General features: G+C 58.2%; 99 protein-coding genes and 8 tRNA genes (1 of these 107 running past the window's edge). 83 read left to right on the top strand and 24 right to left on the bottom strand.

From position 1 onward, the window contains the following. The first annotated feature begins 226 nt into the window (after window positions 1-226). Complete coding sequence (locus AC6I7A_RS15695; protein WP_058958025.1) at window positions 227-1,390, top strand: MFS transporter; 1,164 nt, start codon at window positions 227-229, stop codon at window positions 1,388-1,390. On the opposite strand, the gene AC6I7A_RS15690 is transcribed toward AC6I7A_RS15695, so the two are convergent. Continuing rightward, complete coding sequence (locus AC6I7A_RS15690; protein ID WP_009087056.1) at window positions 1,387-2,307, bottom strand: LysR family transcriptional regulator; 921 nt, start codon at window positions 2,305-2,307, stop codon at window positions 1,387-1,389. The genes AC6I7A_RS15695 and AC6I7A_RS15690 overlap by 4 nt on opposite strands. Window positions 2,308-2,409: 102 nt before the next feature. Here AC6I7A_RS15690 and lysA point away from each other — a divergent pair, with 102 nt between their 5' ends. Then, window positions 2,410-3,669: a diaminopimelate decarboxylase gene (gene lysA, locus AC6I7A_RS15685; RefSeq protein ID WP_058958024.1), complete on the top strand. Its 1,260-nt coding sequence runs from the start codon at window positions 2,410-2,412 to the stop codon at window positions 3,667-3,669. A gap of 70 nt (window positions 3,670-3,739) precedes the next feature. Further along, on the top strand, window positions 3,740-4,189 hold the full coding sequence (locus AC6I7A_RS15680; protein WP_058958023.1) for a GNAT family N-acetyltransferase: 450 nt from the start codon (window positions 3,740-3,742) through the stop codon (window positions 4,187-4,189). A 38-nt stretch (window positions 4,190-4,227) separates the two neighbouring features. On the opposite strand, the gene AC6I7A_RS15675 is transcribed toward AC6I7A_RS15680, so the two are convergent. The 4 genes from AC6I7A_RS15675 to mutH form a co-directional block, all read right to left on the bottom strand. Continuing rightward, complete coding sequence (locus AC6I7A_RS15675; protein ID WP_009087049.1) at window positions 4,228-5,268, bottom strand: NADP(H)-dependent aldo-keto reductase; 1,041 nt, start codon at window positions 5,266-5,268, stop codon at window positions 4,228-4,230. A gap of 151 nt (window positions 5,269-5,419) precedes the next feature. After that, entirely contained in the window at window positions 5,420-5,638 is a 219-nt protein-coding gene (locus AC6I7A_RS15670; protein ID WP_009087047.1) for a YgdI/YgdR family lipoprotein, read from the bottom strand. Between the two features lie 118 nt (window positions 5,639-5,756). Continuing rightward, window positions 5,757-6,467 (bottom strand): TerC family protein, encoded by a 711-nt coding sequence (locus AC6I7A_RS15665; RefSeq protein ID WP_046102486.1) that lies wholly within the window; start codon window positions 6,465-6,467, stop codon window positions 5,757-5,759. A gap of 99 nt (window positions 6,468-6,566) precedes the next feature. Continuing rightward, on the bottom strand, window positions 6,567-7,244 hold the full coding sequence (gene mutH / locus AC6I7A_RS15660) for a DNA mismatch repair endonuclease MutH (protein WP_058958022.1): 678 nt from the start codon (window positions 7,242-7,244) through the stop codon (window positions 6,567-6,569). Between the two features lie 684 nt (window positions 7,245-7,928). Between mutH and rppH the strand changes: the two genes are divergently transcribed. The 12 genes from rppH (at window position 7,929) to recD (ending at window position 26,302) form a co-directional block, all read left to right on the top strand. Beyond that, entirely contained in the window at window positions 7,929-8,456 is a 528-nt protein-coding gene (gene rppH, locus AC6I7A_RS15655; RefSeq protein WP_009087042.1) for an RNA pyrophosphohydrolase, read from the top strand. 12 nt (window positions 8,457-8,468) lie between these two features. Then, window positions 8,469-10,715: a phosphoenolpyruvate--protein phosphotransferase gene (gene ptsP, locus AC6I7A_RS15650; protein WP_058958021.1), complete on the top strand. Its 2,247-nt coding sequence runs from the start codon at window positions 8,469-8,471 to the stop codon at window positions 10,713-10,715. 191 nt (window positions 10,716-10,906) lie between these two features. Beyond that, window positions 10,907-11,788 (top strand): prolipoprotein diacylglyceryl transferase, encoded by an 882-nt coding sequence (lgt, locus tag AC6I7A_RS15645; protein WP_009087037.1) that lies wholly within the window; start codon window positions 10,907-10,909, stop codon window positions 11,786-11,788. Then, window positions 11,785-12,579 (top strand): thymidylate synthase, encoded by a 795-nt coding sequence (thyA, locus tag AC6I7A_RS15640; protein ID WP_058958020.1) that lies wholly within the window; start codon window positions 11,785-11,787, stop codon window positions 12,577-12,579. The genes lgt and thyA overlap by 4 nt, the downstream gene beginning before the upstream one ends. Window positions 12,580-12,767: 188 nt before the next feature. Beyond that, window positions 12,768-13,238, top strand: a complete 471-nt coding sequence (locus tag AC6I7A_RS15635) for a prepilin-type N-terminal cleavage/methylation domain-containing protein (RefSeq protein WP_058958019.1) — start codon at window positions 12,768-12,770, stop codon at window positions 13,236-13,238. Continuing rightward, entirely contained in the window at window positions 13,235-13,762 is a 528-nt protein-coding gene (locus tag AC6I7A_RS15630; protein WP_195910820.1) for a prepilin peptidase-dependent protein, read from the top strand. The genes AC6I7A_RS15635 and AC6I7A_RS15630 overlap by 4 nt, the downstream gene beginning before the upstream one ends. After that, window positions 13,759-14,163, top strand: a complete 405-nt coding sequence (locus AC6I7A_RS15625; protein ID WP_058958017.1) for a DUF2509 family protein — start codon at window positions 13,759-13,761, stop codon at window positions 14,161-14,163. Before AC6I7A_RS15630 ends, AC6I7A_RS15625 begins: the two co-directional genes overlap by 4 nt. A 46-nt stretch (window positions 14,164-14,209) precedes the next feature. Next, window positions 14,210-14,449 (top strand): prepilin-type N-terminal cleavage/methylation domain-containing protein, encoded by a 240-nt coding sequence (locus tag AC6I7A_RS15620; protein ID WP_058958035.1) that lies wholly within the window; start codon window positions 14,210-14,212, stop codon window positions 14,447-14,449. A gap of 101 nt (window positions 14,450-14,550) precedes the next feature. Beyond that, complete coding sequence (gene recC / locus AC6I7A_RS15615) at window positions 14,551-17,928, top strand: exodeoxyribonuclease V subunit gamma (protein WP_058958016.1); 3,378 nt, start codon at window positions 14,551-14,553, stop codon at window positions 17,926-17,928. A 108-nt stretch (window positions 17,929-18,036) separates the two neighbouring features. After that, window positions 18,037-20,928: a pitrilysin gene (gene ptrA / locus AC6I7A_RS15610; protein WP_058958015.1), complete on the top strand. Its 2,892-nt coding sequence runs from the start codon at window positions 18,037-18,039 to the stop codon at window positions 20,926-20,928. After that, complete coding sequence (gene recB / locus AC6I7A_RS15605; RefSeq protein WP_058958014.1) at window positions 20,925-24,464, top strand: exodeoxyribonuclease V subunit beta; 3,540 nt, start codon at window positions 20,925-20,927, stop codon at window positions 24,462-24,464. Before ptrA ends, recB begins: the two co-directional genes overlap by 4 nt. Next, window positions 24,461-26,302, top strand: coding sequence for an exodeoxyribonuclease V subunit alpha (recD, locus tag AC6I7A_RS15600; protein ID WP_058958013.1), 1,842 nt, complete (start codon window positions 24,461-24,463; stop codon window positions 26,300-26,302). The genes recB and recD overlap by 4 nt, the downstream gene beginning before the upstream one ends. A gap of 51 nt (window positions 26,303-26,353) precedes the next feature. Here recD and argA read toward each other — a convergent pair whose 3' ends face one another. After that, a complete protein-coding gene (gene argA / locus AC6I7A_RS15595; RefSeq protein WP_009087010.1) occupies window positions 26,354-27,682 on the bottom strand; it encodes an amino-acid N-acetyltransferase in 1,329 nt (442 codons plus the stop codon). Between the two features lie 232 nt (window positions 27,683-27,914). On the opposite strand from argA, the gene amiC reads away from it, so the two are divergent. Continuing rightward, on the top strand, window positions 27,915-29,159 hold the full coding sequence (gene amiC / locus AC6I7A_RS15590; RefSeq protein ID WP_046102475.1) for an N-acetylmuramoyl-L-alanine amidase AmiC: 1,245 nt from the start codon (window positions 27,915-27,917) through the stop codon (window positions 29,157-29,159). Between the two features lie 113 nt (window positions 29,160-29,272). Here amiC and AC6I7A_RS15585 read toward each other — a convergent pair. The 3 genes from AC6I7A_RS15585 to AC6I7A_RS15575 form a co-directional block, all read right to left on the bottom strand. Then, window positions 29,273-29,349, bottom strand: a tRNA-Met gene (locus tag AC6I7A_RS15585). A gap of 59 nt (window positions 29,350-29,408) precedes the next feature. Then, a tRNA-Met gene (locus AC6I7A_RS15580) sits at window positions 29,409-29,485 on the bottom strand. A 60-nt stretch (window positions 29,486-29,545) separates the two neighbouring features. After that, window positions 29,546-29,622 (bottom strand) — tRNA-Met (locus tag AC6I7A_RS15575). Between the two features lie 203 nt (window positions 29,623-29,825). On the opposite strand from AC6I7A_RS15575, the gene mltA reads away from it, so the two are divergent. Beyond that, the gene (mltA, locus tag AC6I7A_RS15570) at window positions 29,826-30,974 is read left to right on the top strand and encodes a murein transglycosylase A (protein ID WP_009087006.1); all 1,149 of its coding nucleotides are present in this window, start codon (window positions 29,826-29,828) and stop codon (window positions 30,972-30,974) included. Window positions 30,975-31,022: 48 nt separating this feature from the next. Further along, window positions 31,023-31,835 (top strand): tRNA cyclic N6-threonylcarbamoyladenosine(37) synthase TcdA, encoded by an 813-nt coding sequence (tcdA, locus tag AC6I7A_RS15565; RefSeq protein WP_009087005.1) that lies wholly within the window; start codon window positions 31,023-31,025, stop codon window positions 31,833-31,835. On the opposite strand, the gene csdE is transcribed toward tcdA, so the two are convergent. Further along, window positions 31,814-32,269, bottom strand: coding sequence for a cysteine desulfurase sulfur acceptor subunit CsdE (csdE, locus tag AC6I7A_RS15560; protein WP_046102473.1), 456 nt, complete (start codon window positions 32,267-32,269; stop codon window positions 31,814-31,816). The two genes, tcdA and csdE, sit on opposite strands and share 22 nt — an antisense overlap. Window positions 32,270-32,271: 2 nt before the next feature. After that, a complete protein-coding gene (gene csdA / locus AC6I7A_RS15555; RefSeq protein ID WP_058958273.1) occupies window positions 32,272-33,480 on the bottom strand; it encodes a cysteine desulfurase CsdA in 1,209 nt (402 codons plus the stop codon). A 209-nt stretch (window positions 33,481-33,689) separates the two neighbouring features. On the opposite strand from csdA, the gene AC6I7A_RS15550 reads away from it, so the two are divergent. The 4 genes from AC6I7A_RS15550 (at window position 33,690) to rlmM (ending at window position 36,704) form a co-directional block, all read left to right on the top strand. Further along, window positions 33,690-33,914, top strand: a complete 225-nt coding sequence (locus tag AC6I7A_RS15550) for a YgdI/YgdR family lipoprotein (protein ID WP_009087002.1) — start codon at window positions 33,690-33,692, stop codon at window positions 33,912-33,914. A 333-nt stretch (window positions 33,915-34,247) separates the two neighbouring features. Next, window positions 34,248-35,165, top strand: coding sequence for a transcriptional regulator GcvA (locus AC6I7A_RS15545; protein ID WP_046102471.1), 918 nt, complete (start codon window positions 34,248-34,250; stop codon window positions 35,163-35,165). Between the two features lie 50 nt (window positions 35,166-35,215). Next, window positions 35,216-35,611, top strand: coding sequence for a DUF423 domain-containing protein (locus AC6I7A_RS15540; RefSeq protein WP_009087000.1), 396 nt, complete (start codon window positions 35,216-35,218; stop codon window positions 35,609-35,611). After that, a complete protein-coding gene (gene rlmM / locus AC6I7A_RS15535; protein WP_009086999.1) occupies window positions 35,604-36,704 on the top strand; it encodes a 23S rRNA (cytidine(2498)-2'-O)-methyltransferase RlmM in 1,101 nt (366 codons plus the stop codon). The genes AC6I7A_RS15540 and rlmM overlap by 8 nt, the downstream gene beginning before the upstream one ends. Window positions 36,705-36,728: 24 nt before the next feature. Here rlmM and xni read toward each other — a convergent pair whose 3' ends face one another. From xni to queF, 3 genes are all read right to left on the bottom strand, one after another. After that, window positions 36,729-37,484 (bottom strand): flap endonuclease Xni, encoded by a 756-nt coding sequence (gene xni / locus AC6I7A_RS15530; protein ID WP_046102470.1) that lies wholly within the window; start codon window positions 37,482-37,484, stop codon window positions 36,729-36,731. A 35-nt stretch (window positions 37,485-37,519) separates the two neighbouring features. After that, on the bottom strand, window positions 37,520-38,884 hold the full coding sequence (gene ppnN, locus AC6I7A_RS15525) for a nucleotide 5'-monophosphate nucleosidase PpnN (RefSeq protein WP_009086997.1): 1,365 nt from the start codon (window positions 38,882-38,884) through the stop codon (window positions 37,520-37,522). Between the two features lie 169 nt (window positions 38,885-39,053). Continuing rightward, a complete protein-coding gene (gene queF / locus AC6I7A_RS15520; protein ID WP_009086996.1) occupies window positions 39,054-39,899 on the bottom strand; it encodes an NADPH-dependent 7-cyano-7-deazaguanine reductase QueF in 846 nt (281 codons plus the stop codon). Window positions 39,900-39,961: 62 nt separating this feature from the next. Between queF and syd the strand changes: the two genes are divergently transcribed. The 4 genes from syd (at window position 39,962) to AC6I7A_RS15500 (ending at window position 42,666) form a co-directional block, all read left to right on the top strand. After that, window positions 39,962-40,510, top strand: coding sequence for a SecY-interacting protein (gene syd, locus AC6I7A_RS15515; protein ID WP_009086995.1), 549 nt, complete (start codon window positions 39,962-39,964; stop codon window positions 40,508-40,510). Window positions 40,511-41,098: 588 nt separating this feature from the next. Further along, window positions 41,099-41,428, top strand: coding sequence for a YqcC family protein (locus tag AC6I7A_RS15510; protein ID WP_046102467.1), 330 nt, complete (start codon window positions 41,099-41,101; stop codon window positions 41,426-41,428). Then, window positions 41,428-42,207 (top strand): tRNA pseudouridine(65) synthase TruC, encoded by a 780-nt coding sequence (truC, locus tag AC6I7A_RS15505; protein ID WP_058958274.1) that lies wholly within the window; start codon window positions 41,428-41,430, stop codon window positions 42,205-42,207. The genes AC6I7A_RS15510 and truC overlap by 1 nt, the downstream gene beginning before the upstream one ends. A gap of 12 nt (window positions 42,208-42,219) precedes the next feature. Further along, window positions 42,220-42,666, top strand: coding sequence for a flavodoxin (locus tag AC6I7A_RS15500; protein WP_058958275.1), 447 nt, complete (start codon window positions 42,220-42,222; stop codon window positions 42,664-42,666). A 55-nt stretch (window positions 42,667-42,721) separates the two neighbouring features. Here AC6I7A_RS15500 and garD read toward each other — a convergent pair whose 3' ends face one another. Next, window positions 42,722-44,281: a galactarate dehydratase gene (garD, locus tag AC6I7A_RS15495; RefSeq protein WP_046102464.1), complete on the bottom strand. Its 1,560-nt coding sequence runs from the start codon at window positions 44,279-44,281 to the stop codon at window positions 42,722-42,724. A 505-nt stretch (window positions 44,282-44,786) separates the two neighbouring features. On the opposite strand from garD, the gene AC6I7A_RS15490 reads away from it, so the two are divergent. From AC6I7A_RS15490 to AC6I7A_RS15465, 6 genes are all read left to right on the top strand, one after another. Further along, the gene (locus AC6I7A_RS15490; RefSeq protein WP_009086984.1) at window positions 44,787-46,148 is read left to right on the top strand and encodes an MFS transporter; all 1,362 of its coding nucleotides are present in this window, start codon (window positions 44,787-44,789) and stop codon (window positions 46,146-46,148) included. Then, entirely contained in the window at window positions 46,145-47,491 is a 1,347-nt protein-coding gene (locus AC6I7A_RS15485) for an enolase C-terminal domain-like protein (RefSeq protein WP_058958276.1), read from the top strand. The genes AC6I7A_RS15490 and AC6I7A_RS15485 overlap by 4 nt, the downstream gene beginning before the upstream one ends. A gap of 10 nt (window positions 47,492-47,501) precedes the next feature. After that, the gene (gene gudD, locus AC6I7A_RS15480) at window positions 47,502-48,833 is read left to right on the top strand and encodes a glucarate dehydratase (protein WP_058958277.1); all 1,332 of its coding nucleotides are present in this window, start codon (window positions 47,502-47,504) and stop codon (window positions 48,831-48,833) included. Between the two features lie 42 nt (window positions 48,834-48,875). Next, on the top strand, window positions 48,876-49,646 hold the full coding sequence (gene garL / locus AC6I7A_RS15475; RefSeq protein ID WP_058958278.1) for a 2-dehydro-3-deoxyglucarate aldolase: 771 nt from the start codon (window positions 48,876-48,878) through the stop codon (window positions 49,644-49,646). An 18-nt stretch (window positions 49,647-49,664) separates the two neighbouring features. After that, a complete protein-coding gene (gene garR, locus AC6I7A_RS15470; RefSeq protein WP_058958279.1) occupies window positions 49,665-50,549 on the top strand; it encodes a 2-hydroxy-3-oxopropionate reductase in 885 nt (294 codons plus the stop codon). 75 nt (window positions 50,550-50,624) lie between these two features. Beyond that, the gene (locus AC6I7A_RS15465) at window positions 50,625-51,764 is read left to right on the top strand and encodes a glycerate kinase (protein ID WP_058958282.1); all 1,140 of its coding nucleotides are present in this window, start codon (window positions 50,625-50,627) and stop codon (window positions 51,762-51,764) included. A gap of 19 nt (window positions 51,765-51,783) precedes the next feature. Here the strand turns inward: AC6I7A_RS15465 and barA are convergent, their stop codons facing one another. After that, window positions 51,784-54,513 carry a two-component sensor histidine kinase BarA gene (gene barA / locus AC6I7A_RS15460; RefSeq protein WP_009086972.1) on the bottom strand — a complete coding sequence of 910 codons (2,730 nt, stop codon included), beginning with the start codon at window positions 54,511-54,513 and terminating at the stop codon, window positions 51,784-51,786. 92 nt (window positions 54,514-54,605) lie between these two features. Between barA and rlmD the strand changes: the two genes are divergently transcribed. The 6 genes from rlmD to queE all read left to right on the top strand — a co-directional run bounded on the left by rlmD (window position 54,606) and on the right by queE (window position 63,269). Continuing rightward, window positions 54,606-55,922, top strand: coding sequence for a 23S rRNA (uracil(1939)-C(5))-methyltransferase RlmD (rlmD, locus tag AC6I7A_RS15455; RefSeq protein ID WP_058958280.1), 1,317 nt, complete (start codon window positions 54,606-54,608; stop codon window positions 55,920-55,922). Between the two features lie 29 nt (window positions 55,923-55,951). Next, on the top strand, window positions 55,952-58,183 hold the full coding sequence (gene relA, locus AC6I7A_RS15450; protein WP_009086968.1) for a GTP diphosphokinase: 2,232 nt from the start codon (window positions 55,952-55,954) through the stop codon (window positions 58,181-58,183). 156 nt (window positions 58,184-58,339) lie between these two features. Next, window positions 58,340-59,125: a nucleoside triphosphate pyrophosphohydrolase gene (mazG, locus tag AC6I7A_RS15445; protein ID WP_009086966.1), complete on the top strand. Its 786-nt coding sequence runs from the start codon at window positions 58,340-58,342 to the stop codon at window positions 59,123-59,125. Between the two features lie 232 nt (window positions 59,126-59,357). Beyond that, window positions 59,358-60,995, top strand: a complete 1,638-nt coding sequence (gene pyrG / locus AC6I7A_RS15440; RefSeq protein ID WP_009086964.1) for a glutamine hydrolyzing CTP synthase — start codon at window positions 59,358-59,360, stop codon at window positions 60,993-60,995. Between the two features lie 76 nt (window positions 60,996-61,071). Beyond that, window positions 61,072-62,367, top strand: coding sequence for a phosphopyruvate hydratase (eno, locus tag AC6I7A_RS15435; protein WP_009086962.1), 1,296 nt, complete (start codon window positions 61,072-61,074; stop codon window positions 62,365-62,367). Between the two features lie 230 nt (window positions 62,368-62,597). Then, entirely contained in the window at window positions 62,598-63,269 is a 672-nt protein-coding gene (gene queE / locus AC6I7A_RS15430) for a 7-carboxy-7-deazaguanine synthase QueE (RefSeq protein ID WP_046102459.1), read from the top strand. Between the two features lie 106 nt (window positions 63,270-63,375). Here queE and queD read toward each other — a convergent pair whose 3' ends face one another. Then, window positions 63,376-63,735: a 6-carboxytetrahydropterin synthase QueD gene (gene queD / locus AC6I7A_RS15425; protein ID WP_009086958.1), complete on the bottom strand. Its 360-nt coding sequence runs from the start codon at window positions 63,733-63,735 to the stop codon at window positions 63,376-63,378. A 299-nt stretch (window positions 63,736-64,034) separates the two neighbouring features. On the opposite strand from queD, the gene cysJ reads away from it, so the two are divergent. From cysJ to AC6I7A_RS15410, 3 genes are read left to right on the top strand one after another with little or no spacing between them, the layout of a single operon-like run. Beyond that, entirely contained in the window at window positions 64,035-65,846 is a 1,812-nt protein-coding gene (cysJ, locus tag AC6I7A_RS15420; protein WP_058958438.1) for an NADPH-dependent assimilatory sulfite reductase flavoprotein subunit, read from the top strand. Continuing rightward, window positions 65,846-67,567, top strand: coding sequence for an assimilatory sulfite reductase (NADPH) hemoprotein subunit (cysI, locus tag AC6I7A_RS15415; protein ID WP_009086953.1), 1,722 nt, complete (start codon window positions 65,846-65,848; stop codon window positions 67,565-67,567). Before cysJ ends, cysI begins: the two co-directional genes overlap by 1 nt. Further along, on the top strand, window positions 67,564-68,298 hold the full coding sequence (locus AC6I7A_RS15410) for a phosphoadenylyl-sulfate reductase (protein WP_009086951.1): 735 nt from the start codon (window positions 67,564-67,566) through the stop codon (window positions 68,296-68,298). The genes cysI and AC6I7A_RS15410 overlap by 4 nt, the downstream gene beginning before the upstream one ends. A 59-nt stretch (window positions 68,299-68,357) precedes the next feature. Here AC6I7A_RS15410 and AC6I7A_RS15405 read toward each other — a convergent pair whose 3' ends face one another. Both AC6I7A_RS15405 and AC6I7A_RS15400 read right to left on the bottom strand, forming a co-directional pair. Next, window positions 68,358-68,642, bottom strand: coding sequence for a YciI family protein (locus AC6I7A_RS15405; protein WP_058958439.1), 285 nt, complete (start codon window positions 68,640-68,642; stop codon window positions 68,358-68,360). Window positions 68,643-68,651: 9 nt separating this feature from the next. After that, a complete protein-coding gene (locus tag AC6I7A_RS15400) occupies window positions 68,652-69,665 on the bottom strand; it encodes an aminopeptidase (RefSeq protein ID WP_033736029.1) in 1,014 nt (337 codons plus the stop codon). Between the two features lie 365 nt (window positions 69,666-70,030). On the opposite strand from AC6I7A_RS15400, the gene cysG reads away from it, so the two are divergent. The 13 genes from cysG (at window position 70,031) to rpoS (ending at window position 81,402) form a co-directional block, all read left to right on the top strand. After that, window positions 70,031-71,446, top strand: coding sequence for a siroheme synthase CysG (gene cysG / locus AC6I7A_RS15395; protein WP_058958440.1), 1,416 nt, complete (start codon window positions 70,031-70,033; stop codon window positions 71,444-71,446). A gap of 9 nt (window positions 71,447-71,455) precedes the next feature. Continuing rightward, window positions 71,456-72,364: a sulfate adenylyltransferase subunit CysD gene (cysD, locus tag AC6I7A_RS15390; protein ID WP_009086943.1), complete on the top strand. Its 909-nt coding sequence runs from the start codon at window positions 71,456-71,458 to the stop codon at window positions 72,362-72,364. Window positions 72,365-72,375: 11 nt separating this feature from the next. Then, on the top strand, window positions 72,376-73,803 hold the full coding sequence (gene cysN / locus AC6I7A_RS15385) for a sulfate adenylyltransferase subunit CysN (RefSeq protein WP_058958441.1): 1,428 nt from the start codon (window positions 72,376-72,378) through the stop codon (window positions 73,801-73,803). Continuing rightward, window positions 73,803-74,408 (top strand): adenylyl-sulfate kinase, encoded by a 606-nt coding sequence (gene cysC / locus AC6I7A_RS15380; RefSeq protein ID WP_009086939.1) that lies wholly within the window; start codon window positions 73,803-73,805, stop codon window positions 74,406-74,408. Before cysN ends, cysC begins: the two co-directional genes overlap by 1 nt. Window positions 74,409-74,462: 54 nt before the next feature. Continuing rightward, window positions 74,463-74,783, top strand: a complete 321-nt coding sequence (locus tag AC6I7A_RS15375; protein ID WP_058958442.1) for a DUF3561 family protein — start codon at window positions 74,463-74,465, stop codon at window positions 74,781-74,783. Between the two features lie 176 nt (window positions 74,784-74,959). Next, window positions 74,960-75,277 carry a cell division protein FtsB gene (gene ftsB, locus AC6I7A_RS15370; RefSeq protein ID WP_009086936.1) on the top strand — a complete coding sequence of 106 codons (318 nt, stop codon included), beginning with the start codon at window positions 74,960-74,962 and terminating at the stop codon, window positions 75,275-75,277. 3 nt (window positions 75,278-75,280) lie between these two features. Further along, window positions 75,281-75,997, top strand: a complete 717-nt coding sequence (ispD, locus tag AC6I7A_RS15365) for a 2-C-methyl-D-erythritol 4-phosphate cytidylyltransferase (RefSeq protein WP_058958443.1) — start codon at window positions 75,281-75,283, stop codon at window positions 75,995-75,997. Then, window positions 75,997-76,479, top strand: a complete 483-nt coding sequence (gene ispF / locus AC6I7A_RS15360; protein WP_009086933.1) for a 2-C-methyl-D-erythritol 2,4-cyclodiphosphate synthase — start codon at window positions 75,997-75,999, stop codon at window positions 76,477-76,479. Before ispD ends, ispF begins: the two co-directional genes overlap by 1 nt. Further along, the gene (gene truD / locus AC6I7A_RS15355; protein ID WP_058958444.1) at window positions 76,476-77,516 is read left to right on the top strand and encodes a tRNA pseudouridine(13) synthase TruD; all 1,041 of its coding nucleotides are present in this window, start codon (window positions 76,476-76,478) and stop codon (window positions 77,514-77,516) included. Before ispF ends, truD begins: the two co-directional genes overlap by 4 nt. Window positions 77,517-77,707: 191 nt before the next feature. Continuing rightward, window positions 77,708-78,469, top strand: a complete 762-nt coding sequence (gene surE / locus AC6I7A_RS15350; RefSeq protein ID WP_009086929.1) for a 5'/3'-nucleotidase SurE — start codon at window positions 77,708-77,710, stop codon at window positions 78,467-78,469. Next, entirely contained in the window at window positions 78,463-79,089 is a 627-nt protein-coding gene (locus AC6I7A_RS15345; RefSeq protein ID WP_009086927.1) for a protein-L-isoaspartate(D-aspartate) O-methyltransferase, read from the top strand. The genes surE and AC6I7A_RS15345 overlap by 7 nt, the downstream gene beginning before the upstream one ends. Before the next feature lie 162 nt (window positions 79,090-79,251). Continuing rightward, window positions 79,252-80,352 carry a murein hydrolase activator NlpD gene (gene nlpD, locus AC6I7A_RS15340; RefSeq protein ID WP_058958445.1) on the top strand — a complete coding sequence of 367 codons (1,101 nt, stop codon included), beginning with the start codon at window positions 79,252-79,254 and terminating at the stop codon, window positions 80,350-80,352. Window positions 80,353-80,409: 57 nt separating this feature from the next. Then, window positions 80,410-81,402 (top strand): RNA polymerase sigma factor RpoS, encoded by a 993-nt coding sequence (gene rpoS, locus AC6I7A_RS15335; RefSeq protein ID WP_009086923.1) that lies wholly within the window; start codon window positions 80,410-80,412, stop codon window positions 81,400-81,402. Between the two features lie 120 nt (window positions 81,403-81,522). On the opposite strand, the gene mutS is transcribed toward rpoS, so the two are convergent. Continuing rightward, window positions 81,523-84,084 (bottom strand): DNA mismatch repair protein MutS, encoded by a 2,562-nt coding sequence (mutS, locus tag AC6I7A_RS15330; protein WP_140925063.1) that lies wholly within the window; start codon window positions 84,082-84,084, stop codon window positions 81,523-81,525. 585 nt (window positions 84,085-84,669) lie between these two features. Between mutS and AC6I7A_RS15325 the strand changes: the two genes are divergently transcribed. Beyond that, complete coding sequence (locus tag AC6I7A_RS15325; protein WP_058958519.1) at window positions 84,670-85,593, top strand: amidohydrolase family protein; 924 nt, start codon at window positions 84,670-84,672, stop codon at window positions 85,591-85,593. Window positions 85,594-85,616: 23 nt separating this feature from the next. On the opposite strand, the gene narL is transcribed toward AC6I7A_RS15325, so the two are convergent. Continuing rightward, window positions 85,617-86,267 carry a two-component system response regulator NarL gene (gene narL, locus AC6I7A_RS15320; protein ID WP_058958520.1) on the bottom strand — a complete coding sequence of 217 codons (651 nt, stop codon included), beginning with the start codon at window positions 86,265-86,267 and terminating at the stop codon, window positions 85,617-85,619. A gap of 312 nt (window positions 86,268-86,579) precedes the next feature. Between narL and AC6I7A_RS15315 the strand changes: the two genes are divergently transcribed. From AC6I7A_RS15315 to luxS, 22 genes are all read left to right on the top strand, one after another. Then, complete coding sequence (locus AC6I7A_RS15315) at window positions 86,580-87,974, top strand: NarK family nitrate/nitrite MFS transporter (protein ID WP_058958521.1); 1,395 nt, start codon at window positions 86,580-86,582, stop codon at window positions 87,972-87,974. Between the two features lie 99 nt (window positions 87,975-88,073). Beyond that, a complete protein-coding gene (locus tag AC6I7A_RS15310; protein ID WP_498003884.1) occupies window positions 88,074-91,835 on the top strand; it encodes a nitrate reductase subunit alpha in 3,762 nt (1,253 codons plus the stop codon). Next, window positions 91,832-93,376 carry a nitrate reductase subunit beta gene (gene narH, locus AC6I7A_RS15305; protein ID WP_058958499.1) on the top strand — a complete coding sequence of 515 codons (1,545 nt, stop codon included), beginning with the start codon at window positions 91,832-91,834 and terminating at the stop codon, window positions 93,374-93,376. Before AC6I7A_RS15310 ends, narH begins: the two co-directional genes overlap by 4 nt. Continuing rightward, the gene (gene narJ, locus AC6I7A_RS15300; protein ID WP_058958498.1) at window positions 93,373-94,101 is read left to right on the top strand and encodes a nitrate reductase molybdenum cofactor assembly chaperone; all 729 of its coding nucleotides are present in this window, start codon (window positions 93,373-93,375) and stop codon (window positions 94,099-94,101) included. The genes narH and narJ overlap by 4 nt, the downstream gene beginning before the upstream one ends. Then, on the top strand, window positions 94,098-94,775 hold the full coding sequence (gene narI / locus AC6I7A_RS15295) for a respiratory nitrate reductase subunit gamma (RefSeq protein ID WP_046102444.1): 678 nt from the start codon (window positions 94,098-94,100) through the stop codon (window positions 94,773-94,775). The genes narJ and narI overlap by 4 nt, the downstream gene beginning before the upstream one ends. A 150-nt stretch (window positions 94,776-94,925) precedes the next feature. Then, window positions 94,926-96,008, top strand: coding sequence for a lytic murein transglycosylase B (mltB, locus tag AC6I7A_RS15290; RefSeq protein ID WP_033736026.1), 1,083 nt, complete (start codon window positions 94,926-94,928; stop codon window positions 96,006-96,008). Window positions 96,009-96,085: 77 nt separating this feature from the next. Next, on the top strand, window positions 96,086-96,421 hold the full coding sequence (locus AC6I7A_RS15285) for a zinc ribbon domain-containing protein YjdM (RefSeq protein WP_058958497.1): 336 nt from the start codon (window positions 96,086-96,088) through the stop codon (window positions 96,419-96,421). A gap of 178 nt (window positions 96,422-96,599) precedes the next feature. Beyond that, window positions 96,600-97,373 (top strand): trans-aconitate 2-methyltransferase, encoded by a 774-nt coding sequence (gene tam, locus AC6I7A_RS15280; RefSeq protein WP_058958496.1) that lies wholly within the window; start codon window positions 96,600-96,602, stop codon window positions 97,371-97,373. A gap of 101 nt (window positions 97,374-97,474) precedes the next feature. Then, on the top strand, window positions 97,475-97,969 hold the full coding sequence (pncC, locus tag AC6I7A_RS15275) for a nicotinamide-nucleotide amidase (protein ID WP_058958495.1): 495 nt from the start codon (window positions 97,475-97,477) through the stop codon (window positions 97,967-97,969). A 95-nt stretch (window positions 97,970-98,064) separates the two neighbouring features. Then, a complete protein-coding gene (gene recA / locus AC6I7A_RS15270; protein ID WP_009086899.1) occupies window positions 98,065-99,132 on the top strand; it encodes a recombinase RecA in 1,068 nt (355 codons plus the stop codon). A gap of 123 nt (window positions 99,133-99,255) precedes the next feature. Then, window positions 99,256-99,780, top strand: a complete 525-nt coding sequence (locus tag AC6I7A_RS15265) for a regulatory protein RecX (RefSeq protein ID WP_082668227.1) — start codon at window positions 99,256-99,258, stop codon at window positions 99,778-99,780. A 133-nt stretch (window positions 99,781-99,913) separates the two neighbouring features. Continuing rightward, window positions 99,914-102,541: an alanine--tRNA ligase gene (gene alaS, locus AC6I7A_RS15260; RefSeq protein WP_046102441.1), complete on the top strand. Its 2,628-nt coding sequence runs from the start codon at window positions 99,914-99,916 to the stop codon at window positions 102,539-102,541. Window positions 102,542-102,790: 249 nt separating this feature from the next. After that, window positions 102,791-102,976, top strand: coding sequence for a carbon storage regulator CsrA (csrA, locus tag AC6I7A_RS15255; protein ID WP_008927091.1), 186 nt, complete (start codon window positions 102,791-102,793; stop codon window positions 102,974-102,976). 282 nt (window positions 102,977-103,258) lie between these two features. After that, a tRNA-Ser gene (locus AC6I7A_RS15250) sits at window positions 103,259-103,351 on the top strand. Window positions 103,352-103,359: 8 nt separating this feature from the next. Next, window positions 103,360-103,436, top strand: a tRNA-Arg gene (locus tag AC6I7A_RS15245). An 84-nt stretch (window positions 103,437-103,520) separates the two neighbouring features. Continuing rightward, window positions 103,521-103,597, top strand: a tRNA-Arg gene (locus AC6I7A_RS15240). 59 nt (window positions 103,598-103,656) lie between these two features. Further along, window positions 103,657-103,733, top strand: a tRNA-Arg gene (locus tag AC6I7A_RS15235). 194 nt (window positions 103,734-103,927) lie between these two features. After that, window positions 103,928-104,004 (top strand) — tRNA-Arg (locus AC6I7A_RS15230). A 533-nt stretch (window positions 104,005-104,537) separates the two neighbouring features. Then, a complete protein-coding gene (gene yqaB / locus AC6I7A_RS15225; protein ID WP_058958437.1) occupies window positions 104,538-105,104 on the top strand; it encodes a fructose-1-phosphate/6-phosphogluconate phosphatase in 567 nt (188 codons plus the stop codon). Next, window positions 105,101-105,529: a YqaA family protein gene (locus AC6I7A_RS15220; protein WP_046102439.1), complete on the top strand. Its 429-nt coding sequence runs from the start codon at window positions 105,101-105,103 to the stop codon at window positions 105,527-105,529. The genes yqaB and AC6I7A_RS15220 overlap by 4 nt, the downstream gene beginning before the upstream one ends. Window positions 105,530-105,560: 31 nt before the next feature. After that, entirely contained in the window at window positions 105,561-107,168 is a 1,608-nt protein-coding gene (gene gshA, locus AC6I7A_RS15215; protein ID WP_058958436.1) for a glutamate--cysteine ligase, read from the top strand. A 150-nt stretch (window positions 107,169-107,318) separates the two neighbouring features. Continuing rightward, on the top strand, window positions 107,319-107,834 hold the full coding sequence (luxS, locus tag AC6I7A_RS15210) for an S-ribosylhomocysteine lyase (RefSeq protein WP_009086888.1): 516 nt from the start codon (window positions 107,319-107,321) through the stop codon (window positions 107,832-107,834). A 61-nt stretch (window positions 107,835-107,895) separates the two neighbouring features. On the opposite strand, the gene AC6I7A_RS15205 is transcribed toward luxS, so the two are convergent. Continuing rightward, window positions 107,896-109,182, bottom strand: a complete 1,287-nt coding sequence (locus AC6I7A_RS15205; protein WP_033736021.1) for an HlyC/CorC family transporter — start codon at window positions 109,180-109,182, stop codon at window positions 107,896-107,898. A 15-nt stretch (window positions 109,183-109,197) separates the two neighbouring features. Then, entirely contained in the window at window positions 109,198-109,998 is an 801-nt protein-coding gene (locus tag AC6I7A_RS15200; protein WP_009086884.1) for a cytochrome C assembly family protein, read from the bottom strand. A 164-nt stretch (window positions 109,999-110,162) separates the two neighbouring features. Here AC6I7A_RS15200 and ffh point away from each other — a divergent pair, with 164 nt between their 5' ends. The 5 genes from ffh (at window position 110,163) to rplS (ending at window position 113,671) form a co-directional block, all read left to right on the top strand. Next, window positions 110,163-111,524: a signal recognition particle protein gene (gene ffh, locus AC6I7A_RS15195; RefSeq protein ID WP_009086882.1), complete on the top strand. Its 1,362-nt coding sequence runs from the start codon at window positions 110,163-110,165 to the stop codon at window positions 111,522-111,524. Between the two features lie 141 nt (window positions 111,525-111,665). Continuing rightward, window positions 111,666-111,914 (top strand): 30S ribosomal protein S16, encoded by a 249-nt coding sequence (rpsP, locus tag AC6I7A_RS15190; RefSeq protein ID WP_009086880.1) that lies wholly within the window; start codon window positions 111,666-111,668, stop codon window positions 111,912-111,914. Between the two features lie 18 nt (window positions 111,915-111,932). Continuing rightward, window positions 111,933-112,481, top strand: coding sequence for a ribosome maturation factor RimM (gene rimM / locus AC6I7A_RS15185; RefSeq protein WP_009086878.1), 549 nt, complete (start codon window positions 111,933-111,935; stop codon window positions 112,479-112,481). 35 nt (window positions 112,482-112,516) lie between these two features. After that, the gene (gene trmD, locus AC6I7A_RS15180) at window positions 112,517-113,281 is read left to right on the top strand and encodes a tRNA (guanosine(37)-N1)-methyltransferase TrmD (RefSeq protein ID WP_009086876.1); all 765 of its coding nucleotides are present in this window, start codon (window positions 112,517-112,519) and stop codon (window positions 113,279-113,281) included. A gap of 42 nt (window positions 113,282-113,323) precedes the next feature. Continuing rightward, window positions 113,324-113,671, top strand: a complete 348-nt coding sequence (rplS, locus tag AC6I7A_RS15175; protein WP_003849035.1) for a 50S ribosomal protein L19 — start codon at window positions 113,324-113,326, stop codon at window positions 113,669-113,671. Between the two features lie 85 nt (window positions 113,672-113,756). Here rplS and AC6I7A_RS15170 read toward each other — a convergent pair whose 3' ends face one another. Beyond that, complete coding sequence (locus AC6I7A_RS15170) at window positions 113,757-114,293, bottom strand: GNAT family N-acetyltransferase (RefSeq protein WP_058958435.1); 537 nt, start codon at window positions 114,291-114,293, stop codon at window positions 113,757-113,759. A gap of 288 nt (window positions 114,294-114,581) precedes the next feature. Here AC6I7A_RS15170 and AC6I7A_RS15165 point away from each other — a divergent pair, with 288 nt between their 5' ends. Continuing rightward, window positions 114,582-115,343, top strand: the 5' portion of a protein-coding gene (locus AC6I7A_RS15165; RefSeq protein WP_058958434.1) for a 3-deoxy-7-phosphoheptulonate synthase. Its footprint extends 318 nt past the window's final position; the window shows 762 of its 1,080 coding nt (coding positions 1-762); it begins with the start codon at window positions 114,582-114,584; its stop codon lies beyond the right edge, outside the window.

Here is a 115,343-nt window from a genome sequence, read left to right as displayed (position 1 = left end):
ACCTGACGCGATGCAGACAGGGCAGCCGCTGCCCCTCAGATAGCGAGAGAGAGCATCAGGAGGCGAGGATTATTGCGGCAACGGCAATAATCCTTTGCGCTACGCAGGCTATGTCGCTTATCCGGGCTGTGCTGTAATACTCACTGTGACGCAGATCAAATTTTAATAAGCGTCGAGGGGCTGCGTGTCCGCGCGGTTCACCTGCAAATAAGACTGGGAGAGTGTTATGCCTGTTGCATTACTGGCGCTGGCGTTGAGTGCGTTCGCCATCGGAACCACCGAATTTGTCATCATGGGATTGCTGCCTGACGTGGCGCGCGACCTTCAGGTTTCCATTCCGTCGGCGGGCTGGCTGATCAGCGGCTATGCGCTGGGCGTGGCGATCGGTGCGCCGATTATGGCGCTGCTCACCGCCAGACTGCCGCGTAAAAAAACGCTGATTCTGCTGATGGTGATCTTTATTGTCGGCAACCTGCTCTGCGCGCTGGCGTACAACTACAACCTGCTGATGCTGGCACGAATCGTCACCGCGCTCTGTCACGGGGCCTTCTTCGGTATCGGTGCGGTCGTCGCCGCCAGTCTGGTGCCAGCCGGACGTCAGGCCTCCGCTGTCGCCCTGATGTTTACCGGGCTGACCCTGGCTAACGTGCTGGGCGTGCCGCTGGGCACCAGCTTCGGTCAGATGTTTGGCTGGCGGGCCACGTTCTGGGGTGTGGCGGTGATCGGTGTGCTGGCCTTTATCGCCCTGATTGTCAGCCTGCCGACAAACAAGCAGGAGAAGCCGGTTCATCTGGCGAGTGAAATTGGCGCGCTGGCTAACGGAAAACTGTGGCTCTCTCTGCTGATGACGGTCTGCTTCGCGGCGGCGATGTTTGCGCTGTTCAGCTACATCGCGCCTCTGCTGTTAGAGATCACCGGGATCAGCGACCGCGGCGTCAGCTGGACGCTGTTCCTGATTGGTGCGGGCCTGACGGTGGGGAATATCCTTGGCGGCAAACTGGCCGACTGGAAAGTCTCATTCAGCCTGATCCTCAGTTTTTCGCTGATCGCCATCTTCTCTCTGCTCTTCAGCTGGACCAGCCACGCGCTGTGGCTGGCGGAGATTACCCTGTTCCTCTGGGCGATGGCCACCTTCGCCACGGTACCGGGCCTGCAGATCAACGTGGTCCGTCACGGTAAAGAGGCTCCTAATCTGGTCTCTACCCTGAACATTGCGGCCTTTAACGTGGGCAATGCGCTGGGTGCCTGGGTCGGCGGTGCGGTCATCGGTCGCGATTATGGCCTGACGGCGGTGCCGGTCGCGGCGGCTGCGCTGGCGCTCATCGGCCTGCTGGTCTGCCTGATGACCTTCCGCAAACCAGGCCGCCCGGCTGCCAGCGTCCGCGCCTAAGCCAGGCGGGCGGCGATACGTGCCGGAAAGGCGGTCACCTGCTCCTGCAGATGGCTGACAAAGGCATCGACCAGCGCTGAGGCGGGTCGGTGCCTCGGTCTGACCAGGCTGACGGTAAACGGCACTGCCACGCTGAACTTACGCATTACCAATCCGCTGTCGGCGTAATCCAGCGCCGTCAGCGGATTAACAATCGAAATGCCTGTACCCGCCCTGACCATAGCGCACACTGAGGCTGCGCTGTGCGTCTCTATCACCAGCCGCCGTTCAACCCCCTGCTCCTGAAACAGCGCATCCAGCAGCTGACGATAGCTGTCGCTGCGCGAGAGGCTGACATACCGCTCGCCAGCGAAATCATGCGGGGTCAGCACGGCACGCTGACTCAGGGGATGGTGCTGTGGCAGAACGCACACTTCATCACAGGTCAGCAGGGCGAGACGATCGGTACCGGCCGGGGCGTGCTGGGTTTCGGTTAAACCGATATCGTAGCGCTGTGCTGAGAGCCACTCCTCCAGCAGCGGCGACTCCTGCGGGATCACATTGAGGCTCACGTCGGGGTAACGTGCTAAAAAGGGCTGGCACAGCGGCGGCAGCAGCGACTGAGAAAAAACCGGCAGGCAGGCAATCGACAGCTCGCCCTGACGAAACTGGCGAAGTCCCTCTGCGGCTTCCCGGATGCGATCCAGACCGTACCAGGAGCGCTGCACCTCTTCAAACAGGCGCAATCCCTGCACCGTCGGCTGCAGCCGGCCGCGTACCCGTTCAAACAGCTGTAGTCCCAGCTGCTGCTCCAGCCGCGCCAGCTCCCGGCTCACCGTCGGCTGAGAGGTGTGCAGCAGCGTGGCGGCCTGAGTCAGATTGCCACTGGTCATCACCGCATGAAAAATTTCAATATGCCGCCAGTTGATGTTCGCCATGTCGCCACCCAATATCCATTCTGCATAGATGCTATTAAAACAGATATTTTTCGCTATGGCATGATTCTGGCTTAATGGAACTATCGCCACAGGAGAATTGTTATGCCACGTTCCTTACAGAGTACCGAAACCACCCTCAACGCCGCTCATCTGCTGCCGCTGGCCCGCCGTTACGTCGGACCTTTCTGGGCCTATGACGCGCAGATTATTCAGGCGCGCATTGCGCAGCTGCAGGCGTTTGACGTCATACGTTTTGCGCAGAAAGCCTGCTCAAATATTCATATCCTGCGCCTGATGCGGGCGGCGGGGGTCAAAGTGGATTCGGTTTCGCTGGGTGAAATCGAACGTGCGCTGGCGGCAGGCTACCAGCCGGGTGGCGATGAGATTGTTTTTACCGCCGATCTGTTTGACCAGCCGACGCTGGAGCGGGTTGCGGCGCTGAAGGTTCCGGTGAACGCGGGTTCAATCGATATGCTGCATCAGCTTGGCGCAGTGTCACCCGGTCACGCAGTGTGGCTGCGGGTCAATCCTGGCTTTGGTCATGGTCACAGCCAGAAAACCAATACCGGCGGCGAAAACAGCAAGCACGGTATCTGGCACGGTGATTTAGCCGCGGCGCTGGCCGCCATTGAGCAGCACGGCCTGCAGCTGGTGGGCATCCATATGCATATCGGTTCGGGCGTCGATTATGCGCACCTGCAGCAGGTCTGCGATGCGATGGTCGGACTGGTTATGGCGTCCGGTCAGGATTTGACGGCAATCTCTGCAGGCGGCGGCCTCTCTATCCCTTATCGCTTTGGCGAAGAGGCGATCGACACCGATCACTATTTCGGCCTGTGGGATGCGGCCCGGCAGCGGATTGCTCAGCATCTGGGGCACGCGGTCAAGCTGGAGATTGAACCGGGCCGTTTCCTGGTGGCTGAGTCAGGTGTGCTGGTCTCTCAGGTGAGAGCGGTTAAGTCGATGGGCAGCCGTCACTTTGTGCTGGTCGATGCCGGTTTCAGTGACCTGATGCGTCCTTCCATGTATGGCAGCTATCACCACATCTCGCTGATGGCGGGTGATGATCGCGCGATTGATGATCGGCAGACGATCGACACGGTCGTCGCGGGGCCGCTGTGTGAGTCGGGCGATGTCTTTACCCAGCTGGAAGGCGGTATGGTAGAACCGCGTGCGATCCCGGCGGCCAGCGTCGGCGACTACCTCGTGTTTCACGACACGGGCGCTTATGGTGCCTCGATGTCCTCAAACTACAACAGCCGTCCGTTAATCCCGGAAGTGCTGTTTGAACAGGGCCAGCCGCGCGAAATCCGCCGTGCGCAGACCATTCAGTCGTTGCTGGCACTGGAGATTGGCGAATAAGCGATACAGTACGACCGGACGGCCTTTACGCGGGCTTACCGCATCAGCGTTTTTCAGAGGAGAGCGGGAGATGGAGATTGTCTTGCTCAGCGACGCGCCCCACTTTGCCGATCAGGTTACTGACTGGCAGTGGCGGGCATTCGGTGAGGCCAGCAGCCGGGCGTTCTTCGCCAGCGTGGTTAACAGCAGCCTGACGGGGGCAGAGTTTCCCATCACCTTTGTGGCCGTGGAAGCGGGCAGGGCGATCGGTACAGTGGGATTCTGGCGCTGCGATCTGATCAGTCGTCAGGATCTCTTCCCCTGGCTGGCGGCGCTCTATGTGGATGAATCGGCGCGCGGCAGAGGAGTCAGCGAGGCGCTGCAGCAGCACGTTATCGGCTATGCAAAGGCGCGGGGCTTTCCACGCTTGTGGCTCTGGTCGGCGTTCAGAGGGTATTACGAACGGTTTGGCTGGCAGGCGGCGGGGGAGGCGCTGGAGTATCCTGACAAGCCTGTCTCGCTCTACTGCCGCACGCTGTGAGAGAAGCCAGCCGCCTCTGCGGCAGCTGGCAGTCGCACTCAGGGAGCCGGGTAGGTAAAACGACGGTGAATCGCCTCAATCCCTTCCAGAATCTCGGCGTTCAGGGTCAGATTGAAGCTGTCGATATTTGTCTGCAGCTGCTCAAGGGTGGTGGCACCCAGCAGCGTGCTGGCAACAAATGGCTGCTGACGCACATAGGCGAGGGCCATCTGCGACGGGTCAATCTGATGCTGTCGGGCCAGCGCCACATACTCAGCAATTGCCTGCTGTGACTGCTCACCGCTGTAGCGGGTGAAGCGGCTGAACAGGGTGTTTCGTGCGCCCGCAGGCTGCGCGCCATTCAGATATTTACCGCTCAGCGTACCAAACGCCAGGCTCGAATAGGCGAGCAGTTCAACGCCCTCATGCTGGCTGATTTCGGCCAGACCCACTTCAAAACTGCGGTTCAGCAGACTGTAGGGGTTCTGAATGCTGACGATGCGCGGCAGCTCATGCTTCTCCGCCAGTTGCAGATAGCGCATCACCCCCCACGCCGTTTCGTTCGAGACCCCGATATAGCGAATCTTTCCTGCCCGCACCTGTTCGGTCAGTGCCTCCAGCGTCTCCAGCAGGGTTACCTGCGCGGTGGTTTCGCTGTACTGATAGCCGAGCTTGCCAAAAAAGTTAGTCTGGCGCTGCGGCCAGTGCAGCTGGTAGAGATCCAGATAGTCGGTGTTCAGCCGTTTCAGGCTGGCGTCGAGGGCGGCACGGATGTTTTTGCGATCCAGCGCCATGTCCGGACGGATTGAGGCGTCGTTGCCACGGGAAGGGCCGGCGACTTTACTGGCCAGAATGATTTTGTCGCGGCTGCCGCGCTGTTTCAGCCAGCTGCCAATATATTGTTCGGTCAGACCCTGGGTTTCCGGGCGCGGTGGCACCGGATACATCTCGGCAGTATCAATAAAGTTGATGCCGGAACGGATAGCCAAATCCAGTTGAGCATGCGCGTCAGCTTCACTGTTCTGTTCGCCGAACGTCATGGTGCCCAACCCCAGCTGACTCACTTCCAGCGTGCTGTGGGGAATACGATGATAGTGCATTGCCAGCTTCCTTTTCTTTATCGGGAATAGAGCGAATGGAATGTTGTGTCCTGAGGGACTATAGCGCGAGCCATGGCGGGGAAGGAAGGGGGAAAAATCGGGGAAATCATCTGCCAGCGCAGAATGGGTGGCAGATGATTAAATCAGGCACTTAACGTTCAATGATCGTTGAAACCTCATCGCTGTTAATCTGCACTGCGTGACCTGACTGATCGGTGTATTCCACCAGGCCGGTCTCTTTATCAATGCTCGGCTTGCCTTCGGTCATAATCATGCGGCCATCTTTGGTCGCCATCACATAATCTGAACTGCATCCGCTTAATAACGCTGCGGTTATCACTACCGCTGCTAATCCTGCCAGCCCTTTCATCACGCCTTCCCCTCACAAATCGTCAAGTGCAAAAAGTGTAGTAATAAATGGTTTTGCCGGCAGGATTAATCGCAGAATTCTGAAAATATCCGGGCGAGCAGGCTCGCCCTTGACTTTATCAGGCGGGCTTTTTCTTACTGCGCATCAGGTTAAGGCACTCAACCGCCATTGAGAAGAACATGGCGAAATAGATGTAACCTTTTGGTACGTGGACCGCAAAACTCTCCAGAATCAGGGTAAAACCGACCAGAATCAGGAAAGAGAGGGCCAGCATTTTCACTGACGGATGGCGATCGACAAATTCACCGATAACCCGCGCCGCGAACATCATCAGCAGCACCGCAATCACGACTGCCGCCATCATAATGAAGAGATGATCGGAGAGGCCGATGGCGGTGATAACGGAGTCCAGGCTGAAAATAATGTCGAGCATCATGATCTGCACAATCGCGCCGAGGAAGGAGTGAACGCGGGTATTGTGTTCCCCTTCGCCGCCTTCAATCGTTTCATGGATCTCCATGCTCGATTTCCACAGCAGGAAAAGGCCACCGAACAGCAGGATCAGATCGCGCGCCGAGAAGGGGTGATCCAGCAGCGTAAACAGCGGATTAGTCAGACGGGCAACCCACGCGATTGAGGCCAGTAAGGCCAGACGCATCAGCATTGCGCCCATCAGGCCAATGCGACGGGCGCTGGCCTGCTGGTGCTTAGGCAGTTTCGCGACCACCAGTGACAGGAAAATGATGTTATCAATACCCAGCACCACCTCAAGGATGGTCAGGGTACCCAGCGCCAGCCAGGCGTTGGGATCGGAAATCCACTCAAACATACCGACATTCAATCCTAAACGAAAAGTAAACGGCGATTATACGCAATGGCTGCGCCGATCACCCACAAAATTGCGACATTTCCGCCAGGTCGGGGGAGTTCAGAGAAGAAAATGACGCGCCAGCAGGGGGCCGGTGAAACTTTTCTTCAGATAGAAACCGCGCGGCAGGGTCATGATCGGCTGGCCCTGATCGCCAATGCCCTCCGTCAGCGCTTTACTGTTGGCGGCCTTGGGTCGAATCTGCAGCCAGGCGCCATGCCGGGCGGTGATCTGCTCAACGCGACCCAGCACGATCATATCCATCAGCTCCTCCCAGTCCTGACGCAGCATCTCCTCCTCTTCTGCATCCGGGCTCCACAACAGCGGCGCGCCGACACGGCGATGCCGCAGTGGAATCTCACGCTCGCCTTCCACCGGGATCCATAACACCCGCGCCAGCTTGTGCCGCACGTGGCTGTTCGACCAGGTCACGCCGCTGTTACCGGTCAGGGGGGCGACGCAGACAAAGGTGGTTTCCAGCGGTTTGCCCTGTGCATCAATCGGAATAGTTTTCAGTTCGATACCCAGATGGGCAAAGTCCTGCTCCGCTTTGCTGCCTGCGCTGGCGCCCAGATGCCACTCCAGCAGCATCCCGACCCAGCCTTTATCGCGTTTAAGATCGGCAGGCATAGGCAGCCCGGCGCGAGCGGCCAGCGTTTCCAGTGTTAATCCGGCTAACTCCTGCGCCCGGGCCAGCAGGCTGGCTTCATTTTCAGGCGGGCCTGGTGGGTGACTCATGTTGATAACTCTTGCTGGTTAAAATGTGAACAATAAAAAGAGGGTAACCTGTGCGGCTGAAATAAACCCTATCGGGCTTCGATAATAACATGATAGATCGTGCTTTTTTTAGTGGATCCGCAGGATGTCACCCTCAGGCTGCCAGGGTTATCCCGGCTTACCCGCAACAATGAACAGGATCTCCAGCCCGGTTATCCACAGAAAAATGGGATAACCCCCTTACCGATGCGGTACTGGTTCCATTTACAGCCTTGACTTTTCACGATCTGACCATAATTTCGTCGCTCTGGCCTAACCCTGAGCGATTCTCTGTGGATAAAAAGCGGTGTGGTGATATTTTAACCGATTGTCAGCGGGCGTGAATTTATCCGCCTGCCAGGAAACGCATTAACGTGGCGAAATTAAAGTTATTATGTTTTAAATCAACGACATAAAATGCGGCCTCTTTTCAGCGGTTCAGAGTGCGCTGAAAAGGTTATTCAGTTAACTCCCGTGTTCTGCACAAAGCTATCCACAGAAAAGGTGAATAAGATCGATCATTTTTCTGATTACTGTTCATAACTTTACCATTTTCTGTGAGTTATCCCGACAGAGACGGCGCAACCCCCCATGAATCCAGTGGTTTACCGCCTGTAAGGAGTGTGAAACAATCAGCTTATTCAAATTTTGCTTTGAGGTAGTCCGGTGATCGATGATGATGGCTACCGCCCGAATGTTGGTATCGTAATCTGTAACCGGCAGGGACAAGTGTTATGGGCCAGGCGCTTTGGACAGCACTCCTGGCAATTTCCTCAGGGAGGCATCAATCCCGGTGAAACCGCAGAACAGGCGATGTATCGCGAACTGTTTGAAGAGGTCGGATTGCACCGGAAAGATGTCCGAATACTTGCCTCTACCCGTAACTGGCTGCGTTACAAGTTGCCAAAACGTTTGGTGCGTTGGGACACAAAGCCGGTATGTATCGGCCAGAAACAAAAGTGGTTTCTTCTGCAGTTAATGTGTAATGACGCGGATATCAATGTGCAGCACAGCAGCACGCCGGAGTTCGATGGCTGGCGCTGGGTCAGTTTCTGGTATCCGGTGCGTCAGGTTGTCTCCTTTAAACGCGACGTCTACCGCCGGGTGATGAAGGAATTCGCTGGCGTGGTGATGTCTATGCAGGAGAGTGCGGGGCAGCGAAACAATCCTGCCCATCGACGTAAGAGAGGATAGGCCACGCCCTTTATGCTCACTCAGTTGCGCGAAATTGTAGAAAAAGTGGCGAGTGCGCCGCGTCTCAATGAAGCACTCGACATTCTGGTCAATGAGATCTGTCTGGCGATGGAAACGGAAGTCTGTTCCGTTTACCTCGCCGACCACGATCGTCGCTGCTATTACCTGATGGCGACGCGCGGACTCAAAAAACCGCGTGGCCGCACTGTGACGCTGGCGTTTGACGAGGGGATCGTCGGTTTAGTGGGCCGTCTGGCCGAGCCGATTAACCTTGCAGACGCCCAGAGCCACCCCAGCTTCAAATATATCCCCGCAGTGAAAGAGGAGCGCTATCGCTCCTTCCTCGGCGTGCCCATTATCAGCCGCCGTCAGCTTCTGGGCGTGCTGGTGGTGCAGCAGCGCGAACACCGTCAGTTTGATGAAAGCGAAGAGTCGTTTCTGGTCACCCTGGCGACCCAGATGGCGGCGTTGCTGTCGCAGTCTCAGATGGGCCAGCTGTTTGGTCAGTTCCGGCAGACGCGGGTGCGCGCGATTGCGGCCGCGCCTGGCGTGGCGGTGGCACCTGGCTGGGTCGATGAGACGCAGCCGCTGCTCGATCAGGTTTCCGCCGCCTCCACGCTGGATGTGCAGCGTGAGCGCGAGCGACTGTCGATCGCCATGACCGAAGCCGCGAGTGAATTTCGCCGCTTCAGTAAACGGTTCAGCGCCAGCGCACAGAAAGAGAGCGCGGCCATTTTCGACCTCTACTCCCACCTGCTGACCGATGCCCGGCTGAAGAAAGATCTGTTCGATGAGATCGAACGCGGATCGGTCGCCGAGTGGGCGGTCAGACAGGTGATCGAGAAGTTTGCTAAGCAGTTCGCCAGCCTGACGGATAACTATCTGCGTGAACGCGCAGGCGATCTGCGGGTGCTGGGCCAGCGTCTGCTGTTTCACCTTGATGACTCGCTGGTCGGGACTAACGCCTGGCCGGAACGCTTCGTACTGGTGGCCGATGAGCTGACCGCAACGACCCTGGCTGAGCTGCCGCAGGAGCGGCTGGCAGGCGTGGTGGTGCGGGATGGTGCAGCCAACTCCCATGCGGCGATCCTGACCCGGGCGATGGGGATCCCGACCGTGATGGGCGCGGATATCCAGCCGCATCAGCTCAACAAACGTCTGCTGATTGTCGATGGCTATCGCGGTGAGCTGCTGATCGATCCGGAGCCGGTGCTGGTGCAGGAGTATCAGCGCCTGATCAGCGAAGAGAATGCGCTGAGCAGGATGGCGGAAGGGGTCGTCGATCAGCCGGGCGAACTGAAAAGTGGCGAGCGGGTGCAGGTGATGCTCAATGCCGGATTAAGCCCGGAGCATGAGCAGGCGCTCGGCAGCTGGGTGGATGGCATCGGGCTCTATCGCACCGAAATTCCGTTTATGCTGCAGAACGGTTTCCCGTCGGAAGAGGAGCAGGTGGCGCAGTATCAGGGCATGCTGCAGCTGTTTCACAACAAGCCGGTCACGCTGCGAACGCTGGACGTCGGGGCGGATAAGCAGCTGCCCTATATGCCGATCAGTGAAGAGAACCCCTGCCTGGGCTGGCGCGGCATCCGCCTGACGCTCGATCAGCCAGAAATTTTTCTGGTGCAGGTGCGTGCCATGCTCCGCGCCAATGCGGCATCCGGCAATCTCAGCATTCTGCTGCCGATGATCAGTCACATCGACGAGATCGACGACGCGAAACGGCTGATCGATCGCGCCGGTCGCGAAGTGGAGGAGATGCTGGGCTATCCGATCCCCGCGCCGCGCATTGGGGTGATGATCGAAGTGCCTTCCATGCTGTTTATGATCCCGCATCTGGCGTCGCGGATCGATTTTATCTCGGTCGGCACCAACGACCTGACGCAGTATCTGCTGGCGGTAGACCGCAACAATACCCGCGTCGCGAACCTGTACGACTCGCTGCATCCGGCGATGCTGCGCGCGCTGAATGCCATCGCGCAGGAAGCCCGTCTCGCGAATATTGAACTGTGTTTGTGTGGTGAAATGGCCGGTGATCCGATGTGCGTGGCGCTGCTGGTCGGGCTGGGGTATCGCCATCTCAGCATGAACGGAAAAAATGTCCCGCGGGTGAAATATCTGCTGCGTCATCTGGATCACGAAGAAACGCAGAAGCTCAGCGAGCAGGGAATGAATGCGCATACCGCCACCGAAGTGCGCCATCTGGTGTCGGCCTTTATGGAGCGGCGCGGCCTGGGTGGCCTGATTCGCGGCGGGCGCTAAGCGCCATCCTGACAGACTGAATTTTCGTCCTGTCCCGGACGGGTGCTCACGATCTTCACGTTCTGCCTCTGCGCGTTATTCGTGTTTACATTTGCACGACAATTCAAAAAACCGGCTGTGCTATGATGCGCAGCCTTAATTTATGTGCCTGACAACGCCCCTTTTCAGGGTAGAAAAATAGACGGTGAAAGATGAATAACGGCTATATTGCATTTCCGCAGTTCGATCCGGTGATCTTCTCGATTGGACCGGTTTCGCTTCACTGGTACGGTCTGATGTATCTGGTGGGCTTTGTTTTCGCCATGTGGCTGGCGGTACGCCGTGCTAACAAACCTGGCAGCGGCTGGAAAAAAGAGGAAGTTGAGAACCTGCTTTATGCGGGTTTCCTGGGTGTCTTCCTGGGGGGACGCATTGGATATGTGCTGTTCTACAACCTGCCGCTTTTCCTGGAAAATCCCCTCTATCTGTTCAAAGTCTGGGATGGCGGCATGTCATTCCACGGTGGCCTGATCGGGGTGATTGTGGTGATGCTGATTTTTGCCCGCCGGACTAAACGTAATTTCTTCCAGGTCTCCGATTTTATTGCACCGCTGATCCCGTTTGGTCTGGGTGCCGGGCGTCTCGGTAACTTCATCAACGGCGAACTCTGGGGTCGTGTCGATCCGAACTTCCGCTATGCGATGCTGTTCCCCGGCTCCCGCAGCGAAGATGTGGCGCTGGCCGCCACCAATCCGCAATATCAGGCGCTGCTCAACACCTACGGCGTGCTGCCACGTCATGCGTCGCAGCTGTATGAGCTGGCGCTGGAAGGCGTAGTGCTGTTCATCATCCTGAACCTGTTTATCCGTAAACCCCGTCCGATGGGCAGCGTGTCTGGCCTGTTCCTGATCGGCTATGGCGCATTCCGCATTATCGTTGAGTTCTTCCGCCAGCCGGATGCTCAGCTGGGCCTGTTTGAAGGCGGTATCAGTATGGGACAGATCCTCTCTGTGCCGATGATTATTGCCGGTATAATTATGATGATCTGGGCGTATCGTCGTCGCCCGCAGCCACAATTTCGCGAGGAAAAATGAAACAGTATCTGGATTTAATGCAGCATGTGCTGAATGAAGGCACGCCAAAAGCTGACCGTACCGGCACCGGTACGCTTTCAATTTTTGGTCACCAGATGCGTTTCAATCTGCAGGATGGTTTTCCGCTGGTCACCACCAAGAAATGCCACATCCGCTCGATCATTCATGAGCTGCTGTGGTTCCTGAAAGGGGAGACCAACATCGGTTATCTGAAAGATAACAAGGTCTCCATCTGGGATGAGTGGGCCGATGAGCAGGGCGATCTCGGCCCGGTGTATGGCAAACAGTGGCGCAGCTGGGGAACGGCCAGCGGTCAGGAAATTGACCAGTTAAGCCAGGTAATGGAGCAGCTGAAGCGCGATCCCGACTCACGCCGGATCATCGTTTCAGCCTGGAACGTCGGCGAACTGAGCCAGATGGCGCTGGCACCCTGCCATGCTTTCTTCCAGTTCTATGTGGCGAACGGCAAGCTCTCCTGCCAGCTCTATCAGCGTTCGTGCGACATTTTCCTGGGCCTGCCGTTTAATATCGCCAGCTATGCGCTGCTGGTGCATATGGTGGCGCAGCAGTGCGAACTGGAGGTGGGCGACTTCGTCTGGACCGGCGGTGACACGCACCTCTACAGCAACCATCTGGAGCAAGCGCGTCTGCAGCTGACCCGTGAACCGCGCCCGCTGCCGAAGCTTGTTATCAAACGCAAACCGGCGTCACTGTTTGACTATCAGTTCGACGATTTTGAGATTGAAGGCTACGATCCGCATCCTGCGATCAAAGCCCCCGTCGCCATCTGACCCGCGATAAACATCAAGCCCTGGCGCACTCCGCCGGGGCTTTTTTTTGCCTGTTGTCCGGAACATCTGCGGCATCGCGCGCACGCTCCCTGAGATTGTCTGTCTGTCACGCCGGTTCTCTGCGACAGCCTCTTCAGCCCGTGACGCTGCGCCTTGTCTCACCCGCTCATTCCCGCCAGTCTAATGCCATGAAAAGTGCAAACGTTCGGGGTTTTACCCTGCCGGAGCTGCTGCTGGTGATGGTGATTGCCGGCATGCTGAGCCTTGCCGCACTGCATGGCTGGCAGCGCTGGCAACAGCGGCAGCAACTGCGCGACAGCGCACAGCAACTGCAGGGCTTCCTGTTGCGGCTGCGTGCGCAGGCCAACCGGCAAAACCGTGACCTGATCCTGTGGTCGCAGCCGGGCATCCCCTGGTGTATCGGGGCAGGCCGCCTGCCTGCGGCCGGTTGTGAAGGGGGAAAACGGCTCCATTTCATCGCTCCCCATGCCGGGGTAACGCTGTATGCGCTGCGTGGTGAACCGGGCTTTTATGGTCGTCGTAATGTCGCCAGGGCGGGCAGCATTGAGCTGGGCAATGCTGCCGGGCGCATCTGGCTGATTATCTCCGCCAGAGCCCGTATTCGTCTTTGCCTGAACGATGAGGAGAACTGCCGTTGAAAGTCGCCGGATTCAGCCTGCCGGAGATGCTGGTCGCCCTGGCCATCAGCGCGGTTGTGATGCTGAGTGCCGGGCGGCTTCTGCCGCGGCTGCTGACAGAGAACGCCGGGATGCTGCAGCGGGCACAACTGCGTCAGGAGTTACAGCAGATGATGGCTACCCTGGAAAAGGCGGTGCGGCGTGCCGGTTACTGTCACGGCGAGTGCGGCAGTGGCGCACTCACTCTGCAGGAGAACTGCCTGCTGCTGCGCTGGGATGAAAACAGCAATGGAAAGTGGGAAGGGGTCGGCCATGCCGAAAGTGACTATTACGGCTATCGCCTGCGACAGCAGCAGCTGGAGATGCAGCGGGGTGTGGACCAGTGTCACTCTGCGGGCTGGGAGCGGCTCTCCGACCCCGCGTTTATGCGCGTGGAGCAGTTCAGCGTCAGCCGGCAGGGCGGACAGATCAGGATCACGCTGCAGGGGCGGGCCGGACGCTGGCACGAAATGACAGAGCACTGGGTAGAAGGAGAGAACCTGTGAAGCAGCGAGGCAGCAGCGCGCTGGGCATGGTTCTGATGATCATGGTGATGGGCAGCGTGGCGCTGCACGCCAGCCGCAGGCTGTCAGAGCAGGGTATGCGCGTGCTGGCGGATGAACAGCAGTTTATCCAGGATTTCTGGCGGGCGCAGTCTGCGCTGCAATGGGGCTTAACGCTGAGCTGGTCAGCGCATGCGGAGTCAGGCTGTCAGCAGGAGGTGCGTCAGGGCTGGGTCAGCTGCCTGCAACGGAGTGAAAAAGATGAAGGTCTGCTTAAAGGAGAAGCCAGCGGCAGTGGCATGGCGGTCTGGCAGTGGGTCCGGTTACGGGACAATCAGATACGCGCGTTGCCGCACGGCTGGATTGACTACTGCCCGCTCACCCCTCCCGCCGCCTGTCTGTAAAGGCGCAGGCTTCTCCCTGCCAGAGGTGTTATTTGCTCTGTTGCTGATGGCATTAAGCAGCAGCACGCTGTTGCACTATCATCGCGCTCTGGCGCGGGGATTCAGTCAGCAGTGGGCGCAGCAGGAGGCCTGGTACGTCGCTGAACAGCGCCTGGCGGGGCATGAGGTTGCGGGCTGGCAATCCATGCTGCAACAGCAGCCGGGTCCCGCGGGCTGCATGCTGGAACGGGCCGACGTCACCGGTCCCTTCGGGCGTCATGCCTCCCTGAGCCGACTGCGATGTTAACGCCTGCGGGACGCCCTTTTGATGGGTTTCAACAGCGATACGCGGTAAAGTGACAGGGCCGCAATACCGCAGTCATGTTCTGAGTTACCACAGGAGTTGTCATGTTTCACGTCTATCACTCAAATCAGCTTGATGTGCTGAAGATTCTCGCGGCTGCGGTGATTAAACATGATCCTCTTGATGACCCTTTCGCGTCAGAAATGATACTGGTGCAGAGTCCGGGTATGGCGCAGTGGCTGCAGATGGAGCTGGCGCAGACCTTTGGGATTGCAGCCAACATCGAATTTCCGCTGCCCGCCAGTTTTATCTGGGAGATGTTCGTGCGCGTGCTGCCCGACATCCCGGTAGAGAGTGCCTTCAGCAAGGCCAGTATGAGCTGGAAGCTGATGCACCGGCTGCCGGTGATGCTGGAGCAGGAGGAGTTTACCTCCTTACGTCACTATCTCCATGACGACGGCGACAAGCGCAAACTGTTTCAGCTCAGCTCCCGTGTCGCGGATCTGTTTGACCAGTATCTGGTCTATCGCGCTGACTGGCTCAACAGCTGGGAGCGCGGCGAAAGTATCGACGGGCTGGGCGAAGCGCAGCGCTGGCAGGCCGCCCTGTGGCGCGATCTGGTGAGCTACACCCGCACGCTGCGACAGCCGGAATGGCACCGCGCGAATCTCTATGCGCGATTTATCCGCACGCTGGAGCAGGCGAAGAGCACGCCGGAAAACCTGCCCAGGCGGGTCTTTATCTGTGGTATCTCCGCACTGCCGCCGATCTATCTGCAGGCGCTGCAGGCGCTGGGGCGTCACATCGACATCCACCTGCTGTTTACCAATCCCTGCCGCGACTACTGGGGCGACATTCAGGACTATGCCTTCCTGGCGAAGCTGCAAAGCCGTCAGCGCCGCCGCCATGACGCTGAGGCGGCGCGTGGGCTGTTCCGGGACGCAGAGCAGGCGCCGCAGCTGTTTAACGAAGCCGGTGAACAGCAACTGACGAATCCGCTGCTGGCCTCCTGGGGCAAGCTGGGGCGTGACAACCTCTTTCTGCTCAGCCAGATGGATGCCAGCGACGACATCGATGCCTTTGTGGATGTAGAGCCGGACAACCTGCTGCACTGCATGCAGTACGATCTTCTCAATCTGCTGGACAGTGCCATCATCGGGCTGAACGCGGCGGAACTGGCGCACAGCGATCGCAAGCGCCTCCTCGATCCGGCGGATCGTTCGATCGTGGTGCAGGTCTGCCACAGTGCGCAGCGCGAAGTTGAGGTGCTGCAGGATCATCTGCTGGCGATGATGGAGGCTGATCCGACGCTGAAAGCACGCGACATTATTGTCATGGTGGCCGATATCGACGCTTATGCACCGTTCATTCAGGCCGTGTTCGCCAATGCACCCGCCGATCGCTATCTGCCTTTTGCGATTTCAGACCGGCGAGCCAGTCAGGCGCATCCGGCTATCGTGGCGTTTCTGCATCTGCTGGCGCTGCCGGACAGCCGTTTTGTCTCAGAAGATGTGCTGGCGCTGCTGGATGTGCCGGCGCTGGCGTCTCACTTCGCCATCGATGAAAGCGGCCTGCGTTTGCTGCGGCGCTGGGTCAGCGAGTCAGGCGTTCGCTGGGGGCTGGATGATGCCAGCGTTGAAGCCCTCTCACTGCCGATTACCGGCCAGCACACCTGGCGCTTTGGCCTGCAGCGTATGCTGCTGGGTTATGCGATGGAGAGCCACAACGGCGACTGGGAGGGGATTCTGCCTTATGACGAGTCGAGTGGCCTGGTGGGGGAGCTGGCGGGCCATCTGGCTGAGCTGCTCGCGCGGCTGAATCACTGGCGTGAGCGGCTGGCGGAACCCCGCCCGCTGGCGGAGTGGCTGCCGATGTGCCGGGAACTGCTGAACGCCTTCTTCACGCCTGACGCGGAAACCGAGGCCGCTTTACTGCTGGTGGAAGAGCAGTGGCAGCAACTGATTCAGTACGGGATGGATGCGCGGTTTGAGGAGGCGATCCCGGTGGCGCTGCTGCGCGACGACCTGCGCAGCCGGCTCGATCAGCAGCGCATCAGCCAGCGCTTTCTGGCCGGGCAGATCAACTTTTGTACCCTGATGCCGATGCGTTCAATACCGTTCCAGCTGGTCTGTCTGCTGGGGATGAACGACGGCGTCTATCCGCGCACGCTTGCGCCGTTAGGCTTTGATCTGATGCAGCAGCAGTCCCGTAAAGGCGACCGCAGCCGCCGTGATGATGACCGTTACCTGTTTCTTGAGGCAATGCTCTCCGCTCAGCAGCAGCTCTACATCAGCTATATCGGCCGGGCGATTCAGGATAATACGGAACGCTATCCCTCGGTGCTGGTCACAGAACTGCTGGATTACATCGGACAGAGTTTTTACCTGGAGGGGGATGGTCATCTGGAGCTGGATGAGAGTGCCGGACGGGTACGGGCGCATCTGCAGCACCTCAACAGCAGGATGCCGTTTGCCGCTGAGAACTTCCAGCCTGCCGCCAGACTGCAGAGCTTCGCCCGCGAGTGGCTGCCTGCCGCCCAAGGCGCGGGGCAGCCGCAACCCGAATTTGTCCAGCCGCTGACGGCCCCGGACATCGATGCACTCACCTTAGAGGCCTTTCTGCGTTTCTGGCGGCACCCGGTTCGCGCCTGGTTCCACCAGCGTCTCGGCGTGAGCTTCTGGCTGGAGGAGGATGAGCTGCCCGACAGCGAACCTTTTGCGCTCGACAACCTGGAGCGTTACCAGATCAATGCCCAGTTGCTGAATGCCCTGGTCGAAGGCGAGGATACCCAGCGGCTCTATGCGCACCATCGCGCCGCCGGTAATCTGCCCTACGGCGCATTTGGCGAACTCTTCTGGCAGGCGCAGCGTGATGAGATGCAGGAAGTGGCGGCGGAAGTGGTGAACCAGCGCAGCGACGGCGAGAGCTGGGAAGTGAATCTGCAACTGGAGCAGGTCAGCTTAACCGGCTGGCTGACGCAGGTGCAGAGCGACGGGCTCCTGCGCTGGCGGCCTGGCGTCCTCAACATGAACGATGGCCTGCTGCTCTGGCTGGAGCATCTGATTTACTGCGCGCTGGGCGGCACCGGCAGCAGCCGTATGTATGGCCGCCAGCAGAGCCGCTGGTGTTTTCCTGCCGTGCCGCAGTCAGAGGCGATGGCCGCCCTGAATGACTATATCGCCGGTTACCTCGACGGGTTGCGTCAGCCGCTGATGCTGCTCAGCAAAAGTGGCGGTGCGTGGCTGACCGCCAGCTACGACAAAAAGAGCCAGCAGTTACTCACGGATGAAGCCACGCAGCTGAAGGCGCGCAATCGCCTGCTGACGGCCTGGTCTGGCAGCTACCAGGTGGAGGGTGAAGGCAGCGACCCCTATCTGCAGCGGCTCTGCCGCGTGCTGGATGAGGCGCAACTGCAGCAGATCACTGAGGCGGCGCAGCGCTGGTATTTGCCGGTGCTGGCCGCACATCAGGATGATGAATAGCAGGTCAGAGCGCATTTTGCAGACTGACTACACACACAGAAATTTTTGCCTGGCTTTGAGCCGCCGCGTCAGTAATTGGCGGCTTATCGGGAAACAAGAGGGGTTTACATGCGGCTACACGCACGCTGGATAGCGGCACTACTGTTGAGCCTGGTGGCTTGCACCGCCCTGGCGCAGACATCTGCAGGCTGGCAGCCACTTAACGACACCATTCGCAAAAGTGACCAGGACCCCCGAAACTATCAGGCCATCCGTCTCGATAACGGACTGACGGTATTGCTGGTGTCCGATCCGGTGGCACCGAAATCGCTGGCGGCGCTGACGCTGCCGATTGGATCGCTGGACGATCCCGATCAGCAGGCGGGACTGGCTCACTACCTCGAACATATGGTGCTGATGGGCTCAAAGCGCTACCCGCAGCCGGACAACCTGGCCGAGTTCCTGAAAAAGCATGGCGGCAGCCACAATGCCAGCACCGCCTCTTATCGCACCGCCTTTTATCTGGAAGTGGAAAATGCGGCGCTGGAACCGGCGGTCGACCGCCTGGCGGATGCCGTGGCGGCACCGCTGCTGGATCCGGTCAACGCTGACCGCGAGCGTCACGCCGTCAATGCCGAGCTGACCATGGCGCGCGCGCGTGATGGCCTGCGCATGGCTCAGGTCGGCGCCGAAACCCTGAACCCGGCACACCCGGCGTCGCGTTTTTCTGGCGGTAATTTAGAGACCCTGAAAGATAAGCCGGGCAGTAAACTGCACCAGGCGCTGCTGGACTTCTACCACACGCATTACTCCGCCAACCTGATGAAGGCGGTCATCTACAGCAACAAACCGCTGCCGGAGCTGGCGTCGATTGCGGCCAGAACCTTTGGCCGCATCAAAAATCACCATGCCAGCGTGCCGGAGATTAAAGTACCGGTGGTCACCGATGCGCAGCAGGGCATCATCATTCACTATGTGCCCGCCCAGCCGCGCAAGCAGCTCAAAATTGAATTTCGCATCGGCAACAACAGCGATCGTTTTCGCAGTAAAACGGACACGCTGATCAGCTACTTAATCAGTAACCGCAGCAAAAATACGCTGACCGACTGGCTGCAGAAGCAGGGGCTGGCGGACGGTGTCAATGCCGGCGCCGACCCGATGACCGAACGTAACAGCGGCGTGTTTGCCATTACGGTCTCCCTGACGGATAAAGGCCTGGCGCAGCGTGATGAAGTGGTGGCGGCGGTATTCAGCTACATCAATCTGCTGCGTCAGCAGGGCGACGATAAGCGCTATTTCGATGAGGTTTCTCACGTCCTGGCACTCGACTTCCGCTATCCCTCCATCACCCGCGATATGGATTACATTGAGTGGCTGGCCGACACCATGCTGCGGGTGCCGGTGGAACACACGCTGGATGCGCCTTACCTGGCCGATCAGTACGATGCCGCCGCGATCGCTGCCCGCCTGCAGGAGATGACGCCGCAACGTGCGCGTATCTGGTACATCAGCCCGCAGGAGCCGCACAACAAAAAAGCCTACTTTGTGGACGCGCCTTATCAGGCAGAGAAAATCACGCCGCAGACCTTTGCTGACTGGCAGCAGCGCGCCAGTCAGATCGCGCTGGCAATGCCTGCGCTGAACCCCTATATTCCGGACGACTTCACGCTGCTGCCCGCTGACGGTAAAACCTGGCAGCATCCGGTCAGACTGGCTAACGACGACGGCATGCGCATTTACTGGATGCCCAGCCGCTATTATGCCCGCGAGCCAAAGGCGGCGATCACCCTGGCCTTACGCAACAGGCACGCCATCAGCGATGCGCGTCAGCAGGTGCTGTTCGGCCTGAATGACTACCTCTCCAGCCTGGCGCTGGACGAGCTTAATTCGCAGGCTTCGGTGGGCGGCATCAGCTTTTCAACCGGTGAAGATGAAGGTCTGGTGTTCAATGCCAGCGGCTTTACGCAGCGCCTGCCGGTGCTGCTGAAGAAACTGGTCGAAGGGTATGCCCACTTCCAGCCGACAGAGCAGCAACTGGCGCAGGCAAAATCCTGGTATCTGGAGCGGCTGGAGGCGGCGGAAAAGGGCAAGGCGTTTGAACAGGCGATTCAGCCGATGCAGATGCTCTCTCAGCTGCCTTATACCCAGCGCGAGACGCGCCGCAGACTGGTCAGCACGATCACGCTTGATGAGGTGACGGCTTACCGCGACGCGCTGTTCCGCGATGCGACGCCAGAGATGCTGGTGGTCGGCAACCTCAGTGCAGACAGCGTGACGCAGCTGGGACATGAACTTAAACAGCAGATGCAGAGTCACGCGACCCGCGACTGGCAGAGTCAGTATGTCTCGTTCGATAAACCGCTGAAGGCCAATCTGCAGCAGCCGGGCAGCAGTACCGACTCGGCGCTTGCCGCGCTCTATATTCCGCTGGGCTACAGCGAATATCAGAGCATGGCCAACAGCTCCATGCTGAGCCAGATCGTGCAGCCGTGGTTCTACAACCAGCTGCGCACAAAAGAGCAGCTCGGCTATGCGGTGTTTGCCTTCCAGATGCCGGTCGGCCGACAGTGGGGCGTTGGCTTCCTGCTGCAGAGTAACAGCCGGCAACCTGACTGGCTGCTGCAGCGTTACCAGGCGTTCTATCCCGAGGCGGAAAAACGTCTGCGCAACATGAGCCAGGCCGATTTTGCGCAGTATCAGCAGGCGATGATCAATGACCTGCAGCAGCGTCCCCAGACGCTGGATGAAGAAGCCGATCGTTACAGCCGTGACTTCGATCGTCAGAATGAGACGTTTGATACCCGGCAGAAAGTGATAGAGCAGGTGCAGCTGCTCACCCCGGCCAGCGTGGCAGACTTTTTCCGCAAGGCGGTTATCGAACATAATGGCATGGTCATGACCTCGCAGATTGCGGGCAGTAACAATGGCAAAATTGATTATGCCCGGCAGCCTGGCTGGAAAACCTGGAATGAAGTGGCGCAGTTGCAGCAGTCGCTGCCGGTAAAGAGTGAGACCCAATGACGCAGTTACCCCCCGTATCGCTGAATCCTTTAACGCTGCCGCTCAGGGGTGAGCGGCTGATTGAGGCGTCTGCGGGCACCGGAAAAACCTTTACCATTGGCCTGCTCTATCTGCGCCTGCTGCTGGGGCTGGGCGAAGAAAACGCCTATAGCCGGCCGCTCTCGGTTGAAGAGATTCTGGTGGTGACCTTTACCGAGGCCGCCACCGCCGAGCTGCGCGGCCGTATCCGCGAGAACATCCACCAGCTGCGTCTGGCCTGTATCCGCGGCAAAAGCAGCAATCCGATGCATCAGCGATTACTGGAGCAGATGCCGGATCTGAGTCAGGCCGCGGCGCAGCTACTGGCCGCCGAAAGGCAGATGGATGAAGCCGCCATCTTTACCATCCACGGCTTCTGTCAGCGGATGCTCAATCTGAATGCGTTTGAGTCGGGCATGCTGTTTGAGCAGGAGCTGATCGAAGATGAGCAGGCGCTGCTGAAGCAGTCCGCCGCCGACTTCTGGCGTCGCCAGTGCTATCCGCTGTCGCTGGATGTGGCGCGGATTATCGCCGCAGAGTGGAGCGGGCCGGACAGCCTGCTGAACACGCTGCGTCCCTGGCTCCAGGGCGAAACGCCAGGACTGAAACGACCGCCCGCGGCCGATGAGACGCTGGCCTCCCGCCATGCCCGCAATCTGGCGCGCATCAACGCCATCAAACAGCAGTGGCAGGCGCTGAGTCGCGACGTTGAAGGCATCATCAGCGCCTCAGGCGTGGATAAGCGCAGCTACAGCAGTAAACATCTGCCCAACTGGGTCGCCAGAGTCACCCAGTGGGCCAGCAGTGAGACGCTGGATTATCAGCTGCCGAAGGAGCTGGAGCGGTTTGGCCAGCAGGTGCTGGAGGAGAAAACCAAAAAGGGTGAAGCACCACGCCACGCCCTGTTTGAGGCCATCGACCAGTTTCTGGCAGAGCCGCTGTCGCTGCGGGATGTGATCATTGCTCAGGCGCTGATCGATGTGCGCGCTACGGTTCAGCGCGAGAAGCGGTTGCGGGCGCTGTTAGGTTTTGACGACCTGCTCAGTAAGCTGGATGAGGCGCTGCAACAGCCTGGCGGGGTTCTGCTCGCGGAAACCATCCGGGCGCGTTTCCCGGTCGCCCTGATTGACGAATTCCAGGATACCGACCCGCAGCAATATCGTATTTTCCGCACGCTCTATGTGAATCAGCCGGAGCAGGCGCTGTTTCTGATCGGTGACCCGAAACAGGCGATCTACGCCTTTCGCGGCGCGGATATCTTTACCTATCTGCGGGCCAGAAACGAAGTCAGTGCTCACTACACGCTGGATACGAACTGGCGCTCTTCGCCGGAAATGGTCGAAAGCGTTAACCGCCTCTTCTCTCAGCTTGAGTCACCGTTCCTGTTCTCGGCAATCCCTTTTCAGCCGGTGCAGCCTGCGGCACCCAATCAGTCACTGAAACTGATTTATGATGGGCAGCCGCAACCGGCGTTACGCTTCTGGCTGCAACCCGGTGAGGGCGTCGGCAGCAGTGATTATCAGCAGTTTATGGCGCAGCAGTGTGCCGCCGACATCAGCCGCTGGCTGGTGGCCGGACAGCAGGGGCGCGCCTTTGCAGGAAAAGGTGAGGCGCTGCAGCCGGTGCGGGCTTCCGATATCACGGTGCTGGTGCGCAGCCGCAATGAAGCCACCTTAATCCGCGATGCGCTGAATGCGCTGGCGATCCCCTCGGTCTACCTCTCCAGCCGCGACAGCGTCTATACCACGCCGGAAGCGCGTGAATTACTCTGGCTGCTGCAGGCGATTCAGGCCCCGGAGCAGGAGCGCTTACTGCGCAGCGCGCTGGCGACTTCTATCTTTGGCATTGATGCGGCGACGCTGGAAACGCTGAGCCAGAATGAACGCGACTGGGATGCGCTGGTCGAGCAGTTTGCCGTCTGGCAGCAGCTGTGGCACCAGCGCGGCGTGTTACCGATGCTGCGCGACGTGATGATCAAACGGCAGCTGGCGGAGAATATGCTGGCGTCGGAGAACGGAGAGCGGCGCCTGACCGATCTGATGCATCTGGGGGAATTGCTGCAGGAAGCCTCAGTGCAGCTGGAGAGCCCGCACGCGCTGGTGCGTTTTCTGGCGCAGCAGATTGCCCGCCCGAACAGCCAGGCCGCCAGCCAGCAGCTGCGTCTGGAGAGCGACCGCCACCTGGTGCAGATTATCACCATCCACAAATCGAAAGGGCTGCAATACCCGCTGGTCTGGCTGCCGTTTGCTGCCGGATTCCGCGAAGCGGCCAGTGCGCTTTATCACGACCGCGAAAGTTTTGCGGCTCTGCTGGACGTTCAGGGCGATGCACAAAGCCTGGCGCTGGCAGAAGAGGAGCGTCTGGCAGAGGATCTGCGCCTGCTCTATGTGGCGCTGACCCGCTCGGTGTATCACTGCAGCGTCGGGATTGCGCCGCTGATTAAAGGCACGCGCAAAAAAGAGGGCGAAAGCGACCTGCACAAGAGCGCGCTCGGCTATCTGATTCAGAAAGGCGAGGCGGCCGATGCGCAGCAGCTCAGCCGTTCTCTGCAGGCGTTAACCGGGACGGGCATTGCGCTGGTCGAGGCAGATCTGCTGCCCGGCGAACGATGGCAGGATGCGCAGCCGGGCGACGACGTCCTGAGCAGCCGCGTCGTGACTCAGGCGCGAACGGATGTCTGGCGGGTCACCAGTTATTCCGGCCTGCAGCAGCACCACAGTTCGCCGCTGCTGGATGCATTGCCCAGCTTCGATATTGACGCGGCGGGCGAAGAGGAGAGCGGTGAAGAGACGGCACTGACGCCGCACCATTTTCCGCGCGGTGCGGCACCCGGTACGTTTCTGCACGGCCTGTTTGAGTCTATCGACTTTACTGAACCGCCGGACCGCATCTGGCTGGAAGATCAGCTGCAGCACAATGGCTACCCGCTGAGCTGGTTGCCGGTGCTGGAGGCGTGGATCGCGCGGGTGTTAGAGACCCCGCTCAACGCGGAGGGGCTGACGCTGTCGGCGATCAAAAGCAGCGAACGGCTGATCGAGATGGCGTTTTATCTGCCGATCGATAATCTGCTGACGGCAGCCGGGCTGGATGCGCTGCTGCGGCGGCACGACAGCCTCTCTCAGCAGGCTGCCTCGCTGGATTTTCGTCAGGTGCGGGGCATGCTGAAGGGCTTTATCGATCTGGTCTTCCGCTGGCAGGGAAAATATTATCTGCTCGACTACAAGTCGAACTGGCTGGGGGAAAGCCACAGCGCTTACACCCAGGAGGCGATGGCGCAGGCGATGATCGGGCACAGCTACGATCTGCAGTATCAGCTCTATACGCTGGCGCTGCATCGCTATCTGACCCATCGCCTGCCGGATTACCGCTACGATCGCGATTTTGGCGGCGTCTTTTATCTGTTTTTGCGCGGGATGGATGGCAGCTCGCCCGACAACGGCATTTTTGCTACCCGCCCCTCCGCAGAGTGTGTGGAGGAGATGGATGCACTGTTTGGTAAGAACGGAGAGAGAGGATGAGTGACATGCTGAGTCTGCTGCTGCAGGCAGTCGACAAACGTCTCCTGCGTCCGCTGGATATTCAGTTTGCCCGCCTTGTGGCCGCTGAATCACAGCCTGCGCTGCTGCTCGCGGCGGCCTGCGTCAGCGCCGAGGCGGGCGAGGGGCACGTCTGTTTACCGCTGAGCAACCTCTGTGAAGCCCGGCTGTTTGCCGGCCGGCAGCCTGCACTGGCTCAGGCGATCTGGCAGGCTGCTGGTGCGCCCGATAACTGGTCAGCTCGTCTTGCTGACTGGTCGGCGGTCAGCGACGGCAGTCGGGTGACGCCCCTGGTGCTGAGCAATCAGCGTCTCTACCTGCATCGTCTGTGGCACAGCGAAGGCCGGGTTGCCGACTTTTTTGCCGCTCAGGAGATGACCTCCGCGCTGGATATGCGTGCCGCCGGTGAGGTGCTCAACAGCCTGTTTGGTGACCAGCCGGAAAACTGGCAGAAGATTGCAGCAGCGGTGGCGCTGACCCGCAAGACGGCGGTGATCTCCGGCGGCCCCGGCACCGGGAAAACCACCACCGTGGCGAAACTGCTCGCGGCGCTGATTCGTCTGCATCCCGGCGCGCTGCGGATCCAGCTGGCGGCCCCGACCGGTAAAGCTGCCGCGCGGCTGACCGAATCTCTGGGCAGGGCACTGCAGGATCTGGCCGTGAGTGACGAAGAGCGTCAGCGTTTTCCTGCTGAAGCCACGACCCTGCATCGCCTGCTGGGCGCGCAACCTGATACCCAGCGCCTGCGCTATCATGCCGGTAACCGGCTGCATCTTGATGTGCTGGTGGTGGATGAAGCCTCGATGGTCGATTTGCCGATGATGGCCAAACTGATTGCCGCGCTGCCGCCGCATGCCCGCGTGGTGTTTCTGGGCGATCGCGACCAGCTGGCCTCGGTTGAGGCGGGGGCGGTACTGGGCGACATCTGCCGCTGTACCGAAAGTGGCTACAGCCAGGCGCGGGCAGAACAGCTTGCCCTGCTGACCGGCTGCACCCTGCAGGGCAGTGACGACCTGCAGGCGCCGACGGTGCGCGACAGCATCTGCCTGCTGCAGAAAAGTTACCGTTTTGACGCCTCATCCGGCATCGGTCTGCTGGCAAAAGCCATCAATCGTGGTGACGCGGAGGAGGTCAGGGCGGTGTTTGCTGAGGCCTATGAGGATGTCAGCTATCAGCCGCTGGACAGTGCGGAAGCCTATCAGGCGATGCTGGATGAAGTCGCCGCTGGTTATCAGCCCTTCCTGCAGCTGATCAGGGAGCAGGCCTCACCCGCAGAGGTGATTGCGGCGTTTGGCCGTTATCAGCTGCTCTGTGCACTGCGAGACGGCCCCTTTGGCGTGCAGGGGCTGAATCAGCGCATCGAACAGCGGCTGATGCAGCTGCAGCGCCTCCGTCGTCCTGGCATCGGCAGCCGCTGGTATGCCGGGCGGCCGGTGATGATTACCCGCAATGACAGCGCGCTCGGCCTGTTTAACGGCGACATTGGCATTGCGCTTCGTGATGATGAGGGCAACCTCCGGGTCTTTTTCCCGCTGCCGGATGGCACGATCAAAGCGATTCAGCCGAGCCGTTTACCCTCACATGAAACCGCCTGGGTCATGACGGTGCATAAATCACAGGGATCGGAGTTTGACCACACTGCGCTGGTCATGCCAACCCAGTCTCTGCCGGTACTGACCCGCGAACTGGTTTACACCGCCATTACGCGCGCGCGGCGTCAGCTGACCATCTACAGCGAACCGGGTGTGTTTCAGCGCGCCGTGCAGCTGCAGACGCAGCGACGCAGTGGTCTGGTCGATCGACTGAGCGCAGCAGGATAGAAGAGAGGGGGAGAGTTCACATCCATGATCGCTCTCCCCCGGAGGGGGACATCAGGTGAGGTCGGCCATCAGCACTTTTGAGCGCCGCTGATAGTTGTACATCTCTTTTTTACTTTCCGGCAGTGACTCGATATCTACCGGCGTAAAGCCGCGCTCCTGGAACCAGTGGATGCTGCGGGTGGTTAACACGAACAGTTTTTCCAGCCCCATCTGGCGCGCCTGAAGCGCTACACGCTGCAACAGCATCTCACCGCGTGAAGAGCTGCGATAGTCCGGATGCACCGCCACACAGGCCATTTCGCCAATCTTCTCATCCATAAAGGGATAGAGTGCCGCACAGGCGATGGTCAGGTTATCGCGCTGAATGATGGTGAATTTATCAATCTCCATCTCCAGCTGCTCGCGTGAGCGGCGAACCAGAATGCCCTGCTGCTCAAGCGGCCGGATCAGTTCGAGGATGCCGCCAATGTCGTTGATGTTGGCGCGGCGGATCTGTTCTGCCGACTCCATCACGATCTGCGTACCGATACCATCGCGAGAAAAGAGCTCCTGCAACAGCGCGCCATCTTCCTGATAGCTGATCAGGTGGCTGCGGCGGACTCCGCTGCGGCAGGCTTTCACCGCCCCCCTCAGGAAACGCACCGTGCCGGAAAGGTAGTCACCTTCCTTTTCAATCTCGTCGATGCGGGCCTGCGCATCGTTCGGGAAGAGTTCGGAAATGATCTCGCCGTCGCTGTTCAGCACGCCCTGCTCAGAGCAGAAGCCGATCATTTTTTCCGCTTTAAGTTTGATCGCCAGCTGGGTGGCGACCTCTTCGGAGGTCAGGTTAAAGCTCTCGCCGGTCACGGAAACCGCCACCGGGCCAAGCAGCACAATGGCGTCGTTATCCAGCTGACGATGAATCGCCGCCTCATCAATACGACGGATGCGGCCGCTGTGGCAGTAATCCACGCCATCATCCACGCCCAGCGGCTGTGAAATGATGAAGTTGCCGCTCACCACATTGATATGCGCACCCTGCAGCGGCGTGTTGTTCAGACTCATCGAGAGGCGGGCCGTAATATCTAACTGCAGCCGGCCGGCCGCCTGTTTTACCAGCTCCAGGGATTGCGCGTCGGTCACCCGGGTAAACTTATGATAAACCGGCTCCAGCTGCTGCTGCGCCAGACTGGCATCAATCTGCGGGCGGGCGCCATAGACCACCACCAGACGGATACCCAGGCTGTGAAGCAGGCCGATATCATTGACGATGCCGGAGAAGTTCTCATGCTCAATCGCCTCGCCACCCAGCATGATGACAAAGGTTTTACCCCGGTGGGCATTGATATAGGGAACGGTATGGCGAAACCCCTGAACCAGCTCGGTACTACGTTCCTTCACGGCCAACCCTCAATGAATGTTTATTCGTGTTTTTTGTATTTTTATGCTTTTGCGTGCCATTTTGCAAGCCTTAATCCTGACGAAAATTTACGTTTTTATGAGTGTCAAAGCCGCTAACAGCCTGCATTATTTAGGTTTTCCAGAGTGACATCATTCCGGGGATTGGATAAAGTTTTCGCCGCCATTTTATTAACTGGCGCTTTTTTAGACATTACTCAGCAGCTGGAGCGGCATGTCAGACGTTAATTCCCATTTTTCACGCAGACGATTTTTACAGGGGACAGGCGCCTTACTGCTGTTAAGCGTCAGCCGCACCGGGCTGGCGGCAAAAAATCACATTGTGGCCGTGCGCATCTGGCCCTCATCGACCTATTCACGGATGACGCTGGAGTCCAGCGTTGAGCTGAAATATAAGCAGTTTGCGCTGAGCAATCCTGAACGCCTGGTCATAGATATTCAGGGCCTGCACCTTAATCCGGTCCTGAAAGGGGTCAACAAACTGGTGCGGGTCGATGATCCCTTTATTAAACATGCCCGGGTCGGCCAGTTCGACAGCGACACGGTTCGCGTCGTTCTCGAATTAAAGCGCAACGTTTCGCCGAAGATCTTTAATCTGGCCCCGGTCGCCGGAATCAATCACCGGCTGGTGGTGGACCTCTATCCGACCCAGAACCAGGCGGAAGACGATCCGCTGCTTGCGCTGCTGAAAGATTATAATCAGGGCGCGCTGGAGAAAGACGCCGGAGTTCAGGCCCCTCTGCCGGGCAGGGCGGGACGCGATCGACCAATTGTCATCATGATCGATCCGGGGCACGGCGGGGAAGATCCGGGCGCACACGGCAAATATAAGACCCGCGAAAAGGATATCGTGCTGAAGATCGGACGGCGGCTTAAAGCGCTGATCGACAAAGAGTCCAACATGAAGGCGTACATGACGCGCAATGAGGATGTCTTTATTCCGCTGCGCGTCAGGGTTGCTAAAGCCCGCAAACAGCGCGCCGATCTCTTTGTTTCCATCCATGCAGATGCCTTCACCAGCCGGGCGGCGCGCGGTTCGTCAGTCTTTGCCTTATCCACCAGCGGGGCAACCTCCGCCGCGGCCCGTTTTCTGGCTCAGACGCAGAATGAATCCGATCTGATTGGCGGCGTCAGCAAAAGCGGTGACCGCTATCTCGATCACACCATGTTCGACATGGTGCAGCGTCAGACGATCCATGACAGCCTGAAGTTCGGTAAAGAGGTGCTGCATCGCATGGGCCGCATCAACCATCTGCACAAGCGCACTGTCGATCAGGCGGGATTTGCCGTGCTGAAAGCCCCGGATATCCCCTCTATTCTGGTGGAAACGGCGTTTATCAGTAACGTGGAGGAGGAGCGGAAGTTACGCACCACCCGCTATCAGCATCAGGTTGCGGAGGCGATTCTGAACGGCATCAAAGCCTATGTGGAGAGTGGGGCCGCGCTGGCGCATCGCTAATTAACGTGCGGGTAGCCCCGGTTATCCGCAGACTTTTCGCCGTGGAAAGAGAGAAAACAGAAGAGAAGGGGAAGGGCAGAAACAAAAAAACACCCTTTCAGGTGTTTAAATAGTGGTTGCGGGGGCCGGATTTGAACCGACGACCTTCGGGTTATGAGCCCGACGAGCTACCAGGCTGCTCCACCCCGCGTCCGTCATGCGCTTTGCGACTTTTTATTTTCTGACATCTGTGAAACCGCTGCAAAAGTGTGGTTGCGGGGGCCGGATTTGAACCGACGACCTTCGGGTTATGAGCCCGACGAGCTACCAGGCTGCTCCACCCCGCGTCCGTCTTGCGCTTTGCGACTTTTCACATTGTCACTTCTGCCAGAGTGCTACAGAAGTATTGGTTGCGGGGGCCGGATTTGAACCGACGACCTTCGGGTTATGAGCCCGACGAGCTACCAGGCTGCTCCACCCCGCGTCCGTGGAAGCGCACTATACTCTCCGCGCTGATTGATGCAACCCCTTTTTGCAGATAAAAGCCAAATTAACAGCCAGTTGCTGAAGGATTCCCCCATCTGGCTAATTATTGAACTGTTCCGCGCGAGGTCAAAGCGGATGCATTTCATTCTGCCGGGGGCTTTGCTATCGTCGCGGGGCGAACAGTTATAAAAAGAGAAGAGAATGAAATTACATTGGGTGAAGTATGCACTCACTGGCGCGTTGATTACGCTGCTGGCGGCCTGTAGCTCTAAACCGACCGATCGCGGTCAGCAATATAAAGATGGCAAACTGGAACAGCCGCTGGCGCTGGTGAATCAGCCCAATGCCAAAGGCGCGCCGGTCAATGGCCGGGACTTTGGCGAGCAGGTTCGCCAGATCCAGTCCGCCTCGTCTGCGCTCTATGGTCGCCAGAACGGCACCTACAGCGCGATTGAGAGCTGGCTGATGGCGGGCGCCGACACCCGGCAGCTTCGTCAGTACGGGCTGAACGCCTGGCAGATGGAGGGCACGGATAACTACGGTAACGTGCAGTTTACCGGTTACTATACGCCGGTGGTGCAGGCGCGCTACACCCGTCAGGGTGAATTCCAGTATCCGATTTACCGCATGCCGCCGCGCAAACGTGGTGCAAAACTCCCGAGCCGCGCCTCTATCTATAGTGGCGCACTCGATGACCGCTACATTATCGCCTACAGCAACTCGCTGATTGATAACTTCATGATGGATGTGCAGGGCAGTGGCTACGTCGACTTTGGCGATGGCCGCCCGATGAGCTTCTTTGGTTACGCCGGTAAAAATGGCTGGGGTTATCACAGCATCGGTAAGGAGCTGATCGATCGCGGTGAAGTGAAGCGCGAAGATATGTCGATGCAGGCGATTCGCCAGTGGGCGCAGGAGCACTCGCCGCAGGAAGTGCGTGCGCTGCTGGAGACAAACCCCTCTTTCGTCTTCTTTAAGGCGGAGCCTTTCACACCGGTGCGCGGTGCCAGTGCGGTGCCGCTGGTAGCGAAAGCCTCTGTGGCTTCTGACCGCTCCATCATTCCGGCAGGCACGGTGCTGCTGGCTGAAGTGCCACAGCTGAATGAGAAGGGCAAATTCAACGGTAAGTATGAGATGCGCCTGATGGTGGCCCTCGACGTGGGTGGTGCGATTAAAGGGCAGCACTTTGATATCTATCAGGGTATCGGCCCGGACGCGGCGCATCTGGCGGGCTTCTATAATCACTACGGACGCGTCTGGGTGCTCAAGGCCGCGCCGGGGGCCGGTCAGCCGCTGTTCTCCAGCCCGCAAAACGGCAACAGTGGTTCACTGCTTCTGGGCGCTAACTGATTTCTTCTCTGCGGGCCTGCGGGCCCGCACGACGTAACAGGTTCAACTATGAAAGTGTTAAACGACGCCTGGCATCAGCGCTTTGGCGGCACGGCGCGTCTCTATGGTCAGGATGCGCTGCAACGGTTTGCTGACGCTCACTTCTGCGTGATCGGTATCGGTGGCGTCGGCTCCTGGGCCGCAGAGGCGCTGGTGCGCACCGGCATTGGCAAAATTACCCTGATTGATATGGATGATGTCTGCATCACTAATACCAACCGGCAGCTTCATGCGCTGCAGGGCAACGTCGGTAAGGCGAAAACAGAGGTGATGGCTGAGCGTCTGCGTGCCATCAATCCTGACTGTGACGTGATCTGCATTGATGACTTTATTACGCCTGATAACACCGCTGAACTGATGGCAGCCGGTTTCGACTACGTGATTGACGCGATCGACAGCGTGCGGCCTAAAGCGGCGCTGATCGCCTGGTGTCGCCGCAATAAGATCCCGCTGATCACCACCGGTGGCGCAGGCGGGCAGATTGATCCCACCCAGATCCAGGTCACCGATCTGGCGAAGACCATCCAGGATCCGCTGGCGGCAAAGCTGCGTGAGCGACTGAAAGGTCTGGGCGTGGTGAAAAACAGCAAAGGAAAACTGGGCATCGACTGCGTTTTTTCCACCGAGGCGCTGGTCTATCCGCAGGCGGATGGCAGCGTCTGTGCGTCACGCGCCACGGCAGAAGGGCCAAAGAGAATGGACTGTTCGTCTGGCTTTGGTGCGGCCACCATGGTGACCGCCAGCTTTGGCTTTGTCGCCGTTTCGCACGCGCTGAAGAAATTTCTGGCGCGCGCAGCCCGTCAGGATGCCGTCAGCGCCTGACGCGCGGCCTGCCGGACGGCGTCGGCCAGCGCCTGCAGGCCGCTGCTGCGTGAAGCACTGAGCTGAGCGCGCAGTCCCAGCGTATCAAACAGCGTCAGGGGATCGTCTGCCAGCAGCTGGTCAGGCATCCGGCCCTCAACGGCGGTCAGCAGTACCGCCAGCAGGCCACGTACGATGCGTCCTTCGCTGTCACCGTAGAAATGCAGCGCGCCATCCTCACGCAGCTGGCTGCCCAGCCAGACCCGGTTCTCACAGCCGCTCAGCTCAATGTCCGCGGTTTTCAGCGCCTCCGGCAGAGCCGGCAGCTGACGACTCAGCTGAATCAGCTGACGATAGCGATCTTCCCACTGATGAAAGTGGCTGAAACGCTCTGTCAGGCTGGCAACGGTAATCTGCTCGCCAAACGGGTGTGGCGCTAACAGCGATGAACACATAATCAAAACTCCGATAACAGCGCGACGGCGCTCTTCATGGCGCGCACCAGCGCATCAACATCCTGCAGGTTATTATAGGGGGCAAAAGAAGCCCGCAGCGTGCCGCTGACCCCCAGCGCCGCCAGCAGCGGCTGCGCACAGTGCTGACCGGCCCGCAGCGCGATGCCCTGTTCGGCCAGCAGCGTCACCAGATCGCTGTGATGCTGATCGGCAAAATCAAAGGCCAGCAGGCTGGCACTGCCGCAGCGAAAGCTGCGGAAACCCGGCAGCTCCGCCAGCTGCTCCTCGGCCAGCGTTGCCAGCTGCTGGCTCCAGCGCTCCATCTGCGTCAGGTCGTACTGCGACAGCCAGCTCAGCGCGGCACTTAAGCCCACCACGCCCGCCACATTCGGTGTCCCTGCCTCGAAGCGCCACGGCACCGGCTGCGGCGTAAAGCCAGTGAAATCGACATCGGTAATCATCTTGCCGCCGCCCTGCCAGGGTTCCATCGCCTCCAGCAGTTCAGCTTTGCCATAGAGCGCACCGATGCCCATCGGCGCGTAAATTTTATGGCCGGAAAAGGCGTAAAAGTCGATATCCAGCGCCTGCAGATCGGGCGGGCAGTGCACCACCCCCTGCGCGCCATCGACCATCACCCTGGCACCCACATCGTGCGCCAGCTGAATCGCCCGGGCGAGATCGGGACAACCGCCAGTGACGTTCGACATCTGGCCGACCGCCAGCAGGCGGGTGCGGCGGTTCAGCAGGGCGGGCAACAGGCCGATATCGGGCAGCCGGTCCGGCCCTAAGGGCCATTTCACCACGCGCGCACCGCAGGCCTGGGCGGCCATCAGCCAGGGCACCAGGTTTGCGTGATGCTCTGCTTCGCTGACCACAATCTCGTCGCCGGGCTGTAAGCGCGGACGCAGCCAGCTGTTTGCCACCAGATTGATCGCTTCGGTGGTGCCGCGTGTCCAGACGATCTCACGATCGTCCGCGGCGTTAAGCCAGCGGGCAACCTGAGATCGCGCCTGCTCATAGCGCTGGGTCAGGGCCTGCGCGGCGGCAAACTGACTGCGGTGCACCGTGCCCGCACTCAGGCTGTAAAACTGCTGCGTACTCTCAATAACAGCCTGGGGTTTCAGCGTGGTCGCTGCGCTGTCGAGATAGACACCGGCGTCGGCGAGTGCGGGAAACTGCTGGCGAAATGCGGTGGGATTAAATGCGGTCATGCCTGGCCCATAGTGTGAATAATCAGGACCACACTGAAAGCGTGGTCGGCGTCTGGCAAAGCTGGAAAAGCGCGTTATGCTGAATATTGCAAGGTTTGAACCAAACCCGCATAACGATCGGACGTTCACTGGTCGATCTCACTTATCGGCTGCCTCTGGTTAGCGTAACGCGGGTGGTTTGATGCAATCAATCTACAAGGAGATAGCAGATGAATAAACTTACCGCAGTGCTGGCCGTGTGTACTCTGGCTTTTACCCTGGCGGGCTGTTCAAGCAATTACGTGATGCATACCAATGATGGACGCACCATTGTTGCTGATGGCAAGCCTAAGGTTGATGATGATACCGGTATGATCAGCTATAAAGATGCGAATGGCAACGAGCAGCAGATTAACCGTACTGACGTCAAAGAGATGGTTGAGATGGGCCAGTAAGCAGCAAAAAAAAGCACCGCAATTTGCGGTGCTATTTAAAATCACTATGGACAGACAGGGTAAATCTACAGGAATTAAGAGTTCGATCCGCAATCGTCGGATCAAAAAATTGCAAACACAACATCACGACCACAAGCCAAAAGCTTTCAGAAAATCTGCGAACTCACTCACAAATCTAAAAACTTTTCGTTCCGGCTCAGGAAGTGCGGCAACTATAGGTATTTGCTGGTGGTTCCTCAACGGACAAATTATAATGCCTCGGATTAAAAATTCTAATACGTAAACGCTTTGTATAAGCCCGCGTATTTTTCGCCGATCCGGATACGGAAAACCATGTCGAAACGCCTTCCTCCTCTCAACGCACTGCGTGTTTTTGACGCGGCTGCGCGTCATCTCAGCTTTACCAAAGCCGCTGAAGAGCTGTTTGTCACCCAGGCAGCTGTAAGCCATCAGATAAAGTCTCTGGAAGATTTTCTCGGGTTAAAGCTGTTCAGACGGAGGAATCGTTCGTTATTACTGACGGAAGAAGGACAAAGCTACTACCTCGATATCAAAGAGATCTTCTCGGCGATAAACGAAGCGACCCGCAAGCTGCAGGCGCGCAGCGCCAAGGGGGCGCTGACCGTCAGTTTACTGCCGAGCTTTGCCATTCAGTGGCTGGTTCCCCGTCTCTCCAGCTTTAATATGGCTTATCCGGGGATCGATGTGCGCATCCAGGCCGTAGACCGCGACGAAGAGAAACTGGCCGACGATGTCGACGTGGCGATCTTTTACGGACGCGGTAACTGGCCGGGGCTGCGGGTCGAAAAACTCTATGCCGAATATCTGCTACCGGTCTGTTCACCGTCGCTGATGACCGGCGATAATCCGCTGAAAACGCCGATGGACCTGTCGCGCTTTACGCTGCTGCATGACGCCTCCCGCCGTGACTGGCAATCCTATATCCGGCAGCTCGGCCTGCAGCATATTAATGTGCAGCAGGGGCCAATCTTCAGCCACAGCGCCATGGTGCTGCAGGCGGCGATTCATGGTCAGGGCGTGGCGCTGGCAAATAACGTCATGGCGCAGAGCGAAATCGAAGCGGGGCGGTTAATCTGTCCGTTTAATGATGTCTTAGTCAGTAAAAATGCTTTTTATCTGGTTTGTCATGACAGTCAGGCAGAACTGGGTAAAATAGCGGCCTTCCGACAGTGGATCCTGGCAAAAGCCGCAACCGAACAAGAAAAATTCCGCTTTCGTTACCAACAATAACATCTTGATTTGTTTGCATTACGATGCAAAAGCACCCTGAGGATCGGTTAATGTCCAGTCGTGCCATGTTTGTTTTTGCGGCTATCAGCGGTTTTCTGCTGGTGGCTTTTGGCGCATTTGGTGCCCACGTTTTACGTCAGTCGCTGGGCGCGGCTGAAATGGCCTGGATTCATACCGGGCTGGAATATCAGGCTTATCATACGCTCGCGGTGATGGGCCTGGGGGCGGCGATGTTGCGCCGTGCCAATATCTGGTTTTACTGGAGCAGTGCGCTGATGGCGCTCGGCACCGTGCTGTTCAGCGGCAGCCTCTACTGTCTGGCGCTGTCGCATCTGAAGTTTTGGGTTTTTATCACCCCCGTGGGCGGAATCTGTTTCCTCGCTGGTTGGGTATTGATGTTGATTGGCGCGCTGCGTCTTAAACGAAAGGCAGAACGCCATGAATAAAGTTTTACTCTATTGTCGTCCCGGTTTTGAAAAAGAGTGCGCGGCGGAAATCAGCGCCAAAGCGGCAGAACGTGAAGTCTACGGTTTTCCGCGGGTTAAAGAGGATGCCGGCTATGTGCTCTTTGAGTGCTATCAGTTTGAAGATGCTGAGCGTCTGGTGCGGGAACTGCCGTTTCAGGAGCTGATCTTTGCCCGGCAGATGCTGGTCGTGGGCGAACTGCTGCGCGACCTGCCGCAGGAGGATCGCATTACGCCGATTGTCGGTATGCTGACCGGCGTTGTTGAGAAGGGCGGCGAACTGCGTGTTGAAGTGCCGGACACCAACGAAGCCAAAGAGCTGACCAAATTCTGCCGTAAGTTTACCGTGCCGCTGCGCGCGGCCCTGCGTGAAAGTAAGATCCTGCTCAACTACGAAAGCCCGAAACGGCCGGTGGTGCATGTCTTCTTCATCGCGCCAGGTACCTGTTATGTTGGCTACTCCCTGCCGGAAAACAGCTCGCCGTTTTACATGGGGATTCCGCGGCTTAAGTTTCCATCGGATGCGCCAAGCCGCTCCACCCTGAAGCTGGAAGAGGCGTTTCACGTCTTTATTCCGGCCGATGAGTGGGATGAGCGCTTAGCCAGCGGCATGTACGCGGTCGATCTGGGTGCCTGTCCGGGCGGCTGGACCTATCAGCTGGTCAGACGCAGCATGATGGTTTACGCGGTCGACAACGGTCCGATGGCCCCGAGCCTGATGGAAACCGGTCAGGTGATGCACGAAAAAGCGGACGGTTTTAAGTTCCGTCCGCCACGCACCAATATCAGCTGGCTGGTGTGTGACATGGTGGAGAAACCGGTTCGCGTGGCAAATCTGATGGCCGACTGGCTGGTCAACGGCTGGTGCCGTGAAGCGATCTTCAACCTCAAGTTGCCGATGAAAAAGCGTTATGAAGAGGTAACGCAGAATCTGGCGATGCTTCAGGAGAGGCTGAATGAGAACGGCATCAACGCTCAGATCCAGGCGCGTCAGCTCTATCACGATCGCGAAGAGGTGACGGTGCATGTCCGTCGCATCTGGGCCGCCACAGGAGGGCGTCGCGACGAACGTTAATCGTCGGGCTGAGTGTTGCGGCACTCAGCCACGATAACGCAGCGTGTTCAGATTCCCTGCCAGCAGCAGATCCCGTTTCAGCGTCGCGACCTGACGGCTGATTTCAGCCATCTGCTGTCCTTCCGCAAGCTTTTCACGCCATTTAGCCGGCACCTTATCGAGTTGCTGATAGATCCCCTCCAGCGTGTGAAACTCTGCGAGCAGCTGTTTCGCGCTTTTCGGGCCGATACCGCTGACACCCGGGATCTTACTGCTGCTGATCCCGCACAATCCCCAGAAGTCGGGCAACCGCTGCGGGGGAACGCCAAATTCGGCGTCGATAAAGGGCTGGTCGAGCCAGCGCTTCTGGAAGTAGTCGCGGATGCGGATTTCCGGGGCCAGCAACTGGCAGTAGCCTTTATCCGTGGAGACAATAGTGGCCTGATGGCCAGCCTGGGCCATTTTGACCGCCAGCGTCGCCGCCAGATCATCTGCCTCATCCTCGCCCGCCATCCAGCAGCTTACCCCGGCGGCACGAAAGGCTTCCTGCAGCGCCGGCATCTCCGCCTGTAAATCCTCAGGCATCGGCGGACGCCCGCTTTTGTAATCGGCTAACAGCTGATGGCGCCAGCCCTGATGACGCGCGTCGCCATCAAATACGGCCACGGCGTGCGTCGGGCGGGTGTGGCCTAAGACCTGACGCAGCGCGGCGACGCAGCCTTCGACACAGGGGGAGCCCTGAACCGCATGGAGACGGCGTATCAGGTTCAGCGCATCAACAATAACAAGATGAAGAGCCATGAGAGTCCGGGCAGCCCGACGGGCTGCCTCCTGGTTTATTTAATGATTTCGTAGCAGGGGATGTAGGCGGTGCCGGGCAGTTTCATACGCTGCTGAGCAACGAAGCCCTGCAGCAGCTCGTCCATGCGGTGCATAATGTCGGCATCGCCATGCAGCCGGTAACGTCCTTTCTCACGGATTTCGCGGATCCCGATCTCTTTCACGTTACCGGCTACGATGCCTGAGAAGGCCCGGCGCAGGTCAGCAGCCAGCTTTTCAGGAGGCTGGTTGGTGTAGAGATTGAGGTTCGCCATGTTTTCATGGGTCGGTAGGAAAGGGATCTGCAGATCGGGCTCGATGCGGATGGACCAGTTGAAACTGTACGCATCGCCGGTTTCGCGACGATTCTCTTTGACCTGCGGCATCGCTTTCTTCATCAGACGCGCCACTTCGGCTGCATCATTAATGATGATCTGATAATGCTTGCGCGCCTGCTCGCCCAGCGTGTTAACAATGAAATCATCCAGCACGCGGAAGTAGTCGGCGCTCTCTTCCGGTCCGGTCAGGATCAGCGGCAGCACCTGGTCCTTGTTCTGCGGGTTCATCAGAATGCCCAGCAGGTAGAGCAGCTCTTCGGCGGTGCCGACCCCGCCCGGGAAAATGATAATGCCGTGGGCAATACGCACAAAGGCTTCCAGACGCTTCTCAATGTCCGGCATGATGATCAGCTCATTGACCAGTGGGTTGGGCGGTTCCGCCGCAATAATTGAGGGTTCGGTGAGACCAATAAAGCGGCTGTCACGGTAGCGCTGCTGCGCATGGCCGACGGCGGCCCCTTTCATCGGGGCTTCCATGACGCCGGGTCCGCAGCCGGTACAGATATTCAGCTCACGCAGGCCCAGCTGTGTGCCGACATTGCGGCAATACTGATATTCAACCGCGTTAATGGAGTGACCGCCCCAGCAGACCACGGTGTTGGGGTACTCACCGATGTGCAGTGCCCGTGCATTACGCAGAATGGAGAAAACGGTGTTGGTGATCGTGGCGGAGTCATTCTCTTCACCCGCGGTTAAGCGCCCCGGCATGGCGAGCTGGCCGCTGACAAACAGGATGTCGCGCAGTACCGCAAACAGGTTCGCCTGCAGGGAGCGGATGATGCGGCCATCCACAAAGGCCTCTTCCGGTGGGTTGATCAGCTCCAGTTTGACGCCACGCTCACGGCGCAGCACGTTGATGTCGAAGTTTTCAAAGCGGGAGAGCAGTTCGTGGCTGCTGTCAGTCTGGCTGCCAGAGTTAAGCACGGCCAGAGAGCAATTGCGGAACAGCTGATAGAGGTCGCTGCTGGCGGTGCGCTTGAGCATATCGACTTCCAGCTGCGAGAGCAGATCCATTGAGCCAAGGGGGCTGATATGGGTAATCAAATGAACTCCTTTACACCCGCCTGGGTGCGTGTTGGCACTGCAACGGCAGTGACGAAAATCCCTGGTCGGCAACCCGCAGATTGCCGCCATCACCAGAGTAGCCTTGTCGGCCCGCCCAGCTCAAGCGGAACTGCGCTTCCTTCATGCAGCCTGCGAGAGCTCTCGCAAACTACTGACGCACCAGACGCGAAAAACCGGGCGAGAAAGGCACATTCGTGCGCCATGGGTTGATGTCCAGCCCGCCGCGCCGCGTGTAGCGCGCATAGACCGTCAGCGCTTCCGGGTGGCAGAACCGCATCACATCGTTAAAGATGCGTTCGACACACTGTTCATGAAATTCGTTGTGCTGGCGGAAGGAGACCAGATAACGCAGCAGCGCTTCGCGGTGAATGCGCGGACCTTTGTAGCGGATCATCACCGAGCCCCAGTCGGGCTGATGGGTAATCAGGCAGTTTGATTTGAGCAGATGGCTGACCAGCGTCTCTTCCACGATTTCGCTGCCTGCGGCATCGGCCAGATAGTCAGCGTTAAAGCGATAATCCTCGATGGCGATATCCTGCTCATCAATGCAGGTCCCCTCAAAATGGCCGATCGGCTGTCCTTCGATTTCATTCAGACGGAACAGCGCCACCCGCACGTCACCTTCAGCACAGGCGCGGAGATCGCGCTCCAGCGTCTGACGCACCTCACCCCAGTCGGCAAAGCGGGTCTGGTTGAAACTGTTGAGATAGAGCTTGAAGCTTTTCGACTCGATGAGGTTGCGGCTATGCGCATCCAGCACCACTTCACCCACGGCAACCTGCGGCAGCCCCTTGCTGTTCAGCCAGGAGAGCTCATACAGCGTCCAGATATCGCCGCCGGTAAACGGCAGACTTTCAGGAAACAGGCCAAGAGGTTCGCGGTTCAGGCTGCGCGGCACCGCCTGCAATAAGCCATTGTCATAGCGATCGTGATAGGCTGTGGGCTTGCCCAGCGTCAGGTTGCTGAGTGCCTGATCCTGTTCGTGTGTAGTCATTGCGGTTACCACCAGAATTCATCAAAGTGGCTAAGTGTAACCCATCAGAAGTGAGAATATGAATGATGCAGCAAACTGCCGCCGCGTTGCGCGACTTTACCACCCGTTACTGCCAGCACTGGCTGGCGCAGAGGGGTCATGCTCCGGCCAGCCGCGATCTCGCCGGCGTCGCGTCGCCCTGCGCGCTGGAGGAGCGCGAGGAGCAGGTCATCTGGCAGCCGCAGCCTTTTAGTCTGCCGCCGACACTGGATGGAGTAGAGCGGGCCGTGGATCTGCAGCTGCAGCCATCAGTTACCGCCTTCTATACCACCCAGTTTGCCGGCGACATGCTGGCGCGTCATGGTGAGAATCAGCTGACGCTGTTGCAGGTGTGGAGTGAAGAGGATTTCCTGCGGCTTCAGGAGAACCTGATTGGGCATCTGGTTATGCAGCGCCGCCTCCGACAGTCACCGACGCTGTTTATCGCCACGACGGCGTCAGACGAGGAGATCGTCTCCCTCTCTAACCTGACTGGCGAGGTGATTCTGGAACAGCCTGGCCGTAAACAGCGCCAGATTATTGCGGAAAATCTTGAGATGTTTCTTAAGTCATTACAACCGGTTATCATCTGAATTGCAGTGATTTGCCGCCTCGCTTGTGAGATATCTCTTACATGTGGTGTGAGAGATCGCTATATAAAATCTGAGCCATCCGGAAGGCTGCAATGTAAAAATATTGTGAATCATCAACTTAATGGCGATTATCTGAATTTGTGCCGCACATTTTGTAAAGTTCAGCTGTAAGTCACTTGTGTGCGTAACGAGTTCTGTCAAAATATTTTCCACTGCAGGATGCTCAGGAAAAAGATATCGTCAGGATGATGATAAGCCATGAGGCAGGAACGTAACGGAGCTTACGGCACACGGAAGGTTTCAGGATGAAACAGGATCGCTCAGGATTGAGTCAGGGACACCTCCAGGATGGAGAACGGGAGCCCCTCGGACGAGGTGGCGGGCCAGGATGCTTAGGAATCATCAGGACGATGCGCGACAGGAGTTCGCACTGGACAAGTTGTCACGGAAGAGCAGGGAGCATTAACGTAGCAGGATGGCTGCAAACGAACCGGGAGCACTGTTTATACAGTGCTCCCTTTTTTTGTGCCTGTGCCAACAAGTGATATGCTTGCCGCCCATTTTTTAACGGCTAGCCGGAGGTGGCGTATGACGCCTGAACAATTGATTACGCAGCGGCTGGAGCAGCTGGAAGCGGTGATGCGTGAATACCAGCTCTGGCAGAGCACGCCGCCTGCCGTGGAGGCGCTGGAGAGTCGTGAACCCTTCTGCCTCGATACGCTTGAGCCGCTGCAATGGCTCCAGTGGGTGCTGATTCCGCGGATGCACGCCCTGATGGCGGCCGGTCATCCGCTGCCGCAAAACTTTGCCGTCGCGCCCTATTATGAGGTTGCGCTGGTGCCTGACCAGCCCGGCATTGCGCCGCTGCTGCTCACGCTGCGTCAGCTGGATGCGTTGCTCAGGGATGCGGCCCACTGATGCTGGAGATACTCTATCAGGATGCGTGGCTGGTTGCGGTCAACAAGCCCAGCGGCTGGCTGGTGCATCGCAGCTGGCTGGATCGGCATGAAACCGTGTTTGTGATGCAGACCGTGCGGGATCAGATCGGCCAGCATGTTTTTACCGCTCATCGTCTGGACAAGCCGACCTCCGGGGTGCTGCTGATGGGGCTATCGAGTGAGGTTGGCCGCCAGCTTTCTCAGCAGTTTGAACAGCATCAGATGCAGAAAACCTATCACGCCGTGGTGCGTGGCTGGCTGGAGAGCAGCGGGACGCTGGACTATCCGCTGGTTGAAGAGCGGGACAAAATCGCGGACAGGCACGCCACTGAAGCACGCGCCGCACAGCCCGCGGTCACCGACTATCAGTCGCTGGCCACGGTCGAGATGCCGGTCGCCATCAGCCGTTACCCCACCTCGCGCTACAGTCTGGTTGAGCTCTCACCTAAAACCGGTCGCAAACATCAGCTGCGCCGTCATATGTCTCACCTGCGTCATCCGATTATTGGCGATTCGGCGCATGGCGACCTGCGTCAGAACCGGGGCGCCGCGCAACATTTTGGCGCGGACCGGCTGATGCTGCACGCCAGCAGTCTGGCCCTGACCCACCCGGTGACCGGCGAGCCACTGGTGCTGCGCGCCGGGCTGGATAGCGTCTGGCAGAAGCTGATGACGCAGTTTGGCTGGCAGGATTGCATTCCTGAGGTGCCGCGGGTTGAGTTTGACGCCGCGCCAGGACAGGATAACGTTTCAGAATAAGGGAGAGATCAGATGGCAAAGATTGGCATTTTTGTGGGGACGGTTTACGGCAATGCGCTGCTGGTGGCGGAAGAGGCCGAGCCGGTTCTGCAGCAGCAGGGGCACAGCGTGACCCTGTTTGATGACCCGACGCTGGCGGACTGGCAGGCCTTTGCAGGCGATGTGGCGTTAATCATCACCTCAACCACCGGGCAGGGCGATTTTCCTGACACCATTTCCGGTCTGTTCCATGCCATAAAGGATCAGCTGGGGCACCAGCCCGCGCTGCGCTATGGCGTCATTGCGCTGGGCGACAGCAGTTACGACCACTTCTGTGGCGCGGGCAAAGCCTTTGATGCGCTGCTGCAGGAGCAGGGCGCACAGCGGGTCGGTGAGGTGCTGCTGGTGGATGCCACCGAAAATCCAGAACCGGAAGCGGTGACCTCGCCCTGGGTCGATGCCTGGGGTGCGCTGCTCTGATCGCCTCGCCCGGGCTCTCTCTGCCAGCCGACGGCAGGGAGACGCCGGGCACGGCTCACGTCACCGGTGCCGGATTAAAGACCGCCAGCTGATTACGGATGCCCCAGCGATCGGACCAGGTCTGCTTCCTGCCACTGGCGATATCGAGAATCAACGCAAACAGCCGCCAGCCGACCTGCTCAATACTCTCTTCTCCGGTGGCAATCGTGCCGGCATTGATATCCATCAGATCGTGCCAGCGCTCGGCCAGCGCGTTACGGGTTGCCATCTTGATGACCGGAATGGCCGCCAGCCCGTACGGGGTGCCGCGACCGGTGGTGAAGACCTGCAGCGTAATGCCGGAGGCGAGCTGCTGGGTGCCGCAGACAAAATCGCTGGCGGGCGTTGCCGCATAGATCAGTCCGCGGCGGGTGGGGCGCTGACCGGGGGACAGCACTTCCACAATGGCGCTGCGTCCCGATTTGGCGATGGAGCCGAGCGCTTTCTCCACCACGTTCGCCAGTCCCCCTTTTTTATTGCCCGGTGACGGATTGGCGCTGCGGTCGGTGTTGCCCTGGTCGAGGTAATTGTCATACCAGGCCATCTCTTCAAGTAAACGTCTTCCGACCTCCTCATTAATGACCCGCGGCGTCAGCAGGTGAATGGCATCCCGCACCTCCGTGACCTCAGAAAACATCACGGTAGCCCCGCAGCGCACCAGCAGATCCGAGGCGAACCCCACCGCCGGATTCGCAGTCACGCCGGAAAACGCATCGCTGCCGCCGCACTGCATGCCGACAATCAGTTCCGAGGCGGGACAGGTTTCGCGCTGACGCTGATTCAGCCGCTGAAGATGACGCTCTGCCACCTGCAGAATCGCCTTTACCATCGCACCAAACCCCACCAGCTTTTCATCCTGCAAACGCACGATGTCATCATCATCCAGCGAAATCGCCTGCACGTCGGGGGTGCCGGTCAGCAGACGCTCCGGCTGTAACTTTTCGCAGCCGAGGCTGATGACCATCACTTCACCGCCGAAATTCGCATTCAGCGCCAGGTTGTGAATCGTGCGAATCGGCACCACCGCTGCGGGGGCGTTGATTGCCACGCCGCAGCCGTAGAGGTGATTCAGCGCGACCACGCCATCCACATTCGGATAGCGCGGCAGTAACTCCCGTTCGATGATCTGCACCACATGATCCACCACACCCGCCACACAGTGGACGCTGGTGGTGATGCCGAGCAGGTTACGGGTGCCCACGCTGCCATCCGCATTGCGGTAGCCCTCAAAGGTGTAGCCCTCCAGCGGCGGCAGATCGGGCGGGACCTGGGTGGCTAACGGCAGGCTCGCCAGCGGCGGCGCCTCCGGCAGCGCCACCAGTGACTCATCGATCCAGCTGCCGCAGGCAATATCCCGCACGGCATAACCGATCACTTCGCCATAACGCACGATCGCCCCTCCCTGGTGAATCGCCTGCAGCGCGACTTTATGCCCCTGCGGCACATGTTCCGTCAGCGTCAGGCCATCCGCAAACTGCGTGCCAGCGGGCAGACCCAGCGTGTTGACCACAATCGCCACGTTGTCATGCTCATGGACTCTGATGCAGAGCGGCTGTTCATCTGTTGTGGGGTTCATCGCTCATCTCCTGTCGGGCGCACCGGCTTGTCCGGCTCGCATAATCTGACCTGTTACCTGCGGTGTATTAGCCAGCTTCAGTATAAAGAGGGGAAGCAGGCCACACATTGTGCAACTGACCACTATTACGCCGATCTGCCGCGCTGTTTTGGGTCGATTCTCCAGAAGCAAGTGAAACGCCTCACAAAGCGGAGGGGAAAGGGCGACCCGGCACGGTTTCGGCCGCGCTATTTGCCGCTTTCGTGAGCCATGCCGCAGGGTTTCGTGCATCCGCCAGACAATCACTTCATAACGGCCGTTATTCCAGGGCGATACGCCAATGTGCTCGCCACAGGCTGTTTTTATACTGAGCGCCGTTAGCCAAAGTCAGGTTATCTGTCACGACGTATTAGCCCGTCCTGAACCAAAGAGATCGCCGTGTTTAACCCAACTTCTCTCTGATACCCAACGCGATGTGTATGCAGTCAGAGCGAATGTAGCTCACGCTATATTTCAGGAGTGCATCATGAATAGTTTCAGCCAGACTGCGGAAGCGGTGCAGAAGCGCACCAACGCCCGTTACTGGATTGTGGTGATGTTATTCATCGTCACCTCATTCAACTACGGCGACCGCGCCACCATTTCGATAGCCGGTTCGGCGATGTCCAAAGATATCGGCCTCGATTCGGTCGGACTGGGCTACATCTTCTCTGCTTTCTCATGGGCGTACGTGATTGGTCAGATCCCAGGCGGCTGGCTGCTCGATCGTTTTGGCTCAAAGCGCGTCTACTTCTGGAGTATTTTTACCTGGTCGCTGTTTACCCTGCTGCAGGGCTTTGTCGATATCTTCAGCGGCTTCGGCATCATCGTGTCACTCTTTCTGCTGCGCTTCCTGGTGGGGCTGGCTGAAGCCCCCTCTTTCCCTGGCAACAGCCGCATCGTGGCCGCCTGGTTTCCGGCGCAGGAGCGTGGCACCGCGGTGGCGATCTTCAATTCAGCGCAATATTTCGCCACGGTGATCTTTGCGCCCATCATGGGCTGGCTGGTGTCAGAAGTGGGCTGGGCACACGTCTTCTGGTTCATGGGCGGGCTGGGGATCATCCTGAGCTTCATCTGGCTGAAAGTGATCCACGATCCCACCGATCACCCCGGCGTAAACAAAGCCGAACTGGCCTACATGGAGCAGGGCGGGGCGCTGATCAATATGGATGTCAAAAAGGAGAGCCGCAGGGTGAGCTGGAGCGAAAAGTGGTTCCAGATCAAACAGCTGCTCACCTCCCGCATGATGCTCGGCATCTACCTCGGCCAGTATTGTGTTAACGCCTTAACCTACTTTTTTATCACCTGGTTTCCGGTCTATCTGGTGCAGGCGCGCGGCATGTCGATTCTCAAAGCGGGCTTTATCGCTTCGGTGCCGGCGGTGTGTGGCTTCCTCGGCGGGGTGCTGGGTGGGGTGATCTCCGACTGGCTGATGCGCAAAACCGGCTCGCTGAATATTGCGCGTAAAACGCCGATTGTGCTCGGCATGCTGCTCTCTATCTCAATGGTGATGTGTAACTACACCGAAACCGAGTGGCTGGTGGTCTTCTTCATGGCGCTGGCGTTCTTCGGTAAAGGGATCGGCGCGCTGGGATGGGCGGTGATGGCGGATACCGCCCCCAAAGAGATCAGTGGCCTGAGCGGCGGCCTGTTCAACATGTTCGGCAACTTCTCTGGCATCGTGACGCCCATCGCCATCGGCTACATCATCGCCACCAGCGGCTCCTTTGAGGGTGCGCTGATCTATGTCGGTATCCATGCCTTCGTCGCCGCCTTCAGCTTCCTGGTGATCGCCGGTGATATCAAACGTGTTGAACTGAAAACCCGGCCGGTTAAGGACGCCTCATGACGACGCAAAGTTCACCCGTGATTACGGCGATGCAGGTTATCCCGGTCGCCGGTTACGACAGTATGCTGCTCAACATTGGCGGCGCGCACAACGCCTGCTTTACCCGCAATATCGTGGTGCTCACCGACAGCGCCGGACACACCGGCGTGGGTGAAGCGCCCGGCGGCGACACCATCTATCAGACCCTGCTGGCCGCCATTCCGCAGGTCGAAGGCCAGCAGATTGCCCGCATGAATCGTCTGGTGCAGCAGGTGCACAAAGGGAATGCGTCGGCTGACTTCACCACCTTTGGCAACGGTGCCTGGACCTTTGAGCTGCGGGTCAACGCCGTGGCCGCGCTGGAAGCGGCGCTGCTCGACCTGCTGGGACAGTGTCTGGGCGTGCCGGTGGCGGAACTGCTGGGGCCGGGCAAACAGCGGGATGAAGTCACGGTGCTGGGCTATCTCTTCTATCTCGGTGACCGCCGCAAAACCGATCTGCCCTATCAGAGTGGCGAGCAGGCCAGCCACGACTGGTATCACCTGCGTCATCAGGAGGCGCTCACCAGCGAAGCGGTCGTGCGGCTGGCGGAGGCGGCGGCAGATCGCTATGGCTTTAAAGATTTCAAACTTAAAGGGGGCGTGCTGCCGGGCGAGCAGGAGATCGCCACGGCGGTGGCGCTGAAGCAGCGTTTTCCCGGCGCGCGCATCACGGTAGATCCCAACGGGGCATGGCGACTGGATGAGGCCATTACCCTCTGCAAGGGGATGCAGGATGTGCTGAGCTACGCCGAAGACCCCTGCGGGGCAGAGCAGGGCTATTCGGGACGTGAAGTGATGGCCGAGTTCCGGCGCGCGACCGGCCTGCCGGTCGCCACCAATATGATCGCGACCAACTGGCGGGAGATGAACCACGCGGTGATGGTTAACGCGGTCGACATCCCGCTGGCGGACCCGCACTTCTGGACGCTGAGCGGGGCCGTGCGGGTCGCCCAGCTGTGCGATGAGTGGGGCCTGACGTGGGGCTGCCATTCCAATAATCACTTCGATATTTCGCTGGCGATGTTCACCCATGTCGGTGCGGCCGCGCCAGGCAACCCGACCGCGATTGACACCCACTGGATCTGGCAGGAGGGCGATCAGCGCCTGACGAAAAACCCGCTGCAAATCCGCAACGGAAAGATTGCCGTGCCGGATGCGCCGGGCCTGGGGATCGAGCTCGACTGGGACCAGGTGCACAAAGCCAGTGAGCTCTATCAGTCACTGCCCGCCGGTGCGCGCAACGACGCCACGGCGATGCAGTATCTGATCCCCGGCTGGACATTTGATCGCAAGCGCCCGGCATTTGGCCGTGCAACAGCATAAGGAGCAGGAGATGAGTTCAACACCCAAAGTGACCGCCATGCAGGTGATCCCGGTTGCCGGCTACGACAGCATGCTGCTGAATCTCAGCGGCGCGCACTCGCCATTCTTCACCCGCAACATTGTCATTATCAAAGATAACGCCGGACATACCGGTGTCGGTGAAATCCCCGGCGGGGAGAAAATTCGTCAGACGCTGGAAGATGCCGCCTCGCTGGTGGTCGGCAAAACGCTGGGCGAATATAAAAATACCCTCAGCCTGGTGCGCACGACCTTTGCCGATCGGGATGCGGCCGGTCGCGGCAACCAGACCTTTGATCTGCGCACCACAATCCATGTGGTCACCGGCATTGAGGCAGCACTGCTGGATCTGCTGGGTCAGCACCTGGGGGTTAACGTCGCCTCGCTGCTGGGTGACGGGCAACAGCGCGACCGCGTGGAGATGCTCGGCTACCTCTTCTATATCGGCGACCGCAGAAAAACCGCCCTGCCATATCAGAGCCAGCCGGACGATCCGTGCGACTGGTATCGCCTGCGTCATGAAGAGGCGCTGACCCCCGAGGCCGTGGTGCGCCTGGCGGAGGCCGCCTATGAAAAATATGGCTTCAACGACTTCAAACTCAAAGGCGGCGTGCTGCGCGGCGGCGAAGAGGCCGAAGCGGTGACGGCGCTGGCAAAACGCTATCCCACGGCGCGTATTACCCTCGATCCCAATGGTGCCTGGTCGCTCAATGAGGCGATCCTGCTCGGCAAACAGCTCAAGGGCGTGCTCGCCTACGCAGAAGATCCCTGTGGCGCCGAGCAGGGCTACTCCGGGCGGGAAGTGATGGCGGAGTTCCGCCGCGCGACCGGCATGCCTACCGCTACCAATATGATCGCCACCGACTGGCGACAGATGGGACACACCCTGTCGCTGCAGTCGGTCGACATTCCGCTGGCCGACCCCCATTTCTGGACGATGCAGGGTTCGGTGCGGGTCGCACAGATGTGCCACGACTTCGGCCTGACCTGGGGCTCCCACTCTAATAATCACTTTGACATTTCGCTGGCGATGTTTACCCACGTTGCCGCGGCCGCACCGGGCGCGATCACCGCCATCGATACCCACTGGATCTGGCAGGAGGGGAATCAGCGTCTCACCAGAGAGCCGTTCCTGATCAAAGGCGGCATGGTGCAGGTGCCGCAGAAGCCCGGTCTCGGTATCGAGCTGGATATGGATCAGGTGATGCAGGCCCACGCGCTCTATCAGAAGCAGGGGCTGGGCGCGCGTGACGATGCCGAAGCGATGCAGTTTCTGGTGCCAGGCTGGACTTTCGATAACAAACGTCCGTGCCTGGTTCGTTAATCTTTCTGGCTCACGCGGAGCCGTCGTCACAGGAGTTCAACCATGAGTAATGCAGCCTGGCCCAACGGATTTCGTCGTCGCCTGTTAGCGGGTGAAACCCTGATTGGCAGCTGGTGCGCGCTGGCCAGTCCGATCTCTACCGAAATCCTGGGGCTGGCCGGTTTTGACTGGCTGGTGCTGGATGGGGAGCATGCGCCCAACGATATCACCACGTTTGTGCCACAGCTGATGGCGCTGAAAGGGAGCCACAGTGCGCCGGTCGTACGGCCGCCCTGCAACGAGCCGGTGATCATCAAGCGCCTGCTGGATATCGGGTTTAACAACTTCCTCGTGCCCTTTGTTGAGACAGAAGAGGAGGCGCGGCGCGCGGTCGCCTCAACCCGCTATCCGCCCGCCGGTATTCGCGGCGTGTCGGTCTCCCATCGCAGCAACATGTACGGCACCCTGCCGGATTACAACCAGAGCATCAATGACAACATCACCGTGCTGGTGCAGATCGAAACCCGGCAGGCGGTTGACCACATCGACGCCATAGCCGCAGTCGACGGCGTGGACGGCATCTTCGTCGGGCCGGGCGATCTCTCTGCGGCGCTGGGCTACCTCGGCCAGCCCGCCCACCCGGAGGTGCTGGACGTGATTAAACACATTTTTGACCGTGCCAGAGCGGCCGGGAAGCCGGCGGGCATACTGGCCCCGGTGGAGGCGGACGCCCGTCGTTATCTGGAGTGGGGAGCCACCTTTGTGGCGGTCGGCAGCGATCTCGGGGTATTCCGCAGCGCCACCCAGGCGTTGTGCGACAAATTTAAGCGCTAAGCAGCAAGGAGACACGCAATGAAGATTGGATTTATTGGCCTGGGCATCATGGGTAAACCCATGAGCAAAAATCTGCTGAAAGCGGGCTATTCACTGGTGGTGCGCGATCACCACGCCAGCAATGAAGCTGAACTGACTGAACTGGGCGCGACCGTGGCAACCTCGCCGAAAGAGGTGGCTGAGCAGTGCGAGGTGGTCATTACCATGGTGCCCAACTCGCCGCAGGTGAAAGCGGTCTGTCTGGGAGAGGGCGGCATTATCGAAGGCGCGAAGCCGGGCCTGGTGGTGATCGACATGAGCTCGATTGCGCCGCTGGCGAGCCGGGAAGTGCACGATGCGCTGGCAGAGAAAGGGATCAGCATGCTGGACGCCCCGGTCAGCGGCGGGGAGCCGAAAGCGATTGAAGGCACGCTTTCCGTCATGGCCGGCGGAGAGAAAGCGGTGTTTGATCGCTGTTACGACATCATGAAGGCGATGGCGGGATCGGTAGTGCACACCGGTGACATCGGCGCGGGCAACGTCACCAAGCTGGCCAATCAGGTGATTGTGGCGCTGAACATCGCGGCGATGTCCGAAGCCCTGTCGCTGGCGACCAAAGCGGGGGTCAGTCCGGAGCTGGTGTTCCAGGCGATTCGTGGCGGCCTGGCGGGCAGCACGGTGCTGGAGGCGAAAGCGCCGATGGTGATGGATCGCAACTTCAGACCGGGCTTCCGCATCGACCTGCATATCAAGGATCTGGCGAACGCTCTGGATACCTCGCACACGCTGGGCGCGCATCTGCCGCTGACGGCGGCGGTGATGGAGATGATGCAGGCGCTGCGTAATGATGGCCAGGGAACGTCCGACCACAGTGCGCTGGCCTGCTATTATGAGAAGTTAGCGAAGGTTGAAATCGCCCGCTAAATCCCGGTGCCGGTCTCCGCGGAAACCGGCCGGGTTCAGCGCCGTTTCAATGACTCAACTGTGCTCGGATTGCCTATGAAAATCGTAATCGCACCGGATTCATATAAAGAGAGTTTATCCGCCCTGGAGGTGGCATCGGCGATTGAAGCGGGATTCCGTGACATCTTTCCCGATGCCCACTACGTGAAAATACCGGTCGCCGACGGCGGCGAAGGAACGGTAGAAGCGATGGTCGCGGCGACGAAAGGAAACATCGTCAGGCTGAAGGTGACCGGGCCACTGGGCACACAGGTCGAGGCTTTCTATGGCCTCTCCGGCGATGCGTCCACCGCCTATATCGAAATGGCGGCGGCCAGCGGACTGGAGCGGGTGCCCGCCGCCCAGCGCGATCCGCTGATCACTACCTCGTTCGGCACCGGCGAGCTGATCCGGCATGCGCTGGATAAAGGCGTCGGCCACATCATTATTGGCATTGGCGGTAGTGCGACCAACGATGGCGGCGCCGGGATGATGCAGGCGCTGGGCGCCCGGCTACTGGACGATCGCGGCCAGCAGATTGGTTACGGCGGCGGGGCGCTGCCTGACCTCGCTTCTATTGAGATTGATGCACTGGATGCCCGTCTTCGGCAGTGCCGCATTGAGGTGGCGTGTGACGTCACCAATCCGCTGACCGGAAAGGAGGGCGCTTCGGCTGTTTTCGGTCCGCAGAAAGGGGCGACACCGGCACTGGTGCAGCAGCTCGATCAGGCGCTGACCCACTACGCCTCGATTATTCAGCGCGACCTCGATATCGACGTGCTGCATATCCCCGGCGGCGGTGCGGCGGGCGGTATGGGGGCGGCGCTGCACGCCTTTTGCCAGGCAGAACTGCGGCGCGGCATCGAAATTGTCACGGAGGCGCTGGGGCTGGCGGAGCAGGTAAAAGATGCCGACCTCGTGATCACCGGGGAAGGCCGCATCGACAGCCAGAGTATCAATGGCAAGGTGCCGGTGGGGGTCGCCAGCGTGGCAAAGCGCTTCAACAAGCCGGTGATAGGCATCGCCGGCAGCCTGACGGCGGATGTGGGGGTGGTGCATCAGCATGGTATTGATGCGGTGTTCAGCGTGCTCTACAGTATCTGCACGCTGGATGAGGCGCTCGCCACGGCCGGCAAAAATGTAACGATGACGGCGCGTAACGTCGCCGCCACGCTAAAGCTGGCCGGCTTTCACTGATCCTGCGGCCAGCCCCGGATTACCCGATGCCCAGCAGCTGCCGGGCTTCACGCGCCACGTTCTCCATCTCATCCTGTAGCTCCAGCAGTTCCGGCTCCAGGGCGGCGATATCGCTGGCCTGCAGCAGCTCTCTCTCCAGCTGGTGGCAGAGCTGCTTCATGCGCGGCACGCCGCTGTAGCTGGCACTGCCGTGCAGCTTGTGAATGATCTCCCGCAGGGCCGTGACCTCATTGGCGGCCATAAACTGTGCCATCTTCGCGTGAACTTCCGGTAAAAACTCCAGCAGCATCCGCAGCAGATCCCGTGCCAGGTCGGGTTTATTCGCCGCCTGCCGCAGTGCCAGCTGCCAGTCGAGCGTCGGCAGTATCGGCGGCAGTTCCGGCACGGCGACCACCGGTGCGGGTGTATAGCGCGCCAGCAGCTGCCTTAACTTGCTCTCATCAATCGGTTTGGCAAGATAGTCATTCATGCCCGCTTTGATGAGCTGCTCGCGTTCGCCATCAATGGCGTGAGCGGTCACCGCCACGATGGGGGTCGTGGCGTGCAGCGGCAGACCACGGATGATTTCGCTGGCGCGAATGCCATCGATGTCAGGCATCTGAATATCCATCAGAATCACATCCAGCGACTGCTGGCGCGCCTCGCGGATAGCGTGTTCGGCGCTGCTGCACAGCAGGATATTCTGCACCTGCTCCTCCAGCAGCGCACCGATCAGCTTGAGGTTGGCGGGGTTATCATCCACTGCCATCACCGTCAGCGGCAGGCGCGGGGAGAAGGGCAGCTCGCTGATCTGGCGGGTGTGCAGATCCAGCAGCATCGGCAGGAGTCGCGTCAGGGAGATTGGCTTGGCAATGCAGCCGTCAATGCCGCGCACCTTCAGTTCATCAGCCAGCAGCATCATCGGGCTGGGCAGGGCCATCAGCACATTATCTGCCCGATCCAGCAGCGCATTGATCCTCCCCTCGTTCAGCAGTTCGGGCTGGCTGATGCTGACCGGCATCGCCATCAGCAGCAGCGGATAGTGGGACGCCGGCAGGCCCTCCAGCGTTTCGCTGTAGTCGATCTGCAACGGCGTGGCGCTCAGCATCTCCAGCGCCGCGCGGGCGACGGTGGCATCCGCCTCGACATAGGCGATGCGGGACTGTGACAGCGCTTCCAGCACGCGCGGCATACCGGGCGCGTTGGGGTTGAGATCCAGCTGCACGCGAATCACAAAGGTGGAGCCCTGATCCGGCTGGCTGCTGAATGTGATATCCCCGCCCATCTCCCGCACCAGTTTCTGGGTGATGACCAGACCCAGCCCGGTGCCGCCATGACGGCGCGAAATACTGGCGTCAGCCTGGCGGAACGCCTGAAACAGCTGCGTCTGCTGCTGCTCAGAGATACCGATGCCGCTATCCTCTACCTGAATCTCCAGCTCGACGCGCGTCTGGGTCATAACGCGCTGCGTGACGCGCAGGCCGATATGGCCCTGTTCAGTAAACTTGATGGCGTTGCCAATCAGGTTGATCAGAATCTGCTGCAGGCGCAGCGCGTCGCCGATGACGTTGTCCGGCACGCTGCTGTCGCACACCACCGTCAGCTCCAGCCCCTTGTCATGCGCCGACGGGGCCAGCAGCACCAGGGTCTCATCCAGGGTGGCACGCAGGGGGAAGGGGATCGCCTCCAGCATCAATTTGCCCGCTTCCAGCTTCGAAAAGTCGAGCACGTCGTTAATGATGCTGAGCAGGTTGTTGGCCGAGCGCTCGATGGTCTGCATGTAGTCGCGCTGGGTTGTGCGCAGCTGAGTTTTCAGCATCTGGCGGGTAAAGCCCAGCACGCCATTAAGCGGCGTTCGCAGCTCGTGCGACATGTTTGCCAGGAACTCCGATTTGATGCGCGCCGCTTCCTGAGCGCGCTTCTTCGCCAGATCCAGTTCGACGTTCTGTATCTCCAGCTGTTCCAGCGTTTCCCGCAGATCGTACGTCGCCTGGTCGATGTTGTGCTGCATCTCTTCGTGATAGGCGGTCAGCGACATCGCCATGGCGTTGATGCCGTTTTTCAGCGTGCTGAGTTCGCCCAGCATGTACCCCTCAACGCGGCTGTCGAGCTGACCGCGACGGATGCGGTCAACGGTGGTCACCATGTTGCGGATCGGGCCGGTGACATCACGCATCAGACGATAGGCAAACAGCATCGCGAGGCAGAGGCAGAAGAGCAGCATCAGGGTGGCGACAAACACCTCTTTATACTGCTGCAGGCGCACCGACTGCAGATCGAGTTCAATCGCCACATAGCCCAGGGGGTTGCCCGAGGGTTTGACCTTTTCATCGGGCAATTCATCCAGATCGTAGCGCTCGGCCGTGATCGGCGTGCGCAGAATCAACAGATTACCGTGACGCTCCATGGAGACATCATCGGGCAGGGCGTGGATATCTTCCTGCTGCAGCAGGCTGAGATTCTGCCGGTTATTGGAGGTCACGTAGAGCTGGTTATGATTATCAAACACGGAGATCGCCCGGACGATGCCGGAGTGGCGGCGGTGCAGTAAACTCACCAGCTCCCGCATCGCATCGCGATCGTCCCAGGTCATGCTGTATTCGCTGGAGATCGCCAGCGGTTCGATGATATTCGCCCCGGCATCGATTACCTGGCGCTGCAGTTCATTGTAGCGATGGACTACAAAAAATGAGCTGAGCAGCAGGCCAACCATCAGCGTGGGTGCCAGAATTAAAATCATCATTCGCGCCCGCAGGCTGTATTTGGTCATAATAGTCGCCTGGCTACTCCGGCATTAACCTCCCTGCACATCCTGTCGACAGCACCGTGCAGGTCGTTTCGATAAAGAGAACTGATAACACTATGGCGCAATTTTACGTTGCAAAACAGCGCGTGGCGACACAACAGCGGATCACCGTCACCATCGATGAGCTCGATCCGTTCGGGCAGGGCGTGGCGCGTCACAAAGGCAAAACGATTTTTGTCGCCGGTGCCTTGCCGGGTGAGCAGGCGGAGATCACGCTGACAGAGGATAAACGCCAGTTTGCCCGGGGGAAAGTGAAACGGCTGCTCAGCCGTAGTCCGGCACGTGTCGCACCGCGCTGTCCCCACTTTGAGCGCTGCGGTGGCTGCCAGCAGCAGCATGCAGAGGTGGAGCTGCAGCAGCAGAGCAAAGCTCAGGCGCTGAGCCGGATGCTGAGCCAGGCCGCCGCGCAGACGATCGCGGTGGAGGAGGTGATCGCCGGTGAACCCTGGGGCTACCGGCGTCGCGCCCGTCTGGGTCTGCAGTGGCAGAATAAAGCGCAGCGGCTGCAGATGGGGTTCCGCCAGGAGGCGAGCAACGATCTGGTCGATATTCAGCACTGCCCCGTTTTAGTGCCCGAACTTGAGGCATTGCTGGTGCCGCTGCACCACTGCCTGAGTGCACTGCGCGCCGTCAGGCGTCTCGGTCATGTGGAACTGGTGCTGGCGGATAACGGCCCGCTGATGATCCTGCGCCATCTTGATGCGCTGCACCCGGACGACCGTGAAAAACTGGAACAGTTTTCGCATAAGCATCAGCTGATGCTCTTCCTGGATGCGGGTGATGAAGGGTTAACGTCGTTAACCACCCGGACACCTTTTTATCACTCTCACCAGCTTAAGCTAACCTTCAGTCCACAGGACTTTATTCAGGTTAACGATGCGGTGAATCAGCAGATGGTGGCAAAGGCGATAGCCTGGCTCGATCTGCAACCGGAAGACCGGGTTCTGGATCTCTTTTGCGGCATGGGAAACTTCACACTTCCTATAGGAATCTTCGTACAAAATGTGGTTGGTGTGGAGGGGGTTGCAGCATTAGTGCGGCAGGCAGCGTATAATGCTGATTCGAATAATCTTAAAAACGTCAGTTTTTTTCAGCATAATCTGGAAGAGACGGTGTCGCGCCAGCCGTGGGCGGCACAGGGATTTAACAAGGTATTACTCGATCCGGCACGCGCCGGGGCTGCGGGCGTAATGGCACATGTGGTTAAACTTGCGCCAGAACGCGTGGTCTATGTGTCGTGTAATCCAACAACACTCGCCCGCGACAGTCAGGTCTTGCTGTCGGCAGGCTACCAATTGGAAAGGGTCGCGATGCTGGATATGTTCCCTCATACCCGTCATCTCGAATCCATGGTGCTGTTCAGAAAAACATAAGCGATGTATGTCGTTGTGCAGGAGAGGTTATGGTTGCGGTCAGAAGTGCGCATTTAAATACTGAGGGGGAATTTGCCCTCGACCAGTGGATCGCCAGTCTCGGTATCGCCAACCCGCAATCATGTCAACGCGTTGCCGATACCTGGCGCTACTGTGAAGCGCAGACGCAGGACCATCCCGATCAGTCGCTGCTGCTGTGGCGCGGGATCGAGATGGTGGAAATCCTCTCCATGCTCAGCATGGATATCGAAAGCCTCTGTGCGGCGCTGATCTTCCCGCTGGCTAACGATGAAGTGGTGAGTGAGGAGGAGCTGGAAACCGCCGTCGGCAAAGGCATCGTCTCGCTGGTGCACGGCGTGCGCGACATGGACGCCATCCGCCAGCTGAAAGCGATTCACAACGACTCCATGGCCTCTGAACAGGTCGATAACGTCCGCCGTATGCTGCTGGCGATGGTCGAAGATTTCCGCTGCGTGGTGCTGAAGCTGGCCGAACGCATCATGAACCTGCGCGAAATGAAAGATGCGCCGGAAGATGAGCGGGTGCTGGCGGCCAAAGAGAGCACCAACATCTATGCCCCGCTGGCCAACCGTCTCGGCATCGGTCAGCTCAAATGGGAGCTGGAAGATTACTGCTTCCGCTATCTGCATCCCGACGAATACAAGCATATCGCCCGGTTACTGCATGAGCGGCGTATCGACCGCGAGCAGTATATCGACAACTTCGTCAGCAACCTGCGCAAAGAGATGGCCAAAGAGGGCGTGCGCGCCGAGGTCTACGGTCGTCCGAAACATATCTACAGCATCTGGCGTAAGATGCAGAAAAAGTCGCTGGCCTTTGATGAGCTGTTTGATGTGCGGGCGGTGCGCATCGTGGCCGATCGCCTGCAGGATTGCTACGGCGCGCTGGGCACGGTGCATACGCTCTATCGCCATCTGCCCAGCGAGTTTGATGACTACGTCGCCAACCCGAAACCCAACGGCTATCAGTCGATTCATACCGTGGTGTTAGGCCCGCAGGGCAAAACGGTGGAGATTCAGATCCGTACCCGCCAGATGCATGAAGATGCGGAGCTGGGGGTGGCGGCGCACTGGAAATACAAAGAGGGGCCAACCTCAAGCAGCGCGCGTGGCGCTGCCGGCCACGAAGAGCGCATCGCCTGGCTGCGTAAGCTGATCAGCTGGCAGGAGGAGATGGCGGACTCGGGCGAGCTGCTTGAAGAGGTGCGCAGCCAGGTGTTTGATGACCGGGTCTACGTCTTTACCCCGAAAGGGGACGTGGTGGATCTGCCTGCCGGATCGACACCGCTCGACTTTGCCTACCATATTCACAGCGACATCGGTCACCGCTGCATCGGCGCAAAAATCGGCGGCCGCATTGTGCCGTTTACCTATCAGTTGCAGATGGGCGATCAGGTTGAGGTGATTACCCAGAAGCAGCCGAACCCGAGTCGCGACTGGCTCAACCCGAACCTGGGCTACATCACCACCAGCCGCGGACGCTCGAAGATCCACAACTGGTTCCGCAAGCAGGATCGCGACAAGAACATTGCCGCCGGACGGCAGATTCTGGATAACGAGCTGAACCAGTTCGATATCAGCCTGCGCGAGGCGGAAAAACTGCTGCTGCCGCGCTATAACGTGACCTCGCTTGAAGAGCTGCTGGCGGCGATTGGCGGCGGCGATATTCGTCTCAACCAGATGGTGAACTTCCTGCAGGCGAAGCTGAACAAGCCGAGCGCCGAAGAGGAAGATCGCGAGGCGCTGCGCCAGCTGACGCAGAAAGCCTACACTCCGCCAGCGCGCAAAGAGAGCGGGCGTGTGGTCGTGGAAGGGGTGGGCAATCTGATGCACCATATCGCCCGCTGCTGCCAGCCGATCCCGGGCGACGATATTGTCGGTTTCATCACCCAGGGGCGCGGCATCTCTATCCACCGCGCCGACTGCGACCAGCTGGCCGAACTGATTTCCCATGCCCCGGAACGCATCGTCGATGCGGTGTGGGGCGAAAGTTACTCCAGCGGCTATTCGCTGGTGGTGCGGGTGACGGCCAACGATCGCAGCGGGCTGCTGCGCGACATCACCACCATTCTTGCCAATGAGAAAGTGAATGTGCTGGGCGTGTCGAGCCGCAGCGACACCAAAAAACAGCTCGCCACCATCGACATGGACATCGAGATCTACAACCATCAGGTACTGGGACGTGTCCTGGCGCGTCTGAACCAGGTCTCTGATATCATTGACGCCCGTCGCCTGCACTGATTGTCAGTCAGGCCCTGCGGCAACCGGCAGCGTGCGGTTGCGCGGGCGCAATCTGCACCCCGGGGCGCTACCGGACGCGCGTTACTGCATCCGTCAGCGCCTTTCATGCGCCTCTCTGTTTCCTGTCATCTGACCATCAATCAAGGATCTACCCGAATGAACGCTATTGAGCGCCTGCTTGGCATTATGAAAACCCTGCGCGATCCCGAGCATGGCTGTCCGTGGGATCGTGAACAGACCTTTGCCACCATCGCGCCCTATACGCTGGAAGAGACCTATGAGGTGCTGGACGCCATCCAGCGCGAAGATTTCAGTGACCTGCGCGGCGAGCTGGGCGACCTGCTGTTTCAGGTGGTCTTTTATGCCCAGATGGCGAGTGAAGCGGATCGATTCAACTTTGAGGATGTCTGCCACGCCATCAGCGACAAGCTGGAGCGCCGTCATCCGCACATCTTTGGCGAGGCCACGGCGGAAACCAGCACGGAGGTGCTGAAAAACTGGGAAGCGATTAAGAGCGCCGAACGGGCAGAGAAAGCGCAGCATTCGGCGCTGGACGATATCCCCAAAGCGCTGCCCGCGCTGATGCGCGCCCATAAAATCCAGAAGCGTTGTCATAATGTCGGCTTCGACTGGACCACCCTGGGACCGGTGGTGGCGAAAGTGCATGAAGAGATTGATGAGGTCATGCACGAGGCGCAGCAGAGCGTGGTGGACAGTGAAAAGCTGGAAGAGGAGATTGGCGATCTGCTGTTCGCCACCGTCAACCTGTCGCGCCATCTGGGCAGCAAAGCAGAAACCGCGCTGCAGAAGGCCAACGACAAGTTTGAGCGCCGCTTCCGCGCGGTGGAAGCGATCATTGCCGCGCAGGGACTGAGTATGCCGGGGGCGACGCTGGAACAGATGGAGGCCGCCTGGCAGCAGGTCAAAGCCGGGGAGAAGTGATGATTATTCCAGCGCTGTGCATAAAGTCGCCGCTTGCGCTTACACGATTCAGCGCGCCATCAACTTTGTGACGTACGTCAACATTTCTTTGGCGGCTATCCGCTATGTTAGCCGCAGCAATGCGTTGGAGGATGGCTGTGATTCATCAATTGTGGCTGATAGCGGTTTCCAGTATACTGTTTTCCCGTCCTGGTTATTCCACCGTCTTTAAACCTAAACTCTCAGGTTCAGCATGACAACGAATTATATTTTTGTGACCGGCGGGGTCGTTTCCTCTCTGGGTAAAGGCATTGCCGCAGCCTCCCTCGCAGCCATTCTCGAAGCCCGTGGTCTGAACGTGACCATCATGAAGCTGGACCCGTATATCAACGTGGATCCAGGCACCATGAGCCCGACGCAGCACGGCGAAGTTTTCGTCACTGACGACGGCGCCGAAACTGACCTGGATCTGGGTCACTATGAGCGCTTCATCCGCACCAAAATGACGCGTCGCAACAACTTCACCACGGGTCGTATCTACTCAGATGTCCTGCGCAAAGAGCGCCGGGGCGACTATCTGGGCGCAACCATTCAGGTCATCCCGCACATCACCAACGCCATCAAAGAGCGCATCATTGAAGGCGGTGAAGGTCATGATGTCGTGCTGGTCGAAATCGGCGGCACGGTAGGCGATATCGAATCGCTGCCGTTCCTGGAAGCGATTCGTCAGATGGCTGTCGATGTGGGCCGCGAGCACACCATGTACATGCACCTGACGCTGGTGCCTTATATGGCGGCGGCGGGTGAGGTGAAAACCAAACCGACTCAGCACTCTGTTAAAGAGCTGCTGTCGATCGGTATCCAGCCAGACGTGCTGATTTGCCGTTCTGACCGTGCCGTACCGGCTAACGAACGCGCCAAAATCGCCCTGTTCTGTAACGTCCCTGAAAAAGCGGTTATCTCGCTGAAGGACGTCGATTCCATCTACAAGATTCCTGGCATGCTGAAATCGCAGGGCCTGGATGACTATATCTGCAAGCGCTTCAACCTGAACGCACCGGAAGCCAACCTGGCCGAGTGGGAGCAGGTGATTTACGAAGAAGCCAATCCGGGTGGCGAAGTCACCATCGGTATGGTGGGCAAGTATGTTGAACTGCCGGATGCCTACAAGTCCGTGATCGAAGCGCTGAAACATGGCGGCCTGAAAAATCGCGTGACCGTGAACATCAAACTGATCGATTCGCAGGATGTGGAATCACGCGGTGTCGAATTGCTGAAAGATCTGGATGCGATTCTGATTCCGGGTGGCTTCGGTTACCGTGGTGTGGAAGGCAAGCTGATGACCGCGCAGTATGCGCGTGAAAACAATGTGCCGTACCTGGGTATCTGCCTGGGCATGCAGGTCGCGCTGATGGAGTTTGCGCGCAATGTCGCCGGGATGCCGGGCGCCAACTCCACCGAATTTGTGCCAGACTGTAAATACCCGGTGGTGGCGTTAATCACCGAATGGCGTGACGAAGAGGGCAACGTCGAAGTCCGCAGCGAGCAGAGCGATCTGGGCGGCACCATGCGTCTGGGCAGCCAGCAGTGTCAGTTAACGCCGGGCAGCCAGGTTCGCCAGCTCTACGGCTCTGACACCATCGTTGAGCGCCATCGCCACCGCTATGAAGTCAACAATATGCTGTTAAAGCAGATTGAAGCAGCCGGTCTGCGCGTGGCGGGTCGCTCTGGTGATGATCAGCTGGTTGAGATCATCGAGATCCCGAACCATCCGTGGTTTGTGGCTTGCCAGTTCCACCCGGAGTTCACCTCGACACCACGCGACGGCCATCCGTTGTTTGCCGGCTTTGTGAAAGCCGCGCATGAGCATCAGAAGCGTTTAGCGAAGTAAGTTTCACAAACAGCGCGCGAACTTTTCGCGCGTTGTTTGTCTTAGGATTGACTAACTTGTACTGAGGAAAATCGTAATGTCCAAAATCGTAAAAGTCATCGGTCGCGAAATTATCGACTCACGTGGTAACCCGACTGTTGAAGCTGAAGTGCATCTGGAAGGCGGTTTCGTAGGCCTGGCCGCTGCGCCATCAGGTGCCTCTACCGGTTCACGCGAAGCGCTGGAACTGCGTGACGGTGACAAATCACGTTTCCTGGGCAAAGGCGTAACCAAAGCCGTTGCTGCAGTAAACGGTCCGATTGCTGAAGCGGTAAAAGGCAAAGACGCGAAAGATCAGGCGAACATCGACAAGATCATGATCGACCTGGACGGTACTGAGAACAAATCTAACTTCGGTGCAAACGCCATTCTGGCTGTTTCCCTGGCAGCGGCAAAAGCGGCGGCGGCGTCTAAAGGTCAGCCACTGTATGAGCACATTGCTGAACTGAACGGCACCCCGGGCAAATACTCTATGCCACTGCCAATGATGAACATCATCAACGGTGGCGAACATGCTGACAACAACGTCGACATCCAGGAGTTCATGATTCAGCCGGTTGGCGCAGCTAACGTGAAAGAAGCCATCCGTATGGGTTCTGAAGTGTTCCACAACCTGGCAAAAGTGCTGAAAAGCAAAGGCATGAGCACCGCTGTCGGTGACGAAGGCGGCTACGCACCAAACCTGGGTTCCAACGCTGAAGCACTGGCTGTTATCGCAGAAGCGGTAAAAGCAGCAGGCTACGAGCTGGGCAAAGACATCACCCTGGCGATGGACTGTGCGGCATCTGAGTTCTACAAAGATGGCAAATATGTTCTGGCCGGTGAAGGCGGTAAAGCGTTCACCTCTGAAGAGTTCACCCACTTCCTGGAAGATCTGACTAAACAGTATCCGATCGTCTCTATCGAAGATGGCCTGGACGAATCTGACTGGAACGGCTTCGCTTACCAGACCAAAGTTCTGGGCGACAAAATCCAGCTGGTGGGTGATGACCTGTTCGTAACCAACACCAAAATCCTGAAAGAAGGTATCGAAAAAGGTATCGCTAACTCCATCCTGATCAAATTCAACCAGATCGGTTCTCTGACCGAAACTCTGGCTGCGATCAAAATGGCGAAAGACGCGGGCTACACTGCGGTGATCTCTCACCGTTCAGGTGAAACCGAAGATGCGACCATCGCTGACCTGGCGGTCGGTACTGCAGCAGGCCAGATCAAAACCGGTTCAATGAGCCGTTCTGACCGTGTTGCTAAGTACAACCAGCTGATCCGTATCGAAGAAGCGCTGGGTTCTAAAGCGCCATTCAACGGTCTGAAAGAAGTTAAAGGTCAGTAATGACCCGGTGCTGATGCCACGTTGCGTGGCATCGCATAAACAGAAAGCCCCGCCCTGTGCGGGGCTTTCTGTTTATGCAGTGTACAGTCACGGATGGGCAGGGCCCGATCAAGGGGCAATCCTGCCGGCCCGTGCACTTCCCTGCGCGCGGAGAAAAGGCACAACGCGTGGTTGAGCTGCGCGACAAATCTGCCATAATCAGCGCCCCGATTTATCCAGGCGAGTAAAAAATGTTCTACCCGATTAACGAAATGTTCCAGACACTGCAGGGCGAAGGTTACTACACCGGCGTGCCTGCTCTCTTTATCCGCCTGCAGGGATGCCCGGTGGGCTGTAGCTGGTGCGATACCAAACATACCTGGGACAAACGGGCAGATCGGGAGACCTCGCTGGGCGATATTTTGATCAAAACGGTGGAAAGTGACGCCTGGGGCGATGCCGACGCGGCGACCCTGCTTCGCGCCATCGAACAGCAGGGCTGGACGGCGCGGCACGTGGTGATTACCGGCGGTGAACCGGCGATATACGATCTGCGCCCGTTAACCGCTGCGCTGGAACAGCAGGGTTTTCAGTGCCAGATTGAGACCAGTGGCACTCACGAAATCCACTGCTCTGAACGGACCTGGGTGACGGTGTCGCCGAAGGTGAACATGCGTGGCGGCTACGACGTGCTGCCGCAGGCCCTGAGCCGGGCTGATGAAATCAAACATCCGGTGGCGCGCCAGCGTGATGTCGAGGCACTGGATGCGCTACTGGCGGGCATTGAGGACAGCAAACCGCGCATCATCGCGCTTCAGCCCATCAGCCGCAAAGAGGAGGCGACCCGCCTCTGCATTGAGACCTGCATCGCCCGTAACTGGCGTCTGTCGATGCAGACTCACAAATATCTCAATATCGCCTGATTTTCATCGCGGTGGTTTCTGCGCGCGGAGGGGGGCGTGCAGGGCAGGGGATAGCAGAGGCGAAAAAGGGGAGCCGCGTCGGATCGAAGGATTCGATCCGACAGGGTCAGCCGCGGTAAACGCAGCCCGCAGTGCAGGTTTCTTTGATCATGACCGCGCTTAACAGCGGCAGTTGCGGCTTCATCTGATCCCAGATCCATTTCGCCAGCACTTCGCTGGTGGGATTTTCCAGGCCGGGAATATCGTTCAGGTAGTAGTGGTCCAGCCGATCGTAGACCGGCTTAAACGCCGCTTTCAGTTCAGCAAAATCCATAACCCAGCCGGTATGCGCATCCACTTCGCCGGTAATCTCCAGACGAACCAGGAACGAATGACCGTGCAGACGGCCACATTTGTGTCCGGCCGGCACATTCGGAAGGTGGTGCGCGGCCTCGAACTGGAATTCTTTAAACAGGGTGGTAGACATAGTGGTTCTCAGACATTAAAAAACCGCTGGATTCTACCTGATTACCGCTTTTTTCGCACCCGCTGCGCACGAAGCGTTCTTTTTCTTTACCCGTCTTCCTCTGACGTCCAGCTAATTAACTGATATAGCGCCGCTTTGCTTACCACTTTTGCTGATTAATCCTACCTGAAAAACCATTTAGTCATTTTGGTTATTTGATATGTCGAAGGCGTATTTAATCGTTAATATACAGCCCGGTAACCTACGCACTCTTCCGCCATTTTACGGTCCGGACTTCTGATACTGGAATTTTTAACGCGATGACGACTCAGGCACCTGGTTCAATGCTTCCGCTCTCTCCGGAACAACTCGCCCGCTTACAGGCGGCGACGACAGATTATTCCCCGACTCAACTGGCGTGGCTGTCAGGCTATTTCTGGGGCAGGGTAGAACAGGCACCGGGTAGCGCCGTCGCCAGCAGCACACCGCCTGCGGCGGCCGCTGAAGCACCGGTTATCACACTGCTTTCCGCCTCACAGACCGGCAATGCCCGTCGTCTGGCTGAGCAGCTGCGTGATGACCTGCTGGCCGCGAAGCTGAATGTCAACCTGGTGAACGCCGGTGATTACAAGTTCAAACAGATTGGCCAGGAAAAGATGCTGGTCGTCGTCACCTCGACCCAGGGCGAGGGCGAACCACCTGAAGAGGCGGTGGCGCTGCATAAGTTCCTGATGTCGAAAAAGGCACCGAAAATGGATGGGGCCGCCTTTGCCGTGTTTGGCCTGGGCGACACCTCCTATGAATTCTTCAGTCAGGCGGGCAAAGATTTTGACAGCCGACTGGCCGAGCTGGGCGGCGAGCGCCTGCTTGATCGCGTGGATGCGGATGTCGAGTATGCGGAGCAGGCCACGGCCTGGCGCAGTGCGCTGACAGCGATCCTCAAAGCGCGCGTGCCGACCGAATCGCCGGCGCAGGCGGCCGCGACAGTGGCAGGCAGCGTCAACGAAGTGACCACCAGCCCCTACAGCAAAGAGGCGCCGCTCAGCGCCAGCCTGGCGGTGAATCAGAAAATCACCGGACGGGATTCCGACAAAGATGTGCGCCATATCGAAATCGATCTGGGCGACTCCGGTCTGCGCTACCAGCCCGGCGATGCGCTGGGCGTCTGGTATGAAAACGACGCGGCGCTGGTCAGCGAACTGCTGGAGCTGGTCTGGCTGAAAGGCGATGAACCGGTTGAGGTTCAGGGCAGCACGCTGCCGCTGGCCGAGGCGCTGCAGAAGCATTTCGAACTGACGGTAAATACGGCGCAGATTGTTGCGCAGTACGCTCAGCTGTCGCGTAACGCCGAACTGCTGGCTCTGGTGGATGATAAAGCCAGGCTGCAGCACTATGCGCAGCAGTACCCCATCGTCGACATGGTGCGCCTGGCTCCGTCTGAGCTCAGCGCAGAACAGCTGACCGGACTGCTGCGTCCGCTGACGCCGCGACTCTACTCTATCGCCTCCTCTCAGGCAGAAACCGATACCGAAGTGCATATCACCGTGGGTGCCGTTCGCTTTGATATCGAAGGTCGCCAGCGCGGCGGCGGCGCATCCACCTGGCTGGCCGATCGCATTGAAGAAGAGGGTGAGGTCCGGGTATTTATCGAACATAACGACAACTTCCGCCTGCCGGCCGATCCGGATGCTCCGGTCATCATGATCGGGCCGGGCACCGGCATCGCTCCCTTCCGCGCCTTTATGCAGCAGCGCGATAACGACGGTGCGGGCGGCAAAAACTGGCTATTCTTTGGCAATCCCCACTTCACCGAGGATTTCCTCTATCAGGTCGAGTGGCAGAAATATGTGAAGGATGGTCTGCTGACCCATATCGACCTCGCCTGGTCACGCGATCAGGCTGAAAAGATTTACGTTCAGGATAAGATCCGCGCGAAAGGTGCCGAAGTGTGGCGCTGGATTCAGGAGGGCGCGCATCTTTATGTCTGTGGCGACGCCAATCGCATGGCAAAAGACGTCGAGCAGGCATTGCTGGATGTGGTGGTCGAACACGGCGGAATGGATCGTGAAACGGCCGACGAATTTTTAAGTGAGCTGCGCATTGAGCGCCGTTATCAGCGAGACGTTTACTAATGAGCGATAAACACCCTGGACCGCTGGTTGTAGAAGGCAAATTAACCGACGCTGAGCGTCTGAAGAAGCAGAGCAACTATCTGCGCGGCACCATTAAAGAAGATCTGGAAGAGGGTCTGACCGGTGGATTTACCGGCGACAACTTCCTGCTGATCCGTTTCCACGGCATGTACCAGCAGGACGATCGTGACATCCGTGCCGAGCGTGCTGAGCAGAAGCTGGAGCCGCGCCACGCCATGATGCTGCGCTGCCGTCTGCCGGGCGGGATCATTACGCCGACCCAGTGGCTGGCTATCGACAGATTTGCTACCGACAAAACCCTTTATGGCAGCATCCGTCTGACCAACCGTCAGACCTTCCAGTTTCACGGCATTCTGAAAAAGAACGTGAAGCCGACGCATCAGATGCTGCACGAAGTGGGGCTGGACGCGCTGGCGACCGCCAACGACGTCAACCGTAACGTGCTCTGCACCTCGAACCCGGTTGAGTCGGAACTGCATCAGGAAGCGTATGAGTGGGCGAAGAAGCTCTCTGAGCATCTGCTGCCGCGCACCCGTGCCTATGCCGAGATCTGGTGGGATAAGGAAAAGATCGCGACCACCGATGAAGAGCCGATCCTCGGTGAAACCTATCTGCCGCGTAAGTTCAAAACGACGGTGGTGATCCCGCCGCACAACGACGTGGATCTGCACGCCAACGACCTGAACTTCGTGGCGATCGCTGAAAATGGCAAGCTGGTGGGCTTTAACCTGCTGGTAGGCGGCGGCCTGTCGATCGAGCACGGCAACAAAGCGACCTACGCACGCACCGCCAGCGAGTTTGGCTACTTCCCGGTGGATAAGATCCTCGACGTGGCTGAAGCGGTTGTCACCACCCAGCGCGACTGGGGTAACCGTACCGACCGTAAAAACGCCAAAACCAAGTACACCCTGGAGCGCGTGGGCGTCGAGACCTTTAAGGCGGAAGTGGAAAAACGTGCCGGCGTGACCTTTGAGCCGATCCGCCCGTATGAATTCACCACCCGTGGCGATCGCATTGGCTGGATTAAAGGCATCGACAATAAATGGCACCTGACGCTGTTTATCGAGAATGGTCGCCTGCTCGACTATCCGGGCCGTCCGCTGAAGAGCGGCATTGCCGAAATTGCGAAAGTTCATCAGGGCGATTTCCGCCTGACCGCCAACCAGAACCTGATTGTGGCGGGCGTGCCGGAGAGCGAGAAAGCGAAGATTGAAGCGATCGCCCGTGAACATGGTCTGATGGATCACGTCACGCCGCAGCGCGAAAACTCGATGGCCTGCGTGGCCTTCCCGACCTGTCCGCTGGCGATGGCGGAAGCAGAACGCTTCCTGCCCGCCTTCGTGACCAAAGTCGAGGGCATCATGCATGCGCACGGCGTCGGTGATGAGCACATAGTGTTACGCGTTACCGGTTGTCCGAACGGTTGTGGTCGTGCCATGCTGGCAGAGCTGGGTCTGGTGGGTAAAGCGCCAGGCCGCTATAACCTGCATCTGGGCGGAAACCGCACCGGAACGCGTATTCCCCGCATGTACCGTGAGAACATTAACGAAAGCGAAATTCTCGCCACCATTGATGAGCTGGTGGGACGCTGGGCCACCGAGCGCCAGGCCGCAGAAGGCTTTGGTGACTTCACCATCCGCGCGGGCATTGTCGCGCCGGTGCTGGACCCGGCACGCGACTTTTGGGAGGAGGCAAAATGAGTCATCCTGACCTCGCAGCACTGAATGAGATGTCCAAAGTCCAGCGTGCAATGGCGCTGGCAGCGACCAATGCGCAGCTGGAGAAGGCGTCAGCAGAAGAGCGGGTCAGCTGGGCGCTGGAGCATCTGCCGGGCGCCTATGTACTCTCCTCCAGCTTCGGTATTCAGGCCGCGGTGTCGCTGCACCTGGTGACGCGTCAGCAGCCCGATATTCCGGTGATCCTGACTGACACCGGCTATCTCTTCCCGGAGACTTACCGTTTTATTGATGAGCTGGCAGACCAGCTCAATCTCAACCTCAAAGTGTTCCGCGCCGAAACCTCCCCGGCCTGGCAGGAAGCGCGCTACGGCAAACTGTGGGAGCAGGGCGTCGAGGGGATTGAGAAGTATAACGAGATTAACAAAGTCGAACCGATGAACCGCGCGCTGGAAACCCTGGGCGCGCAGACCTGGTTTGCCGGTTTGCGCCGCGATCAGTCGGGCAGCCGGGCGAATCTGCCGGTGCTGGGCGTGCAGCGCGGCGTCTTTAAGGTGCTGCCGATTATCGACTGGGATAACCGGAAGATTCATCAGTATCTGGAACAGCACAAGCTGAAATACCATCCGCTGTGGGATGAGGGCTATCTCTCGGTGGGCGATACCCACACCACCCGCAAGTGGGAGCCGGGTATGGCAGAAGAAGAGACCCGCTTCTTCGGTCTTAAGCGTGAGTGCGGCCTGCACGAAGGCTGAATCCCGCGCCTCTTCTCTCCCCCCAGGCTGGCGGGAGAGAAGGGCGTTACTGCCCGGTCTCAGACGCCGGTTAAGCCACTGAAGGCTTCCGCTGCCCGCGTTACATTCACCTTTGTCACCTCATACTGCGCCACGGCGACAAAAGGATCTTCCGCTAAGATCGCCTCCAGCCGTTCACGCTCAATATCCCTCACCAGCAGCATGCCGCCGGTACGCGGATCTTTCCGTCCCGCCGCAATAAAAATGTCCGCGTCAAAATAGCGATTGAGCCAGTCGATATGGCCAGCCAGCAGGGTTTCAACTTCCTCTACCGGACGAATGTAATTCAGAATGACGACGTACATGTCAGATCCTCACACGTTGGGATTGGTCAGTTCTCTGAGCAGCGGCAGCAGCACGCTGACACTGTCATGGGTTCGCCGGGCTATCTGACCCGGCAGCCAGCGGTCAAGGTAGTTCAGATTATCCAGGTCAGTCTGATGGCGGGTGACGCCATCGGGAAAGTGGCGGCTGCGGTGACGCTGCAGCGCGCCATCTTTATTCCCCAGCGTCCAGTTACTGGCGGTCACATCCAGCAGCGGAAAGCCCGCCCTGTCAAAGGCATTCAGCCCGCTGACATCTTTGCGGGTCAGCTGATGACTGGCGGCGGGAATGCCGAGCTGGCGGGCCAGCAGCAGCGCCCGATCGCTGGTCTGCTTGCGTACCGCCCGGGGCGTATTCATGCCGCTGTTAAAATAGAGGTGATCGCCGGTGATCAGGCTGTTGAGATCGATGACCAGCAGGGTGTTCTTCTTCTCACGCGCGCTCATCCGCTCCACATAGTCATCCATGCCGTGCAGATCGGCTTCTCCGGCGCTCAGCGCCACAAAGCGGACGCCATAGTGCAGCGGTTTCTGACTCAGCTGCTGCGCCAGTTCCAGCATCACGCCCAGCCCTGAGGCGTTATCATCCACCCCCTGCAGACGCAGGCCGCCCAGATTGCGGTGAACCTGAGCGCTGTTCAGCGGCGTCCAGGTATCCAGATGGGCCACGATCAGGATCTCCTGCGGCACGCTGCCGGCGCGTGCGGCAATGACCGAGGTGGCGGTCAGCTTGTGCCAGCGCCGCGAGCCATCCTCTTCCTGCCAGTTGTAACCGGTGTTGAACTGGCGGGTATTGGTCTGATAACCCAGCGCGGTAAATTGCTGCTGCAGATAGTCAGCCGCCATCAGCTCTGCCGGGCTGCCACTCATGCGGCCCGGGAAAAAGGTGGCGATGTGCCGGACCTGCTGCTCGGCAAACTGGCCGGGCGGCGTGGCCAGTGCCAGCGGGGAGAGGAGTGCGCCAGACAAAAGAGTGGCAACCCTCAGACGGAGGGAACAAAACATAGTGCATCCTTTTTTTTATTTGTCCGGAGCGGGCCTGTACAGGGGCCAGGGCCGCTCATGCCGGGCGTATTATACGCTTTTTGTCCCGCAATCCTGTTAGTGGAATCGGGCGCTGTCGCCTCCGGCACAGAGAGGCAGACCTTTGCACTGGCACTTATCTGCTTTTGCAGCGCAGCAGGTGCGGAGGAATCTGTGAGCCTGTTCACGGAAAAGCCATTACATTTCATCTGTTAAGATCAAATTGTTCTGTGCTTTGCGCCACCGTTATTCCATTCGGTAACTACTCATTCCAATTCGTAATTTCATCTGAATAAACTCAGCGACGTATAGTCCCGTTAATACAAAGTTAAAACATCAGGGTTAACGTGGACTATTTGCCTCTTTTTGCCGATCTCTCTGGCCGCCCGGTTCTGGTTGTCGGCGGTGGAGATATTGCGGCGCGAAAAATTGAACTGCTGCGTCGCGCGCGCGCGCGTGTTCAGATCGCTTCTCGTGAACTCTGCCCGGAACTGCAGGAACTGCTGGATAAGCAGGAGCTGGAGTGGGTGGCGACCGAATTTGATCCGGCTCAGCTGGATGGCGTTTTCCTGGTGATTGCTGCCACCGACGATAACCATCTCAACACCCAGGTTTTTGAAGCCGCTAACGCGCGGCATAAGCTGGTTAACGTGGTCGACGACCAGCCAAAATGCACCTTTATCTTCCCGTCGATTGTTGACCGCTCACCGCTGGTAGTGGCGATCTCCTCCAGCGGCACCGCGCCGGTACTGGCGCGCATGCTGCGCGAAAAAATCGAAACGCTGCTGCCCGCCAGTCTGGGTCAGATGGCGGAGGTAGCCGGGCTGTGGCGCGATAAGGTCAAACAGCGCTTCAGCCGCATGTCCGATCGTCGGCGTTTCTGGGAGCGGGCCTTCGACGGTCTGTTCGCCAGTCAGATGTCCGCCGGTAACGTCGAAGAGGCGAAGCGCACGCTGGATCGTGAACTGCTGGAAGAGCCAACCCGTCAGGGCGAGATCTTTCTGGTCGGTGCCGGGCCGGGCGACAGCGGCCTGCTGACGCTGCGTGGCCTGCAGGTAATGCAGTTAGCCGATGTGGTGCTCTATGACCATCTGGTCAGCGAAGAGGTGCTGGACCTGGTGCGTCGTGACGCCGACCGCATCTGCGTCGGTAAACGCGCCAGCGCGCATACGTTGCCGCAGGAAGAGATTAATCAGTTGCTGGTCGCGCTGGCGAAGAAAGGCAAGCGGGTGGTGCGCCTCAAGGGCGGCGATCCCTTTATCTTCGGCCGCGGCGGCGAAGAGCTGCAGGCGGCACATCAGGCGGGGATCCCGTTCCAGGTGGTGCCGGGCGTCACCGCGGCTGCCGGTGCGACGGCCTATGCCGGGATTCCGCTGACCCACCGCGATTATGCCCAGAGCGTGATGTTTATTACCGGTCACTGCCGTCCCGATGGGGATGATATTGACTGGCCATCGCTGGCGCGTGCGCGTCAGACGCTGGCGATCTACATGGGAACGGTTAAAGCGGCCCTGATCAGCGCGGCGCTGATTCAGCATGGTCGTGCACCATCAACGCCAGTGGCGGTGATCAGTCGCGGCACCCGTCAGGATCAGCAGGTGCTGACCGGCACCTTAGAACACCTTGAGGCGCTGGCCGCCTCGGCACCTACTCCGGCGCTGCTGGTGATCGGAGAGGTGGTTAATCTGCACGGGCAACTCGCCTGGTTTAAACATTCAGCACAGCAGGGGGCTCGCGAGTCCGCCGTTGTCAATCTGGCTTGAGGGAAAATCATGGACCAAAAACGACTCACTCATCTGCGTCAGCTGGAGGCGGAGAGCATCCATATCATTCGCGAAGTGGCTGCAGAGTTCAGCAACCCGGTGATGATGTACTCCATCGGCAAAGACTCTTCGGTCATGCTGCACCTGGCACGCAAAGCGTTCTATCCGGGCACGCTGCCGTTTCCGTTGCTGCATGTGGACACCGGCTGGAAATTCCGCGAGATGTATGAATTCCGTGACCGCACTGTGAAAGCGATGGGTGCCGAGCTGATCGTTCACCGCAACCCGGAAGGGGTGGCGATGGGCATTAACCCGTTTGTCCACGGCAGCGCCAAACACACCGACATCATGAAAACGGAAGGGCTGAAGCAGGCGCTGGACAAATATGGTTTTGACGCGGCCTTCGGCGGCGCACGTCGCGATGAAGAGAAGTCGCGCGCCAAAGAGCGTATCTACTCGTTCCGTGACCGCTTCCATCGCTGGGACCCGAAAAACCAGCGCCCTGAGCTGTGGCACAACTACAACGGTCAGATCAACAAGGGCGAAAGCATCCGCGTTTTTCCGCTGTCGAACTGGACCGAACTGGATATCTGGCAGTATATCTTCCTGGAAAACATCGAGATCGTGCCGCTCTATCTCGCCGCGCCGCGTCCGGTGCTGGAGCGTGACGGCATGCTGATGATGATTGATGACGATCGTATCAATCTGCAGCCGGGTGAAGAGATTACCCAACGGATGGTCCGTTTCCGTACCCTCGGCTGCTGGCCGCTGACCGGTGCAGTAGAGTCCGAAGCGCAGACGCTGCCGGAGATCATCGAAGAGATGCTGGTGTCCACCACCAGTGAGCGTCAGGGCCGCATGATCGACCGCGACCAGTCCGGTTCGATGGAACTGAAAAAACGCCAGGGTTATTTCTAAGGAGACGCCAGATGAATACCGTAATTGCACAACAGATTGCCGACCAGGGCGGCGTTGAAGCCTGGCTGACCGCTCAGCAACACAAGAGCCTGCTGCGTTTTTTGACCTGCGGCAGCGTGGACGATGGAAAAAGTACCCTGATTGGACGTCTGCTGCACGACACCCGTCAGATCTATGAAGACCAGCTCTCTTCACTGCACAACGACAGCAAACGTCACGGCACCCAGGGCGAGAAGCTCGATCTGGCGCTGCTGGTGGACGGTCTTCAGGCGGAGCGTGAGCAGGGCATTACCATCGACGTGGCCTACCGCTACTTCTCGACCGAAAAGCGTAAATTCATTATTGCCGACACGCCGGGCCATGAGCAGTACACCCGCAACATGGCGACCGGGGCCTCCACCTGCGACCTGGCGATCCTGCTGATCGACGCGCGAAAAGGCGTGCTGGATCAGACCCGTCGTCACAGCTTTATCTCGACGCTGCTGGGCATTAAGAACCTGGTGGTGGCGATCAACAAGATGGATCTGGTGGACTACAGTCAGGATCGCTTCGAGGCGATCAAACAGGATTATCTCGATTTCGCCGCCCAGCTGCCGGACGATCTCGACATCCGCTTTGTGCCGATGTCGGCGCTGGAAGGGGACAACGTTGCGACGGCCAGCCAGACCATGCCGTGGTACACCGGCCCGACGCTGCTGGACGTGCTGGAGACCGTGGAGCTGAAGCGCGTTGTCGACCATCAGCCGATGCGTTTCCCGGTGCAGTATGTGAACCGTCCTAACCTCGATTTCCGTGGCTATGCCGGTACCCTGGCGTCAGGCAGCGTGCAGGTGGGTCAGCGCGTTAAAGTGCTGCCGTCTGGTGTGGAGTCGACGATTGCCCGCATTGTGACCTTTGATGGCGATCTGCAGGACGCGGGAGCAGGGGAGGCGATTACCCTGGTGCTGCAGGATGAGATTGATATCAGCCGTGGCGATCTGCTGGTGGACGCCAGCGAAACGCTGACGGCGGTGCAGTCGGCCAGCGTAGACGTGGTGTGGATGGCGGAGCAGCCGCTGCAGGCGGGTCAGAGCTACGATCTGAAAATCGCCGGTAAGAAAACCCGTGGCCGGGTCGAAAAGGTGCTGCATCAGGTCGACATCAACTCGCTGGAGACCCATCAGGTCGAGGCGCTGCCGCTGAACGGAATCGGCCGCATTGAGATCGTCTTCAATGAACCGATGGTGCTCGACAGCTATCAGCAGAACCCGGTGACCGGCGGCATGATCTTTATCGATCGCCTGAGCAACGTTACGGTCGGGGCGGGCATGATCCATCAGCCCAACCAGGATGTGCCGGTCAATACAGGTGAGTTCAGCGCCTTTGAGCTGGAACTGAATGCGCTGGTGCGCCGTCACTTCCCACACTGGAACGCACGCGATCTGCTGGGCGGTCAATAATGGCGCAGCACGACGACAACGTGGTGTGGCATGACCATCCGGTCACCCGCGCGGCACGCGAACAGCAGCACGGCCATCAGGGCGTGGTGCTGTGGTTCACCGGGCTGTCGGGCTCGGGGAAATCCACGGTCGCCGGTGCGCTGGAGCAGGCGCTGCACCGCATCGGTGTCAGTACCTATCTGCTGGATGGGGATAATGTGCGTCACGGCCTGTGCCGTGACCTCGGTTTCAGCGATGGCGACCGCAAAGAGAATATCCGTCGGGTCGGCGAAGTGGCGAAACTGATGGTGGATGCCGGATTAGTGGTGCTCACCGCCTTTATTTCACCGCATCGCGCCGAGCGGCAGATGGTGCGCGATCTGCTGGAACCGGGACAGTTTATCGAGGTGTTTGTCGATACGCCGTTAGCGGTGTGCGAGGCGCGCGATCCTAAAGGGTTATACCGCAAAGCCCGTGCCGGAGAACTGCGAAACTTCACCGGCATCGACAGCGTTTATGAAGCCCCGGAGAGCCCGGAAATTCAGCTGGATGGCGAACAATTGGTTACAAAACTGGCCGCCCAATTGTTAGACCTGCTGCGTGACCGCGATATCATCAGATCCTGAAGAGACAGCGGCAAATCGTCTCTGATTTGCCGCCCTCGCACCAACAGGATGCCTATGCAGAACATAACCCCACTGCTCGCTCGTAAAGATGACACCACCCCGGATGAGCCGCGCTCACTGCTGCCGGGCTGCGTGATCGGCTTTCTCGCTTACTGGTGTGCGCTGGCGATCCCCTTCCTGCTGTTCGGCTCTAACACGCTGTTTTTCTTTCTTTATACCTGGCCATTCTTTCTGTCGCTGCTGCCGGTTGCGGTGGTCGCCGGTATTGCCCTGAATACCCTGCTCAGCGGACAGTGGCTCTGGACCGCACTCGCCACCGTGATTCTGGTGGTCTCCCTCTTCTGGTTAATGTTCTCTTTTCTCTCCGGCTGGTAAGCGCTGATGCCCCTGCGCTGATGTGCAAACGCATCGGCCGGTTACAAATCTTTTCCCCCTGGAATCGCTGCTGATTCATATTTTGTGCAGACGCGCGGCAAAGCGCGCCATTTTCTCCGCTGGTGTGGAGTCCTGTGCAAAGTTATGGGATGATTGGGCCGTTTTTAGGGGGCGGGATGGGAAAACTGACGTTACTGTTACTGGTGCTGCTCGGCTGGCTGCAATATTCATTGTGGCTGGGGAAAAATGGCATCCACGACTATACGCGCGTCAATGATGATGTCGCGGTGCAACAGGCTAACAATGCCAAACTGAAATCGCGCAACGATCAGCTGTTTGCCGAAATTGATGACCTCAATGGCGGCTCGGAAGCGATCGAGGAGCGTGCACGCAATGAGCTGGGCATGATTAAGCCCGGTGAGACCTTCTATCGTCTGGTGCCTGACCAGAACAAACGCAACGCGCAACAATCAGCGCAAAACCAACAACGATAAAACATGAATACTCTGGCCTCCCTTGCGGATGTGATTGCCGTGGTGCCCGCGGCCGGGATCGGCAGCCGCATGCAGGCAACCTGTCCTAAGCAGTATCTGACGATTGGTCAGCACACCCTTCTGGAACACAGCATTGCACGTCTGTTTTCCCATCCTGCCATTAAACAGGTTATTGTCGCCCTCAGTCCCGACGATCAGCACTTCGCCTCACTGCCGCTGGCGCGCGATCCGCGCGTACTCAGGGTCACCGGCGGAGAGACCCGCGCCGAATCGGTGCTGGCTGGCCTGCAGGCCGCGCAGGGTTCCGCGTGGGTTCTGGTTCACGATGCTGCCCGTCCCTGTCTGCATCCCGACGACCTGCAGCAGCTGCTTAACGTGCGCGAACAGAGCCACGTCGGCGGGATTCTGGCCGCACCGGTGCGCGACACCATGAAGCGGGGCGAGCCGGGCAAAGCCGCGGTGGCCCACACGGTAGAGCGTGACGATCTCTGGCACGCCTTAACCCCCCAGTTTTTCCCGCATGCGCTGCTGACAGCCTGCCTGACGCGGGCACTGACCGAGGGCGCAACCATTACGGATGAGGCCTCGGCGCTGGAGTATTGCGGCTACCATCCGCTGCTGGTCAGCGGACGCAGTGATAACATCAAAGTCACCCGGCCAGAAGATCTGGCGCTGGCGGCTTTTTATCTGAGTCAGATTCAATTAAAGGAGAGCGCATGATGCGTATCGGTCACGGTTTTGACGTTCACGCCTTTGGCGGAGAGGGTCCGTTAGTGATTGGCGGTGTGCGGATCCCGTTTGAGCAGGGGTTTATCGCCCATTCCGATGGTGATGTGGCGCTGCATGCGCTGACGGACGCGCTGCTGGGCGCGGTCGCCATGGGTGATATTGGCAAGCTGTTTCCGGATACCGATCCCGCGTTTAAAGGCGCGGACAGCCGCGGCCTGCTGCGCGAGGCCTGGCGTCGTATCGAAGCCAAAGGCTATCGCATCGGTAACGTGGATGTCACCCTGATTGCCCAGGCGCCGAAAATGCTGCCGCATGTGCCGCAGATGCGCATCAACATCGCGGAAGATCTGGGGTGTCACATGGATGCGGTCAATGTCAAAGCCACCACGACCGAAAAGCTGGGCTTTACCGGGCGCGGTGAAGGGATCGCCTGCGAAGCGGTGGCCCTGCTGCTGAAAGCCGACACTCAATGACGCTTCACTATCTGCACGGCACGCCCGCTGCCACCGGCGTCATCAAAGCCAGCCCGGAAGATTTTGTGGTGGTTGAAGATCTCGGTTATGGCCCGGATGGGGAAGGTGAGCATCTGCTGGTGCGCATCCGTAAAGTGGGCGCGAATACCCGTTTCGTGGCGGAGGCGCTGGCGAAATATCTCGGTGTGCATCAGCGTGACATGAGCTATGCCGGGATGAAGGATCGCCATGCCGTGACGGAGCAGACGCTCTGTTTCCGTCTGCCGGGGAATGCGATGCCCGATCTGCGCGGTTTTGCGCTGGAGGGGGTTGAGATCCTGCAGGCGGTACGCCACAAGCGCAAGCTGCGCACCGGCGCGCTGGCCGGAAATGCGTTCCGGCTGGTCATCCGCCAGATCAGTGACCGTGAGGCGGTTGAGACGCGCCTGACGCAGATTCGTGACGCGGGCGTGCCGAACTATTTCGGTGAGCAGCGTTTCGGGCGCGGCGGCAATAACCTGGTGATCGCAGAGAAGTGGGCGCGCAACGAGATTACCCTGCGCGATCGCAACAAGCGCAGCCTGATGCTCTCTGCCGCGCGCAGTGCGCTGTTTAATCAGGTGACCAGTGCGCGTCTGGCACAGCAGGGCGGCCTGAGTCAGGTCCTTAACGGCGATGCCCTGCAGCTGACCGGGCGAGGCAGCTGGTTTGTTGCGCAGCCGGATGAGCTGGAAGCGTGCCAGCGCCGGGTTGAACAGCATGAACTGCGCATCACCGCGCCGCTGCCGGGGCGGGGCGAGCCGGGTCCGCAGGCGGATGCGCTGGCTTTTGAAGAGCAGGTGCTGGCTGGCGAAACCCTGCTGACCGGCCTGATTGAGCGCGAGCGGGTGGATGCCGCACGCCGTGCCATGCTGGTCGTGCCGCGCGATCTGCGCTGGAGCTGGTGGGATGAGGTGACGCTGGAGCTGACGTTCTGGCTGCCCGCAGGCAGCTTCGCCACCAGCGTCGTCAGAGAACTGCTGGTTCAGGCCGACGCGTCCGATCAGATTGATGAGTAATCTTCGCCGCAACCTGACCCGCTGTGTGGGGAATGTTGCGGCAACCCCCCTCAGCTGTGTGATTTACGCCTACCACTTCCTTGCGTGCCTCGCTAGAATGCAAAAATCGCCGCCCATTCCTCACCTGTTGCCATGCCGTTCAGACAGGTTCAGTCGCGGCGACCAGTCGAATAAAAAAAGGTCAGAACGAAATGCGGATATTGCTCAGCAACGATGACGGCATTCATGCGCCAGGTATTCAGACTCTGGCGAAAGCCCTGCGGCAGATTGCTGACGTGCAGGTGGTTGCCCCCGATCGTAACCGAAGCGGTGCGTCAAACTCGCTCACCCTGGAAACGCCCCTGCGAACGTTCACCCATGAAAACGGCGATATCGCGGTGCAGATGGGTACCCCGACCGACTGTGTCTATCTGGGGGTGAATGCTCTGATGCAGCCGCGGCCCGATATTGTGGTGTCAGGCATCAATGCCGGTCCCAACCTGGGGGATGATGTGATTTACTCCGGCACGGTCGCGGCGGCGATGGAGGGGAGACACCTGGGCTTACCGGCGATCGCCGTTTCGCTCAATGGTCATCAGCACTACGAGACAGCCGCGGCGGTGACCTGTGCGCTTCTCCGGGCGCTGACGCATGAGCCGCTGCGCACCGGTCGCATTCTCAATATCAACGTGCCCGATCTGCCGCTCTCCGAACTCCGGGGCATTCGCGTGACGCGCTGTGGCAGCCGCCATCCGGCCGATCAGGTGATTGCGCAGCAGGACCCGCGCGGCAATACCCTCTACTGGATTGGCCCGCCGGGTGAAAAACTGGATGCCGGGCCGGATACGGACTTCGCCGCCGTGGATCAGGGCTATGTCTCTGTCACCGCGCTGCACGTCGATTTAACGGCGCACAGTGCCCAGGAGGTGCTCAGCGACTGGCTGGCGAAAGCTGAGGTGAATCTGGCATGGTGAATCGGCGTATTGAGACGTTGCTGTCACAACTGCGTCAGCAGGGCATCCATGACGAAAACCTGCTGAAAGCCATCAGCGAGGTGCCACGCGAACGCTTTATCGATGAGGCGTTCGAGCACAAGGCCTGGGACAATGTCGCTCTGCCTATCGGCTCCGGTCAGACCATCTCACAGCCTTACATGGTGGCGCGGATGACCGCGCTGCTCGGGCTGAATCCCCATTCGCGGGTGCTGGAGATCGGCACCGGTTCGGGTTATCAGACCGCCATTCTGGCCCACCTGGTTGATCACGTCTATTCCGTGGAGCGGATTAAAGGGCTGCAGTGGCAGGCCAAGCGCCGGCTGAAACAGCTCGATCTGCACAATGTCTCCACCCGCCATGGCGACGGCTGGCAGGGCTGGCCATCCCGTGGCCCGTTCGATGCGATTATCGTCACGGCGGCCCCGCCGGAAATTCCGATTGCGCTGATAGCGCAGCTGGCAGAAGGCGGCATTATGGTGCTGCCGGTGGGGGAAGATCAGCAGGTACTGAAACGGCTGCGTCGTCAGGGAAAAGAGGTGACGGAAGAGACCATCGAGCCGGTGCGTTTTGTTCCGCTGGTGCAGGGCGACCTGGCCTGACCCTCTACGTATTTCTTCACAACTGTTTCATGGCACCACGTACCTGATGTTGTTACTATCCGGTTTACCTAACGAAAACACAGCTTTTATCGCGTCACGCAGAGCATTCTGCTGGCAGATACAGTGAAACAGATAGATCAGAGTTGCCATCACGGGGGATTAATGAGCACGGGAAGCACACTTTTTCAGTTACGCCGTCTGGCGGCGCTTTCACTGGTAGGTTTCTGGCTGGCAGGCTGCAGCTCCAGCGACAACTCGCAGGCGCCCATCAGTCGCGTGGGCGACAATAGCGGCATGAACAGCAGCCCGTCTGACACAGGCATGGTTTCGGGCGGCGTACCTGCCACACCTGCCCAGGGACAAATGTTAAGCACAAATTCAGGATCTGCTCCCCGTAGCGGTGGAATGATTAGTACCAGCGATAATGTTGAGACACAGAATGGCCGGATTGTGTACAACCGCAGTTATCAGAATATTCCAAAGGGTAGTTACTCCGGTGAAACATATACCGTTAAGCGCGGTGACACATTGTTTTACATTGCCTGGATTACCGGCAACGACTTCCGCGATTTAGCCCAGCGCAACAACGTTCCTGCGCCCTACAGCCTGAATGTGGGGCAAACGCTGCAGATTGGAAATGGGTCAGGTCAGCCGATTACGGGCGGAAATCCCATTACCGTTGCTGATGCAACGCAGGGCGGTGTCCCGGCGTCGCCACAAATTAAAGCGCCTGTTGTTGCACAGCAACCTGTTATTACGTATTCTGATGATTCGGGTAATTCGGGTGGCAGCAAATTGTTGCCTTCGAAAGGAGCAAATGTTGCAACGACAACAGCTCCAGTCGTTACCGCCCCCCCAACGGTGAGCAGTACCACCAACAGTTCAACGCCGGTCGGAAGCTGGCGCTGGCCGACCGATGGGAAGATTATCGATAACTTCTCTGCCGCCGAAGGTGGCAATAAAGGGATCGATATCGCCGGAACGCGCGGACAATCTGTCGTTTCCACCGCATCAGGACGCGTGGTTTACGCAGGTAACGCACTCCGGGGGTACGGTAATTTAATCATCATTAAACACAACGATGATTACCTGAGTGCCTACGCCCACAACGATACAATGCTGGTTCGGGAACAACAGGAAGTTAAGGCGGGGCAGAAGATCGCTACCATGGGTAGCACCGGAACCAGTTCAGTCAGATTACATTTTGAAATTCGTTACAAGGGGAAATCCGTAAACCCGTTGCGTTATTTACCGCAGCGATAATCCGGCAGAACAGACCCTTTTTATGTTCTGCCCTGGAATCACGGGTAGGAGCCGCTTATGAGCCAGAATACGCTGAAAGTAAACGAGTTACATGAGAACGCGGAATTCGATGAGAACGGAGCTGAAATTTTTGACGAGAAAGCACTCGTTGAAAACGAAGCCAGTGATAGCGACGTAGCGGAAGAAGAATTGCTATCACAGGGTGCGACGCAGCGTGTTTTAGATGCGACGCAGCTCTATCTTGGGGAGATTGGCTATTCTCCGTTGTTAACGGCAGAGGAAGAAGTTTTCTTCGCTCGCCGTGCATTGCGGGGTGATATTCCTTCCCGTCGCCGTATGATCGAAAGTAACTTACGCCTGGTGGTGAAAATCGCCCGTCGTTACAGCAATCGTGGTTTAGCCCTGCTGGACCTGATTGAAGAAGGTAACCTCGGCCTGATTCGCGCCGTTGAGAAATTTGACCCGGAGCGCGGGTTCCGTTTCTCAACGTACGCCACCTGGTGGATTCGTCAGACCATTGAACGGGCGATCATGAATCAAACCCGTACTATCCGTCTGCCGATTCACATTGTTAAAGAACTGAACGTTTATCTGCGTACTGCGCGTGAACTGTCCCACAAGCTCGACCATGAGCCGAGTGCGGAAGAGATCGCGGAGCAGCTTGATAAACCGGTTGATGACGTAAGCCGTATGTTGCGTCTCAACGAACGCATTACCTCGGTTGACACGCCATTAGGCGGGGATTCTGAAAAAGCGCTGCTGGATATTCTGGCCGATGAGAAAGACAACGGCCCGGAAGACACCACGCAGGACGATGACATGAAACAAAGCATCGTCAAATGGCTGTTCGAACTGAACGCCAAGCAGCGTGAAGTGCTGGCACGTCGTTTCGGCCTGTTGGGCTATGAAGCGGCAACGCTTGAGGATGTCGGCCGTGAAATCGGCTTAACCCGTGAGCGTGTCCGTCAGATTCAGGTTGAAGGTTTGCGCCGTCTGCGCGAAATCCTGCAGGCGCAGGGCCTCAACATTGAAGCACTGTTTCGTGAATAACTGATCTGAGCATGAATGCGAAAAGCGGTGGTGAAAACCACCGCTTTTTTTATGTCTGCAGAAAAGGTCAGGCAGAAACGTAGCGGGCCGGTCCGCGCTTTCACGCGGCACGGCGAACCTTCAGACCAGCGACTTAAGGCGATAGATCCAGTCGAGCGCCTGACGCGGCGTCAGCGTATCCGGGTCCAGCGCCTCCAGGGCTTCTACCGCCGGTGAGGTCTCTTCAACCAGCAGCGGCAGCTGAGAACCATCGACCGTCGATGAGGCGGAGTGACTGGAGACGGTCTCCAGCTCTTTCAGCTTGCTGCGCGCGCGTCTGATGACCTCTTTGGGCACCCCCGCCAGCGCTGCCACGGCCAGACCATAGCTCTTGCTGGCGGCCCCCTCCTGCACGCTGTGCATAAAGGCGATGGTGTCACCGTGCTCCACCGCGTCCAGGTGAACGTTCACCACGCCCTCCATTTTCTCCGGCAGGGTCGTCAGCTCGAAGTAATGGGTCGCGAACAGCGTCATCGCTTTAATGCGGTTGGCCAGGTTTTCGGCACAGGCCCAGGCCAGCGATAAGCCGTCGTAGGTGGAGGTACCGCGTCCAATCTCATCCATCAGCACCAGACTGTTTTCGGTGGCGTTGTGCAGGATGTTGGCGGTTTCGGTCATCTCCACCATAAAGGTCGAGCGTCCGGAAGCGAGATCGTCAGCGGCACCCACGCGGGTGAAGATGCGATCCAGCGGGCCAATCAGCGTCTCATCGGCGGGAACAAAACTGCCAATCCACGCCATCAGCGCAATCAGCGCCGCCTGACGCATATAGGTACTTTTACCGCCCATGTTCGGACCGGTAATGATCAGCATTCTGCGCTGAGGGGCCAGGGAGAGCGGGTTCGCAATAAACGGCTCTTTCAGCACCTGTTCGACCACCGGATGACGGCCGCCGCTGATTTTGATCCCGGCTTTATCCTGCAACACCGGCCGGCAGTAGTTCAGCGTCCAGGCGCGCTCGGCCAGATTGCTCAGCACATCCAGCTCTGCCAGCGCAGCGGCACTCAGCTGCAACGCTTCAAGATGCGGCAGCAGCTGATCGAACAGCGCCTCATAGAGGCTTTTTTCCAGCGACAGCGCTTTCCCCTTCGAGGTCAGTACCTTGTCTTCGTACTCTTTCAGCTCCGGGATGATGTAGCGTTCCGCATTTTTCAGGGTCTGGCGACGGACATAGTGCATCGGCACCTGATGGCTCTGCCCGCGGCTTACCTGGATGAAGTAGCCGTGTACGCCGTTAAAGCCAACCTTGAGGGTATCCAGTCCCAGCTTCTCGCGTTCGCGAATCTCCAGCCTGTCGAGATAGTCCGTTGCACCATCGGCCAGCGCACGCCACTCATCCAGCTCGGCGTTGTAACCGGGAGCAATCACGCCGCCGTCGCGGATCAGCACCGGCGGGGAGTCGATGATCGCCTGCTCCAGCAGCTCACGCAGCGCGGCGAACTCGCCCATCTGGGTGCGCAGCTTCTGCAGCTGTGGCGCTTCAACATCGGCCAGCAGCTGGTTAAGCTCCGGCAGCTGCTGAAAAGCGTGCCGCATGCGGGCCAGATCGCGCGGGCGGGCGGTGCGCAGCGCCAGGCGGGCCAGGATTCGTTCCAGATCGCCGACCTGACGCAACACCGGCTGAAGCACCTCACTGAGAGGCTGCAGTTCTGCAATCGACTCCTGACGCTGGGTGATCGTGCGCACGTCGCGCAGCGGCATATGCAGCCAGCGTTTGAGCATCCGGCTTCCCATCGGGGTGACCGTTTTGTCCAGCACCGCCGCCAGGGTGTTGTCGGTGCCGCCTGCCAGGTTCTGAGTGATCTCCAGATTACGGCGGGTGGCCGCATCCATAATGATGCTGTCCTGCTGCCGCTCCATGCTCAGCGAGCGGATGTGCGGCAGAGTGGTGCGCTGGGTATCTTTGGCATACTGCAGCAGACAGCCCGCCGCACTCAGTCCGAGCTGCGCATTCTCCACGCCAAACCCGTTAAGGTCACGGGTGCCGAACTGCAGATTGAGCTGCTGCCGGGCGGTGTCGATCTCAAACTCCCACAGCGGACGGCGGCGCAGGCCACGACGCTGATCGATCAGTGACATCGCCTGGAAATCTTCAGGGTAGAGCAGCTCGGCCGGGTTGGTGCGCTGCAGCTCTGCCGCCATAGTTTCGGCATCGGCAGGTTCGCTGAGGCGAAAACGGCCCGAGCTGATGTCGAGCGTGGCGTAGCCAAATCCCCGCGGGCTTTGCACAATCGCCGCCAGCAGGTTGTCGTGCCGCTCCTGCAACAACGCCTCATCGCTGATGGTTCCCGGCGTAACGATACGCACCACTTTGCGCTCGACCGGCCCTTTGCTCAGCGCCGGGTCACCGATCTGCTCGCAGATCGCTACGGATTCGCCCAGCTGCACCAGCTTAGCCAGATACCCTTCAACCGCATGGTAGGGCACACCGGCCATCGGAATCGGTTCACCCGCCGACGCGCCGCGTTTGGTCAGCGAAATCTCCAGCAGCTGTGAGGCTCGTTTCGCGTCGTCATAAAACAGCTCGTAGAAGTCACCCATACGGTAAAACAGCAGAATGTCAGGGTGCTCGGCCTTGAGGCGCAGGTACTGCTGCATCATGGGCGTGTGAGAAGGAAAGTCCTTTTCGGTTGGCTCTTGCATAAGGTTTTAACTCATCTTTGATGCGGTAAATTTCTGGCGGTCAACGCCCATGAAACCGAAAGGCATTCCAGGCGCGCAGGATAATCAGATGATAACGAATAGGGCAGGGCATATGCCAGCCTGATGCGCAGACCGTGAACCTGACCGGCCAGGAGGCATCCTGGCAAATGGCAGGGCGGCTGGCGACAGAAAAGTGTCACTTTTGCACTCTCTGATGTGCTGCTGCGAGGCGGCTCGCGATTTCTGACAGGATAGCGCACCGGGGGATTGCCGATCAGGCGGCTGCGCGCGGAGCGTGCGGTTCACCGGCAGGGTCGGGCGGATTAAAGGAAATCAGTCCGCCGTGCCCGCCTGAAAAAGAGACACCGGTCAAAGAAGCGGCACGCACATCTGCGCCCGGCGGACAAAAGTGGTTGAATCAACGGGTTACATTTTCAGCGCGCAAAATTTACCCGGCGCAGTCAGGTCAGCATCACGCCGTCATAGCGGCGACCGGGAGAGTTTGCCGGGATGATGACGTCGCGCTCAGGATGGAACGGAAAGTCTGAATAACGGCTTTAATGACCTTAATTATCAGGAGGATAAATGTCACTAACCCGTCGGCATTTCTTACACTCAGGCGCGGCGCTGGCTTTCGCGGCGACGTTTCCCGCCTTCGCAAACGTGCCTTACAGTTCGGGCGAGAAAAAACCTCAGCTGATTCCGCCGCCAGGCAGCGTCGATTGCCATATGCATCTGTACGACAGCCGCTATCCTGCCGTGCCTGGCACAAAACTGATGAACCCGGCGAACGCTTCACTGGAAGACTATCGGAAGCTTCAGCAGAGACTGGGCATCAACCGGATGGTGATTGTCACGCCCTCCCGCTATGGAACCGATAACAGCGTCCTGCTGAATGGCCTGGCGGCGAGCGGGGGAAATGCGCGCGGCGTGGTGGTGCTGGATTCGTCGGTCAGCGATGATGAACTGCAGAAGCTGCATCAGGCGGGCGTCAGGGGGATCCGGTTCAATCTGCGTTACAGCGCGGTTAACCTCGATGATATGGAGAAGCTAGCAGCACGCGTGAATCCCCTGAACTGGCATATTCAGGTGGTGACCTCTGGTAAACACTTAACCGAACTGGAAAGCCGGCTGCAAAAACTCCCGACCCCGGTGGTGATCGATCATATGGGGCACGTGCCGCAGCCGGAGGGCATTACGTCGCCGGTGTTTACCACGCTGCAGCGGATGCTGGATGGCGGGAAAAGCTGGATAAAACTCTCCGGGGTTTATATCGACTCCTTAACCGGCGCGCCGGGCTATAAGGATGTGACGCCGGTGGCACAGAAACTGGTGCAGATTAACCCGGAACGGCTGCTATGGGGCAGCGACTGGCCGCACCCGACCGAACCGGACAGCCATAAGCCGGACGATGCGGTGTTACTCGATCTGATGCAGGTCTGGGCGCCGGAGAGCCGGGATCGGCAGAGAATACTGCGTGATAACCCCGTTAAGCTCTATGACTTCTGACGCATCATTTACAGGCAGCCAGGTTAGTTCAGCCCGTGCTGCAGCGCCCAGACCGCGGCTTCCAGCCGGGATTTAAGGTTCATCTTCTTCAGCAGATATTTGACGTGGACCTTAACGGTGCTTTCGCTGATGGTCAGCTTACGGGCAATCGCTTTGTTGGTCATCCCATCGCTGATCAGCTGCAGGATTTCGCGTTCGCGTCGGGTCAGCTGCGTGATGTCACGCGGGCGGGCAGGCCGGGCGTCGCGCAGCCGGGTGACCAGGATTGGCGTTAACGCCTCGCTCAGCACGATCTGACCGGCTGCCGCCTGATGCAGGGCTTTCAGCAGCGCTTCCGGCTCCATATCTTTCAGCAGATAGCCATCGGCGCCGCGCTGCAGTGCGCTGACGACATCCTCTTCCTCATCCGACACGCTGAACACCACCACCCGCCCGGAGAGGGGGGCTTCGCGCAGTCGGGTCAGAGTATCCAGCCCATTCAGTCCCGGCATATTCAGATCCAGCAGGATCAGGTCAGGATCGTGCTGCTGCGCCAGCGCCACGCCCTGCACACCGTTTCCCGCCTCGGCAACCACCTGCAGTCTCTCATCCAGCGCGATTAGCTGCTTCAGCCCGTTGCGCAGCATGGGGTGGTCGTCGATCAATAAAAGCGTAAATGTCTCTGCCGTCACCATGACTCCTGTTCCTGTCGCCGCTGCCCGTCCGGATCGGGCGTGGGCCTATCTTACCGGTGAGGCGGGGGCGCTATATACCCCCAAAGGACTACTCCTTTATTTCCATTTTCCCTCTACCCGGCACGCCATTTTCAGTGCAGCCGATTAACCTTATGATTTGCAATGACTCTCTGCTGCCTCTCCGCTACTTATCCCGGCTGAGACAGGATGACCACGCCCGGATAACCTGCATTGCCGTTGATTTGTATCAAGCAAGCGGGCAGGGCGGATACGCAGGATATGCCCCATTATTCTTCTGCTGATGAGAGAGTCATGACCCAATCTGCCCCTTTGCAAACCCCGACGCGCGGCGCACCGATCCAGGAGTGGCAACCGGAAAATGCGGCCTTCTGGCAGGCGCGGGGTAAACGCATCGCCAGCCGCAACCTCTGGATCTCTGTCTTCTGTCTGCTGTTGAGCTTCTGCGTCTGGATGCTGTTCAGCACCGTCGCGGTTAACCTGAATAAGGTCGGCTTCCGCTTCAGCACCGAACAGCTCTTTCTGCTGACCGCGCTGCCGTCGGTCTCCGGCGCGCTGCTGCGTGTGCCTTACTCATTTGTGATTCCCGTCTTTGGCGGACGCCGCTGGACCGCCTTCAGCACCGGCATCCTGATCGTCCCCTGCCTGTGGCTCGGTTTTGCGGTGAGGGACAGCCAGACCTCCTTCGCCACCTTTATGGCGATCGCTCTGCTGTGCGGTTTCGGGGGGGCGAACTTCGCCTCCAGCATGGGCAATATCAGCTTCTTCTTTCCCAAAGCCCGTCAGGGCGGCGCGCTGGGCATCAATGGCGGCCTGGGGAACCTCGGCGTCAGCGTCATGCAGTTTGTTGCCCCGCTGGCGATCTCCTGCGCCATTTTTGGTTTTGCCGATGGGGGGCAAGTCACCGTGAGCGGCGATAGCCTCTGGCTGGAAAATGCGGCCTGGATCTGGGTGCCGTTTCTGGCCATCGGCACGCTGGCCGCCTGGCTGGGGATGAACGATCTGGCGGCAGCGAAATCCTCGCTGCGCGAACAGCTGCCGGTGCTGAAACGTCCGCACCTCTGGATCATGGCGCTGCTCTATCTGGCGACCTTCGGCTCCTTTATCGGCTTTTCAGCCGGTTTCGCCATGCTGACAAAGACGCAGTTTCCCGGGGTGGTGATTATGCACTACGCCTTTTTTGGCCCGCTGATTGGCGCACTGGCGCGCTCAGCAGGCGGCATGATCTCGGATCGCTTCGGCGGAACCCGCGTCACCCTGATCAACTACGTGCTGATGGCGCTGTTTGCTGCGCTGCTGTTCCTCACGCTGCCGGGAGCCGGACATCAGGGATCCTTCGTCGCCTTCTTCGCCCTGTTTATGGGCCTGTTCCTCACTTCCGGCCTCGGCAGCGGTTCCACCTACCAGATGATTGCCGTGATCTTCCGCCGTCTGACGCTGGAACGCATCAAGGCCGAAGGCGGTGACGAGGCGCTGGCACAGCGGGAAGCCGCCACAGAAACCTCCGCGGCGCTTGGTTTTATTTCCGCTATCGGCGCGCTGGGCGGCTTCTTTATTCCGCAGACCTTTGGCCTCTCGCTTGCCATGACCGGCTCTCCGGCCGGGGCGATGAAAATCTTTCTGGTTTTCTACCTCTGCTGTATTGCCGTCACCTGGCGGGTCTACGGACGAAAAGCGCGCGCCGGATAACGACAACGCCGGTGTGGCGCACCGGCACCCCCTTTATTTTCTGCATCAGCACGTATGCAGAGTGAGCAATGTGACACCAGGCCTTCAGGAGCCTTCCGGATGAGCAAATTTCTTGATCGATTCCGCTATTTCAAACAGCTGGCTGAGCCCTTTTCCGGCCAGCATGGTCAGACGCTGAACAGCAACCGTGACTGGGAAGATGGCTACCGCAGTCGCTGGCAGCACGATAAAGTCGTGCGCTCCACCCACGGCGTTAATTGCACCGGCTCGTGCAGCTGGAAAATCTACGTCAAAAACGGCCTGGTTACCTGGGAGACCCAGCAGACTGACTACCCCCGCACCCGTCCCGACCTGCCGAACCATGAACCGCGCGGCTGTCCACGCGGTGCCAGCTACTCCTGGTATCTCTACAGCGCAAACCGCCTGAAATATCCGCTGATGCGTAAGATGCTGATCCAGCTCTGGCGCGAGGCGAAGGCGCAGCATAGCGATCCGGTGGAGGCCTGGGCCTCCATCATCCGCGATCCGGAAAAAGCGCGCAGCTATAAACAGGCGCGTGGACGCGGCGGCTTTGTACGATCCAGCTGGCAGGAGGTGAATGAGCTGATTGCCGCCGCGAATATCTGCACGGTCAAAACCTACGGCCCTGATCGCGTGGTCGGCTTCTCGCCGATTCCGGCCATGTCGATGGTCTCCTATGCCGCCGGGGCGCGTTACCTGTCGTTGATTGGTGGCACCTGCCTGAGCTTCTATGACTGGTATTGTGACCTGCCACCGGCCTCACCGATGACCTGGGGCGAGCAGACCGACGTGCCGGAATCCGCCGACTGGTATAACGCTTCCTACATCATCGCCTGGGGCTCAAACGTGCCGCAGACCCGCACCCCGGATGCGCACTTCTTTACCGAAGTCCGCTACAAGGGGACGAAAACCGTGGCGATCACCCCGGACTATGCCGAAGTCGCGAAGCTGTGCGACCAGTGGCTGAGTCCGAAGCAGGGCACCGACAGCGCGATGGCGCTGGCGATGGGCCACGTGATGCTGAAAGAGTTTCACCTCGACCGTGATGTCCCCTATTTCCGCGACTATGTGCGCCGCTACACCGACATGCCGATGCTGGTGCTGCTGGAGCCGCGCGAAGGCGGATTTTATGCCGCGGGTCGCCAGCTGCGCGCCAGCGATCTGGTCGATGGCCTGGGTCAGAAAAACAACCCGGAATGGAAAACGGTGGCGCTGGATCAGACCACCGGCGAGCTGGTGGCCCCTCAGGGCGCGATCGGTTTCCGCTGGGGCGAAAAAGGGAAATGGAATCTGGAGCAGCGCGATGGCCTGTCGCAAAAAGAAGTGGAGCTGCAGCTGAGTCTGCTCGGCAGCCACGATGAGGTGGTCGAGGTCGGTTTCCCTTACTTCGGCGGCATCACCAGCGACCATTTTAACAGCGTCGCGCTGGATGAGATCCTGCTGCATAAGCTGCCGGTCAGACGCCTGACGCTGGCAGATGGCAGCGAAGCCCGGGTCGCCAGCGTCTACGATCTGACCCTGGCAAACTACGGGCTGGATCGCGGTCTGGGCGATGCTCACTGCGCGCAAAACTATGATGAGATCAAAGCCTACAGTCCCGCATGGGCGGAGCAGATCACCGGCGTCTCCCGGCAGAACATCATCCGCCTCGCGCGCGAGTTTGCCGGGAACGCGGAGAAAACCCACGGACGTTCAATGATCATTGTCGGTGCCGGTATGAACCACTGGTATCACATGGACATGAACTACCGGGGACTGATGAACCTGCTGATTTTCTGCGGCTGCGTCGGTCAGAGTGGCGGAGGCTGGGCGCATTACGTCGGTCAGGAGAAACTCCGTCCGCAGACCGGCTGGGCTCCGCTGGCCTTTGGCCTCGACTGGCAGCGTCCGCCACGTCAGATGAACAGCACCTCTTTCTTTTACAACCACTCCAGCCAGTGGCGCTATGAAACCCTGGCGACCGAAGAACTGCTCTCGCCGCTGGCCGATAAAAGCCGCTTCAGCGGCAGCCTGATCGACCTTAACGTCCGCTCCGAACGCATGGGCTGGCTGCCTTCCGCGCCGCAGCTTAACGTTAACCCGCTGCACATCGCCGCCCGGGCCAGCGCCGCCGGGCAGTCGGTGATTGACTATACCGTGGCGAGCCTGAAGCAGGGCACTCTGCGCTTTGCCGCTGAACAGCCGGACGATCCGCAGAACTTTCCGCGAAACCTGTTTGTCTGGCGCTCTAACCTGCTTGGCTCGTCAGGGAAAGGGCATGAGTACATGCTGAAGTATCTGCTCGGCACCGAAAACGGCATTCAGGGAAAAGATTTAGGCCAGCAGGGGCGCGTGAAGCCGGGGGAGGTCGAATGGCAGGCGCAGGGCGCCGAAGGAAAACTGGATCTGGTGGTGACCCTCGATTTCCGTATGTCGAGCACCTGCCTCTACTCCGACGTGGTGCTGCCGACCGCCACCTGGTATGAAAAAGACGACATGAATACGTCGGATATGCATCCGTTTATTCATCCGCTTTCGGCGGCGGTCGACCCCGCCTGGGAGTCAAAAAGTGACTGGGAGATCTACAAAGGCATCGCCAAAGCCTTCTCCGACCTCTGCCCCGGTCATTTAGGCGTTGAAACGGATGTGGTGACGCTGCCGGTGCTGCACGACTCGCCCGCCGAACTGGCGCAGCCGTTTGAAGTCAGAGAGTGGAAAAAAGGGGAGTGCGATCTGATCCCCGGTAAAACGGCACCGCACATCATGGTGGTGGAGCGTGACTATCCGGCGACCTGGGCGCGCTTTACCACGCTGGGGCCACTGCTGGAGGCGCAGGGCAACGGCGGCAAAGGGATTAGCTGGAACACCTGCAAAGAGATCGATCTCCTGAAGCAGCTGAACTATGTCAAAGCGGATGGCCCGGCTGCGGGACGGCCCAATATCGACACGGCCATTGATGCGGCCGAGGTGATTCTGGCGCTGGCGCCGGAAACCAACGGTCAGGTGGCGGTCAAAGCCTGGCAGGCGCTGGGTGCGATAACCGGTCGCGATCACACTCACCTGGCGCTGAACAAAGAAGATGAGAAGATCCGCTTTCGCGATATCCAGGCGCAGCCGCGCAAAATTATCTCCAGCCCGACCTGGTCAGGTCTGGAAGATGAGCATGTCTCCTACAACGCCTGCTACACCAACGTTCATGAACTGATCCCGTGGCGTACCCTGAGTGGCCGCCAGCAGCTCTATCAGGACCATGAGTGGATGCGCGCCTTCGGCGAAAGTCTGATGGTCTACCGTCCGCCGATTGACACCCGGGCAGCGAAGCCGTTGCTCAACAGTAAACCCAACGGCAACCCGGAGAAGGCACTGAATTTCCTGACGCCGCATCAGAAGTGGGGCATTCACTCCACCTACAGCGACAACCTGCTGATGCTGACCCTGTCGCGCGGCGGCCCGATTGTCTGGATGAGTGAAGAGGATGCCCGCGAACTGGGCATTGCGGATAACGACTGGATCGAGGCGTTCAACGCCAACGGTGCCCTGACCGCCCGCGCGGTGGTGAGCCAGCGCATCCCGGCCGGTATGACCATGATGTATCACGCTCAGGAACGCATCGTGAATATCCCTGGTTCGGAGATCACCCGCCAGCGCGGGGGGATCCACAACTCCGTGACCCGGGCCTGCCCGAAACCGACCCATATGATCGGCGGCTACGCCCAGCTCTCCTGGGGCTTTAACTACTACGGCACCGTCGGATCGAACCGCGATGAGTTCGTGGTGGTGAGAAAAATGAATAACGTTGACTGGTTAGACGGGGAAGGCCACGACGCCTGCCAGGGCGGCCAGCAGGAGGTGAAACCATGAAAATTCGCTCACAGGTCGGCATGGTGCTGAACCTCGACAAATGTATTGGCTGCCACACCTGCTCGGTGACCTGCAAAAACGTCTGGACCAGCCGCGAGGGGATGGAATACGCCTGGTTTAACAACGTCGAGAGCAAGCCCGGCGTCGGCTATCCGCACGCCTGGGAAGATCAGCAGAAGTGGAAGGGGGGCTGGATCCGGAAGATCAACGGCAGGCTGGAGCCGCGCATGGGCAGCCGCGTCGGGCTGCTGTCGAAGATCTTTGCTAACCCGGACGTGCCCGCGCTGGATGATTACTACGAGCCGTTCGATTTCGACTACCAGCATCTGCACAATGCACCCGCCGGAAAACAGCAGCCGATCGCCCGCCCGCGCTCGCTGATCACCGGTCAGCGGATGAAAAAGATCGAGAATGGCCCGAACTGGGAGGAGATCCTTGGCGGCGAGTTTGCGAAGCGCTCGCAGGATAAGAACTTCGATAACATCCAGAAGGCGATCTATGGCCAGTTTGAGCACACCTTCATGATGTACCTGCCGCGCCTCTGTGAGCACTGCCTTAATCCGGCCTGCGTGGCAACCTGTCCCAGCGGCGCCATCTACAAGCGCGGCGAAGATGGCATCGTGCTAATCGATCAGGATAAATGCCGCGGCTGGCGCATGTGCCTCACCGGCTGTCCCTACAAGAAGATCTACTTCAACTGGAAAAGCGGCAAATCTGAGAAGTGCATCTTCTGTTATCCGCGCATTGAATCGGGCCAGCCGACCGTCTGTTCGGAAACCTGTGTCGGCCGGATCCGCTATCTCGGCGTGCTGCTCTATGACGCTGATCGCATTGAACAGGCGGCCTCAGCGGAAAACGAAAAAGATCTCTACCAGCGTCAGCTGGATATCTTCCTCGATCCGCACGATCCGGCAGTGATCGCCCAGGCGCTGAACGACGGCGTGGCGCAGAGCGTGATCGACGCGGCGCAGCGTTCGCCGGTCTACAAAATGGCGATGGAGTGGAAGCTGGCGCTGCCGCTGCATCCGGAATACCGCACGCTGCCGATGGTCTGGTATGTGCCGCCGCTGTCACCGATTCAGTCGGCAGTGGATGGCGGCGCGCTGGCTCACACTGGCGTGCTGCCGGATGTGGAGAGCCTGCGCATCCCGGTTGAGTATCTGGCCAACCTGCTGACCGCAGGCGACACCGCGCCGGTGCTGCGGGCCCTGAAACGGATGCTGGCGATGCGCCACTACAAACGCGCTGAGAGCGTGGAGGGGCAGCGCGATAGCCGGGCGCTGGAACAGGTCGGCCTGACCGAAGCGCAGGCGCAGGAGATGTACCGCTATCTGGCGATCGCCAACTACGAAGATCGTTTTGTGGTGCCTTCCAGCCATCGCGAGCTGGCGCGTGAAGCCTTCCCTGAAAGTAAAGGCTGCGGCTTTAGCTTTGGCGATGGCTGCCACGGCAGCGACAGCCGGTTCAATCTGTTTAACAGCCGTCGCATTGATGCCATCGACATCGCCAGTCAAACCCGCCGCCAGGAGGATGCCTCATGATGACGTTACGGATGCTGTCACGGCTGCTGGATTACCCGGACGAGGCGCTGTTTGCTCATCACTCTGAGCTGATCGCGGCGCTGGACGCGGCAGATGAACTCGATCTGCCGCAGCGGGCAGGGCTGGGGCAGTTTATTCAGCAGCTCTGTGCGCGGCCACTGCTGGATGCGCAGGCGGACTACTGCGCCCTGTTTGATCGCGGCCGCGCCACCTCGCTGCTGCTGTTTGAGCATGTGCACGGCGAATCCCGCGATCGCGGTCAGGCGATGGTCGATCTGCTGGCGCACTACCGGGCCGCCGGTCTTGAGCTGGACAGTAAGGAGCTGCCCGATTATCTGCCGCTCTATCTGGAGTATCTCGCCTGTCAAAGTGATGAGGCGGCGCGTCAGGGACTGGAGGATATCGTGCCGATCCTGGCTCTGCTGGCGGCGCGTCTGGAAGCGCGCCAGAGTCCCTATGCCGACCTTTTCACGCTGTTACTGACGCTGGCGGGCAGCGCGGCTGACCCGGCCGCTCTCCGGCCGCAGGTGGCGAAGGAAGCGCGTGACGACACCCCGGCGGCGCTGGATGCGGTCTGGGAAGAGGAGCAGATTAAATTTCTCGGCGAGCAGGGCTGTGTCTCAGCGCAGCAGGCGATGCATCAGCGTCGCTTCGCCGATGCGGTCGCGCCGCACTATCTGGATATTGCCGCGGCGACGGCGCGCCGCACAGGAGAATCAGCATGAATGTTCTGAACACTTTCTTCTTCGATATTTACCCCTATCTTGCCGGAACGGTTTTTCTGGTGGGGAGCTGGCTGCGCTATGACTACGGGCAGTACAGCTGGCGGGCCGGTTCCAGTCAGATGCTGGATAAAAAGGGGATGCGGCTCGCCTCTAACCTGTTCCACATCGGCATTATCGGCATCTTCTTCGGTCATTTCGTCGGGATGCTGACGCCGCACTGGATGTATGAGTCGTTTCTGCCGATCGACGTGAAGCAGAAGCTGGCGATGGTGGCGGGTGGCCTGTTCGGGGCGATGACGCTGGCCGGGGGAGCGCTGCTGCTGAAGCGTCGTCTGACCCATCCGCGGGTGCGGGCGACCAGCAGCGTCGGCGATATTCTGATCCTGACCCTGCTGGTGGTGCAGGCCACGCTGGGCCTGCTGACCATTCCCTTCTCTGCTCAGCATATGGATGGCAGTGAAATGATGAAGCTGGTGGGCTGGGCACAGGCGGTGGTGACTTTCCATGGCGGTGCTTCACAGCATCTGGCCGGGGTGGCAGTGATCTACCGTGTCCATATGGTGCTGGGGATGACCCTGTTCCTGCTGTTCCCTTTCTGCCGGCTGGTGCATATCTGGAGCGCACCGGTTGAGTACCTGACCCGGCGCTATCAATTGGTCAGAAACCGTCGCTGAATGCTGAGCCGCCGCGGGGGCAGGGCAGCCCTGCGGCGGTTTTCACCAGCGTCAGCCTTGACGTTTTTTTAAGATTTTGACCTGTATGTCGCTGCGCTGAACATCTACTATTACCGCATCTGATTTTACCCCCTCGTTTATGGATAACCGATGCGTCTCAAGCTAGCCCTCCTTGCCCTTATTCCGCTTCTGGCCTCCTGCAGCAGCAAACCTGACGTTCCCTCCCGGCAGAAGATGCTGGCTGCGCCGCAGGGCGGTTTTTTACTGCAGCCGTCGCATAACGGATCGGGCATGTCTGGCGATTTTGCCGGCAATCCGGCCGCCGAGAAATTTATCGATAAGATGGTGAAAGAGCATGACTTTGATCGTCAGCAACTGCACGACATTATCGGTCAGGCAAAACGGCTGGATTATGTGCTGCGGCTGATGGATCGTCAGGCCCCGAGCTATACGCCCGCGCCGGGTCCTAACGGGGCCTGGATCCGCTATCGCAACAAATTCATTACGCCGGATAACGTGCAAAACGGGGTAGCGTTCTGGAACCAGTATCAGGATGCGCTGCAGCGCGCGCAGCAGGTTTACGGCGTGCCGCCGGAAATTATTGTCGGCATCATCGGCGTGGAAACCCGCTGGGGACGCGTCATGGGGAAAACGCGCATTCTGGATGCGCTGGCGACCCTGTCGTTCAACTATCCACGCCGTGCTGAGTACTTCAGCAGCGAGCTGGAAACCTTCCTGCTGATGTCGCGTAAAGAGCAGGATGACCCGCTGGCGCTGAAAGGCTCTTTCGCCGGCGCGATGGGCTATGGTCAGTTTATGCCCTCTTCTTATCAGGAGTATGCGGTTGATTTTAACGGAGACGGTCATGCCAATCTCTGGGATCCGGTGGATGCGATCGGCAGTGTGGCGCACTACTTCCAGAAACATGGCTGGCGCAGCGGTGAAAATGTTGCCGTTCCGGCCAGCGGTCAGGCACCGATGCTGGATGATGGCTTCAAAACCCGCTACAGCGTGAGCATGCTGGCGGCCTCAGGATTGTCTCCTCAGGGCTCGCTGGACGGCAACGATGAGGTGAGTCTGCTGCGGCTCGATCTCGGCACCAGTTATCAGTACTGGTACGGCTTGCCCAATTTTTATGTCATCACCCGCTATAACCACAGCACCCACTATGCGATGGCGGTGTGGCAGCTGGGTGAGGCGGTCGGCAAAGCGCGACAGGGTGGCCTGTTATAAAGGCTACCCTTGTTAACTGTAAGGTTATATGATGTCGGCCTTTTCAGGCCACACAGCCACAGTTATCTGGAGTCGTTATGTCTTTACCTGCCTGCCCAGCCTGTCACGCCGATTATACCTGGCAAGATGGTGACAACCTCAACTGCCCCTCCTGCGGTCATATCTGGACCGAAGGAGAGGGCGACAGCAGCAACGCACAACTGGAAGTGCGTGATGCCAACGGCAATCTGCTGGCAGATGGCGACAGCGTCACGGTGATCAAAGATCTTAAGGTGAAGGGCAGCTCCTCTTCACTGAAGATCGGCACCAAAGTGAAAAGCATTCGTCTGGTTGAAGGGGACCACAACATCGATTGCAAAATCGACGGCTTTGGCCCGATGAAATTAAAATCTGAGTTTGTGAAAAAGAACTGAGTTCAGGGGCGCACGGACGCGCCCGCGCTCACTCTGCCTTATCCGGTTCCGCCTTCCTCTCCCCCCTTTTTCCGCCGCCGCTAACTGTACAGTCAGTAAAACGCCGTCACGGGTCGCACTTTTTTGCCTTTCATCCGTCTCAGTAAACGAAGAGCTGATTGCTGAATGAGAGGTCAGGATGAAAGAGTGGGATCCCGTGCTGTATCGTAAATTTGAAGCGGAACGCACACGTCCGGCGCATGAGCTGCTGGCGCGTATCCGTCCGGAGCAGGTTGAGCAGGTCACCGATCTGGGATGCGGGCCGGGCAACAGCACGGAGCTGCTCGCTGATGCCTGGCCGCTGGCGCAGATTACCGGACTGGACAGTTCCGCAGCGATGTTAACGCAGGCCCGTGAACGCCTGCCACACTGCCGCTTTGTGCAGGCGGACATCCGCAGCTGGCAGGCAGAGGTCCCGCAGCAGGTCATCTACGCCAACGCTTCCCTGCAGTGGCTGGATGATCACACTGCGCTGTTCCCCCATCTGGTCAGGCAGCTGGCCCCCGGTGGCGTACTGGCGGTTCAGATGCCGGATAACCTCAATGAACCCTCGCACCAGCTGATGCGTGAGGTCGCCGCATCCGCGCGCTGGCGTTCACAGATCCGCACCGCTGATCGTGTCGCGCTGCTCTCTGCCGGCGCCTATTACGACCTGCTCACTCAGGCGGGCTGTGAGGTGGATATCTGGCGCACTACCTATTATCACGTCATGGCTGATGCGCAGGCGATTATCAGCTGGCTGCAGGCAACAGGCTTGCGCCCGTTCCTGGCGTCACTGGATGAGGCATCCCAGGCGGCGTTTCTCGCCGATTATCATCAGCAGCTGCTCAGTGCCTATCCGGCCCGGGCCGACGGTCAGGTGTTGCTCGCTTTCCCGCGTCTTTTTATGGTGGCGGTGAAAAAAGGGGCGTGAGCTGGAAACTCAGCCGCAAAAACAGGGCAATAGTGCAGAGAGCCCTTGAAAAAGTGCGCTTTCTGCACCACCTTCAATCCACACCCCACGGGAGAGTCGCAATGGATGATCAGCAACTGCAGGCGCTTAGCGCGCAGATAGGTGAGAAGCTGAAGCAGCGCAACGCCACCGTCACCTGTGCGGAATCCTGCACCGGCGGATGGATTGCGAAGGTCTTTACCGATATCAGTGGCAGTTCCGCCTGGTTTGAACGCGGTTTTGTGACCTACAGTAATGAGGCAAAACAGCAGCTGGTGAACGTACAGGCAGCGTCGCTGGAACAGTATGGTGCGGTCAGCGAGGCGGTGGTGCGGGAGATGGCGCAGGGTGCCCGTCAGGCCGCTCAGGCAGACTATGCCATTTCAGTCAGCGGCATCGCCGGACCGGATGGCGGCAGTGAAGAAAAACCGGTCGGCACGGTGTGGTTTGGCCTGGCCGGCCCTGACGATAAAGTGCTGACTTTTCAGCAGCATTTCAGCGGCGATCGTGATGCCGTACGCCGCCAGTCGGTGGCATGGGCCCTGCAGACACTGTATGGCGAATTTCTGACAAATTAAACTTGATACTGTATGACTATACAGTATAATTGTCGGCAACAGAAAGAGTGCAGGCACCCTGAGTGCGTGTTTACCCGGCTTGATTAGGAGTTGAAATGGCGATTGATGAAAACAAACAGAAGGCTTTAGCTGCCGCGCTGGGCCAGATTGAGAAACAATTTGGTAAAGGCTCCATCATGCGCTTGGGTGAAGACCGCTCAATGGATGTGGAAACCATCTCTACCGGTTCGCTGTCGCTGGATATCGCATTAGGCGCAGGCGGTCTGCCAATGGGTCGTATCGTTGAGATCTACGGACCTGAGTCTTCCGGTAAAACGACGCTGACCCTGCAGGTCATCGCCGCGGCTCAGCGTAAAGGCAAAACCTGTGCCTTTATCGATGCCGAGCATGCGCTTGACCCGGTCTATGCCAAGAAGCTGGGCGTCGATATCGACAACCTGCTCTGCTCGCAGCCGGATACTGGTGAGCAGGCGCTGGAGATCTGTGATGCACTGGCCCGCTCTGGCGCGGTCGATGTCATCATCGTCGACTCCGTTGCGGCGCTGACGCCGAAAGCGGAAATCGAAGGTGAGATTGGTGACTCACACATGGGCCTCGCGGCACGTATGATGAGCCAGGCGATGCGTAAGCTGGCCGGTAACCTGAAGCAGTCAAACACCCTGCTGATCTTCATCAACCAGATCCGTATGAAGATTGGTGTGATGTTTGGTAACCCGGAAACCACTACCGGCGGTAACGCCCTGAAGTTCTACGCTTCTGTCCGTCTTGATATCCGCCGTATCGGTGCGATTAAAGAGGGCGATAACGTGGTCGGCAGTGAGACCCGCGTTAAAGTGGTGAAAAACAAAATCGCCGCGCCGTTTAAACAGGCTGAATTCCAGATCATGTACGGTGAAGGCATCAATACCTTCGGTGAGCTGGTTGACCTGGGCGTGAAGCACAAGCTGATTGAAAAAGCGGGTGCATGGTACAGCTACAATGGCGACAAGATTGGTCAGGGTAAATCGAATGCCAGCAACTTCCTGAAAGAGAATGCGGCTGTGGCAAACGAAATCGATCTGAAGTTACGTGAGTTACTGCTCAACGGCGCGGATGAATCACTCGAAGCAGACAAATCTGCTGAGAATGAGAACGCAGCCAGCGAAGCGAACGAAGACTTCTGATGACTAAGACGGGAGAGGCGAACGCCTCTCCCGTTGTTTTTACTTCCCTCTGTCCCTCTCCTGCCTTCCCTCTGTCCTGTTCTGTCGCCATAATCTTTCCCCTGTTTGTACAAGGTGCGCAGTATGACTGAATCCACTCAGCCCCAACCCCAATCCAATGTTGTCTCCTATTCCCGCCTGCTTGACCGCGCGATGCGTATTCTGGGCCAGCGCGATCACAGCCGTGCAGAGCTGGCGCGTAAGCTGCAGCAATCGGCGCAGCGTGCGGCATGGGCGCAAAAAAAAGAGCCTGAGATCATCACCGATGCGCTGCTGGAGCAGGTGCTGAACTGGTGTCAGGAGAACGGCTGGCTGAATGACACGCGTTTCACTGAACGGTTTATTCAGAGCCGCAGCCGGAAAGGCTTTGGCTCCCAGCGTGTCCGTCTTGAACTGGCCCAGAAAGGCATTGACCGTGAAGCCATTGATATTGCGATGGAAGAAACGGAGGTGGACTGGGCTGCCTGTGCGGCGGAACTGGCCGAACGAAAATTCGGGCATCCGCTGCCTGTCGAGTGGAAAGAGAAAGCGAAAGTACTACGCTACCTGCAGTCAAAAGGGTTTATGAGCGAAGATATCCAGTCTGTTTTCAGAAATTTTGATGACTAAGGGCCGATGTAATTTTACTTCCCACTGAAGAAAATTTATCTTATTCCCACTTTTTGTTCCGCTGATCCGGCACCAGGAAAATGGGGTCGCACCGATCGGTGGGAACGTTCGTTAGCGTGATTCCAGGACATATATGAGCAAGAGCACTGCTGAGATCCGTCAGGCGTTTCTCGACTTTTTTCATAGCAAGGGACATGAGGTTGTAACCAGCAGCTCCCTCGTACCGAATAACGATCCAACGTTGTTGTTTACTAACGCCGGGATGAACCAGTTTAAAGATGTGTTCCTCGGTCAGGACAAACGTGATTACACACGGGCGACCACGTCGCAGCGCTGCGTGCGCGCGGGCGGAAAACACAACGATCTTGAAAACGTCGGCTACACCGCGCGTCACCACACCTTCTTTGAAATGCTGGGTAACTTCAGCTTTGGTGACTACTTCAAGAAAGAGGCGATTGGTTTTGCCTGGGAACTGCTGACGAGCGAACAGTGGTTCGGCCTGCCAAAAGAGCGTCTGTGGGTAACGGTTTATGAAACCGATGATGAAGCCTACGCGATCTGGGAAAAAGAGATCGGTGTGCCACGCGAGCGCATCATTCGCATCGGCGACAACAAGGGCGGCGCCTACGCGTCAGATAACTTCTGGCAGATGGGTGACACCGGTCCTTGTGGTCCGTGCAGCGAGATTTTCTACGATCATGGCGATCACATCTGGGGTGGCCCGCCAGGCAGCCCGGAAGAGGATGGTGACCGTTACATCGAGATCTGGAACATCGTCTTTATGCAGTTCAACCGCCAGGCGGATGGCACAATGCTGCCGCTGCCCAAACCTTCGGTTGATACCGGGATGGGTCTGGAGCGCATTTCTGCCGTTCTGCAACACGTCAACTCTAACTACGAAATCGACCTGTTCCAGAAACTGATTCAGGCTGTGGCGCAGGTTACCGGTGCGACTGACCTCAGCAACAAATCGCTGCGCGTGATTGCCGACCACATCCGCTCCTGCGCCTTCCTGATTGCCGATGGTGTGATCCCGTCCAATGAGAGCCGGGGCTACGTGCTGCGTCGTATCATTCGTCGTGCCGTGCGTCATGGCAACATGCTGGGTGCCAAAGAGGCCTTTTTCTATAAGCTGGTTGCGCCGCTGGTTGAGGTCATGGGTGCTGCAGGCGAAGAGTTGCAGCGCCAGCAGGCTCAGGTTGAGCAGGTGCTGAAAAGCGAAGAAGAGCAGTTTGCCCGCACGCTGGAACGCGGACTGGCGCTGCTGGACGAGGAGCTGGCAAAACTGCAGGGCGATACCCTGGATGGTGAGATCGTCTTCCGTCTCTACGACACCTTTGGTTTCCCGGCGGATTTAACCGCTGACGTCTGCCGCGAACGCAATCTGAAAATCGACGAAGCGGGCTTCGAGCAGGCGATGGAGCAGCAGCGTCAGCGTGCCCGTGAAGCGAGCGGCTTCGGCGCTGACTACAGCAACGTAATCCGCATCGATGCGGCTTCCTCCTTCAAGGGCTACGACCAGCTCGATTTAGCCGCCACCGTAAAAGCACTCTATGTTGCAGGTGAGGCGGTGGATGAAGTGTCCGCAGGTCAGGATGCCGTCGTTGTGCTGGATGAAACGCCATTCTATGGCGAATCGGGTGGTCAGGTTGGCGATACCGGTCTGCTGAAAGGGAAGAATGCTGAATTTAGCGTCCAGGATACACAAAAATATGGTCAGGCAATCGGTCATGTCGGTAAGCTGACCGCCGGGCAGTTGCGCATCGGCGACCGCCTTGAGGCGCAGGTTGATGCGGCACGTCGTGCACGCATCCGTCTTAACCACTCTGCCACCCACTTGTTGCACGCCGCATTACGCCAGGTTTTAGGTGAGCACGTGGGGCAGAAAGGCTCTCTGGTTAATGACAAATATCTGCGTTTCGACTTCTCGCATTTTGAAGCGATGAAACCTCAGGAGATTCGTCAGGTCGAAGATATCGTCAATGCACAGATTCGTCGCAACCTGCCGGTGGAAACCGAGGTGATGGATCTTGATGCGGCGAAGTCTAAAGGGGCGATGGCCCTGTTCGGCGAAAAGTATGATCAGCGTGTTCGCGTGCTGACCATGGGTGACTTCTCTGTCGAACTGTGTGGGGGAACCCACGCGGCACGCACTGGCGATATCGGTCTGTTCCGCATTCAGGCTGAGTCAGGCACCGCTGCCGGCATCCGTCGTATCGAGGCGATTACCGGTGAAAGTGCGCTGGCTCAGGTCAACGCGCAGAGCAGCCAGCTGCAGGATATTGCGCAGCTGGTAAAAGCGAACAGCAGCAACCTGAACGAGAAGGTACGCGGTCTGGTTGACCACGTCCGGGCTCTGGAGAAAGAGTTGCAGCAACTGCGCGATCAGCAGGCTGCGCAGGAGAGCGCGTCACTGAGCAGCAATGCCATTGATGTCAAAGGGGCGAAGCTGCTGGTGAGCGAGCTCAGCAATGTTGACCCGAAAATGCTGCGTACCATGGTTGACGATCTCAAGAATCAGCTGGGATCGGCGATTATCGTGTTAGCGACGGTGGCGGAAGGCAAGGTATCGCTCATCGCGGGTGTGACCAAAGATCTGACCGACCGTGTTAAAGCAGGCGAGTTGATTGCCGGTCTGGCGCAGCAGGTAGGCGGGAAGGGCGGTGGTCGTCCGGATATGGCTCAGGCGGGTGGTAACGATGCTGAGGCGCTGAAAGGCGCGCTGGCAGGGGTTGAGAGCTGGGTTAGCAGCCGCCTGTAATGAAATAAAACAAAGCATGGTCAGAAGCGTCAGAACCCCGGTTCCGGCGCTTTTTAATACGATGCTAAAGCAGCAAATGACAAAGTCAGGTTGATGTAGTGTATTTCGGCTAAACTAACTATCAGCAGAATGTATTGGCGCATCGATGTGCATTGGTGTATTCCTCATAGTCAATGCGCAGCGTTAAATGATGGATAATGCCGGGAGCCTGTACAAGCCCGACTCTTTTAATCTTTCAAGGAGCAAAGAATGCTTATTCTAACTCGTCGAGTTGGTGAAACCCTCATGATCGGTGATGAGGTAACGGTAACGGTGCTGGGTGTTAAGGGTAACCAGGTTCGTATAGGGGTTAACGCGCCGAAAGAAGTGTCTGTGCATCGCGAAGAGATCTATCAACGCATCCAGGCTGAAAAAACGCAACAGACCAGCGTTTAACGGATTCAGCGTCTCGCACCTGTGCGAGGCGCTACCGCTTTCTGCAAAAAATCCCACCCTTTGTTCTCTCCCGCTGTTCTCCGTTTTGTTAACGTCCTCCTCTTTCATTGTTGATAATTCACTCTTTTTGCCGCCATTTTGTTCCAATTGTGTGTGATTTGCTCAATCAAACAAAGTTTCGGAAAAATTGTTTGACTTAAAAGTCCGGGAAAGTAATATGTGCGCCACGCAGTGCCGATGAGCAGAAACAAGTTCAGAAGCACGGTTCGAAAGAAAGCGTAAGGTGAGGTGGCCGAGAGGCTGAAGGCGCTCCCCTGCTAAGGGAGTATACGGTCAAAAGCTGTATCGAGGGTTCGAATCCCTCCCTCACCGCCATTTTCGATGCATCCATAGCTCAGCTGGATAGAGTACTCGGCTACGAACCGAGCGGTCGGAGGTTCGAATCCTCCTGGATGCACCATCGAAAATAAAGAAATAAAGCGAATTAGCAATTCCTTTCATGGTGAGTAGTCAGCACCCTGCGTTGTACAAGAATCAGATTTATGCATCCATAGCTCAGCTGGATAGAGTACTCGGCTACGAACCGAGCGGTCGGAGGTTCGAATCCTCCTGGATGCACCATTCTTTGTAACATCCTCAGGTTGGTTTCTGAACGTCCATAAAAAACGCAACACCCCAATGCATCCATAGCTCAGCTGGATAGAGTACTCGGCTACGAACCGAGCGGTCGGAGGTTCGAATCCTCCTGGATGCACCATATTCTTCAATATGGTCATTGCCTCAGTGTGTCATGACGTAGTTAGCGTTCAGGCCGCACTAAGGAGGATAACGTTGCATCAGCAACGGCCCGCAGGGCGAAGCGCAAGCTGAGTAATCCTCCTGGATGCACCATTCTTTGTAATATCCTCAGGTTAGTTTCTGAACGTCCATAAAAAACGCAATACCCTCAATGCATCCATAGCTCAGCTGGATAGAGTACTCGGCTACGAACCGAGCGGTCGGAGGTTCGAATCCTCCTGGATGCACCATATTCTTCAATATGGTCAGTGCCTCAGTGTGTCATGACGTAGTTAGCGTTCAGGCCGCACTAAGGAGGATACCGTTGCATCAGCAACGGCCCGCAGGGCGAAGCGCAAGCTGAGTAATCCTCCTGGATGCACCATATTCTCAAATAGGGTCAGCGCCTCAGTGTGCCATGGCGTAGTTAGCGTCCAGCCCGCATTCACGCTCTTCTCTTTTTCTCTGGCTCCATCCACGCGGCTTTTCAGCCTCATCTGCGTAACAGATTCATCATTTCATCTTAAGCAACGCCCAGCCACACCTGTCCTGCATAACCCGCTGCAGTTTGCCCCTCATGCAGGTGCGCCGCCGCCCTGGCACCAGACGATTGTTAAAAAATCGCTGAAAATTCGTACTGTTATCGCTGGTCGCGCACGATCACCTTTATCTGAAAAGAAAAATTGTTAATGCTTTCAAAGCATTTGCTGTTCATCCCCCCTGGCGACAACCTGTCCACATTAGGCTAAAGTAATGTCTCATTTGATGAATGTCCGGAGTGACAATGTACGATCACTATGACGCCCTGATTTTCGATATGGACGGCACGATCCTGGATACAGAGCCGACACATCGAAAAGCGTGGCGTCAGGTACTGGCGCACTACGGATTAACGCTGGATGAAGCACGTATTATCGACTTCAATGGCGCACCCGCCTGGCGGCTTGCGCAGTTCATCATTGACACCAATCAGTCGTCTCTCGATCCCCATCTTCTTGCCGCAGAGAAAACCGCTGCCGTGAAAGCGATGCTGCTGGACAATGTCAGGCCGCTGCCTTTACTGGAAGTGGCTAAAGCGTACCACGGACGTCGTCCGATGGCGGTGGGCACCGGAAGCGAGCACAGCATGGCGGAGGCGTTACTGACGCAACTGGGTGTGCGTGAGCTGTTTTCGGCTGTGGTGGGTGCTGATGATGTTCAGCGACACAAACCCGAGCCAGAAACCTTTCTGCGCTGCGCAGCGCTGATGGGAGTGGCGCCTGAACGGTGTGTGGTCTTTGAGGATGCCGATTTTGGCATTCAGGCCGCGAAAGCGGCAGGGATGGATGTGGTGGATGTCCGCTTACTGTGAGTGACATCCTCACCTATGCCTCCATGTTCGGCAGCAGTTTTTTGAGTGCGACGCTTCTGCCTGGAAGTTCTGAAGCACTGCTGATAGCACTATTGATAGCAAAAAAGACATCAGTTTACGGATTGCTTTTAGCCGCATCACTGGGAAACACACTGGGCGGCTTAACGAACATTCTTATTGGTCGCCTGCTGCCGTTAAAAGGTCAGGGGCGATGGCATGACACAGCAATGACGTGGTTGCACCGGCTGGGACCTGCAGCGCTGCTCTTCAGCTGGCTACCGGTGATAGGTGACCTGCTCTGCGTTCTCGCGGGCTGGTTACGGTTCGCCTGGCTGCCAGTGATGCTGTTTCTCGCTGTCGGTAAAACACTGCGTTATATCGTTATCGCGATAGCCACATTACAGGGTATGGAATGGTGGCATTGATTCGCACAGATTCGAGGCTACGGTTAAGATTATGCTGAACAAAAATAAATTATTATCACAGCGGGGGGGGAATGTGATCCCGGACGTCTCTAAAGCGCTCTCCTGGCTGGAAGCGCATCCCAATGCTCTCAAGGGCATTGGCCGTGGCATCGAGCGTGAAACACTGCGCGTACAGGCAAATGGCGACCTGGCAAAAAGCGGACACCCGGCCTCGCTGGGGTCGGCGCTGAAGCATGACTGGATCACCACCGATTTTGCCGAAACGTTGCTGGAGTTTATTACCCCAGTGGATCACAGCATCGATCACATGCTGGCTTTCCTGCGCGATATCCATCGTCACGTTGCCCGTGAGCTGGGTGACGAGCGTATGTGGCCTTTCAGTATGCCGTGCGTGATTGACGATGCGGACAATATTGAGCTGGCACAGTATGGTCAATCCAACATTGGTCAGATGAAGACCCTCTATCGTCAGGGCCTGAAAAACCGCTATGGCGCGTTGATGCAGACCATCTCCGGCATTCACTACAACTTCTCGCTGCCGCTTTCCTTCTGGCAGGAGTGGGCGGATGTGAAAGATGTGGAGAGCGGAAAAGAGACCATCTCGGCGGGCTACCTGCGGTTGATCCGCAACTACTATCGCTTCGGCTGGGTGATCCCTTATCTGTTTGGCGCATCGCCAGCGATCAGCTCCAGCTTCCTGCAGGGCCGTGAGAGTCCGCTGCCGTTTGAAACCAACGACAAAGATACAATGTGGCTGCCTTATGCAACCTCATTGCGTCTGAGCGATCTCGGCTACACCAATAAATCGCAGAGCTCGCTGGGCATTACGTTTAACTCGCTGGAAGGCTATGTCACGGCGCTGAAGAAAGCGATCAAAACGCCGTCAGAAGAGTTTGCGGGCATGGGCACGAAAGATGCTGACGGCAACTGGCTGCAGCTCAATACCAACGTGCTGCAGATTGAGAATGAACTCTATGCGCCAATCCGGCCAAAACGGGTGACCCGTTCCGGTGAAGCGCCATCTGACGCGCTGCTGCGGGGTGGCATTGAGTACATTGAGGTCCGTTCACTGGATATCAACCCGTTCTCGGCTATCGGGGTCGATGAGAACCAGGTGCGCTTCCTCGACCTGTTCCTGATCTGGTGTACGCTGGCCGATGCGCCGGAGATGAGTGCAGAAGAGCTGCAGTGTACCCGTAAAAACTGGAACCGCGTGGTGCTGGAAGGCCGCAAACCGGATCAGAAAATTGCTGTGGGTTGTGGTGAAGCGGAACATTCGCTGGTTGAAGTGGGCAAAACCCTGTTTGCCGATCTGCGTCGGGTTGCTGAAGTGTTAGACAGCAACAATCAGGCGAGCACGGAATATCAGCAGGTTTGCGATCAACTGGTAGCATCGTTCGACGATCCTGAGCTAACCTACTCGGCGCGCATTCTGCAGGCCATGAAAGATAATGGTGTGACCGGAACCGGCGTAGCGCTGGCTGAACAGTATCGTCATCTGCTCTGTGAAGAGCCGCTGGAGGTGCTGACCGAAGAGGATTTCACGCGTCAGGCGCAGGAATCTGTCGCGGCGCAGCAGCAGCTGGAAGCGAACGATAAGCTGGATTTTGAAGCGTATCTGGCGAGCCGGGAAGGATAGAAAAGAAAAAGGCCACATCAATGTGGCCAAATTAACATCTCTGTTGTCAGGGATGATGATAACAAATGCGCGTCTTTCATATATTCAGACGTTGGGCGAACAGAAAAGTTTCATCGTTTTTAAAAAAATTCTCAGAACAGGAGGTGACGTATGCCACTACTGGATAGTTTTACCGTTGATCACACCATCATGGGCGCACCGGCGGTTCGCGTTGCGAAAACCATGAAGACTCCGCATGGCGATACAATTACCGTTTTTGACCTGCGTTTCTGCCGCCCGAACATTGATATCCTCACTGAGCGTGGCATTCATACGCTGGAGCATCTCTTTGCCGGGTTTATGCGTGATCACCTCAACGGTGACGGTGTGGAAATCGTCGATATTTCGCCAATGGGCTGCCGTACCGGCTTCTACATGAGCCTGATTGGTACGCCAGATGAGCAGCGCGTGGCGAAAGCGTGGAAAGGGGCGATGGAAGACGTTCTGAAAGTGAAAGATCAGAACCAGATCCCTGAGCTGAACGAATACCAGTGTGGCAGCTACAAACTGCACTCACTGGATGAAGCGCAGCAGATTGCCCGCAACGTGCTGGCGCATGAGATCGGCGTTAACCGTAACGAAGATCTGAAACTGCCTGCTGAAAAGCTGAAAGAACTGCACATCTAGTCAGAGCTGCCCGGCTAAAAAAAACGCCGCATCGTGTCGATTGCGGCGTTTTTTTATGGCTTCAGGAACCGACCGATTTTTTCAGCGGGGTCTTCGGCGTGATGCGCACCTGCTTAATCATGTTGTCCTGCACGTCCAGGATATCGATATTGTAGTGACCGATCTGAACGCGGGTGTTGATAGCGGGGATCTCCTCCAGCGCTTCCAGCAGCATACCGTTGATGGTGCGGGCTTCCTGCTCTGGCAGATGCCAGTTAAACGCCTTGTTGATTTCACGCACGCTGGCACTGCCTTCGATCAGCACGGAACCATCATTCTGGGGCATCACCTCTTCGGCCAGCGACGGCGACATTGAGGTGGTAAAATCTCCCACGATCTCCTCCAGAATGTCTTCTATGGTCACCAGTCCTTTGATGTCACCATATTCATCCACCACCAGGCCCGTTTTCTTTTTGTTGCGCTGGAATTTTACCAGTTGGGTGTTGAGCGGTGTTCCTTCCGGGATGTAGTAAATCTCATCCGCAGCGCGCAGCAGCATCTCTTTGGTGAACTCTTTTTTCTCGGTCATCATGCGCCAGGCTTCACGCACCCGCAGCATGCCGACACAGTCATCCAGTGAGTCGCGGAACAGGACAATGCGGCCATGCGGTGAGTGGCTCAGCTGGCGGACGACTGATTTCCAGTCATCGCTGATGTTGATACCGACAATCTCGTTACGCGGCACCATGATGTCATCAACGCTGACCTTCTCCAGATCGAGCACCGAGAGCAGCATATCCTGATTACGGCGCGACATCAGGCTGCGTGACTCATAGACGATGGTGCGAAGCTCCTCTTTGCTCAGCGCAGAACTGATTGCGCCTTCAGCCCGGATTCCCACCATCCGCATCAGCAGACGGGTAATGGTATTCAGCAGCCAGACCAGCGGCAGCATGATGTATTGCAGCGGGACCAGCAGCAGGCTGCTGGGAAAGGCGACCCGCTCCGGATAGAGCGCGGCTACCGTTTTCGGCAGCACTTCAGCAAAGACCAGCACGACGAAGGTCAGGATACCGGTCGCGACGGCGACCCCTTCGTCACCGTGCAGGCGCATGCCGACGATGGTGGCGAGGGCGGAGGCCAGAATATTTACCAGGTTATTGCCGATTAATACCAGGCTCAGCAGCCGATCGGGACGCCGCAGTAACTTTTCCACCCGGCGCGCAGCGCGACTGCCGTTTTTAACCTGATGGCGCAGCTTATAGCGATTAAGCGTCATCATGCCGGTTTCCGACCCGGCAAACCAGGCGGAGACCAGAACCATGACGCACAGAATAATAATCAGCGTGGTGGTTGAAACATGTTCCAACGCAGAACTTCCTTTTTAATGAGAGACAGGGACAAGCAGATGCTGCAGGATGCGACTGCCGAAGTAAGCCATGGTCAACAGCACCGCACCGCTGCAGTTAAACCAGACGACGCGGCGACCACGCCAGCCTTCATGATAGTGTCCCCAGAGCAAAACGATATAAACAAACCACGCGATAATCGAAAGCACGGCTTTATCGACGTTTTCGGCGCTGAAAAGATCCTGCATGTAAAACAGACCGGTGCAGAGCACCAGCGTTAACAGAACGACCCCGACCTGCGTGATATGAAACATCTTGCGTTCGATGGTCAGCAGCGGCGGCATATCCTGCGTAAACGCCAGACGCTTGTTTTTTAACTGGTAATCGATCCATGCCAGCTGCAGCGCATAGAGGGCAGCGATAATCAGCGTTGCATAGGCGAAGAGCGACAGGCCGATATGGATCATCATCCCTGGCGTCGTTTCCAGGTGGGTGATAAAGGCATTAGGGACAAAGGTCGCAAAGGCCAGATTGATCAGCGCGAAGCTGTAGACAATCGGCAGCAGCAACCAGCCGCGGTTGCGTGACGCCACAATGGTCATAATGGCGCAGATCAACAGGCTGACCAGTGAACCGATGTTGAGCAGGCTTAAATTCTGGCCGCTATCAACCGCAAATATGCGCTGCTGCAGGGCTACCGCGTGTGTCACCAGCGCCACACAGGCAGAGAGCATCGCCATTCGCCGCCAGCCGCCATTACGCTTCAGCAGGCTCGGAATGATCAGGGCAAGACTTAAGGAGTAGGCTAACAGCGCCACTATCGGGAAAACGAACATAGATCCTTTCAGGTTCAGTCAGATAAGGAAAAAGGCAGTATAGCGCCAGCCGCAGCAGGCTCCAAACGATCTGAGGGGCAATTGCAGAGATCGCGGCGGCTTCGTGTTATAATCCGCCGCATTCTGCCGATCAGGCGCCTCGCGATCTTTTTAAGTGAGAGACCATGTTTGATAATTTAACCGATCGTTTGTCGCAAACCCTGCGAAACATCAGCGGCCGCGGAAGGCTGACTGAAGAGAACATTAAAGAGACCCTGCGTGAAGTGCGCATGGCACTGCTTGAAGCTGACGTTGCGCTGCCGGTGGTGCGTGACTTCATTAACCGCGTCAAAGAGAGCGCGGTCGGCCATGATGTGAACAAAAGCCTGACGCCGGGTCAGGAGTTCATCAAAATCGTTCGTAACGAATTGGTTGCGGCGATGGGGGCAGAGAACAATGCTCTCGACCTGGCCGCTCAGCCGCCAGCTGTGGTGCTGATGGCGGGTCTGCAGGGTGCCGGTAAAACCACCAGCGTGGGTAAGCTGGGTAAATTCCTGCGCGAGAAGCACAAAAAGAAAGTGCTGGTTGTCTCTGCCGACGTTTATCGTCCGGCGGCAATCAAACAGCTGGAAACGCTGGCGCAGCAGGTTGGCGTGGATTTCTGCCCCTCTGACCTCAGCCAGAAGCCGGTGGAGATCGTCAACAATGCGCTGCGTGAAGCGCGCCTGAAATTCTACGATGTGCTGCTGGTGGATACCGCGGGTCGTCTGCACGTTGATGAAGCGATGATGGACGAAATCAAACAGGTTCATGCCGCGATTAATCCGGTAGAAACGCTGTTTGTGGTCGATGCCATGACTGGTCAGGATGCGGCCAACACAGCCAAAGCCTTTAACGAAGCGCTGCCGCTCACCGGCGTGATCCTGACCAAAGTCGACGGTGATGCACGTGGGGGTGCGGCGCTGTCGATTCGTCATATCACCGGCAAGCCAATTAAATTTATGGGTGTCGGCGAGAAAACCGAAGCCCTGGAACCGTTCTATCCGGACCGTATTGCGTCACGCATCCTCGGCATGGGTGACGTGCTGTCACTGATCGAAGATATCGAAAGCAAGGTTGACCGCGATAAAGCGGAGAAGCTGGCGAAGAAGCTGAAAACCGGTGACGGTTTCGATCTCAACGACTTCCTTGAGCAGCTGAAGCAGATGCGTAACATGGGCGGCATGGCCAGCCTGATGGGTAAACTGCCCGGCATGGGACAGCTGCCTGACAACGTGAAGTCGCAGATGGATGACAAGGTTCTGGTGCGCATGGAAGCCATCATCAACTCGATGACACGCAAAGAGCGTGAGAAGCCAGAGATCATCAAAGGCTCGCGTAAACGCCGCATCGCCACCGGCTCCGGCATGCAGGTGCAGGACGTTAACCGCTTATTAAAGCAGTTCGACGACATGCAGCGTATGATGAAGAAGATGAAGAAGGGCGGTATGGCGAAAATGATGCGCGGCATGAAAGGTATGATGCCGCCAGGATTCCCCGGCCGCTAAGGGTTCCACAAAAAAGCCCGAAAGGACGCGGTTTAGGTTGCTTTTTGCGCCAAAATGAGTAAAATTTTCGGGCTTTTTATACAGCACCCGGACCCCGTTCCTCGATGGGGGCCGGGTGTTTTATTAACTGAAGAGGATGTTATGGTAACAATTCGTTTGGCACGTCACGGCGCTAAAAAGCGTCCGTTCTATCAGGTCGTCGTTACTGACAGCCGCAATGCACGCAACGGTCGTTTCATCGAGCGCGTTGGTTTCTTCAACCCGATCGCTTCTGGTCAGGCTGAAGGTCTGCGTCTGGATATGGATCGTATCGAGCACTGGGTTGGCCAGGGCGCAACGCTTTCTGATCGCGTTAACGCGCTGGTCAAAGAAGCTAAGAAAGCAGCTTAATCTGTCACGGTGGTGAGCATGAGCAGACAAATTGCCGCACAGCCTCCTGTCAACCCGATTGTATTGGGCAAGATGGGAGCCGCCTACGGTATTCGCGGCTGGCTCAAAGTGTTTTCCTCCACTGAAGACGCTGAAAGCATCTTCAGCTACCAACCCTGGTTCATCCAGCGCGCCGGTAAATGGCAGCATGTCGAACTGGAAAGTTGGAAGCACCACAATCAGGACCTGATCATCAAAGTCAAAGGCATTGAAGATCGGGATGCGGCGGCTCAGTTAACCAATTGCGAAATTCAGGTTGACTCGACGCAGTTGCCATCGCTGGAAGAGGGTGACTACTACTGGAAAGACCTTATGGGCTGCCAGGTGGTTAACCTTGAAGGCTACGAGATGGGCAAAGTCATCGATATGATGGAAACCGGCTCGAACGACGTTCTCGTCGTTAAGGCAAACCTGAAGGATGCATTCGGTGTTCAGGAGCGGTTAATTCCGTTTCTTGATGAACAGGTTATCAGGAAAGTCGATCTCTCTACTCGCGTCATTGAGGTAGATTGGGATCCTGGTTTTTGAGCTCCGAATCGAGCGGTAACGTAACGGCGAATACAATGTGGATTGGTGTTATTAGCCTGTTTCCAGAAATGTTTCGCGCTATTACCGACTACGGGGTAACTGGCCGGGCTGTAAAAAACGGTCTGCTCAGCATTCAAAGCTGGAGTCCGCGTGACTTCACGCACGACCGGCACCGTACCGTGGATGATCGTCCTTACGGCGGCGGACCGGGAATGCTGATGATGGTACAACCCTTACGGGATGCCATCTCCGCAGCGAAAGCAGCGGCAGGTGATGGCGCCAGGGTGATATATCTTTCACCTCAGGGTCGCAAACTGGACCAACAGGGCGTTTGCGAACTGGCGGCACGAGACAAGTTAATTCTGGTCTGTGGCCGTTATGAAGGGATAGATGAGCGCGTAATCCACGCCGAAATTGATGAAGAATGGTCAATCGGTGATTACGTTCTCAGTGGCGGGGAACTGCCAGCCATGACGATGATTGACGCAGTCGCCCGGTTTATTCCCGGCGTACTCGGCAAGCAGGCGTCAGCCGATGAGGATTCGTTCTCTGACGGCTTGCTGGATTGTCCGCACTATACCCGACCTGAAGTGTTAGAGGGCGTGGAAGTCCCGGCAGTTTTACTGTCAGGTAACCATGCCGATATTCGCCGCTGGCGTCTGAAGCAGTCGCTAGGCCGTACCTGGCTAAGAAGACCTGAACTTCTGGAAAACCTGGCTCTGACTGAAGAGCAAGCAAGGTTGCTGAATGAGTTCCAGCGGGAACATCAGCAGCAACAAAACGATGATGTGGAAGAGTAATCTTCCCCGACTATCAGTTTACCCAGGATATGAGATTTAATTATGAGCAACATTATCAAGCAAATTGAACAAGAGCAGATGAAACAGGACGTACCTTCCTTCCGCCCGGGTGATTCCGTGGAAGTGAAAGTATGGGTCGTTGAAGGTTCTAAAAAACGTCTGCAGGCATTCGAGGGCGTGGTTATCGCTATTCGTAACCGCGGTCTGCACTCTGCATTCACTGTTCGCAAAATTTCTAACGGCGAAGGCGTTGAGCGTGTATTCCAGACTCACTCGCCGGTCATTGACAGCATCGCTGTTAAACGTCGTGGCGCTGTGCGTAAAGCCAAACTGTACTACCTGCGTGAGCGTACTGGTAAGTCTGCTCGTATTAAAGAGCGTCTTAACTAAGGTATCGCTAACGCGACATCTGAAAGTTAATAGCAAACAAGGGGTTGGCATCTGCCAGCCCCTTTTTTTGTCCTGTTGCCTGCCGTTAAGCGGTCTCTGGCCGCTGAAAATGATAAATCGCGGTATTGACCGGCCCATCATTGAGCACGATCAGGCCATAACGACAGCCAATAAAATCGCCGCCCGACTTCTCCGCGACGGCTCTGCTGGCGAGATTATCCTCGGCCACCAGAATCTCAATCACCCGTGTTTCAGGACGTGAAAACCCCAGCGGCAATAAAGTGGCGACGGCACGGGTCGCAATCCCCTGACGCTGAACATCACTACGCACCCAGTAGCCAATCGCACTGGCAGCGCCGGGATGGCGGGCAAAGCGCACGCCTGCGCCTCCCAGCAGCTGATCGTGCTGATCGACAATCGCAAACTCTTCAGCTTCTTCCCGCATCCGTTGCCAGTGGGTAAAGCGGATCCAGCTTTCCGCCTCATGTGGCTGATAGTCGTGATGTGCCCAGGCCATCCAGGGGATCAGGCTGTCCAGCGAGGCGTTCACCGCAGCGGTAAACGCAGGAACATCGCTTAGCAGGAAAGGTCGCAGGTGCGTCGTGCGTGGTGATGAAGGCATATCATTCCCGGATGCAAACCCTTAATCGTCTCATTTTGCCTGCGCCGGCAAGAAAAACAACAAAAGCAGATGTAAAGATATAATTACACTTTAATCCTGACGCTCTCTTTTGTCTTATATTTTATAAATATGATTTTATTGATTAATTTATAGCGTCCTGCGGCGGTTATTGATCTGTGGTAATTAATGTGTACATGCTATCTTGCGCTCTGTACCGGCTGTGATACAGTGACGTCAATCCTCAGCGAGGAGTCCAGAACCGCCAATACGAGATAAAGGATCGCCATCATGCAAAAAGACGCGCTGAACAATGTGCACATCGCCGGTGAACAGGTTTTAATTACACCTGAAGAGCTGAAAGCGAAGTTTCCACTGACGCTGGAACAGCAGGAGCAGGTTGCGGCTTCACGCCAGACCATCTCTGACATCATTGCCGGACGCGATCCGCGTCTGCTGGTGGTATGCGGACCCTGTTCAATTCACGATACCGAAGTCGCACTGGACTATGCGCGTCGTCTGCAAACCCTTTCTGAACAGGTGAGCGATCAGCTCTATATCGTTATGCGCGTCTACTTTGAAAAACCCCGTACCACCGTCGGCTGGAAAGGGCTGATCAACGATCCTTACATGGATAACTCGTTCGATATGGAAGCGGGTCTGCACATCGCTCGTAAGCTGCTGGTGGACCTGGTTGAAATGGGCCTGCCGCTGGCGACAGAAGCGCTCGATCCAAACAGCCCGCAATATCTGGGTGATCTGTTCAGCTGGTCCGCCATTGGCGCACGCACGACCGAATCCCAGACGCACCGCGAAATGGCTTCGGGTCTCTCCATGCCGGTAGGCTTTAAAAATGGCACCGATGGCAGCCTGGGCACGGCGATCAATGCGATGCGCGCTGCGGCAATGCCGCATCGCTTCGTCGGCATCAATCAGGCGGGTCAGGTCTGCCTGCTGCAGACGCAGGGCAACCCGGATGGGCATGTAATCCTGCGTGGTGGTAAAGCGCCGAACTACGGCCCTGAAGATGTCGCACAGTGTGAAAAAGAGATG

Source organism: Type-F symbiont of Plautia stali, assembly GCF_059731105.1.
The sequence above is the reverse complement of the archived record's forward strand: the minus strand, read 5'-3'. Positions and strand labels throughout refer to the sequence as shown.

What these genes read in the sequence shown, in the direction of transcription:
- AC6I7A_RS15695 (WP_058958025.1), top strand. Translation starts at nt 227, where the DNA reads ATGCCTGTTGCATTACTGGCGCTGGCGTTGAGTGCGTTCGCCATCGGA.
- AC6I7A_RS15690 (WP_009087056.1), bottom strand. Translation starts at nt 2,307, where the DNA reads ATGGCGAACATCAACTGGCGGCATATTGAAATTTTTCATGCGGTGATG.
- lysA (WP_058958024.1), top strand. Translation starts at nt 2,410, where the DNA reads ATGCCACGTTCCTTACAGAGTACCGAAACCACCCTCAACGCCGCTCAT.
- AC6I7A_RS15680 (WP_058958023.1), top strand. Translation starts at nt 3,740, where the DNA reads ATGGAGATTGTCTTGCTCAGCGACGCGCCCCACTTTGCCGATCAGGTT.
- AC6I7A_RS15675 (WP_009087049.1), bottom strand. Translation starts at nt 5,268, where the DNA reads ATGCACTATCATCGTATTCCCCACAGCACGCTGGAAGTGAGTCAGCTG.
- AC6I7A_RS15670 (WP_009087047.1), bottom strand. Translation starts at nt 5,638, where the DNA reads ATGAAAGGGCTGGCAGGATTAGCAGCGGTAGTGATAACCGCAGCGTTA.
- AC6I7A_RS15665 (WP_046102486.1), bottom strand. Translation starts at nt 6,467, where the DNA reads ATGTTTGAGTGGATTTCCGATCCCAACGCCTGGCTGGCGCTGGGTACC.
- mutH (WP_058958022.1), bottom strand. Translation starts at nt 7,244, where the DNA reads ATGAGTCACCCACCAGGCCCGCCTGAAAATGAAGCCAGCCTGCTGGCC.
- ptsP (WP_058958021.1), top strand. Translation starts at nt 8,469, where the DNA reads ATGCTCACTCAGTTGCGCGAAATTGTAGAAAAAGTGGCGAGTGCGCCG.
- lgt (WP_009087037.1), top strand. Translation starts at nt 10,907, where the DNA reads ATGAATAACGGCTATATTGCATTTCCGCAGTTCGATCCGGTGATCTTC.
- thyA (WP_058958020.1), top strand. Translation starts at nt 11,785, where the DNA reads ATGAAACAGTATCTGGATTTAATGCAGCATGTGCTGAATGAAGGCACG.
- AC6I7A_RS15635 (WP_058958019.1), top strand. Translation starts at nt 12,768, where the DNA reads ATGAAAAGTGCAAACGTTCGGGGTTTTACCCTGCCGGAGCTGCTGCTG.
- AC6I7A_RS15620 (WP_058958035.1), top strand. Translation starts at nt 14,210, where the DNA reads ATGGCATTAAGCAGCAGCACGCTGTTGCACTATCATCGCGCTCTGGCG.
- recC (WP_058958016.1), top strand. Translation starts at nt 14,551, where the DNA reads ATGTTTCACGTCTATCACTCAAATCAGCTTGATGTGCTGAAGATTCTC.
- ptrA (WP_058958015.1), top strand. Translation starts at nt 18,037, where the DNA reads ATGCGGCTACACGCACGCTGGATAGCGGCACTACTGTTGAGCCTGGTG.
- recB (WP_058958014.1), top strand. Translation starts at nt 20,925, where the DNA reads ATGACGCAGTTACCCCCCGTATCGCTGAATCCTTTAACGCTGCCGCTC.
- recD (WP_058958013.1), top strand. Translation starts at nt 24,461, where the DNA reads ATGAGTGACATGCTGAGTCTGCTGCTGCAGGCAGTCGACAAACGTCTC.
- amiC (WP_046102475.1), top strand. Translation starts at nt 27,915, where the DNA reads ATGTCAGACGTTAATTCCCATTTTTCACGCAGACGATTTTTACAGGGG.
- mltA (WP_009087006.1), top strand. Translation starts at nt 29,826, where the DNA reads ATGAAATTACATTGGGTGAAGTATGCACTCACTGGCGCGTTGATTACG.
- tcdA (WP_009087005.1), top strand. Translation starts at nt 31,023, where the DNA reads ATGAAAGTGTTAAACGACGCCTGGCATCAGCGCTTTGGCGGCACGGCG.
- csdE (WP_046102473.1), bottom strand. Translation starts at nt 32,269, where the DNA reads ATGTGTTCATCGCTGTTAGCGCCACACCCGTTTGGCGAGCAGATTACC.
- csdA (WP_058958273.1), bottom strand. Translation starts at nt 33,480, where the DNA reads ATGACCGCATTTAATCCCACCGCATTTCGCCAGCAGTTTCCCGCACTC.
- AC6I7A_RS15550 (WP_009087002.1), top strand. Translation starts at nt 33,690, where the DNA reads ATGAATAAACTTACCGCAGTGCTGGCCGTGTGTACTCTGGCTTTTACC.
- AC6I7A_RS15545 (WP_046102471.1), top strand. Translation starts at nt 34,248, where the DNA reads ATGTCGAAACGCCTTCCTCCTCTCAACGCACTGCGTGTTTTTGACGCG.
- AC6I7A_RS15540 (WP_009087000.1), top strand. Translation starts at nt 35,216, where the DNA reads ATGTCCAGTCGTGCCATGTTTGTTTTTGCGGCTATCAGCGGTTTTCTG.
- rlmM (WP_009086999.1), top strand. Translation starts at nt 35,604, where the DNA reads ATGAATAAAGTTTTACTCTATTGTCGTCCCGGTTTTGAAAAAGAGTGC.
- xni (WP_046102470.1), bottom strand. Translation starts at nt 37,484, where the DNA reads ATGGCTCTTCATCTTGTTATTGTTGATGCGCTGAACCTGATACGCCGT.
- queF (WP_009086996.1), bottom strand. Translation starts at nt 39,899, where the DNA reads ATGACTACACACGAACAGGATCAGGCACTCAGCAACCTGACGCTGGGC.
- syd (WP_009086995.1), top strand. Translation starts at nt 39,962, where the DNA reads ATGATGCAGCAAACTGCCGCCGCGTTGCGCGACTTTACCACCCGTTAC.
- AC6I7A_RS15510 (WP_046102467.1), top strand. Translation starts at nt 41,099, where the DNA reads ATGACGCCTGAACAATTGATTACGCAGCGGCTGGAGCAGCTGGAAGCG.
- truC (WP_058958274.1), top strand. Translation starts at nt 41,428, where the DNA reads ATGCTGGAGATACTCTATCAGGATGCGTGGCTGGTTGCGGTCAACAAG.
- AC6I7A_RS15500 (WP_058958275.1), top strand. Translation starts at nt 42,220, where the DNA reads ATGGCAAAGATTGGCATTTTTGTGGGGACGGTTTACGGCAATGCGCTG.
- garD (WP_046102464.1), bottom strand. Translation starts at nt 44,281, where the DNA reads ATGAACCCCACAACAGATGAACAGCCGCTCTGCATCAGAGTCCATGAG.
- AC6I7A_RS15490 (WP_009086984.1), top strand. Translation starts at nt 44,787, where the DNA reads ATGAATAGTTTCAGCCAGACTGCGGAAGCGGTGCAGAAGCGCACCAAC.
- AC6I7A_RS15485 (WP_058958276.1), top strand. Translation starts at nt 46,145, where the DNA reads ATGACGACGCAAAGTTCACCCGTGATTACGGCGATGCAGGTTATCCCG.
- gudD (WP_058958277.1), top strand. Translation starts at nt 47,502, where the DNA reads ATGAGTTCAACACCCAAAGTGACCGCCATGCAGGTGATCCCGGTTGCC.
- garL (WP_058958278.1), top strand. Translation starts at nt 48,876, where the DNA reads ATGAGTAATGCAGCCTGGCCCAACGGATTTCGTCGTCGCCTGTTAGCG.
- garR (WP_058958279.1), top strand. Translation starts at nt 49,665, where the DNA reads ATGAAGATTGGATTTATTGGCCTGGGCATCATGGGTAAACCCATGAGC.
- AC6I7A_RS15465 (WP_058958282.1), top strand. Translation starts at nt 50,625, where the DNA reads ATGAAAATCGTAATCGCACCGGATTCATATAAAGAGAGTTTATCCGCC.
- barA (WP_009086972.1), bottom strand. Translation starts at nt 54,513, where the DNA reads ATGACCAAATACAGCCTGCGGGCGCGAATGATGATTTTAATTCTGGCA.
- rlmD (WP_058958280.1), top strand. Translation starts at nt 54,606, where the DNA reads ATGGCGCAATTTTACGTTGCAAAACAGCGCGTGGCGACACAACAGCGG.
- relA (WP_009086968.1), top strand. Translation starts at nt 55,952, where the DNA reads ATGGTTGCGGTCAGAAGTGCGCATTTAAATACTGAGGGGGAATTTGCC.
- mazG (WP_009086966.1), top strand. Translation starts at nt 58,340, where the DNA reads ATGAACGCTATTGAGCGCCTGCTTGGCATTATGAAAACCCTGCGCGAT.
- pyrG (WP_009086964.1), top strand. Translation starts at nt 59,358, where the DNA reads ATGACAACGAATTATATTTTTGTGACCGGCGGGGTCGTTTCCTCTCTG.
- eno (WP_009086962.1), top strand. Translation starts at nt 61,072, where the DNA reads ATGTCCAAAATCGTAAAAGTCATCGGTCGCGAAATTATCGACTCACGT.
- queE (WP_046102459.1), top strand. Translation starts at nt 62,598, where the DNA reads ATGTTCTACCCGATTAACGAAATGTTCCAGACACTGCAGGGCGAAGGT.
- queD (WP_009086958.1), bottom strand. Translation starts at nt 63,735, where the DNA reads ATGTCTACCACCCTGTTTAAAGAATTCCAGTTCGAGGCCGCGCACCAC.
- cysJ (WP_058958438.1), top strand. Translation starts at nt 64,035, where the DNA reads ATGACGACTCAGGCACCTGGTTCAATGCTTCCGCTCTCTCCGGAACAA.
- cysI (WP_009086953.1), top strand. Translation starts at nt 65,846, where the DNA reads ATGAGCGATAAACACCCTGGACCGCTGGTTGTAGAAGGCAAATTAACC.
- AC6I7A_RS15410 (WP_009086951.1), top strand. Translation starts at nt 67,564, where the DNA reads ATGAGTCATCCTGACCTCGCAGCACTGAATGAGATGTCCAAAGTCCAG.
- AC6I7A_RS15405 (WP_058958439.1), bottom strand. Translation starts at nt 68,642, where the DNA reads ATGTACGTCGTCATTCTGAATTACATTCGTCCGGTAGAGGAAGTTGAA.
- AC6I7A_RS15400 (WP_033736029.1), bottom strand. Translation starts at nt 69,665, where the DNA reads ATGTTTTGTTCCCTCCGTCTGAGGGTTGCCACTCTTTTGTCTGGCGCA.
- cysD (WP_009086943.1), top strand. Translation starts at nt 71,456, where the DNA reads ATGGACCAAAAACGACTCACTCATCTGCGTCAGCTGGAGGCGGAGAGC.
- cysN (WP_058958441.1), top strand. Translation starts at nt 72,376, where the DNA reads ATGAATACCGTAATTGCACAACAGATTGCCGACCAGGGCGGCGTTGAA.
- cysC (WP_009086939.1), top strand. Translation starts at nt 73,803, where the DNA reads ATGGCGCAGCACGACGACAACGTGGTGTGGCATGACCATCCGGTCACC.
- AC6I7A_RS15375 (WP_058958442.1), top strand. Translation starts at nt 74,463, where the DNA reads ATGCAGAACATAACCCCACTGCTCGCTCGTAAAGATGACACCACCCCG.
- ftsB (WP_009086936.1), top strand. Translation starts at nt 74,960, where the DNA reads ATGGGAAAACTGACGTTACTGTTACTGGTGCTGCTCGGCTGGCTGCAA.
- ispD (WP_058958443.1), top strand. Translation starts at nt 75,281, where the DNA reads ATGAATACTCTGGCCTCCCTTGCGGATGTGATTGCCGTGGTGCCCGCG.
- ispF (WP_009086933.1), top strand. Translation starts at nt 75,997, where the DNA reads ATGCGTATCGGTCACGGTTTTGACGTTCACGCCTTTGGCGGAGAGGGT.
- truD (WP_058958444.1), top strand. Translation starts at nt 76,476, where the DNA reads ATGACGCTTCACTATCTGCACGGCACGCCCGCTGCCACCGGCGTCATC.
- surE (WP_009086929.1), top strand. Translation starts at nt 77,708, where the DNA reads ATGCGGATATTGCTCAGCAACGATGACGGCATTCATGCGCCAGGTATT.
- AC6I7A_RS15345 (WP_009086927.1), top strand. Translation starts at nt 78,463, where the DNA reads ATGGTGAATCGGCGTATTGAGACGTTGCTGTCACAACTGCGTCAGCAG.
- nlpD (WP_058958445.1), top strand. Translation starts at nt 79,252, where the DNA reads ATGAGCACGGGAAGCACACTTTTTCAGTTACGCCGTCTGGCGGCGCTT.
- rpoS (WP_009086923.1), top strand. Translation starts at nt 80,410, where the DNA reads ATGAGCCAGAATACGCTGAAAGTAAACGAGTTACATGAGAACGCGGAA.
- mutS (WP_140925063.1), bottom strand. Translation starts at nt 84,084, where the DNA reads ATGCAAGAGCCAACCGAAAAGGACTTTCCTTCTCACACGCCCATGATG.
- AC6I7A_RS15325 (WP_058958519.1), top strand. Translation starts at nt 84,670, where the DNA reads ATGTCACTAACCCGTCGGCATTTCTTACACTCAGGCGCGGCGCTGGCT.
- narL (WP_058958520.1), bottom strand. Translation starts at nt 86,267, where the DNA reads ATGGTGACGGCAGAGACATTTACGCTTTTATTGATCGACGACCACCCC.
- AC6I7A_RS15315 (WP_058958521.1), top strand. Translation starts at nt 86,580, where the DNA reads ATGACCCAATCTGCCCCTTTGCAAACCCCGACGCGCGGCGCACCGATC.
- AC6I7A_RS15310 (WP_498003884.1), top strand. Translation starts at nt 88,074, where the DNA reads ATGAGCAAATTTCTTGATCGATTCCGCTATTTCAAACAGCTGGCTGAG.
- narH (WP_058958499.1), top strand. Translation starts at nt 91,832, where the DNA reads ATGAAAATTCGCTCACAGGTCGGCATGGTGCTGAACCTCGACAAATGT.
- narJ (WP_058958498.1), top strand. Translation starts at nt 93,373, where the DNA reads ATGATGACGTTACGGATGCTGTCACGGCTGCTGGATTACCCGGACGAG.
- narI (WP_046102444.1), top strand. Translation starts at nt 94,098, where the DNA reads ATGAATGTTCTGAACACTTTCTTCTTCGATATTTACCCCTATCTTGCC.
- mltB (WP_033736026.1), top strand. Translation starts at nt 94,926, where the DNA reads ATGCGTCTCAAGCTAGCCCTCCTTGCCCTTATTCCGCTTCTGGCCTCC.
- AC6I7A_RS15285 (WP_058958497.1), top strand. Translation starts at nt 96,086, where the DNA reads ATGTCTTTACCTGCCTGCCCAGCCTGTCACGCCGATTATACCTGGCAA.
- tam (WP_058958496.1), top strand. Translation starts at nt 96,600, where the DNA reads ATGAAAGAGTGGGATCCCGTGCTGTATCGTAAATTTGAAGCGGAACGC.
- pncC (WP_058958495.1), top strand. Translation starts at nt 97,475, where the DNA reads ATGGATGATCAGCAACTGCAGGCGCTTAGCGCGCAGATAGGTGAGAAG.
- recA (WP_009086899.1), top strand. Translation starts at nt 98,065, where the DNA reads ATGGCGATTGATGAAAACAAACAGAAGGCTTTAGCTGCCGCGCTGGGC.
- AC6I7A_RS15265 (WP_082668227.1), top strand. Translation starts at nt 99,256, where the DNA reads ATGACTGAATCCACTCAGCCCCAACCCCAATCCAATGTTGTCTCCTAT.
- alaS (WP_046102441.1), top strand. Translation starts at nt 99,914, where the DNA reads ATGAGCAAGAGCACTGCTGAGATCCGTCAGGCGTTTCTCGACTTTTTT.
- csrA (WP_008927091.1), top strand. Translation starts at nt 102,791, where the DNA reads ATGCTTATTCTAACTCGTCGAGTTGGTGAAACCCTCATGATCGGTGAT.
- yqaB (WP_058958437.1), top strand. Translation starts at nt 104,538, where the DNA reads ATGTACGATCACTATGACGCCCTGATTTTCGATATGGACGGCACGATC.
- gshA (WP_058958436.1), top strand. Translation starts at nt 105,561, where the DNA reads ATGCTGAACAAAAATAAATTATTATCACAGCGGGGGGGGAATGTGATC.
- luxS (WP_009086888.1), top strand. Translation starts at nt 107,319, where the DNA reads ATGCCACTACTGGATAGTTTTACCGTTGATCACACCATCATGGGCGCA.
- AC6I7A_RS15200 (WP_009086884.1), bottom strand. Translation starts at nt 109,998, where the DNA reads ATGTTCGTTTTCCCGATAGTGGCGCTGTTAGCCTACTCCTTAAGTCTT.
- ffh (WP_009086882.1), top strand. Translation starts at nt 110,163, where the DNA reads ATGTTTGATAATTTAACCGATCGTTTGTCGCAAACCCTGCGAAACATC.
- rpsP (WP_009086880.1), top strand. Translation starts at nt 111,666, where the DNA reads ATGGTAACAATTCGTTTGGCACGTCACGGCGCTAAAAAGCGTCCGTTC.
- rimM (WP_009086878.1), top strand. Translation starts at nt 111,933, where the DNA reads ATGAGCAGACAAATTGCCGCACAGCCTCCTGTCAACCCGATTGTATTG.
- trmD (WP_009086876.1), top strand. Translation starts at nt 112,517, where the DNA reads ATGTGGATTGGTGTTATTAGCCTGTTTCCAGAAATGTTTCGCGCTATT.
- rplS (WP_003849035.1), top strand. Translation starts at nt 113,324, where the DNA reads ATGAGCAACATTATCAAGCAAATTGAACAAGAGCAGATGAAACAGGAC.
- AC6I7A_RS15170 (WP_058958435.1), bottom strand. Translation starts at nt 114,293, where the DNA reads ATGCCTTCATCACCACGCACGACGCACCTGCGACCTTTCCTGCTAAGC.